The organism is Streptomyces sp. NPDC087422 (assembly GCF_044744145.1).
GTDB lineage: Bacteria > Actinomycetota > Actinomycetes > Streptomycetales > Streptomycetaceae > Actinacidiphila.
In genome coordinates this window covers 570723-686065 of record NZ_JBIUXT010000002.1, presented here as the reverse complement: position 1 = coordinate 686065, position 115343 = coordinate 570723, and the positions used below count along the sequence as shown (strand labels likewise).

At 72.2% G+C, this 115343-nt stretch carries 97 protein-coding genes, 1 tRNA gene and 2 pseudogenes (2 of these 100 cut by a window edge); 47 read left to right on the top strand and 53 right to left on the bottom strand.

All coding sequences use genetic code 11. The annotated features are described in order from the left end of the window. Together ACIO6U_RS08850 and ACIO6U_RS08845 are read left to right on the top strand one after the other, a co-directional pair. Window positions 1-1250: the 3' portion of an alpha/beta hydrolase gene (locus ACIO6U_RS08850; RefSeq protein ID WP_401716804.1), read on the top strand. It extends 316 nt beyond the left edge of the window; the window shows 1250 of its 1566 coding nt (coding positions 317-1566); its start codon lies off the left edge, out of view; the stop codon is at window positions 1248-1250. 107 nt (window positions 1251-1357) lie between these two features. Then, window positions 1358-1431, top strand: a tRNA-Thr gene (locus ACIO6U_RS08845). A 128-nt stretch (window positions 1432-1559) separates the two neighbouring features. On the opposite strand, the pseudogene ACIO6U_RS08840 reads toward ACIO6U_RS08845, so the two are convergent. From ACIO6U_RS08840 to ACIO6U_RS08815, 6 genes and pseudogenes are all read right to left on the bottom strand, one after another. Continuing rightward, window positions 1560-1958: pseudogene (locus tag ACIO6U_RS08840) on the bottom strand (tyrosine-type recombinase/integrase); the annotation flags it as partial. A gap of 450 nt (window positions 1959-2408) precedes the next feature. Continuing rightward, on the bottom strand, window positions 2409-2996 hold the full coding sequence (locus tag ACIO6U_RS08835; RefSeq protein WP_401716802.1) for a class IV adenylate cyclase: 588 nt from the start codon (window positions 2994-2996) through the stop codon (window positions 2409-2411). 7 nt (window positions 2997-3003) lie between these two features. Further along, entirely contained in the window at window positions 3004-3672 is a 669-nt protein-coding gene (locus ACIO6U_RS08830; protein ID WP_401716799.1) for a class I SAM-dependent methyltransferase, read from the bottom strand. After that, on the bottom strand, window positions 3590-4228 hold the full coding sequence (locus ACIO6U_RS08825) for an AAA family ATPase (RefSeq protein ID WP_401716796.1): 639 nt from the start codon (window positions 4226-4228) through the stop codon (window positions 3590-3592). The genes ACIO6U_RS08830 and ACIO6U_RS08825 overlap by 83 nt, the downstream gene beginning before the upstream one ends. Continuing rightward, entirely contained in the window at window positions 4221-5126 is a 906-nt protein-coding gene (locus ACIO6U_RS08820; RefSeq protein WP_401716793.1) for a radical SAM protein, read from the bottom strand. Before ACIO6U_RS08820 ends, ACIO6U_RS08825 begins: the two co-directional genes overlap by 8 nt. A gap of 108 nt (window positions 5127-5234) precedes the next feature. Then, window positions 5235-5927 carry an HAD family hydrolase gene (locus ACIO6U_RS08815; protein ID WP_401716791.1) on the bottom strand — a complete coding sequence of 231 codons (693 nt, stop codon included), beginning with the start codon at window positions 5925-5927 and terminating at the stop codon, window positions 5235-5237. Between the two features lie 97 nt (window positions 5928-6024). Here ACIO6U_RS08815 and ACIO6U_RS08810 point away from each other — a divergent pair, with 97 nt between their 5' ends. Beyond that, entirely contained in the window at window positions 6025-6798 is a 774-nt protein-coding gene (locus tag ACIO6U_RS08810) for an XRE family transcriptional regulator (protein WP_401716788.1), read from the top strand. After that, on the top strand, window positions 6785-7252 hold the full coding sequence (locus ACIO6U_RS08805) for an NUDIX hydrolase (protein ID WP_401716785.1): 468 nt from the start codon (window positions 6785-6787) through the stop codon (window positions 7250-7252). Before ACIO6U_RS08810 ends, ACIO6U_RS08805 begins: the two co-directional genes overlap by 14 nt. On the opposite strand, the gene ACIO6U_RS08800 is transcribed toward ACIO6U_RS08805, so the two are convergent. The 3 genes and pseudogenes from ACIO6U_RS08800 to ACIO6U_RS08790 form a co-directional block, all read right to left on the bottom strand. Then, entirely contained in the window at window positions 7240-7821 is a 582-nt protein-coding gene (locus ACIO6U_RS08800; protein ID WP_401716783.1) for an HD domain-containing protein, read from the bottom strand. The genes ACIO6U_RS08805 and ACIO6U_RS08800 overlap by 13 nt on opposite strands. 77 nt (window positions 7822-7898) lie before the next feature. Beyond that, window positions 7899-9032: pseudogene (locus ACIO6U_RS08795) on the bottom strand (IS3 family transposase). Between the two features lie 252 nt (window positions 9033-9284). After that, window positions 9285-9581 carry a hypothetical protein gene (locus ACIO6U_RS08790; RefSeq protein ID WP_391042861.1) on the bottom strand — a complete coding sequence of 99 codons (297 nt, stop codon included), beginning with the start codon at window positions 9579-9581 and terminating at the stop codon, window positions 9285-9287. Between the two features lie 283 nt (window positions 9582-9864). Between ACIO6U_RS08790 and ACIO6U_RS08785 the strand changes: the two genes are divergently transcribed. Further along, complete coding sequence (locus ACIO6U_RS08785) at window positions 9865-10821, top strand: HNH endonuclease family protein (protein ID WP_401716780.1); 957 nt, start codon at window positions 9865-9867, stop codon at window positions 10819-10821. Window positions 10822-10980: 159 nt separating this feature from the next. On the opposite strand, the gene ACIO6U_RS08780 is transcribed toward ACIO6U_RS08785, so the two are convergent. Together ACIO6U_RS08780 and ACIO6U_RS08775 are read right to left on the bottom strand one after the other, a co-directional pair. Further along, the gene (locus tag ACIO6U_RS08780; RefSeq protein ID WP_401716778.1) at window positions 10981-11151 is read right to left on the bottom strand and encodes a hypothetical protein; all 171 of its coding nucleotides are present in this window, start codon (window positions 11149-11151) and stop codon (window positions 10981-10983) included. Window positions 11152-11267: 116 nt separating this feature from the next. Beyond that, window positions 11268-13196 carry a vWA domain-containing protein gene (locus tag ACIO6U_RS08775; protein WP_401716775.1) on the bottom strand — a complete coding sequence of 643 codons (1929 nt, stop codon included), beginning with the start codon at window positions 13194-13196 and terminating at the stop codon, window positions 11268-11270. A 948-nt stretch (window positions 13197-14144) separates the two neighbouring features. Between ACIO6U_RS08775 and ACIO6U_RS08770 the strand changes: the two genes are divergently transcribed. Further along, window positions 14145-16088: a TIM-barrel domain-containing protein gene (locus ACIO6U_RS08770; RefSeq protein ID WP_391159508.1), complete on the top strand. Its 1944-nt coding sequence runs from the start codon at window positions 14145-14147 to the stop codon at window positions 16086-16088. Between the two features lie 196 nt (window positions 16089-16284). Here ACIO6U_RS08770 and ACIO6U_RS08765 read toward each other — a convergent pair whose 3' ends face one another. From ACIO6U_RS08765 to ACIO6U_RS08750, 4 genes are all read right to left on the bottom strand, one after another. Further along, entirely contained in the window at window positions 16285-16713 is a 429-nt protein-coding gene (locus tag ACIO6U_RS08765; protein ID WP_401716772.1) for an SH3 domain-containing protein, read from the bottom strand. Window positions 16714-16921: 208 nt separating this feature from the next. Further along, window positions 16922-17680: an SDR family NAD(P)-dependent oxidoreductase gene (locus ACIO6U_RS08760; protein WP_401309756.1), complete on the bottom strand. Its 759-nt coding sequence runs from the start codon at window positions 17678-17680 to the stop codon at window positions 16922-16924. Window positions 17681-17831: 151 nt separating this feature from the next. Beyond that, window positions 17832-18791, bottom strand: coding sequence for an alpha/beta hydrolase (locus ACIO6U_RS08755; RefSeq protein ID WP_401716769.1), 960 nt, complete (start codon window positions 18789-18791; stop codon window positions 17832-17834). 147 nt (window positions 18792-18938) lie between these two features. After that, window positions 18939-19256, bottom strand: coding sequence for an antibiotic biosynthesis monooxygenase (locus tag ACIO6U_RS08750; protein ID WP_355336309.1), 318 nt, complete (start codon window positions 19254-19256; stop codon window positions 18939-18941). A gap of 143 nt (window positions 19257-19399) precedes the next feature. Here ACIO6U_RS08750 and ACIO6U_RS08745 point away from each other — a divergent pair, with 143 nt between their 5' ends. Next, entirely contained in the window at window positions 19400-20329 is a 930-nt protein-coding gene (locus tag ACIO6U_RS08745; protein WP_355336311.1) for an AraC family transcriptional regulator, read from the top strand. Between the two features lie 71 nt (window positions 20330-20400). Here the strand turns inward: ACIO6U_RS08745 and ACIO6U_RS08740 are convergent, their stop codons facing one another. Both ACIO6U_RS08740 and ACIO6U_RS08735 read right to left on the bottom strand, forming a co-directional pair. Continuing rightward, window positions 20401-22272: an exo-alpha-sialidase gene (locus tag ACIO6U_RS08740; RefSeq protein ID WP_401716765.1), complete on the bottom strand. Its 1872-nt coding sequence runs from the start codon at window positions 22270-22272 to the stop codon at window positions 20401-20403. Between the two features lie 213 nt (window positions 22273-22485). Beyond that, window positions 22486-23241, bottom strand: a complete 756-nt coding sequence (locus tag ACIO6U_RS08735) for an FCD domain-containing protein (RefSeq protein ID WP_355336437.1) — start codon at window positions 23239-23241, stop codon at window positions 22486-22488. Between the two features lie 337 nt (window positions 23242-23578). Between ACIO6U_RS08735 and ACIO6U_RS08730 the strand changes: the two genes are divergently transcribed. The 7 genes from ACIO6U_RS08730 (at window position 23579) to ACIO6U_RS08700 (ending at window position 32001) form a co-directional block, all read left to right on the top strand. Further along, window positions 23579-25195: an ABC transporter substrate-binding protein gene (locus ACIO6U_RS08730; protein WP_401716763.1), complete on the top strand. Its 1617-nt coding sequence runs from the start codon at window positions 23579-23581 to the stop codon at window positions 25193-25195. Window positions 25196-25323: 128 nt separating this feature from the next. Continuing rightward, window positions 25324-26274, top strand: coding sequence for an ABC transporter permease (locus tag ACIO6U_RS08725; protein WP_355336316.1), 951 nt, complete (start codon window positions 25324-25326; stop codon window positions 26272-26274). Between the two features lies 1 nt (window position 26275). Beyond that, window positions 26276-28420, top strand: coding sequence for a dipeptide/oligopeptide/nickel ABC transporter permease/ATP-binding protein (locus ACIO6U_RS08720; RefSeq protein WP_401716760.1), 2145 nt, complete (start codon window positions 26276-26278; stop codon window positions 28418-28420). Continuing rightward, a complete protein-coding gene (locus ACIO6U_RS08715) occupies window positions 28417-29412 on the top strand; it encodes an ABC transporter ATP-binding protein (RefSeq protein ID WP_355336320.1) in 996 nt (331 codons plus the stop codon). Before ACIO6U_RS08720 ends, ACIO6U_RS08715 begins: the two co-directional genes overlap by 4 nt. Next, a complete protein-coding gene (locus tag ACIO6U_RS08710; RefSeq protein WP_401716757.1) occupies window positions 29409-30338 on the top strand; it encodes a dihydrodipicolinate synthase family protein in 930 nt (309 codons plus the stop codon). The genes ACIO6U_RS08715 and ACIO6U_RS08710 overlap by 4 nt, the downstream gene beginning before the upstream one ends. After that, complete coding sequence (locus ACIO6U_RS08705; protein ID WP_401716754.1) at window positions 30335-31261, top strand: ROK family protein; 927 nt, start codon at window positions 30335-30337, stop codon at window positions 31259-31261. Before ACIO6U_RS08710 ends, ACIO6U_RS08705 begins: the two co-directional genes overlap by 4 nt. Continuing rightward, window positions 31258-32001 (top strand): N-acetylmannosamine-6-phosphate 2-epimerase, encoded by a 744-nt coding sequence (locus tag ACIO6U_RS08700; protein ID WP_401716752.1) that lies wholly within the window; start codon window positions 31258-31260, stop codon window positions 31999-32001. The genes ACIO6U_RS08705 and ACIO6U_RS08700 overlap by 4 nt, the downstream gene beginning before the upstream one ends. Window positions 32002-32177: 176 nt before the next feature. On the opposite strand, the gene ACIO6U_RS08695 is transcribed toward ACIO6U_RS08700, so the two are convergent. From ACIO6U_RS08695 to ACIO6U_RS08640, 12 genes are all read right to left on the bottom strand, one after another. After that, window positions 32178-33764 carry a glycosyltransferase family 39 protein gene (locus ACIO6U_RS08695; protein WP_401716749.1) on the bottom strand — a complete coding sequence of 529 codons (1587 nt, stop codon included), beginning with the start codon at window positions 33762-33764 and terminating at the stop codon, window positions 32178-32180. 212 nt (window positions 33765-33976) lie between these two features. After that, window positions 33977-34798 carry an ABC transporter ATP-binding protein gene (locus ACIO6U_RS08690; protein ID WP_401716748.1) on the bottom strand — a complete coding sequence of 274 codons (822 nt, stop codon included), beginning with the start codon at window positions 34796-34798 and terminating at the stop codon, window positions 33977-33979. A gap of 48 nt (window positions 34799-34846) precedes the next feature. Next, on the bottom strand, window positions 34847-36949 hold the full coding sequence (locus tag ACIO6U_RS08685) for a hypothetical protein (protein ID WP_401716745.1): 2103 nt from the start codon (window positions 36947-36949) through the stop codon (window positions 34847-34849). A 295-nt stretch (window positions 36950-37244) separates the two neighbouring features. Further along, a complete protein-coding gene (locus tag ACIO6U_RS08680) occupies window positions 37245-37538 on the bottom strand; it encodes a lactococcin 972 family bacteriocin (protein WP_355336333.1) in 294 nt (97 codons plus the stop codon). Between the two features lie 692 nt (window positions 37539-38230). Beyond that, a complete protein-coding gene (locus ACIO6U_RS08675) occupies window positions 38231-38884 on the bottom strand; it encodes a class F sortase (protein ID WP_401716742.1) in 654 nt (217 codons plus the stop codon). Between the two features lie 8 nt (window positions 38885-38892). Continuing rightward, window positions 38893-39810: a DUF4397 domain-containing protein gene (locus tag ACIO6U_RS08670; protein WP_401716739.1), complete on the bottom strand. Its 918-nt coding sequence runs from the start codon at window positions 39808-39810 to the stop codon at window positions 38893-38895. Window positions 39811-40130: 320 nt separating this feature from the next. Next, window positions 40131-41474 (bottom strand): hypothetical protein, encoded by a 1344-nt coding sequence (locus tag ACIO6U_RS08665; RefSeq protein ID WP_401716737.1) that lies wholly within the window; start codon window positions 41472-41474, stop codon window positions 40131-40133. Between the two features lie 560 nt (window positions 41475-42034). Continuing rightward, a complete protein-coding gene (locus tag ACIO6U_RS08660) occupies window positions 42035-42220 on the bottom strand; it encodes a hypothetical protein (RefSeq protein WP_401716734.1) in 186 nt (61 codons plus the stop codon). A 247-nt stretch (window positions 42221-42467) separates the two neighbouring features. Continuing rightward, window positions 42468-43343: a geranyl diphosphate 2-C-methyltransferase gene (locus tag ACIO6U_RS08655; protein ID WP_401716731.1), complete on the bottom strand. Its 876-nt coding sequence runs from the start codon at window positions 43341-43343 to the stop codon at window positions 42468-42470. A gap of 63 nt (window positions 43344-43406) precedes the next feature. Next, complete coding sequence (locus tag ACIO6U_RS08650) at window positions 43407-44486, bottom strand: family 2 encapsulin nanocompartment cargo protein terpene cyclase (RefSeq protein ID WP_401717167.1); 1080 nt, start codon at window positions 44484-44486, stop codon at window positions 43407-43409. Window positions 44487-44533: 47 nt separating this feature from the next. Then, window positions 44534-45979 (bottom strand): family 2B encapsulin nanocompartment shell protein, encoded by a 1446-nt coding sequence (locus ACIO6U_RS08645; protein WP_401716728.1) that lies wholly within the window; start codon window positions 45977-45979, stop codon window positions 44534-44536. A gap of 368 nt (window positions 45980-46347) precedes the next feature. Then, entirely contained in the window at window positions 46348-47154 is an 807-nt protein-coding gene (locus tag ACIO6U_RS08640; RefSeq protein WP_355336345.1) for a DeoR/GlpR family DNA-binding transcription regulator, read from the bottom strand. A gap of 72 nt (window positions 47155-47226) precedes the next feature. Between ACIO6U_RS08640 and ACIO6U_RS08635 the strand changes: the two genes are divergently transcribed. The 3 genes from ACIO6U_RS08635 (at window position 47227) to ACIO6U_RS08625 (ending at window position 51826) form a co-directional block, all read left to right on the top strand. After that, window positions 47227-48546: an MFS transporter gene (locus tag ACIO6U_RS08635; protein ID WP_401716725.1), complete on the top strand. Its 1320-nt coding sequence runs from the start codon at window positions 47227-47229 to the stop codon at window positions 48544-48546. A 198-nt stretch (window positions 48547-48744) separates the two neighbouring features. Then, window positions 48745-50013 (top strand): glycine betaine/L-proline ABC transporter ATP-binding protein, encoded by a 1269-nt coding sequence (locus tag ACIO6U_RS08630; RefSeq protein ID WP_401716721.1) that lies wholly within the window; start codon window positions 48745-48747, stop codon window positions 50011-50013. Then, window positions 50006-51826: an ABC transporter permease/substrate binding protein gene (locus tag ACIO6U_RS08625; RefSeq protein ID WP_401716718.1), complete on the top strand. Its 1821-nt coding sequence runs from the start codon at window positions 50006-50008 to the stop codon at window positions 51824-51826. Before ACIO6U_RS08630 ends, ACIO6U_RS08625 begins: the two co-directional genes overlap by 8 nt. A gap of 203 nt (window positions 51827-52029) precedes the next feature. Here the strand turns inward: ACIO6U_RS08625 and ACIO6U_RS08620 are convergent, their stop codons facing one another. The 3 genes from ACIO6U_RS08620 to ACIO6U_RS08610 form a co-directional block, all read right to left on the bottom strand. Beyond that, on the bottom strand, window positions 52030-52485 hold the full coding sequence (locus tag ACIO6U_RS08620; protein WP_401717164.1) for a flavin reductase family protein: 456 nt from the start codon (window positions 52483-52485) through the stop codon (window positions 52030-52032). 74 nt (window positions 52486-52559) lie between these two features. Beyond that, window positions 52560-54929, bottom strand: coding sequence for a tetratricopeptide repeat protein (locus tag ACIO6U_RS08615; protein WP_401716715.1), 2370 nt, complete (start codon window positions 54927-54929; stop codon window positions 52560-52562). Window positions 54930-55016: 87 nt separating this feature from the next. After that, window positions 55017-56294, bottom strand: coding sequence for a hypothetical protein (locus tag ACIO6U_RS08610; RefSeq protein ID WP_401716712.1), 1278 nt, complete (start codon window positions 56292-56294; stop codon window positions 55017-55019). A gap of 621 nt (window positions 56295-56915) precedes the next feature. On the opposite strand from ACIO6U_RS08610, the gene ACIO6U_RS08605 reads away from it, so the two are divergent. Next, window positions 56916-60161 carry a helix-turn-helix transcriptional regulator gene (locus ACIO6U_RS08605; RefSeq protein ID WP_401716709.1) on the top strand — a complete coding sequence of 1082 codons (3246 nt, stop codon included), beginning with the start codon at window positions 56916-56918 and terminating at the stop codon, window positions 60159-60161. Window positions 60162-60336: 175 nt separating this feature from the next. Next, window positions 60337-60690: a beta/gamma crystallin domain-containing protein gene (locus ACIO6U_RS08600; protein ID WP_355336359.1), complete on the top strand. Its 354-nt coding sequence runs from the start codon at window positions 60337-60339 to the stop codon at window positions 60688-60690. Between the two features lie 91 nt (window positions 60691-60781). Here the strand turns inward: ACIO6U_RS08600 and ACIO6U_RS08595 are convergent, their stop codons facing one another. The 3 genes from ACIO6U_RS08595 to ACIO6U_RS08585 are packed head-to-tail and all read right to left on the bottom strand — an operon-like array spanning window position 60782 to window position 62822. Next, complete coding sequence (locus tag ACIO6U_RS08595) at window positions 60782-61681, bottom strand: TIGR03619 family F420-dependent LLM class oxidoreductase (RefSeq protein ID WP_391162541.1); 900 nt, start codon at window positions 61679-61681, stop codon at window positions 60782-60784. Window positions 61682-61704: 23 nt separating this feature from the next. Next, complete coding sequence (locus ACIO6U_RS08590) at window positions 61705-61950, bottom strand: DUF397 domain-containing protein (protein ID WP_401309823.1); 246 nt, start codon at window positions 61948-61950, stop codon at window positions 61705-61707. Continuing rightward, on the bottom strand, window positions 61947-62822 hold the full coding sequence (locus ACIO6U_RS08585) for a helix-turn-helix domain-containing protein (protein WP_401310131.1): 876 nt from the start codon (window positions 62820-62822) through the stop codon (window positions 61947-61949). The genes ACIO6U_RS08590 and ACIO6U_RS08585 overlap by 4 nt, the downstream gene beginning before the upstream one ends. Before the next feature lie 172 nt (window positions 62823-62994). Here ACIO6U_RS08585 and ACIO6U_RS08580 point away from each other — a divergent pair, with 172 nt between their 5' ends. Both ACIO6U_RS08580 and ACIO6U_RS08575 read left to right on the top strand, forming a co-directional pair. Continuing rightward, window positions 62995-63459, top strand: coding sequence for an ATP-binding protein (locus ACIO6U_RS08580; protein ID WP_355336365.1), 465 nt, complete (start codon window positions 62995-62997; stop codon window positions 63457-63459). Between the two features lie 24 nt (window positions 63460-63483). Continuing rightward, window positions 63484-64755 (top strand): lanthionine synthetase LanC family protein, encoded by a 1272-nt coding sequence (locus tag ACIO6U_RS08575; RefSeq protein ID WP_401716704.1) that lies wholly within the window; start codon window positions 63484-63486, stop codon window positions 64753-64755. Window positions 64756-64763: 8 nt separating this feature from the next. Here ACIO6U_RS08575 and ACIO6U_RS08570 read toward each other — a convergent pair whose 3' ends face one another. Then, complete coding sequence (locus tag ACIO6U_RS08570; protein ID WP_401716701.1) at window positions 64764-66215, bottom strand: amidase; 1452 nt, start codon at window positions 66213-66215, stop codon at window positions 64764-64766. 160 nt (window positions 66216-66375) lie between these two features. On the opposite strand from ACIO6U_RS08570, the gene ACIO6U_RS08565 reads away from it, so the two are divergent. The 4 genes from ACIO6U_RS08565 to ACIO6U_RS08550 all read left to right on the top strand — a co-directional run bounded on the left by ACIO6U_RS08565 (window position 66376) and on the right by ACIO6U_RS08550 (window position 70296). Further along, window positions 66376-66864 (top strand): MarR family transcriptional regulator, encoded by a 489-nt coding sequence (locus ACIO6U_RS08565; RefSeq protein WP_355336369.1) that lies wholly within the window; start codon window positions 66376-66378, stop codon window positions 66862-66864. Next, a complete protein-coding gene (locus ACIO6U_RS08560; protein WP_401716698.1) occupies window positions 66861-68336 on the top strand; it encodes an MFS transporter in 1476 nt (491 codons plus the stop codon). Before ACIO6U_RS08565 ends, ACIO6U_RS08560 begins: the two co-directional genes overlap by 4 nt. A 137-nt stretch (window positions 68337-68473) precedes the next feature. Continuing rightward, the gene (locus tag ACIO6U_RS08555) at window positions 68474-68893 is read left to right on the top strand and encodes a YciI family protein (protein ID WP_188285869.1); all 420 of its coding nucleotides are present in this window, start codon (window positions 68474-68476) and stop codon (window positions 68891-68893) included. A 35-nt stretch (window positions 68894-68928) separates the two neighbouring features. After that, the gene (locus tag ACIO6U_RS08550; protein ID WP_401717161.1) at window positions 68929-70296 is read left to right on the top strand and encodes an RNA polymerase sigma factor; all 1368 of its coding nucleotides are present in this window, start codon (window positions 68929-68931) and stop codon (window positions 70294-70296) included. Between the two features lie 103 nt (window positions 70297-70399). Here ACIO6U_RS08550 and ACIO6U_RS08545 read toward each other — a convergent pair whose 3' ends face one another. Then, the gene (locus ACIO6U_RS08545; RefSeq protein WP_401716695.1) at window positions 70400-71434 is read right to left on the bottom strand and encodes a medium chain dehydrogenase/reductase family protein; all 1035 of its coding nucleotides are present in this window, start codon (window positions 71432-71434) and stop codon (window positions 70400-70402) included. A gap of 159 nt (window positions 71435-71593) precedes the next feature. Between ACIO6U_RS08545 and ACIO6U_RS08540 the strand changes: the two genes are divergently transcribed. Further along, a complete protein-coding gene (locus tag ACIO6U_RS08540; protein ID WP_355336372.1) occupies window positions 71594-72271 on the top strand; it encodes a TetR/AcrR family transcriptional regulator in 678 nt (225 codons plus the stop codon). A gap of 85 nt (window positions 72272-72356) precedes the next feature. Next, window positions 72357-72662, top strand: a complete 306-nt coding sequence (locus tag ACIO6U_RS08535; protein ID WP_401716692.1) for a hypothetical protein — start codon at window positions 72357-72359, stop codon at window positions 72660-72662. A gap of 45 nt (window positions 72663-72707) precedes the next feature. On the opposite strand, the gene ACIO6U_RS08530 is transcribed toward ACIO6U_RS08535, so the two are convergent. Both ACIO6U_RS08530 and ACIO6U_RS08525 read right to left on the bottom strand, forming a co-directional pair. After that, on the bottom strand, window positions 72708-73466 hold the full coding sequence (locus ACIO6U_RS08530) for a hypothetical protein (RefSeq protein ID WP_401716689.1): 759 nt from the start codon (window positions 73464-73466) through the stop codon (window positions 72708-72710). Further along, a complete protein-coding gene (locus ACIO6U_RS08525) occupies window positions 73463-74857 on the bottom strand; it encodes a putative T7SS-secreted protein (protein WP_401716686.1) in 1395 nt (464 codons plus the stop codon). Before ACIO6U_RS08525 ends, ACIO6U_RS08530 begins: the two co-directional genes overlap by 4 nt. A gap of 145 nt (window positions 74858-75002) precedes the next feature. Here ACIO6U_RS08525 and ACIO6U_RS08520 point away from each other — a divergent pair, with 145 nt between their 5' ends. Further along, entirely contained in the window at window positions 75003-75584 is a 582-nt protein-coding gene (locus tag ACIO6U_RS08520; RefSeq protein ID WP_355336376.1) for a hypothetical protein, read from the top strand. Here the strand turns inward: ACIO6U_RS08520 and ACIO6U_RS08515 are convergent. From ACIO6U_RS08515 to ACIO6U_RS08495, 5 genes are all read right to left on the bottom strand, one after another. Then, window positions 75581-76717, bottom strand: coding sequence for an alpha/beta hydrolase (locus tag ACIO6U_RS08515; protein ID WP_401716683.1), 1137 nt, complete (start codon window positions 76715-76717; stop codon window positions 75581-75583). The genes ACIO6U_RS08520 and ACIO6U_RS08515 overlap by 4 nt on opposite strands. Before the next feature lie 76 nt (window positions 76718-76793). Next, window positions 76794-78263, bottom strand: coding sequence for an extracellular solute-binding protein (locus tag ACIO6U_RS08510; RefSeq protein ID WP_401716681.1), 1470 nt, complete (start codon window positions 78261-78263; stop codon window positions 76794-76796). Further along, window positions 78260-81088 carry a substrate-binding domain-containing protein gene (locus ACIO6U_RS08505; RefSeq protein ID WP_401716678.1) on the bottom strand — a complete coding sequence of 943 codons (2829 nt, stop codon included), beginning with the start codon at window positions 81086-81088 and terminating at the stop codon, window positions 78260-78262. Before ACIO6U_RS08505 ends, ACIO6U_RS08510 begins: the two co-directional genes overlap by 4 nt. 5 nt (window positions 81089-81093) lie before the next feature. Further along, window positions 81094-81597, bottom strand: a complete 504-nt coding sequence (locus ACIO6U_RS08500; protein WP_401716675.1) for a hypothetical protein — start codon at window positions 81595-81597, stop codon at window positions 81094-81096. Window positions 81598-81763: 166 nt separating this feature from the next. Continuing rightward, entirely contained in the window at window positions 81764-83062 is a 1299-nt protein-coding gene (locus ACIO6U_RS08495; protein WP_401716672.1) for an MFS transporter, read from the bottom strand. A 241-nt stretch (window positions 83063-83303) separates the two neighbouring features. Between ACIO6U_RS08495 and ACIO6U_RS08490 the strand changes: the two genes are divergently transcribed. From ACIO6U_RS08490 to ACIO6U_RS08475, 4 genes are all read left to right on the top strand, one after another. Then, entirely contained in the window at window positions 83304-83747 is a 444-nt protein-coding gene (locus ACIO6U_RS08490) for a MarR family winged helix-turn-helix transcriptional regulator (RefSeq protein WP_401716669.1), read from the top strand. A gap of 392 nt (window positions 83748-84139) precedes the next feature. Further along, entirely contained in the window at window positions 84140-84748 is a 609-nt protein-coding gene (locus ACIO6U_RS08485; RefSeq protein ID WP_391042974.1) for an SPW repeat protein, read from the top strand. Window positions 84749-84921: 173 nt separating this feature from the next. Continuing rightward, window positions 84922-85578, top strand: coding sequence for a GNAT family N-acetyltransferase (locus tag ACIO6U_RS08480; protein WP_391042977.1), 657 nt, complete (start codon window positions 84922-84924; stop codon window positions 85576-85578). A gap of 85 nt (window positions 85579-85663) precedes the next feature. Continuing rightward, window positions 85664-86038, top strand: coding sequence for a hypothetical protein (locus ACIO6U_RS08475; protein ID WP_401716666.1), 375 nt, complete (start codon window positions 85664-85666; stop codon window positions 86036-86038). Here ACIO6U_RS08475 and ACIO6U_RS08470 read toward each other — a convergent pair. Continuing rightward, window positions 86010-87671 carry an MFS transporter gene (locus ACIO6U_RS08470; protein ID WP_391043560.1) on the bottom strand — a complete coding sequence of 554 codons (1662 nt, stop codon included), beginning with the start codon at window positions 87669-87671 and terminating at the stop codon, window positions 86010-86012. The genes ACIO6U_RS08475 and ACIO6U_RS08470 overlap by 29 nt on opposite strands. Before the next feature lie 118 nt (window positions 87672-87789). Beyond that, window positions 87790-88368: a MarR family winged helix-turn-helix transcriptional regulator gene (locus ACIO6U_RS08465; protein ID WP_401716663.1), complete on the bottom strand. Its 579-nt coding sequence runs from the start codon at window positions 88366-88368 to the stop codon at window positions 87790-87792. Between the two features lie 48 nt (window positions 88369-88416). Between ACIO6U_RS08465 and ACIO6U_RS08460 the strand changes: the two genes are divergently transcribed. Both ACIO6U_RS08460 and ACIO6U_RS08455 read left to right on the top strand, forming a co-directional pair. Then, window positions 88417-89172, top strand: coding sequence for a dienelactone hydrolase family protein (locus ACIO6U_RS08460; protein WP_401716661.1), 756 nt, complete (start codon window positions 88417-88419; stop codon window positions 89170-89172). A 2-nt stretch (window positions 89173-89174) separates the two neighbouring features. Beyond that, a complete protein-coding gene (locus tag ACIO6U_RS08455; protein ID WP_355336387.1) occupies window positions 89175-89441 on the top strand; it encodes a DUF6295 family protein in 267 nt (88 codons plus the stop codon). A 66-nt stretch (window positions 89442-89507) separates the two neighbouring features. Here the strand turns inward: ACIO6U_RS08455 and ACIO6U_RS08450 are convergent, their stop codons facing one another. After that, complete coding sequence (locus ACIO6U_RS08450; protein ID WP_391162525.1) at window positions 89508-92354, bottom strand: BTAD domain-containing putative transcriptional regulator; 2847 nt, start codon at window positions 92352-92354, stop codon at window positions 89508-89510. 866 nt (window positions 92355-93220) lie between these two features. On the opposite strand from ACIO6U_RS08450, the gene ACIO6U_RS08445 reads away from it, so the two are divergent. From ACIO6U_RS08445 to ACIO6U_RS08425, 5 genes are all read left to right on the top strand, one after another. Next, window positions 93221-93727, top strand: coding sequence for a hypothetical protein (locus ACIO6U_RS08445; protein ID WP_401716657.1), 507 nt, complete (start codon window positions 93221-93223; stop codon window positions 93725-93727). Between the two features lie 91 nt (window positions 93728-93818). Then, window positions 93819-94328 carry a SigE family RNA polymerase sigma factor gene (locus ACIO6U_RS08440; protein ID WP_355336390.1) on the top strand — a complete coding sequence of 170 codons (510 nt, stop codon included), beginning with the start codon at window positions 93819-93821 and terminating at the stop codon, window positions 94326-94328. Between the two features lie 146 nt (window positions 94329-94474). Next, the gene (locus ACIO6U_RS08435; protein WP_401716654.1) at window positions 94475-95347 is read left to right on the top strand and encodes a hypothetical protein; all 873 of its coding nucleotides are present in this window, start codon (window positions 94475-94477) and stop codon (window positions 95345-95347) included. A gap of 253 nt (window positions 95348-95600) precedes the next feature. After that, window positions 95601-95882, top strand: coding sequence for a Sec-independent protein translocase subunit TatA (tatA, locus tag ACIO6U_RS08430; RefSeq protein ID WP_355336392.1), 282 nt, complete (start codon window positions 95601-95603; stop codon window positions 95880-95882). A 199-nt stretch (window positions 95883-96081) separates the two neighbouring features. Continuing rightward, window positions 96082-97188, top strand: coding sequence for a PucR family transcriptional regulator (locus ACIO6U_RS08425; protein ID WP_401716651.1), 1107 nt, complete (start codon window positions 96082-96084; stop codon window positions 97186-97188). Window positions 97189-97321: 133 nt separating this feature from the next. Here the strand turns inward: ACIO6U_RS08425 and ACIO6U_RS08420 are convergent, their stop codons facing one another. Continuing rightward, the gene (locus ACIO6U_RS08420; RefSeq protein ID WP_355336394.1) at window positions 97322-97912 is read right to left on the bottom strand and encodes a MarR family transcriptional regulator; all 591 of its coding nucleotides are present in this window, start codon (window positions 97910-97912) and stop codon (window positions 97322-97324) included. 98 nt (window positions 97913-98010) lie between these two features. Between ACIO6U_RS08420 and ACIO6U_RS08415 the strand changes: the two genes are divergently transcribed. The 5 genes from ACIO6U_RS08415 to ACIO6U_RS08395 all read left to right on the top strand — a co-directional run bounded on the left by ACIO6U_RS08415 (window position 98011) and on the right by ACIO6U_RS08395 (window position 107648). Next, the gene (locus ACIO6U_RS08415) at window positions 98011-98556 is read left to right on the top strand and encodes a YceI family protein (RefSeq protein ID WP_355336395.1); all 546 of its coding nucleotides are present in this window, start codon (window positions 98011-98013) and stop codon (window positions 98554-98556) included. Window positions 98557-98812: 256 nt separating this feature from the next. Further along, window positions 98813-99535: a hypothetical protein gene (locus ACIO6U_RS08410; RefSeq protein WP_355336396.1), complete on the top strand. Its 723-nt coding sequence runs from the start codon at window positions 98813-98815 to the stop codon at window positions 99533-99535. Between the two features lie 208 nt (window positions 99536-99743). After that, entirely contained in the window at window positions 99744-101867 is a 2124-nt protein-coding gene (locus ACIO6U_RS08405) for an SPFH domain-containing protein (protein WP_391042994.1), read from the top strand. A gap of 11 nt (window positions 101868-101878) precedes the next feature. Then, complete coding sequence (locus tag ACIO6U_RS08400) at window positions 101879-106825, top strand: DNA repair ATPase (RefSeq protein WP_401716646.1); 4947 nt, start codon at window positions 101879-101881, stop codon at window positions 106823-106825. 76 nt (window positions 106826-106901) lie between these two features. Continuing rightward, window positions 106902-107648, top strand: a complete 747-nt coding sequence (locus tag ACIO6U_RS08395) for a phosphotransferase family protein (RefSeq protein WP_401716644.1) — start codon at window positions 106902-106904, stop codon at window positions 107646-107648. A 111-nt stretch (window positions 107649-107759) separates the two neighbouring features. Here the strand turns inward: ACIO6U_RS08395 and ACIO6U_RS08390 are convergent, their stop codons facing one another. Continuing rightward, window positions 107760-108365, bottom strand: coding sequence for a phosphatase PAP2 family protein (locus ACIO6U_RS08390; RefSeq protein ID WP_401716641.1), 606 nt, complete (start codon window positions 108363-108365; stop codon window positions 107760-107762). Then, window positions 108362-109084 (bottom strand): DedA family protein, encoded by a 723-nt coding sequence (locus ACIO6U_RS08385; RefSeq protein ID WP_355336401.1) that lies wholly within the window; start codon window positions 109082-109084, stop codon window positions 108362-108364. The genes ACIO6U_RS08390 and ACIO6U_RS08385 overlap by 4 nt, the downstream gene beginning before the upstream one ends. A 113-nt stretch (window positions 109085-109197) precedes the next feature. Between ACIO6U_RS08385 and ACIO6U_RS08380 the strand changes: the two genes are divergently transcribed. Both ACIO6U_RS08380 and ACIO6U_RS08375 read left to right on the top strand, forming a co-directional pair. Further along, window positions 109198-109638 (top strand): BlaI/MecI/CopY family transcriptional regulator, encoded by a 441-nt coding sequence (locus tag ACIO6U_RS08380; protein ID WP_401716638.1) that lies wholly within the window; start codon window positions 109198-109200, stop codon window positions 109636-109638. Continuing rightward, window positions 109635-110561, top strand: a complete 927-nt coding sequence (locus ACIO6U_RS08375; protein ID WP_355336403.1) for a M56 family metallopeptidase — start codon at window positions 109635-109637, stop codon at window positions 110559-110561. The genes ACIO6U_RS08380 and ACIO6U_RS08375 overlap by 4 nt, the downstream gene beginning before the upstream one ends. Before the next feature lie 237 nt (window positions 110562-110798). On the opposite strand, the gene ACIO6U_RS08370 is transcribed toward ACIO6U_RS08375, so the two are convergent. Then, a complete protein-coding gene (locus ACIO6U_RS08370) occupies window positions 110799-112106 on the bottom strand; it encodes a GH25 family lysozyme (protein ID WP_401716635.1) in 1308 nt (435 codons plus the stop codon). Window positions 112107-112430: 324 nt separating this feature from the next. Between ACIO6U_RS08370 and ACIO6U_RS08365 the strand changes: the two genes are divergently transcribed. Beyond that, the gene (locus ACIO6U_RS08365; RefSeq protein ID WP_401716632.1) at window positions 112431-113492 is read left to right on the top strand and encodes a DUF2786 domain-containing protein; all 1062 of its coding nucleotides are present in this window, start codon (window positions 112431-112433) and stop codon (window positions 113490-113492) included. Window positions 113493-113615: 123 nt separating this feature from the next. On the opposite strand, the gene ACIO6U_RS08360 is transcribed toward ACIO6U_RS08365, so the two are convergent. After that, the gene (locus ACIO6U_RS08360) at window positions 113616-114635 is read right to left on the bottom strand and encodes an LD-carboxypeptidase (protein WP_401716630.1); all 1020 of its coding nucleotides are present in this window, start codon (window positions 114633-114635) and stop codon (window positions 113616-113618) included. A 100-nt stretch (window positions 114636-114735) separates the two neighbouring features. Beyond that, window positions 114736-115343 carry the final stretch of an APC family permease gene (locus ACIO6U_RS08355; protein WP_401716627.1) on the bottom strand. Its footprint extends 655 nt past the window's final position, so the window shows 608 of its 1263 coding nt (coding positions 656-1263); the start codon falls outside the window, past its right edge; the stop codon is at window positions 114736-114738.

The window sequence follows — 115343 nt, the reverse complement described above, 5'->3', positions numbered from 1 at the left end:
CCGGCAAACGGCTCGGCTCGCTGCTGGTCAACCCCGGCGGCCCCGGCGGCTCGGCGATCGACTACCTCCAGTACGCGGCCCTCGGCTACCCGACCGCGGTCACCTCCCGGTACGACATGGCCGCCGTCGACCCGCGCGGCGTCGCCCGCAGCGAGCCCGTCGAATGCCTCAGCGACCCGCAGATGGACGCGTTCACGGCCGTCGACACCACGCCCGACGACAACGCCGAGGTCAACAAGCTCGTCACCGCCGACCGCGGCTTCGCCAACGGCTGCGAGAAGCGTTCCGCCAAGATCCTCGGCCACGTCTCGACCGTCGAGTCCGCCCGCGACATGGACATCCTGCGCGCGCTGCTCGGCGACCAGAAACTGACGTACGTCGGAAAGTCGTACGGCACCTTCCTCGGGGCCACCTACGCCGGGCTCTTCCCGCAGCGCGTCGGCCGTCTCGTCCTCGACGGCGCCATGGACCCCTCCGTCGGCGCGCTGGAGAGCAGCCGCGCCCAGGCCGGCGGCTTCGAGGTCGCCTTCAAGGCGTTCGCGGCGGACTGCGTCAAGCGCTCCGACTGCCCGCTCGGCACGACGTCCACCGACGACGCGGGCAAGCACCTCGACGCGTTCTTCGCCTCCCTGGACAGCCACCCGCTCTCCACCGGCACCAGCCGCCCCCTCACCGAGGCCCTCGGCACGACCGGCGTCATCGCCGCGATGTACGACGAGGGCGCCTGGCCGACCCTGCGCGGCGCCCTGGCCAGCGCCCTCAAGGATGACGGCGGCCCGCTGCTCAAGCTCTCCGACAGCTACTACGAGCGCGACGACAAGGGCAAATACAGCAATCTGATGTACGCCAACGCCGCCGTCAACTGCCTCGACCTGCCCCCGGCCCTGTCCTCCCCGGCCGATGTCGAACGCGCCCTCCCCTCCTTCCGCGCCGCCTCCCCGCACTTCGGTACGACCCTGGCCTGGTCCTCCCTCATCTGCGGCTACTGGCCCCTGCCGTCCACCGGCCACGCCCAGCGCATCGAGGCCAAGGGTGCCGCCCCGATCCTCGTCGTCGGCACCATCCGCGACCCCGCCACCCCGTACGCCTGGGCCGTCTCCCTCGCCTCCCAGCTCTCCTCCGGCCACCTCCTCACCTACGACGGCGACGGCCACACCGCCTACGCCCGCGGCTCCGACTGCATCGACACCGCCGTCAACGCCTACCTCCTCGACGACACCGTCCCCCCCAAAGACCAGAAGTGCACCTAACCCCTGACCTGCACCCCCCTTGATCCCCCAACGGTCCGAACCACCCCCCGGAACCCTGTAGACTTGGCGCCGCTGCGCCTGCCACCCTTGGCATCAAGGCGCAGCGCGCCGCCTTAGCTCAGTTGGCCAGAGCAACGCACTCGTAATGCGTAGGTCTCGGGTTCGAATCCCGAAGGCGGCTCCGAAGAACCCCAGGACTCACTCGCCGTGACCTGGGGTTTTTCCTTGTCCGGGGGCCCGCCGCGTCAGGCCGCTCAGACGGCGCTGGACGGCTTGCGTGAGCGATGCGTGAGCGGAGCGCTTTTGGATCTAGGTTTTGGGCTTCTTCCGCTTGGCCTTCTTCTTGGCCCTGGCCTGGGCTTCCTTGGTCTTCTTCGCGGTCTTCCGCGCCTGCTCCGTCTCGGCCTTGCGCTGGAGGGAGACGAGCTTGGCGGTGGCTTCGGCGGCGCTTCTGCCGACCTGGGGGAGGACGCTCTGGTAGATGTCGCGCGTGATGCGGGTGTCGCTGTGCCCGAGGGTGTCGGAGACGACCTTCACGTCGACGCCGGCGGCGAGCATGAGGGTGGCGGCGCCGTGGCGGAGGTCGTGCAGCCGGACCGGTGGCAGGCCGGAGGCGGCCACGGGCCGCTCGAAGAGGTCGGTGACCTTGCCGGGGTGCAGCCAGGAGCCGTCCTCCTGGGTGAAGCTCGGAGGGGTCCACCATGCGGTGGACCCCTCCGAGAGAAGGACTGCTCAGCGGACCTGACCGCAGCCGTTCCATCCGGGCCGGGCGAACCGATGCCAAGTCAAGCCCGGCGACGTCGGTGCCGCGCGCCCCCGGCCCTCACTGGCGAGCGTCCCGGCTCCGGCGGTGGGACTGAACCGGGCTGCGCCGGGCCGTCGGTGAGAAGGATTGCCTGCCAGGCCCGTTCCTGGAGTTCGTGGATGCAGGGTCCGCATGCGTACATCGGTGCCTGGGCTCCGGCGACGTTCGCCGGGCCGATCCACAGGACGCGGGTCCACTGCTGGTCGCAGAACAGCTAGCAGTAGCTGTCGGTCCAGTCGTTGCCGTCGTCTGTCATCGCTGGCTCCGGGAGGCCGCCGCGGGCGAAGGCAGCTATCCCGGGGATGACGCGATGCTGGAGGGAGAGCTCCGTCAGCACGGCTGTGCTCCGGCAATTACTGATGCTGCGAGGCCGCCGCGGGCTCCGCGGTCTTGCTGGCGTCGGCGAAGAGGAGGGTCGGCTCGGCGAGGATGTCGCGGCTGGCCTCGGTCTTGTAGATAGTGTCGACGCTGCCGAAGCGGGCGTTCGCGTAGTCGAGGCCGAGGCGGGCCGCGGCGTCGCGGACGGACGGTTCGTCGGGTCCTTCGATCTCCAGGAAGGTGGGGAGGTCGGGCCAGGTGTCGAAGTCGAAGGCTACGTCGCCGAGCTGCCATTCCTCGCGGAAGTTCTCCTGGTAACGCACCTCGCGCAGACCGAGGTTGGTGAGGATCTCGGCCATGGCGTGGAGGTCGCCGACCTCGGTCTCGATCTCGGTCGTGCCGTGGATGGACGTGGCGTCGGTGACCTGCTTGAGCGTGAGGGTGGTTCGGGTGCCCTCGTTGCGCAGGCGCACCCACTGGGAGCCGTCGAGGACGTCGCCCTCGAAGATCTTCCGCGTGAGCAGGGTGCGGGGAAACGCCTGGACCGCGCCCAGGGCCGCAAGCTTGGCCTGGAGCCCGGCGACGTCAACGGCGAGGAACTTCGCTTCGTACTCGTGCTTCATGATCGCTTCATGCCCTTTCAGGGGTCACAGGGTTGGTGCGGGTCGCCAGGAGCAGGCCCATGCGGTGGGTGTGCGGGTGGGGCTGGCCGATGTGCGGGCCTTCGACGTACTCGCCTGACCGCAGGGTCAGTTGGACGTTCCAGCCGTCGGAGAAGAGCGGGCTGAGTCGTTCGGGAGACGTGTAATGCTCACTCAGGTGCTGTCGGGCGGTGACGGGCATCATGAACTCCGCGCCGAACAGACCATGGACGCGCACCAGGCCCTGCATGCGGGTGATGAAGTCGGCCAGGGGCTGGTGGTGGTTGGCACTGTAATGCCAGGAACAGCTCGTCCAGACGGCGTCGTACTGCGCGTCGGCGGGCAGACCGGCGTCGAGGAAGTCCCCTTCCACGATGTTCACGCGATCGGCCAGTCCTTCCTGCTGAAGCCGCTCGGTCAGGCCGGGGGCGTGGGCCTCGGTGCCGTCGGGCAGGCTGACGAGACCACCCCGAAGAGCGACCGGGTCTCGTTCGACCGCGGTGACACGGTGTCCTGCTGCCGCCAACGGCATCACCAGCCTGCCGTCGCTCGCCCCGATCACCAGCACAGTGGCATCAGGGCCGACGTGTTCCGACAGGGCCGCGCGGAACTGGGGGAAGAAGGTGAGGGTGTGCTCCCACCGGCTCAGGGTCTGCACCGCTGGCTCCTTGGGCAGTGACGTCGAGGATGGCGTGGACGACCTGTTCGGGCGTGCGGCCCGTGGTGTTCACGCGGTGCATCGGGAAGGGGGCGTAGGCGTGGGTGATCTGCTCGGCGACCTCTTCGGCGAGGCCGTCCCAGCGTGAGGTCGGCTTGTGGCGGGCGGCGAGTCTGCGTCGGCGTTCGGTCTCATCGCACACGAGGCTGTACGTGACGGGCTCCGGCAGGTTCGGCGGAAGGGTGATGCCGAGGCGGGAGCCGAAGGCGCGGTGGTTGGCCAGGCAGCGGGCGAAGTAGCTGTCCACGACGACCGGAGTGCCGGCGGACAGGTGCCGGCGGATGTCGTCGGTGGCGGTGAAGAGGGCGGAGAGGTAGAAGGCCATGCGTGCCTCGACGTTGTCCCGCGCGTCGATCTCCCAGCGCAGCGACTGGTAGAGCGCGGGCACGGTGGGGACGAGGGCGGCGCCTCGGGCTGCCGCGAGCAGCGGTGCGACGGTGGATTTCCCGGTGCCGCGTAACCCTTCAAGGCTCTCGAAGAGCGGCTGGTCAGGCACGGGCGTAGATCACGCCGGGCACGGCGAGGGCGAGTTCGTCGGTGGCGGAGGGGCGGTGGACGACGTGCCCGGCTTCCTTGTCGTACCAGAAGGCGTTCGCGTCCTTGCCGACCGCCTTGCAGGACATCGTGAGTGCGCCGCGCGGGTCGGCCTCGATCCGGGGGATGGCGGCGGTGCCGCTGAGCGGTTCGCAGACCTCGGGTGCGCCGTCCTCCGACAGGTCCTCGTCCACGATGACCTCGATGGTGAGGTTTTCGGCGGTGCGGAGCTGCTCGCGCAGGCGGCCGTACGCGGCAGTGCCGCTGATGAGGAGTTCGGGGTGGTGGGCGGCGTTGCCGACCGGCCGCAGGTGGTGGAGCTTCAACTGCCTTGCGCCGTAGTCCTGGAGGGTGCGGGCGAGCGGCAGGACCTCGTCGATGTTCCGGGCGTTGACCGTCATGGTGGCGCCGGTGGGGATGCCCAGGTCGCGGGCGTGAGCCAGGGCGGACAGGGCGCCCTGGTAGCTGCCGAACTTGCGGATGGCGTCGTTGGTGGCGCCGTTGCCCTCCAGCGAGATCCGCAGCAGGTCCAGGTAAGGGACGATCTCGGTGAGGCGGCGCTCGATGCGGTAACCGTTGGTGCAGATCTCCACGTGCAGGCCCAGCTCCTGCTTGGCGTACCGGACGACCTCGGGCAGATCTTTGTAGACGAAGGGCTCGCCGCCGAGGAGGTTGACGGCCTCGGTGCCGTACTCCTTGTGCATCAGCCGCATCAGCGTGATGGCTTCTTCAAGCGTGAACGCGTCGGCGTGCTGGAGGCGTTCGCCGTGGAAGCAGTGCTGGCAGGCGAAGTTGCAGCGGTAGAGCAGTTGCAGGTAGAGCATCCGGATCGTCTTGATGCCAGTGATCTCCGTGATCATGGTGACCTCCCTGGGCGTGGTGCCTGGGTTGAGGCCCTGATCGTGGCCGGGCTGCACGGGACCGCGTCACCGCGTAAAGGGACGCGCCCAGGACGTCCTGGGACGTTTTCAGGCTCGCGCGATGTCCTCCAGGAGGCGAAGGACGCGGTCGGTGTCCGACAGGTCGGGCAGGACGACGGGGGCGCCGGCGGCTTCGAGTGCGGCGGGGCTGTCGACACCGGTGGCCACGGCGATGATGTGCGCACCCGAGGTCAGGGCGGCCTCGACGTCCCGGGGCGTGTCGCCGACCAAGACGACGGGAGCCCCGGCGGGCAGGCCGCGGTCGCGCTGCATGCGGCGGCGGGCGACGTCCACCAAGTGCGGTCGTTCCTCGGCGTCGGCGCCGTACGCCCCCACTGGCAGGTCCAAGAACGCGTCTAGGCCGAAGGCCGAGAGCTTCACCCGCGCGTTGGCGGCGATGTTGCCGGTCAACACCGAGGAGACCCAACCAGGTTGTGCGGCAGCGGCTTTGAGTACGTCCTGCACTCCGGGCAGCGCCGTTCCCCGAGCTTGGAGTGCTCCAAGCCGACCCGCGCCCGCGCGGATCAGCGCGGCTTCGACGTCCGGCCACTCGGGCTCGGCCACACCGTTCCGGCTGAACATGTCCCGCATGATCAGACGGTCCGTACGCCCCTGGGTGACGGCCGCCGCGACCGGACGGTTCCCAGTCACCGCCTCGTACGCGGCGGCGTAAATCTCCTTGCTCACACCGGCGTTGTCGATGAGCGTGTGGTCGATGTCCCACAAGACGATGAGCGCCATACGGCCAGCGTAGGTGCCCCTCGGGAATCACCGGTTCCGCCGACGGCCGCCCCATCGGGCTTGCTCACCTGCCTGGCCCTGCACTTGTATGGCTTCTGTGAACGAGCGACTCCACTCCGTACTCGCCCAGCGTGGCGTCACGCCCGAGTTGCTCGCCGAAGCGTGCGAAGTGGACCCCAAGACCGTCGGCCGCTGGCTCGGCGGACGCATCCCCCACCCTCGGCACCGCCACCGCGTCGCCCAACACCTCCGCGTGGAGGAGACCTTCCTCTGGCCCGCCCCACAGGCCCTGAGCAGGCCAGCGGCTGGCGCCCAGGGCACGGAACTGCTCGGCACGTACCCGAACCGGGCCAGCGTCCCGCGCGAGACCTGGCTCGGCCTGCTCCAACAGGCCCAGGAGCAGATCGACGTGCTCGTCTTTTCCGGAACCTTCTTCGCCCAGAGCAACCCGCACGTCGCCCGTATGCTCGCCGCCCGCGCCGCCGACGGCGTCCGCGTACGGCTGTGCTTCGGCGACCCGAGCGGCCAATCAGTCTCCATCCGGGGCCGCGAAGAAGGCATCGGCGACACCCTGGCCGCCAAAATCCGCGCCTCCCTCACCTACTACCGCTCGCTGTTAACGGTGGCCGGCTGCGAGGTGCGGCTGCACGACACCACGCTCTACACCTCGCTCTTCCGCTACGACGACACCCTGCTGGCCAACCCGCACATCTACGGCCACCCCGCCAGCGCCAACCCCGTCCTCCACCTCAAGTGGGCAGAGACCAACGGCTGGTTCGACACGTACGCTCACAGCTTCGACGCCGTCTGGGCCGGCGCACGCCCCTGGACGCCCGACTGGGAAGAGGCCACCGCGCATGGGCAGGACTGAGTACTACAACGACCCCAACGCCCCCAAGGCCAACACCCTCATCCCCGCCAGCAACCTCCTGGTCGTCGACGACTCCGGCGCGATCCTCCTCCAACGCCGCCGCGACACCGGCCAATGGGCCCTGCCCGGCGGAGCCCAGGACATCGGCGAGACCGCCGCCCAGTGCGCGGTGCGCGAATGCCTCGAAGAGACCGGCATCATCGCCGAAGTCACCGGCTTCCTCGGCGTCTACACCAACCCCAAGCACATCGTCGCCTACACCGACGGCGAGATCCGCCAGCAGTACGAGAACACCTACATCGGCCGCCCGGTCGGCGGCGAGCCGACCATCAACGACGAGGCCGACGGCGTCCGCTGGGTCCAGCCCGACGACCTGGACGCGTACGACATCCACGCCAGCATGCGCCAGCAGATCGGCGACTACTTGGCTGGCACGTACCCCTACCTCGGCTGATCTGCAGAGAGCGCCACCTCGATCCGTGCCACGGCCGCGTAGATTTCCGGCTCCGCACGCCGAATGAACCGCCCCACGATGCTGTCGGCTCCGTACCGTCCGACGATCTCCGCCACCCGCTCCGGCGCGGTCGTCGGCTCCCCGTCAGGCGTCGTCGTCATGTCGCAATACACCAGCGCATCAACCAGCAACTGATCCTCCAGCAGCGGAAACTCCGCCTCCAGCACCTCCCGCAGCCCCCGCTCCTCCGCCTCCAACAACGCGAACGAATGATTCGCCACCAACCGCGTCACCCGCTCATCAACCCCATGCTCATCCCGCAGAAACCGCGCCCCATCCAACGGGTGAAACTCGGTGACCACCAGCCGAGGTGCGTACCCGACGTCATGCAGCACCGCCGCCGAATTGATGAGCGCCGCGCGGTCGCCGACGATCTCGGCTAGCGTCCCAGCGCGTGCTGCAACGCCCTGAGAGTGTGCCCAACGCCTCGGCAGCGGGCCTGCAAGCTCGTGCTGAGCAATTAGCTGTTCCCTGGTCAAGCGAGCCTCCAGCCGTAGCTCTGAACTCATACTGCATCGGGGCACGGCACGACCCCGGGCAATGCAGTCTGCCTGGGGTCTGCTGCAGCGTTGGGTGACAGATTGGGTCACGCGGCCTGAAGGGCCGGTGTGGTCATGACGGTCTCGTATTCGACGGGTGTGAGCCGACCGAGGGCGGCTTGTCCAGGTCACGATCGCGATCCGCAGTTCTTCGCGGGTGGCCCAGGTGCGTCGGTCGAGGACGTTCTTCTGCAGGAGGCTGAAGAAGGACTCCATGGCGGCGTTGTCCCCGGCTGCCCCAACCCTCCCAATCGATCCGGCCATGCGATGCCGATCCAGTGCTCGGACGTATTTCCTGGAACGGAACTGGGATCCTCGGTCGCTGCGGACAACACATCCGGCGACGTTTTCACGTCGGGCCACCGCGTTGTCCAGGGCGGCGACGGCCAGGCGGGTCTTCATCCGTGAGTCGATGGAGTAGCCCACGATCCTCTTGCTGAAGACGTCCTTGACCGCACAGAGATAAAGCTTTCCTTCTCCCGTGGCGTGTTCGGTGATGTCGGTGAGCCAGAGCCGGTTCGGCGCACTTGCGGTGAAGTCGCGGCGGACGAGGTCGTCGTGAACGGGCGGTCCGGCCTTCTTGCCCTTGCCCCGCTTCTTGCCGAACACGCTCCACCAGCGGTTGTCCCGGCAGATCCGCCACGCGGTCCGGTCCGCCATGCCGGCTCCCACGGAACGGGCTTCGTCGGCCAGGAAGCGGTAGCCGAACTCCGGGTCCTCGCGATAGGCATCGAACAGCGCGTTCGCGCGAGCGGCCGTCATGAACTCGGCACCGGTGACCGGTTGGTCAAGCCAGCGGTAGTAGGGCGCTCTGGCGAGCTTCAGGACCCGGCACGTGACCGTGACGGGAACACCGTCTCCGGCCAGCTCCTTCACGAGCGGGTAGATCCTTTTCCCGGCAGATGCGCCTGGGAAAGGTAGGCCGCGGCCCGGCGCAGGACCTCGTTCTCCTGCTCCAGCAGCTTGATACGCCGACGTGCCTCCCGCAGTTCCGCGCTCTCCTGGCTGGACGTTCCGGTTTTTGTCCCCTCGTCGACGTCCGCACGGCGCATCCACTTGAACAGCGTCATCGGATGGACGCCGAAGTCGGTGGCCACCTGCTCGACCGTCACACCCGGACCGCGGTTCCTCGCGACCCGCACGACGTCCTGGCGGAACTCTTCGGAATAAGGCTTGGGCACAGCGACATCCTTCCCACCTGCCCTACAGGACAAGCCAGTTCAGATGTCACCCGATCGTGCAGCAGCCCCCCCCGCCGAACGGGCCAGCCTGTGACCGCGATGCCGGGCCCGCCGTGGCCGGGGTGACGCAGCCGGTTGCGCGGCGCAGCCAGGGTTCAGGACTGCTGGTCGTCGGACTCGCTACCGGGGCGCCGGTCCAGCGCGCGGATCAGGATCTCGGCTCGGATCAGGCGAACGTTGCCTGATGCGGCGCTAGCAGTGGGGCAGACCACCAGGCGACATCCAGAACCTCTGGTCACCATCCACGTACGGCCCGTAGGTCCAGCCGGGGCCCCCGGAGGAGGTATATACATCGAGGTAGGTGCCGTTCACCATGATCCCCGAGGTGCGGTACCAGACGTCGCCGGTGGTGCCGACGGTGCCGCCGGACACCCAGCAGTCCACGTAAGCTTGCTGCCCCGGCGCGAGGATGAGGCCGTCGATCTTCTTGGAGTCCGCCCGGGGGGAGCTGTAGACCCCCGCGTGGTACTGGGTGATCAGCGTGGCCATCTGCGGGTTGGAGTCGTGAACGTTCGGATTCGGATCCGCAGACGCCTGCGAGGACGCGCCGAGGATCGATGCCCCAGCCAACACAAGCGCGCCGAGAGCCTTGATCACACGAGCCATTGAGTGTTTCTCCCAGTCCTCATAGTTGTCAGTATCCGGCGATGGGTGATGCATCCCGCTCGGATGCCGTGCGGGGCCGTGGGCCGGCCACCAGGCGGCCCAGCCGACTGTCACCCTGCTAATCGAGGCTAGGAGCTTCCGTCCTGGATCCGTCCTAGATCCGTCCTTGCGCACTCGTCTGGCGGGGCTGGTGCTGGCGGGCTGCCAGCCGAGGTCCGATAGCGCGAACGGGAAGGTGCCCGCGCGGAGCGCGGGTGTCGCCCGCTGCATCAGCAGCGGGTCGGCGCTGGGGGCGCTGGCGAAGCTCGCGGTGAAGCCGGACGGGCCGATCTCCGGCTACGACCGGATCGCCGACTTCGGCGCGGCGTGGACCGACGGCCAAGGCGCGTCCGACTGCCAAGGCGCGTCCGGCGGCCAAGGCGCGCCCGGCGGCCACAACGGCTGCGAGACGAAGGACGACATCCTGCGGTGTGATCTCACCGAGGTGAAGCTCGAGGGCAGGTGCGAGGTCGAGTCCGGTGTCCTGAAGGACCCCTGCACCGGCCGGACGATCCGCTTCACCCGGGGCCGGAAGACGAGTCCGGCGGTGCGGATCGACCATATGGTGGCGCTCGGCAACGCCTGGCAGACCGGCGCGAAGGCGCTGTCGAAGCCGGTGCGCGAGCAGTTGGCCAACGATCCGCTGAACCTGACCGCCGCGGACGGCCCGGCGAACGACGACAAGGGCGACGACGACGCCAGCGGTTGGCTGCCGCAGGCAGCGGCCGGATTCCGGTGCGAGTACGTGGCACGGCAGGTCGCGGTGAAGACGAAGTACAAGCTGTGGATCACCTCGGCGGAGAAGACCGCGATGAGCAGGATCCTGGGCGGCTCCCGCGGCCGGGTGCTGCCCACCGAGTCCAGCCACGAGGTCGCGCTGAAGTCCTCACCTGCAAGCCCTGGGGCTTCGGTCGACCGGGTCGAGCGCTACGACCCGCCGAAGTCACCGGCCGTCGTCGTGGAACGCGGGCGCGGCGGTCCGGCGCGGCGCCGGTGCCACGTCCGGTTGACGGATCAGGAGCAGGCATCGCTGCGGCGCCGGGGCGGGCTGGCGCCGACCCCCACGGAAAATTCGGTCTGGTGACCGGGGTGCTCGTAGATTCTGCCGCGGCCCCCTCGCCCAGGACGAACCCTCGTGTGCCCTTTGGGAAGGGACGGCAGACTTCCTGCGCGGGCCGGTCGTAGATCCCCACCGACGCCCCGAGCCGCATCTCTTCGCCGTCGAAACCCACGTCGGCGGCGGTCACAATGACGTCGGTGGCGTCGCCGCAGGTGAGCAGGCGCTGAGGTCGGCCCGGGTCGCGGCGTGGACGACCGCGACCCGCTCGCCCGGCAGCCAGCCGCGGGCCAGGGCGTCGCAGACCGCTTCGTCGGCAGCCGCGAACGCGGCCCGCACGTAGCGGGTGTGGCCCACGTCGGGATCTCCTCCCTCGGGTACGCGCGCGAACCAGCATGGGCCGGGGAACCGTCCGCCGAGACTGGGATGCAGGCGGGCGCTGGAATGGTGGTGCGCAGGGGTCGGCCGGCCGGTCAGCGGCCGGGGCGGTCCAGGGTGGCGCGGTGGCCGCGGGCGACGGTCACGCCATGGCGGCCGTCTGCGCCGTGCGCGTCGCTGCTGCTCCCGTAGCCGCCGTGCTCGCCGCCGTCATCGGGTGGGCAGCAGGTCACGGTGTTCGTGACGGTGGCGTGCTGGTGGTGTGCCGTGAGGGTGGTCTCGTACGGCAAGGGCAGGTCCACGGGCGTGCCGTCGATCTCGGTGATTTCGGAGCGGGTGAGCGTGCAGGCGTCGTTGCCCAGGTGGACCTGTTCACCGATCGTCACCTGGTCGCCCACGGTGTAGCCGGGGCGGGCGACGCCCCAAGGCTGCGGTGTCGGTGACGCGGTGTCGGGGCCGGTGAGGGTGAGCTGGGCGTCGAGGCCGTCGGGTTGGGTGCCCTCGGGGTAGAGGTGCCCGTCGACGTCCCACTCCTTGTCGACGGTCAGGTCGGCTTCGCCGTCGTCCTCCGCGGGCCGGTTGTAGACGGTGCAGGTGACCGCGTCCTGGCGGGGAGCGTCGACGGCGAAGCCGGGGCCGGCCGCAGACGCGGTGTTCTCCACCGGTACGCGCCGGCCGGTGTCGAGGTCGGTGCACACCGCGTTCTGGCCGCCCTGGGTGACCAGCTGGTATCCGGGGTGCTGGATCTCGTCCACCGTGACGTCAGCAGAGGGGTTGGCGCCGTAGCCGGGGGTGAAGGTGACCGTGCCGGTGCCGTCGGCGGTGGTGGTCTGGGAGTCGGGCAGGCCGGTGACTCCCGGTGTGGTGGTGGAGGCAGCGAAGGTCCACCCCGGACCGGCCGGAACCGAGCCGGTCACGTCTTCGCCGGTGGTGTCGGCCGGTGTGATCTGCTTGACCACGTTGATCGTGCCGGTGCACTTGTCCACTGCCAGGTCGTGCAGTTGGCGGCCGGCCTGGCCGAAGTCAGCGGTCTGGAAGTAGTCCGCGGCCACGGTGTTGGACCCGTCGAACGCGGTCGGTCCGGAGATCGCCCGCAGGTTCAGCCCGGACACCCCCGCGACGCCGCTGCCCACACCCAGCGCGATCACCCGGGTGTCCTTCGCCTTCACGGAGTTGGCGGAGAAGACGCCGTTCTCCACGTCAATGAAGTGGGTGTTCGACCCGTCGCCCCGGCGTTCGCCGAAACGGGTCGGGTTGCCGTCGGTCAGTACCACGGTCGCGTCGTAGTGCTCCGGTGCCTGCGCCACCGCCCACAGCGCCTGGTCCCAGTTCGTGCCCTTGCCCAGCGTCCAGTCGGCGTACAGGTCCTTGAAGGAGTCCGCTCCGGCCTGCGTGGACACCGAACGCAGCTGCGGATAGTTCACGCCCACGCTGGTGGACGGCGACGCCTCGTCGAAGGAGAACAGCGCCATCCGCGAGGGCGTGCCGGTCAGCGCGTCGGTGAAGGCGTCCGTCGCGGCCTTCAGCGCCGGCAGTTGGCTGCCGACCGACGCCGACAGGTCGAGCACGACCGCGACGTCCAGACCGCACGACGGCGGCAGCGGCGGATTGTCCCGCGAGGACTGCCATACCCCGCCCGACCGTGTGGGCAGCCCGTTGTTCGAGCTGTACATGAACTCGCGCGTCGACCGGTAGGTGTTCCCCGCTTGCAGCGGCGGGGTCTGGAACCGGTAGGGCGAGGCCACCGACCCCGAGCCGCTGCCCGGTCCGGTGCGCAGCACCGGGTTGGTGTACCACCCGGTCGGCGCCGCCGTCTGGCGCACCGTCATCACCGCGGAGTGGTTCGCCTGGCCCGCGGCGGTGTCCGGGACGACGAAGCTGCAGTCCCCCTCGGCGTCGGACGTGCACCGGGCCCACGCCTGTCCGATTGGATCGGTCGCGTCCGGACTCGCGTACAGCGCGAGGCCCACTCCTGCCAGCGGCGCCGCCTCGTCCTCAGAGACCCGGTCTCCCCCGGTCCGCACCGTCACCACGCTGCTGTCCGAACCAGGTGCCGGCACAAAACGCGCGGCCTGTGGGCTCACTGCCGCGGCAGTCACCGGAGCGGCGGCCAGTACCAGCGCGCTCAACGCGATCCAACACAACCTCTGCCTCATCGGCCTCTCCTCGACGACCAGCCACCGCCCACTGCGGCAAACCGGGATCAAAGGCACCCTAGGCACGCCGTCGGTGACCTCCGCCCGGACGCGCCCAGCACACGGGGCACACCAGCCACACGGGTCACACCGGGGACGACGGCTTCCGACTACGCCGGGGGATCCGACCAGCACCGAAGCCCGACTGTCCGCGATCCTGGAGGGCGCCGTGCGCCGGCCGTGATCCGCGCCTCCTGGACCGCCGCCGCACCGGCAGGTGACGGCGCGGCCGCGGCGGTCGTCGATGTGGACCTGGCGGCCGTGGACGTCGCTGCGACCGTCCACATCCACCGCGAGCACCTCCGCCACCGGCGCCTGCTCGCCGAGGCCCGCCGCGATCCCGCCGCGACTCCGCCGCGGCTCCGGCGCGCTCTGGTGCGGAAAATGAGCCGCGTTGCTCGATATGGCCATGTTTCGAGCTATTGTGCTCACGAATGGGACTGGCTAGCCTGCGCTGCGCAGTGATCGGGCCGTCTCAGCGGGGCCCCGCCCGGCCCTGGGATCGGATACTGAAGGCCATGTCCGTTCGACAGCCGCACCATCCAATGCAGCGACTCGACGCTGCTCACCAGGAGGAGCACCATGGCTGAACAAGGGATGCCTCGAAGGCGTTTGCTCGCCGTCGGCGGAGCGGTCGGCGTGTCGGGTGCGCTTTTGACGAGTGGTCAGTCGGCTGCTCGTGGCGAGTCGCGCGCGACCGGGCAGCCGGGGAACGGTGCGACCGGAGCCCCGGCGCCCACGCGGTTCGAGGACACCGTCGACAGCGTCAGACTTATTGTGTCGGCCGCGGCGAAGGCCCCGGGCTACACCGTGGTCGTCACCAAGTCGCCCTTCCAGATCACCACACTGCGCGATCGCAAGGTGGTGTTGCAGACCGACGCGGGCTCGTCCGCGTCGTCGGGGTCCGGCCCCGCGGTCTTCCGCACGGCACAGGGAGCGTGGGCGACCGCCACGTCCGTTACGAGCGCGCGGTGGAGCGACGGTGTGCTCGTACTGACGCTGGCGACCACCGTACCCGGCAGCACCGTGACCTACCGGATCACTCCGGCCGCTGACCGGTACCGGATGACCTGGTCGGTCCAGGGACAGGTGGCCGCGACCAAGGTGGCCAGCCATTATCTGGTCGAGTCTGCCGGTCACTGGTACGGGCAGGGCGAGGCGGTGACCGCGACCGGTGCGCCGTACATCGACCAGCCGTGGCCGTTGGACTCCGGCAAGGTCCGGGACAAGACGATGGCGCCCGCGGAGTATCTGGTCACCGAGCCGTTCTGGTTCACCCAGCGGGGCACCGGCTTGTGGGTCAACACCGAAGACGTCATGGATGTGTCCATCAACGACGCGCAGCAGGGTGTCTTCGGCTACACGCTCACCCAGAGTTCCACGATGGACGCCACCGTCTTCGTGGAACGCAACGCCAGAGACGTCTATGAGAACTACATCGGCATCACCGGCACGCCCGCCAAGAGCGACGCGTCGAGCGCGCAGTTCGCCAAGCCGTTGTGGAACTCGTGGGCGCAGTTCTACTCCGCCGTCTCACAGGACTCGCTGCTGGGCTGGGCCAGGAGTCTGCACGACGCGGGAGTGCCGGGGCACACGGTCCAGATGGACGACGGCTGGATGAGCCATTACGGCGACTTCACCTTCAACAGCAAATTCCCGGCGCCGAAGGCGATGTCCGACGAGATCCACGCGATGGGGTACGACTTCGGGATCTGGGTCACGCTGTGGATCAACACCGACGCCGACAACTTCTCCTATGCCGCCGACCACGGCTACCTCCTGAAATCGAGGACCGACCCGGCCGAACCGGGCCTGGTCAAGTGGTGGAACGGCACCGCCGGCATCGTCGACATCGCCAATCCCGAGGCCCGCGCCTGGTATGTCGGGAACCTTCAGAGCCTGCGGCAGGACTACGGCGTCGACGGGTTCAAATTCGACACCCGCTTCTACGACGAGACCTGTGCGCCGTATCCCGGTCACACCGCACTCGACTACCTCAAGCTCGGCGCGGAACTGTGCGACCAGTTCGACCTGCAAGGCGCCGGCGTACGGATCCACTGGACCGGCTCGCAGCGGTACGGCTTCGTCACCCGGCAGATCGACAAGGGAACAAGCTGGGTCTCGCTGCGCGCGGCGGTGGCGCAGAACCTCTCGATCAGCACCGTCGGCTACCCCTTCGTCGAGACGGACATGATCGGCGGTTCACTGAGCAAGGCCCCGCCTGCCAAGCAGGTGCTCGTGCGGTGGGCGCAGGCGGCGTCGCTGATGCCGCTGATGTACTCCTCCACCTCGCCGCTCGGAGTGTCCAACGCCTACGGCAGCCAGAAGTACGATCAGGAGACGGTCGACCTCTACGTCGCCGCGGTCCAGGCTCACGAACGCCTCGCGCCGTACATCGAGTCGCAGGCCGAGCGGGCGGTGCGCACCGGGGAACCGATCATGAAGCCGCTGTTCTTCAACTACCCGCAGGATGAGGCGGCCTACACGATCGCCGACCAGTGGCTGCTCGGCGACTCGCTGATGGCCGCGCCCGTTCTCACCGATCAGACGCGGCGCGACATCCATGTTCCGCCGGGCCAGTGGTACGACGTCCTGCACCGGAGGACGATCCACGGACCCGCCGAGCTGACGGGCTACGCCGCCGACCTGAGCCGGACCCCGGTGTTCGTCCTGCTGGGCACGCACGACACCGACGCCCTGATGCATGCCGTCTCCCGATGACGCGTCTCCGCGGGGGGCGCTCATCGGCGCAGTGTGGATGAGGGCCGTGCCGATTCACCACTGGGTTTTCGCATGCAGTTGGCCGTCGGCGTGTGTGAGCGGGTGGCCCGGTGCCGCGCCACGGCAATGAGGCCGGCCCGGAGTCGCGGGTGGGGACTTGGGCGACTCCGGGCCGGCTCGTGCGCGGGGGAGGGGGTCAGCCCTTGGCGCCCTTGGGGACTGCCTTCAGGGTGGAGAGGTCGCTGCGCAGGACGTCCTTGCAGTAGGAGACGTTGCCGGTGTTGTCGACGTACTTCGCCGAGACCCAGTTCGAGTTGTCGCGCAGCAGGTACCAGACGTCGTTGCCCGCGATGTTCTGGGCGCGGACCTTGCAGCGCAGGCCGACCTGCTGGTGGTAGCGCAGCGAGCCCTTGACGGACGAGTCCGTGCTCGGGAACTGGCGCTGGACCACGCCGTCACCGGCGACGACCGTGCCGTACGGGCGGGCCGGGGTGGCGGTCGGGGCGGCGGCCTGGGCGGCCGTCGCGCCGAGCAGCGTGGTGCCGAGTACGACGGCGGTGGTCAGCGCGCTGGCGCCGGTGATGATGCGGCCTCGGAGGGAAGGAAGAGCAGCGAATGTCGCCAAGGGACTTCTCCTGTTCCTGATGTGCAATGACACGCATGGGCACCGCTGAAAATACGCCGGACAATCTCCAACAACTAGGATAAATTGCCACGTTGAGCCGAACGTGCGCAGTCCTCACCCGTCTGCGGGTGCCGCCGCCACCCGGACGGCGGCCTGCGCGCGCAGCGGGTCCGCCGCCAGGGGGGCCGGTCCAGAGGTGCTAGAGGCGCTAGAGGTTGTAGCCGCCCGAGACCTCGATGGTCTGGGCGGTGACCCAGCGGGACTCGGGGGAGGTGAGGGCGGCGATCATGGGGCCGATGTCGGCGGGTTCGCCGAGGCGGCCGAGGGCGGTCTTCGCGGCGAGGGCCGGGATGACCTCGGGGAACTGGGTGAAGGCGTCGTTGGCGATGCGGGTGCGGGTGGAGCCGGGGGAGACGGCGTTGACCCGGATGCCGCGCGGGCTGAATTCCTTGGCCATGTAGCGGGTCAGGACGTCGAGGCCGCCCTTCATCGAGGCGTAGACGGAGTAGCCGGGTTCGAGGCCGGCGGACGCGGTCGAGTTGCTGCTCGTGTTGACGATGGCGCCGCCGTCGGCCATCAGGGGGAGCAGCTTCTGCGTCAGGAAGTACGGACCCTTGAGCAGGACGCGCATGAGCCGGTCGAAGGTCTCCTCGGTGGTGTCCTCGATGAGCGAGGTGAGGGAGAGACCGGCGTTGTTGACCAGGTAGTCGAAGGTGTCGCGCTGCCAGGTGTCGTGCAGTACGGCGGCCACGGTGTCGCGGAAGGCGGTGAAGGTGCCGGCCTCGCCGACGTCCAGGGGCAGGGCGACGGCTGTGCCGCCCGCCTTCTCGATGGCGGCGACGGTCTCCCGGCCGCCGGCCGGGTTGTTGGCGTAGGTCAGGATGACGCCGGTTCCGCGTTTGGCGATCTCGATCGCGGCGCTCTGTCCGATGCCGGAGCTGGCCCCGGTGACGATGGCGACGTTCATGGTGGTCCTCCAGATGGGGGTGGGCTTACGCGACCGGGTGGGCCTACGTGACCGGGCCGGATTACGTGACCGGGTGGGCCTACGCGGCCGGGTGGGCTTACGTGACCGGGCCGGATTACGCGACCGGGCGGGATCACCCGGCCGGGCGGGCCTACGCGGACAGGGCGCGGGCGAGCCAGTCGGTGCGGGTCCTGCGAGCGGTGGCCGCGATACGGGCTTGCGGGTACAGCGCGTCGAAGCCGTGGAAGCCGCCCGCCCAGACGTGGAGCTCGGCCTGGCCGCCGGCCGCCCAGATCCGGGTGGCGTAGTCGGTGTCCTCGTCGCGGAAGACCTCGGCGGAACCGGTGTCGATGTAGGCGGTCGGCAGATTCGACAGGTCGTCGGCCAGGGCGGGCGATACGTACGCGGGTACGTCGTCGCCGACGAGGCCGCCGAGCAGGCAGCTCCAGCCGAACTCGTTCATCTCGCGGGTCCATACGCCGGGTTCGTTCGCGTACTGGCGGCTGGAGGCGGTGGTGTTGCGGTGGTCGAGCATGGGGCCGATCAGCACCTGGGCGGCGATGGCCGGGGCCTGCCGGTCGCGGGCCGCCAGCGCCACCCCCGCGGCGAGGCCGCCGCCCGCGCTGGCACCCGCGACGACGATACGGGCGGGGTCGATGCCCAGCTCGGCCGCGTGCTCGGCGACCCAGAGCAGCCCCTGGTAGCAGTCCTCGACGGGGATCGTGCCGCCGGACTCCGGTGCGAGCCGGTACTCGACGGTGACCACGACGGCGCCGCACGCGTCGAGCCACTCCAGCGGAATGTCTATCTGGGAGAAGCGGTCGCCCATGACCATCCCGCCGCCGTGCATCCAGTAGACGCAGGGCGCCGCGGTGGTACGGCCGCCGGTGTCCGCGGGGCTGAAGACCGACAGCGCGATCGGTTCGCCGTCCCGGCTCGGGACGGTCACCTCGCGGCGGTCGATCGCGCGCCCTTCCAGGAGCGGTTCGACGGGCGCCGAGGAGAAGGGGCGGACCTGCGCGAGCACCTCCGGGCTGAGCCCGGACATCAGCGGCAAGTCGGCGAGCAGGTCGTGCAGTTCGGGGTCGAGGCCGGGGCGGGGCGTGGTCATGGGCGGTGCCTTTCTCAAGAGGTGGAGAGGGTGGTGGCGGCGGACTGGCGCATCAGAAAGCGGGAGCCGACGGATGAGCCGGTAAGCGGGAGCCGGCGGATGAGCCGGTAAGCGGGAGCCGGCGGATGGGAGGTCGGAGCAGGCGGATCAGAAAGCGGCCTTGCCCCGCACCGGCACGTAATCCGTGTAGTCGGACTCCTTGGCCAGCAGCGGGCCGATCCGCGCCACGATGGCCTGCGCGGCCTCGCCGGCGAAGACGCGGTGGTGGTCCTCCTCGCTGGTCCAGCCCTCGGTGACGTGGACGACGTCCGGGTCGGAGGCGGAGCGGGAGACGAGGTAGACGACGCAGTGCTCGCTCGCGCCGGGGCTGCCCTCGTCCAGACCGGTCAGCAGCAGCTCGACGAGCTGGTCGCTCATTCCGGCCTTGGCGGTCAGCGTGGCGTTGAAGCCGTAGTTCGCGTTCATGGAATCCTTCTTCTCTCCGTTGGAGTGCGGTGATTCCATTGAACCGCTCTGACCTGCGGAAACGTTAGAACGTTCCTCGCTCGTACTTGCACGATCCTCGCGGCCACGGGAGTCAGGGCGTGGTGGGGTGGTGCAATGGACGTATGACCCGTGAAGAACACCTGGACGAGCTGCGCGCCCTGCTGGCACGGCACGCGCCGCGCTCCGGCTGGACCACCGCCATCGACGGCGTCCTCGTCTCGAAGGTCGACCGCCCCGACCCGCCCGCCCCCTCGATGTCCGGCACGGTCCTGGCGGTCATCGCCCAGGGCGCCAAACGCCTGGCCCTGGGGGAGCGGGTCTTCGAGTACGGGGCCGGGCAGTACCTGATCGCGTCCGTGGATCTGCCGGTCACGGGACAGTTCCTCCAAGCCGACGCCGAGGAACCGGCGTTGGGGTTCGGCCTGGTCCTCGAACCGTCCGCAGTCGCCGAACTGCTGCTCCAGGCCGGGCCCGGCAACTCCCCCCGCACCGGGGGCGGTACGCCGTCGGGCATCGTCGTCAGCGACGCGCCGCCCGCGCTGCTCGACGCGGTCGTCCGGCTGCTGCGCCTGCTCGACGAGCCGCACGACCGGGCCGTCCTCGCGCCCCTCGTCAAGCGCGAGATCCTGTGGCGGCTGATCACCGGCGAACAGGGCGCGGCGGTACGGCAGTTCGGCCTGGCCGACAGCAGCCTCAGCCATGTCTCGCGCGCCGTGCGCTGGATTCGCGAGCACTACGCGCAGCCCTTCCGCGTCGAGGACGTGGCGCGGCAGTCCGGTATGAGCGTGTCCGCCTTCTACCGCAACTTCCAGGCGGTGACCGCGATGAGCCCGATCCAGTTCCAGAAGCAGATCCGGCTCCAGGAGGCCCGGCTGCTGCTCACCACCCACCCGGGCGACGTCACGGGGGTCGGGCAGCGCGTCGGCTACGACAACCCCTCGCAGTTCAGCCGCGAGTACCGGCGCCAGTTCGGCGCGCCCCCCAGCCGGGACGCCGCCCGCCTGCGCCGGACCGTCCGTACCGTCCGCACCCCGGCGGGCGTCCTCCCCTGAGCGGGGAAGCCTCCGGGCCGGGGCGCGGCGGGATGACCCCCGGGTGAGGGCGCTCACCCCAACGGCGGCAGTCAGGGCGCCTGTTGGACCCAGGGCAGCGTGAAGGCGGCGAAGACGATGCCGCCCGTGTCGCCGATTTCGTAGAGGTCGGCGATCGAGCCGCCCTGGAGGACGGCCAGGGTGGAGTAACCGGCGGCCTTGGACTTGATGAGCGCCTGGCGGGGCCAGGTGGCGCCGTCGTCTTGGCTGACGCGGACGGTCAGTTCGGAACGGGCGGTGGAGGCGTTGTTGCTGAGGAGCGCGACCGAGGTGGTCGTGGGGGCTCCGTTCGCGCCGAGTTGGGAGGGCTGGAGGTAGGAGATCTCGTCGGCGTTGCAACCGGGGTCGACCAGGCCGGAGTTCCAGGCCGGGCCGAACGCGCTGGCGACGTCGGTCGCTCCGGCCGGGGAGGCGTCGCCTGCGGTGGCGTACCAGCGGTTGCCGCCCGCGTTGGAGCGGAGGTTCTGGACGACCTTGCCGTTGCCGCGCTGGACGACCTTGCTCTCGTTGACGCCGGTCGCCGCCGCCGGCCCCGCGTGCCAGGTGGCGCCGTGGTCGTCGGAGTAGATGTCGCCCGCGTGGTCCACGCCGTTCTCGCGGTACACGATGGGCTGCACCAGCCGCCCGCTGGCCAGTTGGGTGCCGTGGCCCGAGGAGGCGAAGAGCCCGGCCCAACCGGTGCTCTTGACCTGGGGGTTGAGGTCGACGGGGGCGCTCCAGGTGGCGCCGTTGTCGGTCGAGGCGATGTAGCGGATGTGCATCGCGGTCGTGTCGGTCGCGGAGTTGGAGCCGGCCGCGGAACCGTAGTAGCCGATGCCGGGCGCCGGCGAGTAGTTGATGAAGGCGAACACCTTGCCGTTCGCGCCGACGGACCGGTCGACGAGCAGGCTGCTGTCCCCGTATCCCTCGTGCGTGGTGGGCGCGTGGGCGACGACGGCGGGCGCGGTCCAGGTGGCGCCGCCGTCGGAGCTGCGGCGCAGGGCGACTTGGATGTTGTTGCTCGCGCCGCCGAGGTCGGCGCTGCTGTCGACCCGCGCGTCGGCCATGGCGATGACGGTGCCGTTCCTGGTGACGGCCATGGCCGGGATGCGTACGGAGGCGGCGGTGCCGGTGTACGTCTCGTACGTGCTGCCGTCCGCCGAGAGCCGGTTGAGGCCGCTGATGGGCGTGGCCGGGCTGAACAGCGTCTGGGCGTTCAACCCCGGTGTGCCGGAGGCCAGTCCGCAGGTGGCGGTGCCGGATTCGGTACGGCTGTAGCCGGTCGGCGTGGTCGTGGTGAACGTGTACGGCGTGCCGTTGGCGACCGTCCAGTACAGCGAGTCGTCCGAGGCTCCGGCGGCGACGGTCCTGGTCCAGGGGGAGCCGCCGCGGCCGGACCAGGCGACGGTGAAGGTCTGCTGGACGGGGGAGCGGTTGACCAGCGTCACGCGCAGGGCGTGAGTGGAGGCCGGTGAACCGTCGGCGGCGCGCGGGCAGTCCATGCCGACCTGGGAGCCCAGGGCTCCGTCGCAGTTCAGCGTGCCGGACAGGGTCGTGTCCAGGCCCTGGGGCGTGGTGACGCGGAAGGAGTACGCCGTGCCGCTCGCCTTGGTGAAGAACAGGTCCGAGCGGTCGCCCGCCGCGACGGCCGGCGTCCAGGTGCCGTTCCCCGGCCACGTCACGGTGAAGGTGGTGCTCGCGGCGGTCGGATTGCCGAGGGCGACCCGTATCCGGCTGCTGACGCAGTCCTGGCTGACGACGGCGGTCTGGGCGCCCGGGGTGGCCGGGTACCCGGGCGTCGCCGTGGCCAGCGGTGCGGTCGCCGCCGCGACGACGACCGTCAGAGGGAGCAGCGTCCGGCGGACCGCCCGCGCCGCTCCCCTCCGGGCCGATCCCCTTCGCGCTGATCGGGCATACGGAGACACGGGCGGCACGGGCGGCACGACCGGTACGGACGGCACGGATGCCACGGACGGTACGGGCACTTCGGGGGAGGCGGGCGGCAACGGCGGCGGCACAGGGGACTCCTCAGCTCGCGGCGGACACCGCGCTCGACAGGACGTACCTCAGGTCTGACACCTGACGAATGACATCAGATGTCTGCTGTCGAGGGACCCTAGGGCCGGGGTCCGACCCCGTCAAGATCCGGAGCGCCGCCTCGGCGCGATGACCGCACGCTCCCGTGCCTCCGGCGTCCCCGCCTTCCCCTCCGCCGCCGCCCGCGCCTCGGCGATCCGCCGCCGGACCGGCGCGTAGTGGTCGGAGACGGCCGCGGCGAAGGCCGCCGCGTCCCGGTCGCGCGCGGCCTCCACGATTCGGTGGTGGTGGTGGACGGTCTCCACCTCCTCCGCCCTGCTGATCCCGGTGAGCTGCGGGGCCACGACGATGTAGACGTCCCAGAACGCCGCCGAGAGCTGGCCGATCAGTTCGTTGCCGAGCGGCGCGACCAGAAGGGCGTGGAAGGCCCGGTCGGCCTCGACGAAACCGGTCCCGTCGCCGCTGCCGGACGCGTTCATGTCGTCCACCAGCGCGGCGAGGGCGTCCAGGTCGGCGGAGTCGAGCGCGGCCACGATGCGGTCGGCCATGCCGCGCTCGAACAGCTCGCGCATGTCGGCAAGCTCCAGCATGAGCTGCATGTCGTCGTCGCGGTCGAGCATGCCACGGAACGTGAGGCTTTCCACGAGCGCGGACAGTCCGAGGCGGCCGACGTAGGTGCCGTGCCCCCGGCGCACCTCCACGATGTCGAGGACGTCGAGGGTCTTCACGGCCTCGCGGACGCTGGAGCGGCTGGCGTCCAGGGCCTCGCACAGCTCGTTCTCGGTGGGCAGGACGTCCCCCGGACGGAGCCCATTGTCCAGGATGTAACGTTTGATGCCCTCGCTGACCTCGTGCATCAGCAGGCGACGACCCCGTCCGTTGCCCGCATCGCGAGTTCCGTCCACCTCTTGACCCCTCTCGTTCCAACGACTACGGTCCAACCCTATCAGCCATCAGACATCTTATGTCTGATGTTGCACAGAGTGGTCGTCCCACCGGCGTACTCTGGCCGCCCGCGCCCCACTCCCGCCCGCGGAACCGCCCTCCCGGCGCCCGCGGCGGCCCGGCCGGGCACACACCACCGGCCGGGCATACGACGGCCGGTCCGCAGTCCGCCGGGCCCCGCGACCGGCTTCCGCTTCGCCCGTCTCCACCGTCCACCTCATTCCTGCTCACCCCTGCCCGGAGGTTCCCGTGTCTTCTCGACGGACACCCGCCAGAGTCGATCGCCGCGCATTCCTGCGGTACACCGGCGCGGTCGGCGCTGCCGCCGCCTTCACCGGCACCCTCGCCGCGTGCGGCGGACCCTCCTCGACCAACGCCCCCGACTCCGCGGCCAGCAAGGGGACCGGCGGCGGGACCGGCGGCGCCACCATCACGGCGGGGATCTCGTACGCCCTGTCCACCGGCTTCGACCCGATGACCTCCTCCGGCGCCACCCCGGTCGCGGCCAACTGGCACATCTTCGAGGGTCTGGTGGACCTCAACCCGGTCTCGCTCACCGCCCGCCCCGCCCTCGCCACGGCGCTGCCCGTCCAGGTCGGCCCGACGACGTACCGCGCCACCCTGCGCGACGGGGCCACCTTCCACGACGGCTCCCCGGTCACCGCCGATGACGTGGTCTTCAGCTTCGAGCGCATCCTCGACCCGAAGAACGCCTCCCTGATGGCGCAGTTCCTGCCCTTCCTGCGCTCCGCGCGGGCGGTGGACGCCCACACGGTCGAGTTCGCGCTGAAGTACCCCTTCGCGCTCTTCCCCTCCCGCATATCCGTCGTCAAGATCGTGCCGAAGAAGATCGTCCAGGCCGACGAGAAGGGCTTTGACGCGAAGCCGGTCGGCTCCGGACCGTACGCGCTGGTGTCGGCCACCCGCGAGGACAAGATCGTCTTCAAGAAGTACGCGCGGTACAACGGGCGCTACCCGGCCAAGGCCGAGGCGATGACCTGGAATCTGCTCTCGGACGCCTCCGCGCGGGTCAGCGCCGTGCAGTCCGGCCGGGTCGCGGCCATCGAGGACGTGCCGTACATCGACATGGCCGGCCTCAAGCGCAAGGTCACCGTCGAGTCGGCCGCGTCCTTCGGCAACCTCTTCCTGATGTTCAACTGCGCGAAGAAGCCGTTCGACGACCAGCGGGTGCGCCAGGCCCTGCACTACGCGCTGGACACCGACAAGATCATCGCCACCGCCATGTCGGGCCAGGCCACCCCGGCCAGCGGCTACCTCCAGCCCAGCCACCCCGACTACGTCAAGGCCGCCACGGTCTACGGCCACGACCCCGCCAAGGCCAAGGCGCTGCTCCAGGCCGCGGGCGTCAGCGACCTGAAGGTGACCGTCCTGACCACCGACACCTCCTGGGTGCAGGACATCGCCCCGCTGGTCAAGGAGAGCTGGGACGCCGTCGGCGTCAGGACCACGCTCAGCATCGGCCAGTCCTCCGCCCAGTACGCGAAGATCGACACCGGCGACTTCGACCTCCTCGTCGCCCCGGGCGACCCCTCGGTGTTCGGCAACGACGTCGACCTGCTGATGCGCTGGTTCTACGTCGGGACCTGGCCCGAGACCCGCTACCGCTGGTCGGGCACCGCCCAGGGCAAGCAGGTCGTCTCGCTGCTCGACCAGGCCGCCCGCACCACCGACGACGCGACCCGTACGAAGCTGTGGTCCCAGGTCACCGACATCGTCGCCGAGCAGGCGCCGCTCTACCCGATCCTGCACCGCAAGCTCCCGACCGCGTGGGACGGGCACGCGCTGGCCGGCTTCAGCCCCGTGCCCACCACCGGTCTGTCGTTCCTCGGCGTGTCCCCGGCGTGAGCCGCCAGGACCGGGGCCCGCGCGCCCGGTGCGTGAGCGGCTCGTACCTCCTGCGTACGAGCCGCCCGCGCTCCCCGCGCGGGTCCCGGACCCGCCAGTCGTCCAGGACCTACTGCTAGGAACGCCCGATGTTCGCTTTCCTTCGGCTCGCGCTGCGCCGCGTGGCGATCATGCCGGTGATGATCCTCGGCATCACCTTGCTGGTCTTCGTCGTGCTCCAGTTCTCTCCCGTGGACCCCGCCTACAACGCCCTGGGGGAGAACTCGACGGCCGCCGCCCGCGCGGCGTTCGCGCACGCCAACGGGCTCGACGACCCGCTGCCCGTCCGCTACGCGCACTTTCTGAACCAGTTGCTGCACGGCGACCTCGGCGTGACCGTGCCGCCGAGCCAGCCGGTGGTCGACCGGATCACCGTCGCCTTCCCGCTCACCTTGCAACTGACGCTGCTGGGGCTGCTGATCGCGATCGTGCTCGCCGTCGCGCTCGGCGTGGTCGGCGCGGTGTACCGGGACCGCTGGCCCGACCACGTCTTCCGCGTGGTGTCGATGGCCGGTGTCGCGGTGCCCTCCTTCTGGCTGGGCGTGCTGCTGATCCAGCGGTTCGCCCTGGACAGTTCGCTCTTCCCGACCGGCGGATACGTCAATCCCGGTGACTCCTTCACCGGTTGGCTGCGCTGCATGACGCTCCCGGCGGTCTCGCTCGCGGTCCCGGTCGCGGCCTCGCTCGCCCGGCTCATCCGCACCTCGATGGTCACCGAACTCGACCGCGACTACGTCCGCACGGCCACCGGCAACGGCCTGCCACGGCTGCTGGTCATCCGGTCCGTGCTGCGCAACGCGCTGGTCACCCCGCTCACCGTGCTGGGCGTCAAGGTCGGTTACCTGCTCAGCGGCGCCGTCGTCATCGAGACGATCTTCGACCTTCCCGGCATGGGCAAGCTCATCCTGGAGGGCGTCACCGGCGGCGATGTGGCCCTGGTGCAGGGGACCGTCCTGATGATCGCGCTCGCCTTCCTGGTCGTCAACGTCGTCGTCGACCTGCTCTATCTGCTGGTCAACCCGCGCATCAGGACGGTGTGAGATGTTCCTGTTCACTGGCCCCCAACGCGTCGTCGCCAAGCTGTCGCGTCCCGGCATCCGTTTCCGCGCGCTGCCGCTCGCCGCACGGATCTCGCTCGTCGTCCTGGCCGTCGTGGTCCTGGCCGCGGTGTGCGCGCCGCTGGTCGCGGACAATCCGCTGACCACCGGCATACCCGTCCAACCCCCCGGCTCCCGGCACTGGTTCGGCACCGACCGGATCGGCCGGGACATCTTCGCCCGGGTCGTCTACGGCGCCCGCTACTCGCTGGTGATCGGCCTCGGCTCCACGGCCGTCGCCGTCGTCGTCGGCGCGGTCCTCGGTTCGCTCGCGGCCACCTCGCCCAAGTGGGGCGACGAGTCGGTGATGCGGGTGCTGGACGTCGTCATGTCCTTCCCGCCGATCGCGCTCGCCGCCGTCCTGGTCACCGTCTTCGGCTCCAGCGTGCCCGTCCTGATCTTCACCATCGCCGCGGTGTACGTCCCCTCGCTCGCCCGCGTCGTACGGGCCAACGTCCTCGCGCAGTACGGCGAGGACTACGTCGCCGCGGAGAAGGTCATCGGCGCCCGTCGCGCCTACATCGTGCTGCGGCACGTGGCCGTCAACTGCGCCGCGCCCGTCATGGTCTTCGCCACCGTGCTGGTCGCCGAGGCGATCATCTTCGAGGCGAGCCTGTCCTTCATCGGCGCCGGGGTGAAGGACCCCGAGCCGAGCTGGGGCAACGTGCTCTCGTACGGGCGGCAGATCCTGCTGTCCGGCGGCTGGTGGGCCACCCTCTTCCCCGGCCTGGTGCTGCTCGTCACCGTACTGGCCCTGAACATCCTGTCCGAGGGACTGACCGACGCCTCGGCGGCGCCGGGAGCGGCGGCCGGAGCGGCGCCGGAGGCCGTACCCGCGGCGGCGGCCGTATCGGGGGCGGCCGTACCCGCGGCCGCGGCCGGAGTCGTCCCCGCGGCCACCGCCTCCGGTACGGACCGCCCGGCCGGTGACACCGCGCCCCAGGACACGCCGCTTCCCCGCCGGACGCGGGCGGACGACGACGAACGGGCCGCCGCCGTACAGCGCAGCCTCGTCCTGCTCGCCGAACGCATGACGCGGAATCCGCCGCCGCTCGCGGCGGTGCCCGCCACCGCCGCGGAACTGCTCTCCATCCGGGACCTGTCGATCCGCTTCCCCGACCGCTACGGCGACGTGCCGGTGGTCGACGGCATCTCGCTCACCGTCAGGGAGGGCGAGACCCTCGGTCTGGTCGGGGAGTCCGGCTGCGGCAAGAGCATCACGAGCCTGGCCGTCATGGGCCTGCTGGCCCGCAACGCGCGGGTGAGCGGTGCCATCGACTACCGCGGCGAGGACCTGCTCGGCATGTCGCCCCGCCGCCGCAGGGTGCTGGCGGGGCCCGAGATCGCCATGGTCTACCAGGACGCGATGTCGTCGCTGAACCCGTCGGTCCTCATCGGCCGCCAGCTCAAGCAGCTCACCTCGCGCGGCGGCACGCAGAGCCCGGCGGAACTGCTCGAACTCGTCGGCCTCTCCCCGGACCGCACGCTGCGCAGCTACCCGCACGAGCTGTCCGGCGGCCAGCGGCAGCGCGTACTGATCGCCATGGCGCTGTCCCGCAGCCCCCGGCTGCTCATCGCCGACGAACCCACCACCGCGCTCGACGTCACCGTCCAGGCGCAGGTCGTCGAACTCCTCACCCGGCTGCGCGACGAACTGGGATTCGCGATGATCCTGGTCTCGCACGACCTCGCGCTGGTCAGCGGGCTCGCCCACCGGGTGGCGGTGATGTACGCGGGGCAGGTCGCCGAGACCGGCGACACCCGGGCGCTGCTGTCCGACCCCGCCCACCACTACACCCGCGGCCTGCTCGGCTCGGTCACCTCGCTGGAGGCGGGCGCCGACCGGCTGCACCAGATCAGCGGCGTGGTGCCCGCGCCGCGCCAGTTCGGCGCCGGATGCCGCTTCGCCTCCCGGTGCGGCGCGGCCACCGAGGTGTGCGGGACCCGCGCCCCCGAGCTGACGGGGCGGCCGGCCCCGGCGACGGACCCGCACGCCGCAACCGCCGTGTCCCCCCTGCCCGCCGCGGCGCACGGCGTCGCCTGCCACCACGCGGCCGAACCCGTACTGCTGCAAAGGAGCGGACGATGATCCGCGTCGAAGAGGTCCACGTCAGGCACCGGGCGCGCGGCGGCGGTCTGTTCCGGCACGACGCCGTGCACGCGCTGACCGGGGCGTCGCTGACGGTGGAGCGCGGTGAGATCGTCGGCCTGGTCGGTGAGTCCGGCTGCGGCAAGTCGACGCTGGCGCGGGTGCTGACCGGTCTGCAACGGCCGACCGAGGGCCGGGTCATGTTCCGCGGCGAGGATCTGTGGGAGCTGCCGGCGGCCAGGCGCCGCCAGGAGTTCGGCGCGTCGGTCGGCGTGGTCTTCCAGGACCCGTCCACCGCCCTCAACCCGCGGATGCCGGTCGGCCGCATCCTGCGCGACCCGCTGGACGTGCACCGGCGCGGCACCCCGCGCGCCCGCGAACAGCGGGTGACGGAACTGCTGGAGCTGGTGGGCCTGCCCGGGCACACCCGGCAGGCGCTGCCGGGACAGCTCTCCGGCGGGCAGCGCCAGCGGGTCGCCATCGCCAGGGCGCTCGCGCTGGAACCCGAGCTGATCGTCGCCGACGAACCGACCAGCGCCCTCGACGTCTCGGTCCGCGCGCAGGTGCTCAACCTGCTGATGGACCTGCGGTCCCGGCTCGGCCTCGGCATGGTCTTCATCTCGCACGACATCCAGACGGTGCGCCACCTGTCGGACCGGCTCGCGGTCCTCTACCTCGGGCGGATCGTGGAGGAGGGCCCGGCCGCCCAGGTGTCGGCCGCGCCCGCCCACCCGTACACCCAGGCGCTGTTCTCCGCCACACCGAGCCTGCTGGGGACCACCGAGCGGATCGTGCTCAACGGCCCCGTGCCGTCGGCCACCCACCCGCCCTCCGGCTGTCCGTTCCGCACCCGGTGCTGGAAGGCGGACGACACCTGCGCGACCGCCTTCCCCGCCGCCACGCGGGACGGCGACCACCAATGGCACTGCGTACACCCCAGGACCACCGCGGCGGCGACCGCCGCGCACCACGGCACAAGGAGCACTTCGTGATTGCCCGTACACCCCGGTTCTCCGGCGTCGTCCCGCCCGTCGTCACCCCGCTGACCGACGACGGCGCGGTGGACGTCGCGTCGCTGGAGCGCGTGGTCGGCCACCTCATCGGCGGCGGTGTCGACGGCCTGTTCGCGCTGGGGAGTTCTGGCGAGGTCGCCTATCTCACCGACGAGCAGCAGGAGACGGTGCTCGACGTGGTGGTGAAGACCGCGGGCGGCCAGGTGCCGGTGCTGGCGGGCGCCATCGAGACCACCACCAACAAGGTGCTGGAGCGCGCCCGTACCGCCGTCGCGCGCGGCGCCAGCGCGGTCGTCACGACCGCCCCCTTCTACACCCGCACCCATCCCACCGAGATCGACCGGCACTTCCGGACGGTCGCGGCCTCGATCGACGTGCCGGTACTCGCCTACGACATCCCGGTCTGCGTCCACAGCAAGCTCTCCCGGCAGCTGGTCGGCGCACTGGCCGCCGACGGGGTGCTGGCCGGGGTCAAGGACTCCAGCGGCGACGATGTGACATTCCGTCAACTCATCCTCGACACCAGGGACGTGCCGGACTTCGCGCTGCTCACCGGGCACGAGGTCGTCGTGGACGCGATGCTGCTCGGCGGCGCGCACGGCTCGGTCCCCGGCCTCGGCAACGTCGACCCGCACGGCTACCGGCGGCTGCACGACGCCGCGGCGCGCGGCGACTGGACGGCGGCCCGCGCCGAACAGGACCGGCTGGCCCGGCTCTTCGACATCGTCGCCGTCGCCGACCCGGCCACCGCGTCCGGTACGGCGTCCGGCCTCGGCGCGTTCAAGACCGCGCTGACGCTGCTCGGCGTCATCGCCCGCAACACCGTCAGCCCGCCGATGCGCCCGCTCACCGACGCCGAGACCGGCCGTATCGGCGCGATCCTGGAGCAGGCGGGCCTGCGATGACGCTGCTCGCCGGAGTCGACATCGGCGGGACCAAGACGGCGGCCGCCCTGGTCACCCCCGAGGGCGTGCTGCTCGACCGCGCCACCCTGCCCACCCCGGCGCGGCAGGGCCCGGCCGCCGTGCTGGACACCGCGGCCCGCGCGGTGACCCTGCTCGGCAGGCCCGTGGACGCCGTCGGCGTCGGCAGCGCGGGCGTCATCGACCCCGGTACCGGCCGGGTACGGTCGGCCACGTCCGCGCTCCCCGGCTGGGGCGGCACCGACCTGCGCGGGCTGCTCGCCGCCCGGCTCGGCCTGCCGGTCGGCGTCGACAACGACGTCAACGCCCATGCGCTCGGCGAGTATTGGCGCGGCGCCGCCGCCGGACACGCCTGCGTGCTGCTCCTCACGGTCGGCACCGGCGTCGGCGGCTGCGTCCTGATCGACGGCCGCGTCCACCACGGCGCCGGTGGCGCGGCGGGCGAGGCCGGTCACCTGCCGGTGCCCGCCGCGGCCGGGCTGCCCTGCCCCTGCGGGGGCGTCGGACACGTGGAGGCCGCGGCGTCCGGACCGGCGATGACGGCGGCCTACCGCGAACTGGCGGGCGTGCGGCCCGGATACGGGACGGGCGCCGCGCCCGCGACCCTCCGCCTCGTCAACTCCCGCGCGCAGGACGGCGATCCGACGGCGCTCACCGTCCTGCGCGCAGGCGCCACCGCGCTCGGCGAAGCCGTCGGCGGCCTCGTCAACGTCCTGGCCCCCGACCTCGTCCTCCTCGGCGGCGGGGTGAGCCGCTGCGGACCCGTCTGGTGGGACACCCTGCGGACGACCGTCGCCTCCCACCTGGTCCCGGCCGTCGCCGGGACCCCGCTGCGGGCGGGCTCGCTCGGCGACGACGCCGCGCTGTACGGGGCCGCGCTCCTGGGACGGGAGGCGCTGGCGTGAACGTCCGTGAAGATCAACCGACTTCGGGCGGTCGGCCCACGTCGGGCGCCGACCCCGGCGGCGTCCTGGAACGGCTGCGCGGCCGGCTCGTCGTCTCGTGCCAGGCGTATCCGGGGGAGCCGCTGCGCGACCCACTGATCATGCGTCAGATGGCGCTCGCGGTCAGGGAAGGCGGCGCGGCCGGTATCCGGGCGCAGGGCCTCGACGACCTGCGCGCGATCCGCGCGGTCACCGACGTCCCCCTCATCGGCCTCTGGAAGGACGGCACTTCGGGCGTCTACATCACCCCGACCGAGCGGCACGCCCTCGCTGTCGCCGCGACCGGCGCGGACATCGTCGCGGTCGACGCCACCTTCCGCCCGCGCCCCGGCGGCGAGACCCTGGAACGTACCGTCACGGCCGTGCACCGCGCGGGCCGCCTGCTCATGGCCGACGTCTCCAGCTACGAGGAGGGCGTCGCGGCGGCGGATCTCGGCGCGGACCTGGTCGGCACCACGCTGTCCGGCTATACAGGCAGCGGCCCGCACCCGGACGGTCCCGACCTCGCCCTGGTCGCCCGCCTCAGCGCGGACCTGTCGGTCCCCGTCGTCGCCGAGGGCCGTGTCCACACCCCCGCCCAGGCCCGGTCGGCCCTCGCCGCGGGAGCCTTCACGGTCGTGGTCGGCACCGCGATCACCCACCCGACGACGCTGACCCGGTGGTTCGCCGAAGGGCTCGGAGCACAGCGGCAGTTGGGGTGACGGCCCTCTGCCGCGACGGCCGGGCCGGGTGCCTGGAACGGGTACGAGTTCAGCACCAGCGTCGCCGTGTCCGGCTAGTCGGGGCTGGTGAACACGTCGACATCGGCGATGTTCGCCGCCGGGTCGGCCGCGACGGACGGGGAGCCGATGTGAGCGGGACGGTGTGGCCGGACGGTTCAGCGGGCGGCGCGCGCGGGGCGGGGAAGGCGTTCGTACACCGTCAACCGCCGCCCGTGGACGCGGACATCGGCCACCGGGGTGAAGTACGTCAGCAGGACCCGCATCTTCATCCGGTCCTGCGCCGCCGTCAGAGGGCGGGCGATCCAGGGGACGTCGGTGACCAGCAGGATGCGGTCCCGCGCGAGCATCGCCGTACGGATGCGGGCCGGGGCCGCCTCCAGGCCCTTCAGCGTTCCGGAGCGCTCCGGGGTCTCGGTCAGCGCTATGTCGTGCAGGCCGGAGAAGGCGCCGGGGGAGACGGATTCCGTGTCGCGGCGGGCGGAGGGGATGAAGAGGACGGCGTTGCCGGGGCGCTTGAGCCGCTGGACGTCGGAGGCCACGGCCATGACGTCGTCGACCCGGCTCTTCGGCGAGCGCTCGGCGAGCGACTGCGGGATCAGCGCCACCGTCGCGAGCGCGACCGCCACGGGGACGATCCACGCGGACGCGCGCGGGAAACGGGGCCGGGCGGCGCGCACCGCGGCGCCGATCGCCGCGCCGATGAGCAGCGCGAGGCCCAGCATGCTGAAGAGCACATAGCGGTCGAGGAACAGCGGCTGGAACAACGACACGCAGACCAGGCCGAGTTGCGGCACCGCGAGCAACGGCAGCCCCACGGCGGCGGCGGACAGCCGGTCCGTACGGGGCCCGTCCGTACGAGGCGCGTGCGCATGAGGCCCGTCCGTACGAGGCGCGTCGGACCGAGGTGGGGCGATACGAGGCGTGCCGGTACGAGGTGGGGCGATACGTAAGACGTCCGTACGGGCGCGGCCCGCGATACGGCGGCCGGACACCGCCGCGCAGACGCCGCCGATCAGCACCAGCACCCCGGGCCCGATCAGCATGTGCCAGGTCAGCGGCGGAATCCAGGACACCTGCGCCGACTGGCCCCGGCTGAAGAGGGCCAGCGGAGTGACGGCCAGGACGGCGACGGCGGAGGCGGCCGTCCAGGCGGCCCACGTACGGCGGTCGGCGGCCCGGGACCAGAGCAGCGTGGCCAGGTGCGCGGGGAGGATCAGGAGCGAGAACCAGTTCAGCAGCCCGCAGACGAGGACGGCGCCGCCGTATCCCGCCCAGCGCCACGCGCGGCGGCGCGGTCCGGTGTCCTCCTGGAGCGCGGCGACCAGCAGCAGGGTTGACACCCCGGCCCCGGCGGCGACCAGCGCGTACGGCCGCCCCTCCTGGAGGTAGAACTGCACGGCGGGCAGCAGCCCGAACGCCAGCCCGCCCGCGAGGCCCGCGGCGGGACCGGCGAGCCGCCGCCCGATGAGCGCGACGCAGGTGGCCGCCACCGCGCCTGCCAGCACCGAAGGCAGCCGCAGCGTGGTCGTGTGGGGTCCGAACACGCTGAACAGGGCGTGCATCAGCAGGTAGTAGAGGCCGTGCACGACGTCCACGTGGTGCAGCATGCGCAGGATCTCGGGGGTCGACCGCCCGGCCACCTGCCAGGTGGCCGCCTCGTCACGCCAGACGGTGTGCTGCCGGGAGAGTCCCCAGAGGCCGAGGGCGAGAGTCCACAGCGGCGGAATCAGCCAGATCAGCATCGCCCGACTCGGTAAAGACGCCCGAGAGGCCGTGATGGTTGCTTTGAATCCCGAACGGCTTTGAATCGAACGGGATTTGCTGTCGGTGGACGTCAAAGAGGCACCCGAGGCAGTTTGTTGAATTGTGAACCGCCTGGAGGAAGCGTGATCGACACCCACTGATGGCGGTGACACGCATCCTACTCCGGCGCGCGCGGCGGACTTTCGGAACGTCATTTCTCCGCGCGCGCACCGCTCGAAATGGCCGTCGGTACGGTGGCCGGAACGTTGTTCGGCGCGTTGTTCGGTACGTTGTTCGGCGCGGCGGCCGATGCGGCGGCCGATGCGGGCGCGGGTACGGCCTGCCGGGGGGATGCCGGTGCGGCCCCTGCCCCCGGTGCGGCCCCCGCGCCCCTCCCCACCGCGAACACGTTGTCGCAGCGGTCCCGCACGCCCGCGTCGTGCGTGGCGATCACCACCGCGCACCCCGACCGGCTCAGCTCCCGCAGAATGTCCACCACCACAGCCGAGTTGGCGTCGTCGAGCGCGCCCGTCGGCTCGTCCGCCAGCACCAGCGCCGAGCGCTGGACGAGCACGCGCGCCAGCGCGACCCGCTGCTGCTCACCGCCGCTGAGGTGATGGACCGTCTCCTTGCCGCGCCCCGCGAGGCCGACCCGCTCCAGGGCCTCGGCGATCGCGGGCCCTGCCTTGCCGCGCAGCAACGGCCTCGGCCTGGCCGCGACTTCGAGATTCTGCTCGACGGTCTCGCTCTCTATGAGCGCGTAGTGCTGGAAGAGATATCCGAGGGTGTCGCGGCGGAATTGCCGGATGTCGCGGCGGCCGAACCGCGTGATGTCCTTCCCCTCGTACCGGATGGCACCGGACGTCGGGCGGTCGAGCAGACCGAGGCAGTTGAGGAGGGTCGACTTTCCCGATCCGCTGGGACCGACGAGAGCCAGCATCTCGCCGCGCTCCACGGTGAGGTTGACGTTGTCCCACAACGTGCGGGAACCATAGGACTTCGAAAGACTCTCGATCTCGATCAGCTTCGTCATGACAGGCACACTCCTGCTCGGTGGAGGAATTCCGTGGGCGCGGCCGGCTCAGGTCCCGGTCGCGCCCTCCTTCACGATGCGGCGGTGGAAGTAGGCGAGGGCGAGCAGCACGGCGGCCAGTTCGAAGACGACCAGACCGCTGATGACACCGAGGTCGAGCGCGGTCAGCCGGGTGGGCTCGAAGGTCGCGGGCTCACCGGCGGCGGCCAACTGCCGCAGGTGCTGGCGCTGTTGCCACGCCTGGAACGGCACCCGGGTCGCGAAGATCACCGCGATGGCCACCTCGACGGCCAGGAGGAAGCGGTGCGAGGCGACGTACCGCCAGCCGCTGACGTGCTGGGCGAAGATGCTCTGCGCGTTCTTGCGGGCGTAGATGAGGCAGACGCCGACCGCGGCGATGAGGAGCACCATCGCGGCGATGACCAGGTTGAAGATCTGGACCCGGAGTTCGGTGAGCGCCTTCCTGAGGTCGAGGGCGGTCTTCTCGCCCACCGGACTCATGGAGTTCACGTAGTTCTGGAGGTGCTCCGCGCGGATGCCCGCGGTCACGTCGGCGGGGTGGGGGAAGACGACTCCGGCCTGTGTCGCGATGGCGGTGTAGGCGTCGTCGGTGAGGAAGCGCGATCCGTTGGGGACGACGATGACGACCGGGTCGCGCACCATGGATCGGTCCTCGGCCGCGTCGTGGCCCGAACGGTAGGAGTACTCACCGGTGTTGTAGCCGAAGACGCGCTGGCCGCCGCGGGTCGCCGAGACCTTCATGGGGACGCGCCCGGTGAGGTCGGGGTCGATGATCGCCTCGGCGGCCTTGGTGATCGCGGGGGTGTCCGACGCGAGCGTGTCGGGGATCAGCAGCCGTACCGCGCGGGCGTCCGCGGCCGTCGCGCTCCCGGCCTGCGACGCGTAGCGCCGCCCCGCCGGGTCGACCATCGGCTGCCGTGCCAGATAGGTGTCGTTGACGACGAGGATCTCGCCGGAGGGCAGGTGCTCACCGGGCGCGGACATCTGGAGGTCCCGCCGCCCGGCCACGATCACCTCGCCCCGCGCGTCGGCTCTGCGCAGCCACGGCCCGACGTGCTGGTCCAACTGGTCCATGTGCATGGCGAATGCGCCGCTGAGCCGGATCGACACGGCGTCGCCCACCGCGTGGTACGCGTCCCGGTTGTCCTCACGGGTGAGAACGTCGCGGCTCGCGAGCGTGGCGTTGGTGGCGATGCTGAGCGCGAGCAGCAGCGCCGGGATACGGACCAGGTAGACGCTCAAGGACGCGGCGCGGGACGGGAGTTCGCCCTTGAGCGCGGGCAGGACGCCGACCTTGAACGTCAGCGCGAGCGCCGCCGCGTGCGCGGCCAGGACGACGGCGGCCAGCAGGACGGCGAGGACCGCGGCCACCGCGGCGAACAGGCCGAGCCACGCGAGGCCGTTGTAGAGGCCGAGGAAGGTGAGGACCGCGGCCGCGACGACGGCGGCCGACAGCGGCCAGAAGACTGCGAGCCGCCGCAGGTCGCGCAGCAGGATGCCGGTGAAGGACATGCCCTGCATGCGCAGTACGCCGTACGCCCGCGCGTTGAGCAGCACGCTCGCGCCGGTCATCGTCAGCGCCGCGAGGGCGACGACGTAGAAGGAACGGAAGAGCGAGTCGTTCTTGTACCGGTCGATCAACCCCCGTACGGACAGCGGGTGGCTGACCTCGACCGTCATGCCGAGGTGCGTGAACTCCAGCCGCAGGGCGTCGGCGGCGCCCGCCGGCCCGAAGACGTAGTACGTGCCGCGCGGGTCGAGTTGGCCGACGTCGGCGAGCGGGTGCACGCGGGTGGTGAAGTTCTCGCTGAACGCCGGGTAGCCGTGGTCCAGCCACTTCGCGGTCCGCGTACCGGTGCCGCCGGGCGCGAGGTACAGGTGGCGGACCGTGTCGGGGTTCTTGAGGTCGGGCACCTCGCGCGCGACCCCGACCCCGTGCCGCGCCGCGAACGACTCGACGGCCTGGACGACGTGGGGCGCGCTCGTCGATCCGTCGGAGTCGAGCACGTCGACCATGGCGGAGTTGCCCAGCACCCCGTTCTCGTCGAGTCCGCGCACGAAGAGGAAGGCCAGGACGGCGGAGAAGGCCAGAAGGGCGGCGTGGACGACTCGAATACCGCGATGCAGCATGGTGATTCCTCGGTTGAGGGCGCTCGGGAATTCAGACGGGCGTGACGGCGTGAAGGCGACGTACGGTGTACCGGCTGTTCACGGCTTACGGCTTACCGCTTACGGCTACGGCTCACGGCGGGCGCGGGCGCGGGCGCGGGAGTGGCGAGCGGCCGTGGAGGCGGTGACGTCCCCGCCTCCACAACCGCGCCGGATCACCCGGCCGTTACCACCCGGCGGCTACCGCCCGACCGCTACCGCCCGACCGGTACCGCCCGGCCGGTCAGCCATGACCGGCCCTCTCGCTGACGGAGGGTCAGCAGGACGGGTTGTAGTAGTAGCTGACCGAGTTGCCGTTCAGCCCCGCGGAGGCCAGGGACCATACGCCCTTGGCCGTGCAGCCGCTGCCGAACACGACGGTGCCGATCTTCACCGACGACGCGTGCTTGTTCGTCGGGTGCTTGTAGTTCGACCACGCGGTGTTGGCGCCGTGGTCGTAGCTCCACTTGCCGCCGCCGACGTCGACAGAGGTGGCCAGGGCCGGCGTGGCGGCGGCGAAGCTGAGGGCGACAGCGGCGACGGCGACCTTAATTCCGGTTTTCTTGTTCATGAATGAACTCCGCTTTCTCGTGGGCTTGATCGGACGAGGCAGAACCCTGGCACACATTCAGTTGCACTGGCAACCATGAAATTGCGCTCCGGGAATTGCCTGTCGCGGGCGGGTCGGAACGGTCCGCCCATGCCTGAATCCACCGGCGTCGGCGGGCGGCGACGGCGGTGGTCGGCAGGCGAATGGGAAGTAGGAATTCCGCACCGCGCGATGTCCGGCCGCGGGCCGGATTTCGGGCGGTACGGGGTACGTGGACGCCCGGCGCGGGCGGCCGGGCGCCGGTGCGGACGGCGACGCGTCAGGCGGTCGCCGCTGCGGGCCCGTACCGTCTCACGTGCTGCGCTGCGCCGATGGGCGGTCTTCTGATCCCACGCATGTGTGCTCCCCCGTGCCGGTGCCGGGTGGTCCGCGGCAACCCGGCCGACGATAGGCGCGGATCCGGCCGACCTCGAATCCCGTACCGAGGCTTGGCGCGTTCTCGGCGGTATGCGGCTTGAATCAGATCCGGGAAACGGCCCTCCGGCGCGGAATTCCGGATTCAACTTGATTCACGCTGCAAGTAAGGTGCGGCATTCCGTTTTCCGCGATGTACGGCTATCCGGAACGGCGTTGCGGGAATGTCAGACCGCTCCCGCGAAACGCATTCGGAATCCTCACGGCGCGCTGTGTCGCGGGGGACGAGGCGGGCAGCCTCAGGGCAGGAGGCGGGCGAAGACGACGATGTTGTCGAGGTAGGTGTGGCCGGTGAAACGGCCGCCGCAGGTGATCAGGCGGAGTTGGGGGTCGGGGCGCGGGGCGTAGACGGCCTCGGTGGGGAACGCGTCCTTGGCGTAGCTCCGGACGGACGTCACCTGGAAGCGGACGGTCCGGTTGTCGTCGAGGGTGACGCGGATGACGTCGTTGACCCGCAGGAGTGAGAGACGGGAGAAGACGGCGGGGCCGTCGGGGGAGTCGACGTGGCCGACGAGCACGGCGGGGCCGGGGGCACCGGGGACCGGGCCCGCGTCGAACCAGCCCGCCCGGCTCGGCCGCGAGGGGGTGTCCAGGGCGCCGGAAGGGGTCAGGCCGAGCGGTTCGAGCGGGGTGTCGACGTCGATGGCCGGGATGGCGAGCGCGCGGGGCCGGGCGGCGGTCGCCTCCGTCGGGGCCACGGGCCGGCTGACGACCCGGCCCGGCTCCGGGGCGACCGCCCCGACGGCGGCGCGCGCGTGGCCGGAGCCCGGCCGCGTCCCCAGATTCGCGGCGAGGCCGACGGCGCCGCCCGCGACCGTCACCACTCCGAGGACGGCGAGCGCCCCGGCCGCTCCCCGATGACGCGGCCGGGGCCGTGCGTGTCGCGGCGCCATGACGCCGCTCAGCCGCGCCGCAGTCGGCGTACCGACAGCACCAGCAGGCCGGAGCCGATGACCAAGGCGGCTCCCCAGCCGACCAGTTGGGGCGTACGGGAGCCTTCGGCCGCCGCCTTCCGCTGGTCGAGACCGCCGAAGCCCGCGTCCACGCCGCCGTGGGGCTGACGGCTCGGCCCCGCGGAGTCGGTGAGGTCGAGCAGGCCGGGCGCGGAGCCGGTGGAGGACAGGACGACCAGCGTGTGCGTGCTGCGGCCGGTCAGTTGGACGGTACGGGAGGTCGTCGCGGCCCCGGCCGAGACCCGTACGGTCGTGCTGCCCGCGGACACCGTGCGGTACGGGGTCGAGGCGGGGAAGCGCAGCGAACCCTGGTTCAGCGCGGCCACGTGGACCGCGACGGCGGGCTGGCTCAGCGACGCCTGGATGACCCGTACCGCGGCCTGGCCCTGCGGGGCCGACAACTGGTCGGAGAGCGTGCGCAGTTGCAGCGCCGAGTTCGGGCCGAGCCCGGCGACGGTGTACGCGCGGCCCTGCACGACCCGCACGGTCGAGGAGATGACCGGCGACACCGACGCCGGGTCGCCCGCCTTGCGCATCGCGACCGTGTACTGGCCGGTGGCGACCGACTCGTACGGCGAAGCGTGCCCGTACGACACGCTCTTGAGCACCATCGCGGCCGTCGATCCGCCGAAGGGGTAGAGGTAGACGTCCACCGGCGGCGTACCGGGCGAGAAGTGTGCCAGCCGCAGCCAGCCGCCGGACCAGGCGGGAGCAGCCGACGCACCGGCCGCGGCCGGGCCCGCCAGCACAGCGGCGCTGAGCGTGAGAACGGCGGCGGCGCCGAGCGCGGCGGCCCGCGACGAGGATCTGGACGACGGTCTGGACGACGATCCGGTGCGCGCGGTCGCCCGCGGGAAAAGCCTCATGCGAAGTCCTTCTGACGGGCGGATGCGCCGATTGGTCCGGCGTTCAGGGGCGGGGGCGGGGTCGGGGGCGCGGTCTGGGCGTGTGTCGGTGCGGGGCGGGGCCGGGCCGTCTGACGGGCGGGTGTGCCGGTCGGCTCGGGGTTCGGGGGCGGGGCCTGTGTCGGGGCGGCTCGGGGTCGGGCCGCCCAACGGGGTGTGCCGGTCGGTCCGGCGTTCACGGTCGAGCCGGGGGCCGGTACGGGGTCGGCTTCGGCGTTCACGGTCGAGGTCCGGGTTCGGGCCGGGCCCGGAGGGCTGCCCGTGCGGGGGCGATGCGGCGTTCACGACGGGGAGTTGGCGCTGACGAGGCCGTCGGGCGCGGGCTGGTCGTACAGCACGGTCAGGACGGCGGGGGTTCCGGCGCCGCCGGTACGCGCCGCGGTCCGCAGCGGCCGGTAGGGCGGCTGCTGGGCGTCGACGAGGGCGCGCAGCGCGGCGGCCTGCGGTCCGCTCCCCGTGGCCGGGGCGCCGTCCACGCGCGAGATCGCCACGCCGCCGCGCGGGACGTCGGCACCGGCGCCGGGCGCGGGCGCGTCGAAGGACGCGACGGTGAGGGTGTGACCGCTGCTGAGGACGGCGAGCAACGCGCAGACGCGCAGGTCGACCTGACCACCCGTCAGCAGCGCGCGCGTGCCGCCTTGGAAGGTGATCCGCTGGTTGGTGGCGAGCGCCGCCCCCGAGAAGCGGCGCTCCGCGCGGTCCGCGGCGGCCACGCGCTCGTACGCCGTACGCCCGGCGTGGGCGATCGGCAGCACCTCGGCGCGCTGCGCGTCGGCTGCCGCGTCCGTCCCGCTGCCGCTGCCGGGCCCGTCACCCGACCCGTCCCCCGACCCGGTCCCCGCCCCGGCCCCGTCACCCTCACCCCCGCCGAACACGGCGAGCGGCTGCGGGCCGGTCAGATCCCGTAGCGCGTCCCCCGCCATCGCGCGCAACGGGCCAGTGACGACGGCGACATCGGCGCCGAGCAGCTGCTGCGGAGAGGAGGTGACGGTGAGCGTGGAGCCCGCGGGGAAGCCGTGCGACACGAGCGCGGCGCAGACGGCGACGTCGCAGGCGACGACGTGGGTGGGGCCGATGTGCCCGGCCACCCAGGCCGCGACGGCGTCGCGGATCGGCGGCGGCGTGGACGGGGAGACCGACGCGGAAGACGACGCGGACGACGACCCGGACGCGGACGCCTTCGGATCGACGGCCGCCGTCGGCCGGTCGGAGCCCTCGGTCCTGGACCCGGTCCCGGAGCCGCCGCGGTCGCGCAGAACGACCACGGCCGCCGCGGACACCACCGCCAGGACGAGCACGGTGACCGCGAGCGCCCGGCCCCGGTGCCGCCGGGCGGCCCGTTCGCCGGGCGTGGCCGGCGCCTTCGGCCTCAGCCCGAGGTGGCGCCGGACGAAGGACCGCAGGGTGTTCCAGTAGATCCGGAGCCAGGACGGCTCGTCGGGGCCGCCGGGTCTGGGAGGTTCACCAGGCCCCGACGGCCCCCCGCCCCCGGACGGTCCCGCGGCCTTCCCCTCCCGGGCCGCGGGTTCGAGCCCCGGCACCAGGCCGGGCGGCAGGCCGAGCGCCGGTCCCGGCGGCCGTGGCCGCCGTACCGGTGTGCGGGGCTCGAAGAAGTTCTGCGACATGGACCGCTCACGGGTTGGAAGGGGAACGGCGCCCGCGCGGCGGTGACGACCGCCGCCCGGACGACCGGGACCGGGGCGTCACGGGCTGGTGCCCGCTTCCGCGAAATCGGCCTCCCCCCTGAGGAAGCCGACTCCGCAGCGCCTCGGAGCGAAAGGAATCCAGCCCGAATATCAGCACACTTGAACGAAACTGACAAGCCCTCTCACTTTCCGTTCAATCTCGGACACGGAGTGAATCCCGAATATGCCCGCTGCGATCAAACATGCTGGTCAGCGCGGCGAGAGTGGTGATGATCATTACGGTGATCCTTTTACTCGCGAGTAATTCACTCACGCACCACAAAGCTCATCGGGAGCGTCCCGGTATTCGGGCACGACAAATCCCGGACGCGGGCTGAATGGGCAGAAATTCAGCAGATCCCGCGGTCCGGAAACGACACCTCCACAGCTCAGTGGAGGTAAGCGGCAGGCCCGGTCCTTCCCGTACGACGACCACACGGAGACGCTCTCCTGCCCCGTATTCGGAGCCGCTCCGGCCGCGGATGGGTCGCCGGCCAGGATCAGTCGGGGAGCACGACGGTTCGCCGTGCGGCGGCGATCAGGGCCCGCCCGATGTCGGCCTCCGGCTCGCTCGCGGCGGTGAACCGGCCGGTCTGGACGCCGTGTACGGCCAGGAACACCGTGTCCACGTGCGGCGACTCGATCGTGGCGAGCGGCAGCGCCCCGCCGTGCACGCGCCGCAGCACCCCCCCGCTCGTGGAGCGAACGCGAACTGCGCCGCCTGTGCCTGCGCCTCCCCGAGATCCTGGCCTCCACGCTCGCCGACGAGGGCGTGGCCCTGGGCGCCCTGCGCCTGGCCCTGGACGAGGTCGACCACCGCCTGTTCGGTACGGGCCTGTCCGCCCCCCTTCCGCCGCGCCGCCACTGACCCCCGGAACCCCGGCTCGTGTTGGTCCGAGCCGGGGTCCCCCCGGAGGTCTCGCGCGCCGAAGGTCAGACGCGGTCGGCGACGATCATCAGGTACTGGAAGCTGCCGTTCTTGTACGCGGTCAGGAAGGCGTCCTCGACTCCGGTGACCAAGTGGTCGGCGGATTTGCGCAGTTCCCAGTACGGGATGGTCGCGGCCGTCAGGTCCTCGACGTGGGTGGGCACCAGCCGGTGCTTGGCCATCGCCTGGAAGTACGCCGAGCGCGGGTGGATGTCGCAGATGTAGTGGGCGTTGATCAGGGACACCTCGCGGGACGCGCGCCCGTACGAGTCGTTGTAGCAGCCGGTGATGACGACGTAGCGACCGCCGCGGCGCAGCAGCCGGGCGTGCTCGGCGAAGAGCAGGTCCAACTCCACGTACATCGTCGACTCGTTGTTCCACGACGCGGCGTAACCACCGGTCTGGAAGCCGGTGTCGAGCATGTTGCGGTGGTGGTAGCGGACCTTGCCGTCGATACCGCGCGCCCGCGCCTGCTCATTGGCGAAGTCGGCCTGCTTGGTGGAGAGCGTGACGCCGTCGGCGTGGCACTGGTAGCGCAGATTCGCGGTGACGCTGCCGCCGCCGCGCCCGCAGCCGGCGTCGAAGACCCGGTCCTCGGGGCTCAGCGGGCCCAGGTGCTTGGCGAGGAGTTCGGCCTGGGCGTGTTCGAGCCGGTGCAGTTCCGTGGTGATCAGGTCCCGGCGCCTGGCGGGGTCCGTCTCGTCGAGTACGGACCAGTCCACGTCGCCGACACCGTAGTGGTGGTGGTACAGGTCGTCGATCCTGCCGAGTTCGAGGTTGACCGGATTCTGTTCGGCGTTCCAGTAGTCCGCGACGCGGGTCTGGTACGTGGACTGGGCCGGAACCGGTGCCTTGGCGACGCCGGGGTGCGAAATGGTCAACGCTGACTCCTCTTGGTACTGGGATCGGTCATCGTGCCGTGGAGCGGGTGAAGCAGCCTGCGCCTACCAGTAGTTGGGCAGGCGGTATCGGTGGGTGTTGGTCGCGTGCCATTCGTGGTTGCCGGCCACCCAGTCCGACAGCCCGCGTGCGTACCGCGCGACCAGCGGTGACGTCGCCGACGCGGCGGCGGCCTCCTCCTCGAAGGTGCCCATGATCCGGTTGTGGATCTCGACGCTCTCCAGATAGGCCGCCTTGAGGCCGCATCCCTCGTTGGCGGCCACGACCTGCGGCAGATTGAGGTGCGTCGGGTCGCCCTCCAGCTCCTTGGTGAAGGAGTAGAGGTCGTTGACGATGGTCGTCGCGTTGCAGGCCAGCGCCGTGATCCGCTGGATCTCCGGCCGCGCGTAGACGGCCTCGGGCAGCTCGTACCCGTCGACCGCGTCGATGATCGACAGGCAGGGGCGGAAGTTGTTGAACTGCCGCATCACCAGGTATTCCCACACCTGCGGGACGAAACGCTTCTCCGCCCAGGCCGCTTCGGCGAGATAGCCCAGGTGCAGCCGGGCGATGTCGTGCATGAAGCGGGTGGTCTGGCTCGGGGTGGCGAACTCCGCGTAGTCCCTCATCGCCCAGTGGTACGAGCGCAGGGGCCCGTCCGCCTGCATGCCGAGCCGCCACTGGGCCTCGGACTCGGGCGTGCCGTGGTGCGGGTCGATCGCCGACTGGGCCATGAGCAGCGGCCCGCCGAGGCCCTGGTGGGAACCGCCTCTTCCTTCCTCCTCCTCGCAGTAGCAGGAGTCCACCAGGTTCTCGGCGAGCAGCAACTCGCCCGCGACGGTGAGCCGTTCGAGGTCGGCGGCGCCCGGATGCTGGAGCACCACGGCCCGGCCGAACTGGAATCCCGCGAAGTCCCCGTTCCACGCGGGCGGGAACAGGTCGAGGCCGCGCGCCCACTCCTCGAGCCGCCGGTCCACCTCGTCGACCTTCGCCTGGTCCACGGGCGGCGCGGGCTGGTACCTGAGACCGGGAACGGCCCCGGTGCGCCGGGCCTTGAGCGTCCGGGTGAGATTCTGCGGACCGGGCAGTTGCCGGGGGACGGTCGGGGTGGCGGCGGCCACCGTGGTGGCCGCCGCCCGCGACACGTCCGTGTCCGGGGGCGCGCCCGTCGCGTGGTCCACGCTCGGCCCGGTCACTCGACGGTCCTGCCGAGCTGGACGTTCTCCAGGATGCCGACCGCGTCGGGCACGAGGATCGCCATCGAGTAGTAGGCGGTGACCAGATAGCTGATGACCGCCGTCGTGCTCACCCCCATGTGGCGCATGTTCAGGCCCGGTTGGAGCTGATCCGGCAGCGCGGTCGGGAGCAGGCCGACCACGCCCTGGTCGTCCTCACCGGTACGCAGCGCGATGATGCTGCTGGTGTGGTGCCCGGTGACCGGGATCTTGCCGCAGGGCAGCAGCGGCACACCGCGCCAGGCGGGCACCGCGTGCCCGTTGACGTCGGCGAGGCCCGGCATCAGACCGCGCTTGCTCACCTGCCGGAAGAAGGCGGTGATCGCCTTCGGGTGGGCGATGAGGAAGCGGGTGCCGCGCCGCATGGACAGCAGTTCGTCCAGGTCGTCCGGTGTCGGCGGCCCGCTGAAGGTGCTGATCCGCTGGTCGTACTCGGTGTTGTGCAGCAGCCCGAAGTCACGGTTGTTGACCAGCTCCCACTCCTGGCGTTCGCGGATCTCCTCGATGGTCAGCTTGAGCTGCTGCTGGGTCTGGTCCATCGGGTCGTTGTAGAGGTCCCCGACCCTGCTGTGCACGCGCAGCGCGGTCTGGGTCAGCGACAACTCGTACTCGCGCGGGGCCAGTTCGTAGTCCACGTAGCCGCTGGGGATCGACGGCTCGCCGCGGTGCCCCGCCTGCGTCGGGACGTCCGCCTCGCCGCGCCGGTTCGTCGGCCGCCGCTGCCGCTCGGCGTACGCGGCCAGGTGCGCGGCGAAGGAGGGGACGCGGTCGGCGACTTCGGCGACGACGGTCCAGGGGACGGTGAGCAGGACGGCCGCGGTGTCGGCCCGCGCGGAGGACGTCCACCGCGGCTCGTCCTGGCCGATGGCCTCGTTCCCCAACTGGCCGCCGTCGGTGACGACTCCGGTGACCGCCTCCTCCCCGTACTTGCCCTCGGTGTACCGGGTCAGCCGTCCGTGGACGACGAGGTAGGTGTCGGTGATCGGCTGCCCTGCCGTGAACAGCGCTTCTCCGGCGCGCACTTGGCGGACCTCGTAGCGGCCGGCCAGTTCCCGCAGCACGTCGGTGTCCTGGTAGCCGCGCAGCGCCGGGAGTTCGGTCAGCGTCTCCGGGATCACCCGGACGTCGTCGGCGCCGTTCTGGTCGAAGCTCACCCTGCCCTGGCCGACGTGGAGTTGGAGCCTGCGGTTGACGCGGTAGGTGCCGCTCGGGACGTCCACCCAGGGCAGCATCCTGAGCAGCCAGCGCGAGCTGATCCCGCGCATCTGCGGTTCTGACTTGGTGGTGGTGGCGAGTTGCCGCGCCCCCAGGGTGCTGAGGCTGGTGAGCCGCGCGCCGTCGCCGGGTGCGGCGGGCGGCGGCTCGTCGGTCGTGGGGCTGATGGTGCTTTCCGAAGCGGGCACTTTGCCTCCGGGACGGGGAACAGAGCTGTGCGCACAGGCCAGTTGCGGACCGGACGGCCCGCGGGACCGAACGGCCCCGGGACCGGACGGCCCACCGCACGGGAACCAGCGAAACAGCCCGGGGCGCCGTCCCGGTACGGCGCGCGGGGGGCGACTTCGCGCCGCGAGTGGTGCAAACCTGCCGGCCGAGGCGGGAAGGGGCGCGCGCCCCCGCGATCACCTCAGCCCGCCGCCACAACGCCGCCGCCAGGCGTTTTCCCCACCCTTCACGGGTTCGGGTGATCCCCCCGTCGCAAGGTTTCACCCCGGCGCGCCCCCTGCCCGCGCGCCGTTCGCGGGAGGCGGGAAGGGCCCCCGAGGGACACGTCTCAGACGGTGTGGACCGTGACTCCGGCCGCCGCGAGGGCTTCCGTCTCCTCGGCGGGGGCCGCTCCGTCCGTGACGACGGCGTCGAGGGCGGTCGGCGCGGCGACGAACGCCAGCGCCGTACGGGAGAACTTGGCCGCGTCGGCGACGGCGATGACCCTGCGGGCGGCGGAGATCGCGGCGCGCTTGACGGCGGCGTCGGCGAGGTCGTAGGCGGTGAGGCCGTCGGCCGCGGTCAGGCCGCAGCAGCCGATGACGGCGGTGTCGAAGCGCAGGGAGGCGAGCGACGCCTCGGTGAGCGGTCCGGTGAGGGCGAGTTCGCCGGGGCGGGGCTCGCCTCCCGGCAGCAGCAGCTTGACGTGGGCGGCGCCGGTGAGGGCGTTGGCCGCGTGGAGGGACAGCGGCATGACGGTCAGGCGCCGGTGTTCCAGGGCGCGCGCGACCTCAAGACATGTGGTGCCGCTGTCGAGCACGACGGACTCGCCGTCGGTGAGCATCTGCGCGACGGCGGCGGCGATCCGCCGCTTCGCGTCGCTCCCGTCCTGCGCGCGCAGCGCGAACGGCGGCTCCTCGCCGCGCAGCAGCAGGCTCCGGGCGCCGCCCCGGTAGCGCTCGATGACGCCCTGCTCGGCCAGCGCCTCCAGGTCGCGGCGGATCGTCATCTCGGAGGTGTCGGTGAGTTCCGCCAGGTCCGCGACGCTCATCCGGCCCGCCTCGCGCACGGCCTCCGCGATCCGCCGCAGCCGTTCCGCCGCCCCGGCGTGCGCCGCGCCGCCCGTTCCCTCAGTACCGCCCGCCGTACTCGCCATGACGCAATCGAACACCCGAGATGTTCGGATTGCAACTTTACAAACAGAGAATCTGTTCGTTACGTTCGAACCATGGAGAGATCCCTGCGGGCCGGACGGCTGGCCACCTTCGCCTTCTTCGCTCTCAACGGCTTCGTCCTGGGCATGTGGATCGTGCACATTCCCGCCATCGAACACCGCGTGGGCATCAGCCACGCCGTGCTCGGCTGGCTCCTTCTGCTGCTCGGCGGGGGCGCCTTCATCGGCATGCAGCTCGCCGGGCCCCTCACCGACCGGATCGGCTCCCGCAAGGTCGTACCCGCGAGCGCCACGCTGTGCGCCGCGGCCGTCGTCCTGCCGGGCCTGGCCACCAACCCGTGGGCGCTGGCCGCCGCCCTGTTCGTCTTCGGCTTCGGCAACGGCTCCCTCGACGTCAGCATGAACACCCACGCCGTCCAGGTCGAGCACGGATACGCCCGGCCCATCATGTCCGCCTTCCACGCCGTCTTCTCGGTCGGCGGCGTCATCGCCTCCCTGCTCGGCGCGCTCACCTTGAAGCTCGGCTGGAGCCCGGCGGTCACCCTCGGCGCCGCGGCCCTGGTCGGCCTCGCCGTCATGGCCCTGGCCGCCCCGGCGCTGCTCCCCAAGGAAGTGGCCGAGCGGGCGGACGCGAGCGCGGCCACGGATACGGCCACGGGCGCGGCGACAGATACGGCCACGGCCACGGATACGCCCAAGGCGGCGGCCAAGTCCGCGCGCAAGACCCCCTCCCGTATCTGGATCCTCGCCGCCCTCGCCCTGATGCTCATGCTCAGCGAAGGCGTCGCCAACGACTGGAGCGTGCTCCACCTGCGCGACGTCCTCGACGCCCCGCAGGCCACCGCCGCCCTCGCGTACGGCGCGTTCGCCACCGCGATGACCGTCGGCCGCTTCCTGACCGACTCGGTCGCCGCCCGCGTCGGCACGGTCGCGGTCCTGCGGTACGGCTCCGCCCTCGGCGCCGTCGGTCTCGCCACTGCCGCGCTGTCCAACAGCGTCCCGCTGGCCCTCATCGGCTGGACGGTCTTCGGTATCGGCCTGTCCGGCTGCATCCCGCAGCTCTTCAGCGCCGCCGGCCACGCGGACAAGGACGCGGCGGGCGCCAACGTCTCCCGCGTGGCGGGCCTCGGTTACCTCGGCATGCTCGCGGGCCCGGCCGTCATCGGCCCGCTCACCCACTTCATGCCGCTGAACGCCACCTTCGCCCTGCCGGTCGCCTTCTGTGTCATCGCGAGCGTCGCGGCGGGCACCCTGAAGCCGGACGCGGAGCCTGACGCGGCGGTCGAGCCTGACGCGGCGGCCGGGACAGGCGCGGCGGCCGAGACGGACACGATGACGGAGACGGACGCCGCCAGTGCGCCGCACGGGGCCTGAGTGTCAGGCGGGGCTGACGAGTCCTCTGCGTTCTTGGACACGATCCGGTCACAATGAGCTGCCCCGCAAAGCAGCATCAAATCGGGCATAGAGGACCGATTTAAGCCGTCTTGTTTGCGCTGCGTGTGACCTCGGGTAGGCGGCGACGCGGAGTCGGAAGGTTCGGCTCCGCTCTGTCCCCTGCCCCGAAAGGCCACCGTGACACAGCTCGTCGTCGAGCACGTAAGCAAGATCTTCGGCAGAAGGCCGAAGGAAGGAGTACGTCGGCTTCAGGAAGGCGCCGACCGCGAGAAACTGAGGGAGGAAGGGACGACCGCTGCGGTCGTCGACGCCTCCTTCACCGTGGAACCCGGCGAGATATTCGTCGTGATGGGCCTGTCGGGATCGGGCAAGTCCACCCTGCTGCGCATGCTGAACGGTCTGCTGGAGCCCACCTCGGGCAGGGTGCTGTTCGACGGGCGGGACCTCACGGCCCTGTCCGCGAAGGCCCTGCGCGACCTGCGCTCCCGCAGGATCAGCATGGTCTTCCAGCACTTCGCGCTCTTCCCGCACCGCAGCGTGCTGGAGAACGCCGCCTACGGCCTCGAAGTCCAGGGCCGCCCGCGCGAGGAGCGCGAGGCCAAGGCCGCCGAGGCGCTGGCGATGACCGGCCTCAGCGGCTGGGAGAAGTCCTGGCCCGACGAGCTGTCCGGCGGTATGCAGCAGCGCGTCGGCCTGGCCCGCGCGCTGGCCACCGACGCCGAACTGCTGCTGATGGACGAGTCGTTCTCCGCGCTGGACCCGTTGATCCGCCGCGACATGCAGGACCAGCTCCTCGAACTCCAGCAGCGGCTGCGCAAGACCATCGTCTTCATCACCCACGACCTGAACGAGGCCATGCGGCTCGGCGACCGTATCGCCGTCATGCGCGACGGCCGGATCGTCCAGATCGGCACCGCGCAGGACATCCTCACCGAACCGGCCGACGACTACGTGGCCAGCTTCGTGCAGGACGTCGACCGCTCCCGTGTGCTCACCGCCGCCTCGATCATGGAGGAACCGCGCGTGATGGTCAGCCCGGACGACGGGCCGCGCGCCGCGATGAGCGTCCTGCGCGACGACCACGCGTCCGCCGCCTTCGTCGTCGAGGGCGGGGCCGAGGGCGGTCGCAAGCTGGTCGGCACGGTCACCGAGGTCAGCTGCACGCAGGCTGACAACGATGGCACCGTGCGCGACCTCATGGACACCGACTGCGTGACGACCCAGGCCGACACCCCGCTGTCCGGCCTGCTCACGCCCGCCTCGCGGACGAAGCTGCCGCTGGCCGTCGTGGACGACGACGGGCGGCTCACCGGAGTGATCCCGCGCGTCGCGCTGCTCGCGGCGCTCGGCGACCACGAGGACGAGACCGCGCCCGATTCCGGCTCCGTCGATTCCGGCTCCGTCGAATCCGGGTCCTTCGAAGGGAAGGAGGCCGCCCGTGCCTAGGATTCACCTCGGTAACTGGGCGGAGGACGCCGTCAATTGGCTGACGGACCACCTCTCCTGGCTCTTCGACGCGATCAGCAGCGTCGTCAACCACATGTACGACGGCGTGGAATGGGTGCTCGGCGGCCCGCCGCCGCTGCTCATGGCGGCCATCCTCGCGGTGATCGCGCTGTGGATGCGCGGCCTCCCGGCGGGCGTACTCGCCTTCCTCGGCTTCGCGTTGATCGACTCCATCGCGCAGTGGGACGAGGCGATGCAGTCGCTGTCCCTGGTCGTCGTCTCCGGTGTCGTGGCCCTGTTGCTCGCGGTGCCGCTGGGCATCTGGGCGGCACGCAGCCGGACCGCGAGCATGGTCGTCCGGCCGGTGCTCGACGTCATGCAGACGCTGCCCGCCTTCGTGTACCTGATCCCGGCGATCATCTTCTTCAGCCTCGGCACGGTCCCGGCCGTCATCGCCTGCATCGTCTTCGCGATGCCGGTCGGCGTCCGGATGACCGAGCTGGGCATCCGGCAGGTGGACGAGGAACTGGTCGAGGCCGCCGACGCGTTCGGTACGTCGCCGGGCCGCACGCTGATGCGCGTGCAGTTGCCGCTGGCGCTGCCGACCATCATGGCGGGCGTCAACCAGGTCATCATGCTGACGCTGTCGATGGTCGTCATCGGCGGCATGGTCGGCGCCGAAGGGCTCGGCTCGACCGTCTTCGGCGCGATCAGCCAGGTCAACATCGGCCTCGGCTTCGAGGGCGGCATCGCGGTGGTCATCCTGGCCATCTACCTCGACCGGATCACCGGCGCGCTCGGCGACCAGGTCTCGCCGCTGGGCCGCCGCGCCCTGGCGCTGGCCCGCGCGAAGCTCCCGACGCGCGGCCTGAGCGTGCTGCGCTACCGCCCGCGCCCCGCCGTCGGCCTGTCCGCCGTCGTCGCGCTCGCCCTGATCGCCTGCGGCACCGGCATCTTCGGCGGCGACTCCGACGACGGCCCCGCGACGGCCGGTTCGGCGGACGTCGGCAAGGGCCGGACGGTCAAGATCGGCTCCTTCAACTGGGACGAGTCCATCGCGTCGGCCAACCTGTGGAAGGAGGTCCTGGACTCGCGCGGCTACAAGGCCCAGGTCAACACCTACGACCCCGGCGCCGCCTTCACCGGCCTGTCCACCGGCAACTTCGACTACCTCACCGACGCCTGGCTGCCCACCACGCACGCGTCCTACCTCCAGCAGTACGGCAAGGACTACGCCGACCTCGGCAAGTGGTACGACCAGACGTCCCTGGAGGTCTCCGTCCCGTCCTACGTCAAGGGCGTCTCGTCCATGGCCGATCTCAAGGGCCGGGGCAAGGAGTTCGGCGGCAAGATCATCGGCATCGAGCCGGGCGCGGGCGAGATGAAGCTGCTCAACTCCACGGTGCTCAAGGGCTACGGCCTCGACAGCGAGTACCAGGTCGTCAGCAGCTCCACCTCCGCCATGCTCGCCGAGCTGAAGCGGGACTACGCGCAGCACAAGCCGGTCGCCGTCGTCCTGTGGTCCCCGCACTGGGCTTACAGCACGTACGAGCTGACCAAGCTCGCCGACCCCAAGGGCCTGTGGGGCAAGGCCGACTCCATCCACAATCTGGCCAACAAGGGCCGGGCGGACAAGCTGCCGCAGGTCACCGCCTGGATGAAGGACTTCCACCTCACCGAGGAGCAGCTCAGCTCCCTGGAGGCCGACATCCAGTCCGCCGGCCAGGACAACACGGCGGCGGGCGTCAAGAAGTGGCTCGCGAAGAATCCGGGGATCGCCGACAAGATGGCGCCGGTGACCGCCACCGGCTGACCTTCCGTCACGCCGGCGACGCGGAAGAGGGGTTCGCGGAATCCGTACCGCATCGCGCCCGGACAGCCGGGGGCGCTCCGGCCGGGCGCGGAGCCGGTCGACCGGGCGGACGGCCCGGCGGGACGACCGTACGGGTACTCCGCTGTCCACCGCACGGTGGACGGGGAGCCCGCGGCGTCGTCCCGCCGGGCGGTCAACGAGCCCTAGGGAAGCGCCAGATGGACGAACGCGCCGTCGTGGTGGATCAACGGCCGGGCGGGGGAGGGGACGTGGGTGGCCTCGACGACCCGGCCGATGGCCAGGGCGTGGTCGCCGACCGGCACGAGCTGGACGAGGGAGACGATCAGCGCGGCGAGGACATCGTCCAGCACGGGCAGGCCGCGCGGCCCCCGGTGCCAGGCGGTGGCCGCCCCGAATTTCGCGGCCCCGCCGTGGGCGAAGCGCCGGGCGGTGTCCTCCTGGCCCTCGGCGAGCAGGTGGACGGCGACATGGCGGGCGCTCTCCACAGCGGTGAAGGACGCCGCGTGCAGGCCGACGGTGAAGGAGACCAGCGGCGGGTCGAGGGAGACCGACGTCAGCGAGGTGGCGCAGAAGCCGACCGGCGGCCCGGCGTCCTCGCCCGCGGTGATGACGGCGACGCCCTTCGCGTGCTGCCGCATCACCGCCCGGTAGAGCCCGGGCCCCACACCCGCCTCCAACTCCGGTACGGAGGCGGGCGCCTCGGCGGACGCGGTCACGCCGCGCCCTCCCGGCCGCTCGGTACCGACTCCCGGCCGCCCGCTGCCGACTCCCCGTCGCCCGGCACGAACTCCCGCATCCGCTCGGCGATCTCCTCCACGAAGGGCGACGCCTCGCCCTCCCCGTAGGCCGCCAGGTGGTCGCGCCAGTCGGCGAAGGCGCCGTCCGTCTCGCCGAGCGCGAGGCGTACGGCGCCGCGCCGGTAGAGCAGGTCGGGGTCCTCGTCGGCGAGCGCCGGGATCGCGATGTCCAGGTCGGCCAGGGCCCGTTCGTACGCGCCCAGGTCGTACAGCGCCAGCGCCCGGTTGCCGCGCAGCACCGGATCGTCGGCCAGCTCGATCGCGTGGTCCAGGTCGTCCACGGCCTCCGGCAGCCGCCCGGCGGAGTACGACAGCACGGCCCGGTTGACCCAGGCGGCCACGAACGACGGGTCGGACTCCAGGGCGGCGGTGAAACTGGTGAAGGCCGCGTCGACGTGCTCGGACTCGGCGAGCAGAGTCCCCTGCGCGCACAGCAGGTTGGCGTTCTTGGAGTCCAGCGCGAGGCCCGCCTCGACGTCCGCCGTCGCCTGCTCGATCTCCCCGAGCGCCATCAGCAGGTCGGCCCGGTTGACGAGGGTGTCGACGTGGCCGGGGTCGAGGATCGCCGCGTAGTCCAGATCGCGCAGCGCGGCTTCCTCGTCGCCCAACTCCCGCAGCAGATCGGCCCGGTTGAAGTGCGCCTCGTGGAACGGCGGGCTGAGCCGGATCGCCTCGGCGTAGTCGGCGAGCGCCGCGTCGAACTGCCCGTTGGCGCGCCGCCCTCCGGCCCGCTCGAAGTAGTAGTCGCCGTAGTCGGGGTCGCGGCTGATCACCAGGTCGTAGTCGGCGAGCGAGCCCTCGTGGTCGCCGCGCGCGGCCAGGATCTGCGCGCGGTTGTAGCGCAGCACCGAGCGGTGCAGAAGCTGCTCGTCCGGGCCGAGATCCTCGTCCGTCATCGCGATGGCGTCGTTGACCAGCGCCAGCGCCGCGTCCAGGTCGGCGCGGTGCAGCTCGACCAGCGCCTTCGCGTTCCGCATGAAAGCGCCCACGAAGACCCGGCGGTGCGGGTCCGGGTTCCAGTCCGCGATGGCGATCGCGGTGTTGACCCACTCCAGCGCCCGCATCTCGTCGTGCATGCCCTTGGGCAGGTGGCGGGTGTAGAGCATCGCCATCATGTAGCAGCTATTCATGTGGATCTCGGGCTCGGTGCTGCCCGACCGCAGCTCGGCGAAGTACGAGAAGCCCTTCTCGCCGCGCCGCAGATACGACAGGCACGCGCCGATCTTGTTGGTGAGGTTCCAGTACGGCTTGGGCCGCGCGTCGCCGAACAGCGCCCGCCCGCGCTGCGAGATCTCCAGCGCCGCCTCGTAGAAGCCGCTGTCGAAGCAGGACTCGCAGGCGTCCACGAAGGCGGTGCCCGCCCCGGCCGCCGGGTCGGTGCCGTGCTCCAGGTGGTACAGGTGCGCGCCCAACGACACACCCGGCTCGGCGCGTTCGGCCAGCAGCTCCGCGCGGGCGCTGTGCCGGGCGGCCCGCTCGGCCGGGTCCAACGCCTCGTAGGCGGCGATCAGTCGCGGGTCCTTGCTGGTGCCGTCCGCGTCGATGAAGAGCTGCGCGAGATCGGCGCCCTCCAGGTGCTCGTCCGGCAGCTCGGCAGGCCGCTCGGCAGGCCGCTCGTCCGGGGTCCCGGCCGCTTCCGGCGCGGCCCGGTCGGCGTACGTGCGCAGCGCCTGCCCCAACTCGTCGTCGGCGAGACCGTCCGTCTCCACCACCAGCCGCAGGACGGCCGGGTCGCAGCGCCGCAGCAGGACGGAGACCAGCTCACGGTCGGTGGGGTCGGCGTCGTCCAGCTCACGGAAGCGGATCACCGTACCGCCGGGGCGGACGGTACGCGCCCAGTCCGTCAGCAGCTCGGCGACGCCGTGCGAGACGCGCAGCGTACGGGCGACGGAGTAGAAGCGGGTGCGCTCGGCGCGGCTGGCGAGCGCGGTCAGCGTCTGCGGCGCGATCGGCACCCGGGGTGCCAGGTCGGGTGCGAGCGAGATCACCTCGGTGGCCCGCGCGGCAATGAACTCGTCGTGCTCGCCCGCCAGTTCGGGGATCACCGCGCGCAGCAGGGCCCCGCCCCCGGTGTACGGGCCCCGCAGCCGGCGGTGACAGCGCACGTCGATATCGGGCTCGGGCGTGGGCGGGAGGTCGCCGTACGTGACGGAACCGGCCGGGTCGGCGGGGTCGGCGGCGGTGCCGGTGGCGGCGACCCAGCAGTGCCGAGGCGGGGACGAGGTCATGAAGTGCTCCTTGTGGTCCTGGAGTTCCTGGGAGTTCCTGAGGTTCGTGGGGTTCATGCGAGCCGAGCGGGGCGAGCGAGCAAAGCGGGGCGAGCGAACAAAGCGGGGGAAGCGAGCCGAGCGCTCCAAGAGGAAAGACGTGCTTTAAGCGACGCCTGCGATTTCCGGCTCCTGGCCGTTCGGGCCCTCCTCTTCCCGTTCCGAATCCCCACGGGATTCCTTCGCGGCGCGCCGGTCCCGTACTGTCACGTAAAGCAGCAGACCGAACTGGAGTGCGGTGAGGCCGACGAAGCTGATCGCGTCGAGAATCCCGCTGGTGGCCGTCCCGGAATCGCTGAAGCGGTTGTTGATCTGCGACCAGAAGTGCACGGTGGTCGGAATCCCCGCCCACAGCAGGCTGCCGAGCGAGAATCCGTAACCGACCACCAGCATCGGCGCGTACCAGCGCGCCATCCGCCGGTCGCGGTCGGACCATTCGGCGTCGGGGTCGGCCACCGGGGGCGGCCTGCGCGTCCAGCGGCGGAAGAGCGTACGCACCTGGAAGCGGGCGGCGTTCTGGAGGTCGGAGCAGCGCAGGGCGTTGGTGAGGACGTAGTAGAGGTCGGTCTCCAGGTAGAACATGAACTGCCACAGCAGCCGCATCACACACGTGAAGGAGATCGCCAGCATCAGGGCGGAGATCCACGCGGGGCCGTGTCCGCGCAGCGCCACGGCCAGCAGCGTCAGGCCCGAGATCAGCACGGCGTCGGCCAGCATCCCGGCCACGAACGGCAGATAGCGCCGCTTGCGCTCCACGCTGAACAGCGAGTCCAGCCGGGTCTCGGCGACCAGGTAGTACAGCCGGCGGCTGATCGTGAGCGTGGACGGCAGCCCCAACCGCCGCCCGGACAGGGCGTGATAGCCCTCGTGCACGAGGATGCAGGGGATCTGAACGACCGTCAGGGCAATGGGGATCAGCGCGAGATGGTCGGTGAAGAACACGTCGTGGTACGAGGGCCGCAGCGACGAGTCCCTGATCATCCAGGCGGCGGCGGTCACCATCAGCGCGAGGTAGACCAGCCAGGCGGGCCAGGAGAACGTCCAGGCGCCGAGCCGCTGCCAGCGCACCGGGCCGGCCGGCTCGTCCTCGCCGTTCCCGCGCAGGAACCCCAGATCGGCCAGGACGTCGAGGAAGTCGTCCACGTCCAGCGGCTCGCCGCAGGTCCGTTCGTACCAGGCGGCCACCTCGGCCACCGGCACCCCGGCCTCCAGCATCCGCAGCGCCTCAGCGCCCTCCTCGGGGAAGACGGCGTACGAGGCGGTGTCCGGACGGCCGACCATCACGCCGTCGTCCTCGGGGATCATCGTGAGCTTGTGCAGCAGGACCGCGCCGCCGCCGCCGTCCGGCGCGGTCGTGGTGCCGTCCGACGAGGTCACGGTCATGCGGGGTGCCTCTCTACGGGGAAGTCGGTGACCGGAGCCGGTCACCGGAGCCGGGGCCTGCGCGAAGTGGTCAACAGGGCCCGGCTCCGGCGGTGTTGCTAGAGGGCCGAGCAGCAGTAGTACGCGGAGCTGGTCAGGCGGATGGTGCCGGCCTTGCGGATCGACATCTTCTTCATGGGGTTTCCTCCTCCCGGTTCCGTCGAGCGGTCTTCGGCCGCGGCTGGCCGCCGGGCCGAACCGGGCCAACTATGCGGTGGTAAAGCGCTCGCGCACGTCTGCAACATGACGTAGGCGCGTATGTGGGAATTGACTAGATGTACTCGTCCACGACCGCCGGGTGACCCCTTTTCGGCGTATACCCGTGTACGGCCGGGGACTTCACGGATTTCTGTTTGCGACAGATACGAGACCGCCGCCGGGGCGCGGCGCGGGGAATTGCGCCGGATTCCCGCCGCGTCCGGTGAGCGAACACCGTCCGCCACCAGGCACCAAACCTTCACGCGGCCTTTGCGGAACGCCCGTACCGGCCACGATGAAAATGGGCCGGTTTCGCTCCGCCCCCGATGGCAGCTTCTTCGCTTCGCCGTCGACACACCGCTGCCGCGTGCTCACACTGCGCACATGACCAAGTCAGCGCCCTTCGTCGGGCGGTACCCCGAGAAGCGCGCCGCCGTCGCCGCTTTCGACCGCGCGGCGGCCGGCCAGGCCCAACTCCTCCTCGTCACCGGCGAGGCGGGTCTCGGCAAGACCCGCCTCGTCCAAGAGCTCGCCACCCTCGTCACCACCGCCCCCCGCCACGCCCACCTCCGCACCGGCGACTCCGTCCCCCTCACCGGCCCCACCCTCGCCTACGGCCCCTTCATCGCCGCCCTCCGCGACCTCTTCGCCTCCGGCGCGGCCCCCCACCCCGCCCCCGGTGCCGCTCCCCACGAGCGCGAACCCTCGCCGGACGGCGGCGCGCGTTCGCCGGGGAGCTTCGGGGGTGCGGCCGGTCCGTCGGACGGCGGCCCGGTGGCGGACGGTGTGGGCGGTGGGCGCGGCCGTTCCGGCGCGGGGAGGGGGTCCGGCGATGCGGGGGGTGGCCCCGCGCCCGCAGCCGGGGGTGCTGCGCGCGGGCGCGGGGGCTTTGACGGGTGGGCTGAGACCGGGCCGGCTGGTGGACGGGGCGCGGCGTACGCGTTCGGTGGGGGGCGGCCGGCCACGCGGCAGCGGGTGTTCGAGCGGGTGCTGGGGGTGCTGGGGGAGATGTCGGCGCGTACGACGCTGGTGCTGGTGCTGGAGGACCTGCACTGGGCGGACGCGTCCACGCGCGATCTGCTGGCGTTTCTGGTGGTGCGGCTGAGACGACAGCCGGTGCTGATCGTGGCCACGGTGAGGGAGGAGGAGCTGACGGCGGACGCGCGGCGCTGGTTCGCGGAGCTGGGCCGATGTCCGAGGGTGACGCGGCTGCGGCTGAGCGGCTTGGCGGACGCGGAGGTCGCCGAGCTGGTGACCGCGCTGCTCCCGGCCGACGCGGACGCCGCCGACGTGGCGGGGGCCGTATCGGCGGCGGAGGGAAACCCGCTGTACGCACAGGAGTTGGCGCGGGCGGCCCGCCCCTGGCCGCCCGCGTCCATCGCGGAAGTGGTCCTCGCCCGCGTGAGCTGCGTGGACGCCGACGTCCGCGAGGTCATCGACCAGATATCCGTGACCGACGACGGCATGACACATGAACTCCTCGCCGCCACCGTCCCCTTACCCGAGCGAACGCTGCTGGCCGCCGTGCGCCGGGCCGTCGAGCAGCGCCTGCTCACCTCCACCGAGGACGGTTACGCCCTCCCGCACGGCCTGATCCGCCAGATCCTGTACGCCGATCTGCTCCCGGGCGAGCGCCGCCGCCTGCACCGCCGTTACGCGCACGCCCTCGCCGCCCGTACCGCCTCGGACCCCGCCCTCCTGGCCCGGCACTGGCACCTCGCCGACTGCCCCGCCCGCGCGGCCACTTCGGCCCTGACGGCCGCCCGCCTCGCCGTCAACGCCCGCGCGTACCCCGAGGCCCACCGCCTCTACGCCCTCGCCGTCACCCTCTCCGACCACCTCTCCGAGGCCGCCGCCACCTCTCTCTGGCCGGAGGCCGCCCGCGCGGCCAGCTACGCGGGCGAGCCCCAGAGCGCCACGGAGTACGTCACCCGCGCGCTGGCCCTGTCGGCGGGCGGCGGCCCGGCCACCCTCAACACACCACGTCACGGCCCGCGTTCGGCCGAGGCGTACCGCGCCGACGGAAGCCACGCGGCAGCCGCCGTACAAGGGCAGGCACACGCACAAGCACACGCAGAAGCGCAGGCACAGGCACACGCACAAGACCGCGCCCGCCTGCTCGAACGCCTCGGCGCCTACCGCCGCGAGGCCGGAGACCCCTGGGGCGCCATCGCCGCACTGGAAGAGGCGCAAGGGCTCCTGGCCACGGCGCCCGAGGCGACCGGCGCCCTCGAAGCCAGAGTCCTGGCGGCGGCGGCCGACATGCGCGTCCAGGTCGGCGACCCGGACGGCGCGCTGCCGCTGGCGCAACGGGCCTTACGGATGGCCGAGCGCATCGGCGCCCTCGCCGAGCACGCCCACGCCCTCACCACCCTCGGCATCGTCCGCGCCCAGCGCGGCGACCTGGAGGCGGGCCTCGAAGCCCTGTGCGCCGCACGCGACTTGGCCCGCCGTACGGACTCCGTCGAGGACGTCCTGCGCGCGGCCAGCAACCACATGTACCTGCTCTGTACGGGGGGCCGCTTCGCGGAGGCGCGCGAAGTGGCCCTGACCGGACGCCGCGCGGCCAGCGAACTCGGCGCGCCGCCCCCGCTCACCGCCGTCCTGGACTTCAACACGGCCGCGGTCCTCGTCGCCACCGGCCGCTGGCCGGAGGCCGACCAGCTCCTGGCCGAACTCGTCGGCCAGTCCAGCGCCCACATCACCCGCTATCTGCACCTGCTCCAACTGGAGTTGGCCGTCGCCCGCGGCGACCGCCGCCGCACCGCGGAACTCACCGCCGTACTCGCCGAAGCCCCCGACGACCCCCGCCTGCTCGGCCCCTGCCACGCCTGCCAGGCCGAACAGGCGCTGGACGCGGGGGAGTTGGCGACAGCCGCCGACCACGTCCTGCACGGCCTGCGGGCCGTCGGCGGCGGCGCCCTCGCCGAGGAGGAGATCCGGCTGCTCGCCGACGGCGCCCGCCTCGCCGCCGAACTCGCCCTGCTGCCGGGCCCGGTACGCCCCCACGGCCTGCCCGCCGCCTGGGACGGCTCCGCCGTGACCTTCGCCGAACGCGCCGCCGCCATCGCCGCCCGCCACTGCGGCGAACCCGTCGTCGCCGCCTTCGGCGCCCTCGCCGCGGCCGAACACTCCCGCGCCGACGGCTCCGACGACCGGGCGACCTGGCGGCAGGTCGCCGACGCCTGGCGCGCCGCCGACCAGCCCTACCGCGAGGCGTACGCACGCCTGCGCGAGGCCGGGACCGCGATCCGCGCGGGCCGCCGCGAACAGGCGGGCCGCGCCCTGGCCGCCTGCCTCGGCCTGGCCGAACCCCTGTCCGCAGCACCGCTGTTGCGCCTCGCCCACGAACTGGCCACCCGCGGCCGTCTCACCCGGCCGCCCGACCCCACGACCCGGTCCGTCGCCGCCCAGGCCCGCCTCGACCTCACCGAACGCGAGGCCCAGGTCCTCGCCCTGCTCTCCCGCGGCGAGAGCAACCGCCAGATCGCCCGCTCCCTCTACATCAGCGACCGCACCGTCGCCGTCCACGTCTCCCACATCCTGGAGAAGCTCGGCGTCCGCAACCGCACCGAAGCCGCCCTGGTCTACGCGCGTACGGACCGCCCCCGCCCCGAGCCCGCCCCGTAACCAATCGCGCCCGGAACAAACACACCTTCGCTCGATCGAGTCAAAAACCGACGACATCGCTCCGCTTGCCGCATTTGCCAGAGGCATCACACCAAGATCGGCGGCGGGCCGCCGTCCGGCCCGAAGAAGCGAGCGAGCCGGGCCGGGTGCCGGGCTCCGTGTGAAGGGGATTTGCGTGATCTCGAAAGCCAAGAAGGTCATCGGCTCGATGACCATGGCGCTGGCCGCCGCCGCCGCGCTGACCGTCGCCGTGCCGAGCGGCCCCGCCTTCGCCATCGACCACGTCGAGTGCGTCGGCGGCGCGGACTACCTGAAGATCTACTCGCACCTCAACGGCCGTGACAGCGTGGACTGTTACGCGAATTCGGGCCGGACCGACTTCGGCGGCTGGTGGGTCGACCGGATCGTCACGGGCAACAACGACCTGATCTACTACGACGTCAACGGCGACTCGGTGCGGATCAACCGCTGGACCGACATCACGTTCCCGAACCGCCCCCCGCGGGTCAAGAGCATCCAGATCCTCTGAGCCCGCGAGTTCGCGGGCCCGCGAGCGCGCGAGGGTACGAACCGGCGGCCGGGCGACGTACGGCGCCCGGCCGGGGTACCGGCTCCTCGGATCAGCCCGCGCGGACGCCGTCGAGGATCGCCAAGGCCCGCTCCACGGACTGGTCGACGCCCGCGTCGCTGTACATCGTGTCGACCATCACATGGTCGATGCCGGTACGTTCGCCCGCGGCCTTGATCACCGTCACCACCTGCTCCGTGGACGTGCCCGCCTCGATGTTGACGCGCAAGACCGCGTCGATGACGCGCGGATCGCGGCCCGCCGTCCGCGCCGCCTCGTCCACCCGCGCCCGCTGCCGGACGATGCCGTCGAAGTCCACGAAGCCCGGCACCACGCACACCGGCAGCCAGCCGTCGGCGCGTTCCCCGATCCGGCGCAGCGCCCGCCCCGAGCGCGCGCCCAGGTACACGGGCGGCCGGGGCCGCCGCGCGGGCTTCAGCGGCGCGTGGTGCAGCGGCACCGACAACCGCGCCCCGCTGTACCCGGCCGGGTCCTTCGTCCAGATCTCTTCGAGTACGTCCAGCGTCTCGTCCATCCTGGCGCCCCGCGTGGCGAAGTCCACGCCCGCGGCCTCGTACTCCTCCGGCGACCAGCCCACGCCGAACCCCGCGAGCAGGCGTCCCCCGCTGATCAGGTCAACGGTCGTGAGCGACCTGGCCAGTTGGACCGGCGGATACAGCGGCGCCACCAGTACGTGGCTGCCGAGCAGGACACGCTCGGTGGCGCTCGCGGCCACGCCGAGCAGGACGAACGGATCGGCCGCCGCGTTCAACTCCGGCGGAATCGTGCTCCCGCCGCCGTACCCGACGCTCGGATCGACGGCGGCCAGATTCCGGTCGCCCACCCACAGGCTGGCTCCGCCCGCCGACTCGATCCCGCGCGCGAACTCGGCGGCCCGCGCGACCTCGAAAGCCTGCTTGTTGAACTGCGGCAGTGCGAATCCGACCTTCATGGCCTCCTCCTACCCCGCCAGCCTCAGAGTTGGCTCGCAAAGCTCAGGAAGTCCGCCCACTGGGCGGGGGAGAAGGCGAGTTGGGGCCCTTCCTTGTCCTTCGAGTCCCGCACGTGGACGGTGCTCGGGCAGGCCGAGACCTCTACGCAGTTGTCGCCCTGAGATCCGCTGTGGCTGGACTTGTGCCAGGTGGCGGCCACTTCGATGCAATCGCCTTCGCTGCCGCTGCTGTAGCTGCTCTTGAACCAGGCCAGATCCGATGTGTTCATAGGGCTCCTCGCATTCGCTCCAGCAGGCCCCGCGAGTCTTCGGGGGTCAGAGCCTGCGAGCGAAGTTTTGCATACCGCTGTTGGAGCTCGCTGATCTCTTTGAGGTCTCCGATCAGCCGACCGTTCTTCTGCCCCTCGGAGTATCCGAACCACCTGTTCTGGCGCGTCTCCAGCAGTTGCAAGGGACCGTCTACGCCAGCATGCGAGGGGCATCGCAGCGGCATGATCTGCAACTCAACGTTCCAGTGCCGCGCAGTGAGATCCAGCAAGTGGTCGAGCAGGTCACGCGTGATGTCCTCGCCACCTGTGTGCCGCTCCAAGAGGGCCTGTTCGATGATGAAACTGAACGCACAGGGCGGTTCACGCTTGGTAGACAGCAACTCTTGCCGCTTGAGTCGCGCTGCGACCCGCTCGGCGACGGCCTTCTCACTGGCGAGCGGCGGGACGCTCTCCGACACGGCACGGGCGTACGCCGCCGTCTGCAACAGCCCTGGGATGAGGCGGCATTCGTACGTGTACAGGCTGATCGCCGTCTTCTCCAGGCGCGCCCACTGGTGGAACCAGGCCGCGAGGCCGGGCTGCCGCCCGACATGGTCGAGCGCCTTGCGTAAAGCTCCGGTGTTGCCGAGAACCGGTTCGGCGCGGTCCACGAAGTCGGCGTCGGGCATGCGTCGCCCCTGCTCGATCGAGGCGATCGTGTGTTTGGAGAAGCGCACCTGGTTGCCGAACTCCTCGCGGCTGAGGCGCGCGTGTTCCCGGAGCGCCTGGACAAACGCACCGAAGGTGCGCAAGCTGTCCGAGGTCTCGGGCTCGCTGCCGGGAGTGCCGGCACCCGTACCGGCGGAAGTTTCCGCCTCTCCCGCACCGTCCATGCCATCGGCCATCCTTGGCCACCTCCCGCGCGCCCGCTCGTTTGACCACATCGAGTCGGACAATGCTCACAGGGGGTGACGGGTACTGTCTACGTTTTGTGCGCGTACGCTGGCGCAGCGTACGCGGCGGGACCCTGGTGGGAGGGGCGGGGCCGGGGTCACATTGGGCGGTATGACAGCACCAACGATGCACGAACTCCCCGTGACCGAACGTGAGTTCAGCCAGCGGTTCAGCGCCACGCGGCGCGGGGCCCGGCTGGCGCGGCACGCGGCGTCGAACGAGCTCCACCTGTGGGGTGTCGCGCACGGCACCGAACTGGCCGAGACGGCCGCCCTGTTGGTGGCCGAGCTGGCGACCAACGCCGCCACCCACGGCCGCGTGGCCGGGCGCGACTTCGAGCTCCGTATCCGCCTCACGGCGACCCTGCTCCGTATCGACGTCTCCGACGCCCGCGGGGAACGCCGTCCCCCGGACCCCGGCCAGCTCCGTCCCGCCTCCCCGCTCTCCGACTCCGGCCGGGGGCTCCTCCTGGTCGAAGCCCTCGCCACCCGCTGGTCGGTCCTCCCCCGCGACCCCGTCGGCAAGACGCTCCGCGCCGAACTCGACCTCCCCCTTCCCCTGGAAGCGGCCCCGTAGCGAGAGCGTGCCAAAGTGGGTGTGATGACGGCTGACGCAACAGACGTAACAGCGGATGAGGTCGAGGAGTTGTCGGCGGACGCGCTGCGCTGGCTGCTCGGGAACGCGCGGGAGGGCGAGGACGGCGGGCTCGCCTGGACCACCACGCCCTCGGACGACGAGCCGAACGCCTCGCTCTACAGCGGTACGGCCGGTGTGATCCCCGTACTCCTCGAAGCGCGGCGGCACTTCGGGGACGACCGGTACGGCGACGCGGCCGTGCGCGCCGCCCGTAGTGTTTCCGCCGCCGTCGACGGCTGGGACGGCAGCTCGCTGTACTTCGGCCTGACCGGCATGGCGTTCGCGCTGCGGGCCGTCCACGACGAACTGGGCGCCCCGGAGGCCGCGGCAGGCGCCGCGCGGGCCCTGGACCTGGTGCGCTCCCGTTTCGACGGGACGCGCTGGGGCGTGCTGTTCGAACTGCTCGGCGGCAACGCCGGTATCGGCCTGGGCGCGTTGGCGATGGGCGACGCCGACCTGGCCGTGCTCGCCGTGGAGCCGTATCTGCGGACGGCCGAGGAGACCCCGGCGGGCGTCCACTGGGAGGTGCGCACCGACGCGGCCCCGCGCCTGCACCACATCTCGCACGGCACGCTCGGCATCGTGTACGCGCTGGCCCGCGTCGGCTCGGCGACCGGCCGCACCGACCTGGTCGAGCTGGCGCGGGCGGGCGCCGCCGACGTCGTGGCGCGCGACGAGGACGGGCCGGACGGTTTCCTCGTACCCCACTCCGACCCGCAGGACCGGCCCGAACTCATCGAGCGCTACAGCTACGGCTGGTGTCACGGACCGGCCGGTGACGCCCAGGTCTTCCGGCTGCTCCGGGACGTCCTCGACGAGCCCGCCGCCTGGCAGGCGCTCGCCGACCGCTGCTGGCACACCGTGACCCACTCCGGCCTGCCCCGCCGCCTGCGGCCCCGCTTCTGGGACAACAACGGCCGCTGCTGCGGCACCGCGGGCGTCCTCGCCCTCGCCTGCGACCGGCTGGCGGAACAGGGCGACCCCCCGGACTTCGCCCGCCTCCTCGCCGCCGACCTCTCCTCCCGCGCCACCCGCGACCGCGAGGGCGCCCGCTGGTCCAACATCGAGCACCGCGCCACCCCCAGCACCCTCGAACCCCACCCCGGCTGGGCCATGGGCACCGCCGGCATCGTCCGCGAACTCCTCCGCTTCACCCGCCTCACCCGCCCCGCCACCCCCACCTCCGCCTACGCCCTCCCCTGGCCCGACCACCACCCCACCACCCCGGCCCACTGAGGCGGGGGTTATGTCGGGGGGTGGAAGCCGCCGGTCAGTGGTTCGAGCAGTTCGGCCAGGCGCAGCGGGGTGCGGTCCTCGAACATCGGGCCGACGAGCTGGACGCCCACCGGCAGGCCCTCGGGGGACCGGCCCGCCGGAATCGCGGTGGCGGGCAGGCCGGGCATGGTGGGCAGACCGGCCCAGACGAGCTGGTCGAAGTACGGGTACCCGGCGCCGTCGATGTCGATCCGGCGTCGCCTCGGATCGGGGCCGTGGTCGTGCGGGAAGGCGGGGGTGGGCGTGATCGGGCAGACCACGGCGTCGAATTCGGCGAAGAACCGCCGCCAGCCGTGCCGGTGGAGCTCGCGGCGGCCGTTCGCGCCGAGCCAGTCGCGGTGGCTCAACACCATGGCGCGCAGCCGCGTCGCCTCCAGACTCTGGTCGTCCGGGCTCAATTCGGCGGCGAGGGCCCGTAGTTGCTCCTGCGCCTCGACCGGGAAGTGCGCCGTGGAACTCGACATCAGGAGCTGTGTGTAGACCACCGCGGCTTCGGCCAGATCGGGCAGCAGCGGGCTGTGCCGTTCGACGCGGGCGCCGCCGTCGGCCAGGGCGTCGGCCACCCGGCCCACGGCCGCCCGTACCGCGGCCCCGGTCGGAATGTGCGGGTGCTGGTCGAGGACCAGGACCCGGAAGTCGCCGAGCCGCTCGTGGCGCGCGGGCGGCAGCCTCACCTCATACGCCACACCGGACGTCAGCGGGTCGGGCCCTGCCATGACGTCGAGCAGGAGCGTGAGGTCGCGCGCGGAGCGCGCCATCGGGCCGACGACGGCGAGGTCGAGGTCGACCGGCAGCGCCGGTGCGGGCGGCTGGGCCATGCCGCGGTTCGCCGCCAGCCCGAGCGTCGGCTTGTGCGCGTAGATCCCGCAGAAATGCGCGGGGGTGCGCAGCGAACCGGCGATGTCCGAGCCGATGGACAGCGCGCCGAAGCCGGACGCGAGGGCCGCCGCCGATCCGCCGGAGGAGCCACCCGACGTGCGGCCGTGGTCCCACGGGTTGTTGGTGGTGCCGTAGATCTCGTTGAAGCTCTGGATGTCCTGGAGCCCGACCGGCACATTGGTCTTGCCGAGCACCACCGCGCCCGCGGCCCTGAGCCGCGACACCTGCACCGCGTCCTCGGCCGGCAGGTGGTTCCGGTGCTGCGGCATGCCCCAGGTCGTGGGGAGCCCGGCCACGTCGTACGACTCCTTGACCGTCACGGGAATGCCGAGCAGCGGCCGGTCCTCGCCGCGGGCCCGCGCCGCGTCGGCCTCCCGCGCGGCGGCCCGCGCACGGTCGAAGTCCGGCACGCAGATCGCGTTGACCGCCTCGTCGTCCCGCTCGATACGGGCTATCGCCTCGTCGGTCAGTTCCGCCGAGGTCACGTCACCGGCGCGCAGGGCGGCACGGAGTTCTTCCGCCGTCTGAAAGCTTCTGTCCATGCCAGGGACCGTACGGGCGGTCCGCTGGAGCCACGAAATGTCGATTCGGGCAAGGGAAAGTCGCCCCGATCTCCGGGGTCCGGGGGCCACTTCGCGGCCGGCCCCGGCGCGCCCGGAGCCGTAGCCTCCGCAATTGTCGCAGCGCTGTTATATTAGCGCTGTGACAACTTCTGATCCCACCGCGCTCCCCGACCCCTGGCACACCCTGCACGAGCTGCTGGCGGCCATGGACGCCGAGATCGAGCAGCTCTACGTCGAGCGCGGCATCACGGGCGTACGGCCCCGGTTCGCGTATCCGCTGATCCGGCTCGCGCACACCGGGCCGCTGACCATCCGCGAGCTGGCGAAGTCCCTGAACCGCTCGCACTCCGCGATCAGCCAGACCGTCGCCGCCATGCGCAAGGAGGACCTGGTCACCTCGGAGCCCGGCCCCGACGCCCGCACCCGGCGGATCGACCTGACCGAACGCGGCCGGTCGCTCGTACCGTTCCTGGAGGCGGAGTGGCGCGCCACCCACGAGACCGTCGCCGAACTGGACGCCGAGGTGCCGTACGCCATGACCGCCGTCGTCGAGGAGGTGCGGCGCGCGCTGGAACACCGGTCGATGCGGCAGCGCATCCTCAACCGCCTTGTCGAGCCGCCGAAGTGAGCGGACGGATACGCGTCCGGTTCCTCGACACCCGTCCGCTGCGCGGCAGTCAGCCCTTCCGCGACCTGTGGATCGGCACGTCCGTCTCCCAACTCGGCGGCCAGATAGGCAATGTGGCCGTCCTCGCCCAGGTCTGGGACCTCACCGGCAGCCCGGTCGGCACCGGCGCGATCGGGCTCGCCACCGGGTTGCCGATGCTGCTCTTCGGGCTGCTCGGCGGCGCGTTGGCCGACACCGTCGACCGCCGCGCGCTCGTACGCGCCACCACCACGGGCCAACTCCTGGTCGCCGCCGCCCTGTGCGCCCAGGCCCTGGCCCACAACAGGAACGTCCTGCTCCTGCTCGCCCTCGTCGCCCTGGCCACCGTCTTCAGCGCGCTCGGCGCTCCCGCCCGGCGCACCTTTCCCGTCCGGCTGCTGCCCGGCGACCAGGTCGCGGCCGGTCTCGCCCTCACCAACGTCTCCTTCCAGGCCGCGATGCTGGCCGGGCCCGCCGCGGCCGGACTGATCATCGCCCGCTGGGATTTCCCCGCCGCGTACGGGATTCAGGCCGTGGCCATGGCGGTCTCGATGCTCGCGGTGATTCGCCTGCCGGCGATGCGGCCGGAGGGAGGTGAGGGGACGGCGTCCGAGGGGGGCGGTGGCTGGCGTCGGCGCGCGAAGGGCGGCGTGTTTGGGCTTGGGCCCGCGAAGGGCGGTGGGCTTGGGCGCGCGAAGGGCGGTGGGCGCGCACTCGCGAAGGTCAGCGCGGCGGGGCCTTTGCGGGGCGGACGGCGGGGTCCTGAACGCGGCGGGCGGCGGCGTGCCGAGCGCGGCGGGTGGCGGATCGTCCTGCGCCGACCCACCCTCTGGGGCTCGATGGCCACCGACCTGGCCGCGACGCTCCTCGCCATGCCCGTGGCGCTCTTCCCCCTCGTCAACGAGATCCGTTTCGGCGGCAACCCGCGGACCCTCGGCCTGTTCCTCTCGGCCGTCGCGGTCGGGGGCATCACGGCCGGTCTGCTCTCCGGCACGGTGACCCGCTGGCGGCGCGGCGGCCTCGTACAGCTCTCCGCAGCCGTGGTCTGGGGCCTGGCGCTGGCCGGGTTCGGGCTGGCGGGGCCTTTGTGGCTGGCGCTCGGCTGCCTGGCCGCGGCGGGGGCCGCCGACACCGTGTCCGTCGTCACGCGCAGCGCCCTGGTCCAGTGGGAGACGCCGGACGCGTACCGGGGGCGGGTCTCCTCCGTGGAGCACGTGATCGGTGTCGCGGGGCCCGAACTCGGCAATTTCCGGGGCGGCCTGCTGGCCTCGGCCACCTCCGCCCCGTTCTCGCTGGTCCTCGGCGGGGTGTCCGCCGTCCTGGCGGTGCTGGCCGTGGCCGCGACGAACGCGCCGCTCCGGGCGTACCGCACGCCGTCCCACGGCGGTGCGGACACCGACGCCGGGCCGGTCCCGGACGCCGACCTGGCGGTGGCCTCCGGCCAGGTCCCGTGAATTCTCCGAATCCGATCCGGCCGCCGTGTCGATCCGCTCCCGCGCCGTTCGACCTTGGGGGTGAGAGGGTCGGAAAACGGGCCCCGGAGCGCGTCAGCGCTGAACGCACGGAACAGAACAGAGTGGAGACAGCCGTCATGGCGAAGTACATGCTGATCATGCGTGGTACGGACGAGTCCGTCGCGAAGATGATGGAGACCCCGTTCGACGAGATGCTGGAGACGGTCGGCCGGTTCAACGAAGAGCTGATCCGGGCCGGGGTCCTGGTGGCGGCGGAGGGGCTCGACGACCCGGGCCAGGGGGTCGTGGTCGACTTCAGCGGTGAGGCGCCGGTGGTCACCGACGGCCCGTACGGCGAGACGAAGGAGCTGTTCGGCGGCTTCTACCTGATCGACGTGGCCTCGAAGGAGGAAGCGGTCGAGTGGGCGAAGCGGCTGCCCGCCGTCGCCGGTTCGAAGTGCGAGGTGCGCCGGGTGCCGAGCATCGAGGAGTTCCCGCAGGACAACGAGTGGATCACCAAGGAGCGGGCGTGGCGCGAGCGGACGGGCCAGATCTGAGCGGGCCGGATCTGAGCGGACCGGTTCCTGACGAGGTGGCTCGGGGCGGACCGGCCCCCGGCGGGTCGGCTCCCGACGGACCGGCTCCCCGCAGTACGGAGGCCGCGCGCCGCGCCGTCGAGGCCGTCTGGCGGATCGAGTCGGCCCGCGTCGTCGCGGCCCTGGCCCGTTACACCGGGGACTTCGAACTGGCCGAGGACGTGGCGCAGGAGGCCCTGGCCGAGGCGCTGGTCGGCTGGTCACGCGACGGCACACCGGCGAACCCGGTGGGCTGGCTGCTCGCGACCGGGCGGCGGCGGGCGATCGACGCCTTCCGCCGCCGCTCGGCGCTGGACCAGCGGTACGCGCTGCTCGCTGGGGAGGCGGCCGAGGACGCGGGTACGGGCGTGGCCACGGGAAGGGCCGCGGGCCCGGATACGGGTGTGGGCTCGGCGGCCGACGCCGACCTGCCCTGGGACCCGGACCGTATCGACGACGACATCCTGGCCCTGATGTTCATCTCCTGCCATCCGGTCCTCTCGCCCGAGGCCCGCGTGGCCCTGACCCTGCGCGCGGTCGGCGGCCTGGCCAGCGAGGAGATCGCGCGCGCCTTCCTGGTGCCGGTGCCGACCGTCCAGGCGCGGATCACCCGTGCGAAACGTACGATCGCCGCCGCCGAGGTCCCGTTCGCCCTGCCCCCGGCCGAGGAACGGCGGGAACGGCTCGGCGGCGTCCTCAGCGTGCTCTACGTCATCTTCACCGAGGGGTCGACCGCGACGTCCGGCGACGACCTCCTCCGCCCCGACCTGGCCTACGAGGCGATCCGGCTCACCCGCGTACTGGCCGCCCTGCTGCCGCGCGAGCCCGAGGTGCACGGTCTGCTCGCCCTCTGCGAACTGACCGCCGCCCGCTTCCCCGCCCGCACCGGCCCCGACGGCGAGGCCGTACTCCTGGAGGACCAGAACCGGCGCCTGTGGGACCGCTCGGCGATCCGCCGTGGCCGGGCGGCTCTCGAACGCGCCTCCACCGTCGGGCGCGGCCTCGGCCCGTACGGCCTCCAGGCGGCCATCGCGGCCTGCCACGCCGCTGCGCCCTCCGTCGCCGCGACCGACTGGGAACGGATCGTCGTGCTCTACGAAGCCCTCGGCCGTATCGCCCCCTCGCCGGTCGTGGACCTCAACCGCGCGGTCGCCGTCGCGATGGCCCACGGGCCGCAGCCCGCCCTCGACCTCGTCGACGAACTCGCCGCCGCCGGTCACCTCTCCCATTCCCATCTCCTCCCCACCGTGCGCGGTGAACTCCTCGCCCGCCTCGGCCGCACCGCCGAAGCCCGCGCCGCACTCCACCTCGCAGCCCGCCACTGCCCCAACACCCGCGAACGCGCCTTGCTGCTCCGCAAGGCCGATGCCCTGCCGATGCCGTGACCCCGTCCGGGCGTCAGCGGTGCGTCGGTGCCGGGGCCGGGGTCGAGGGGCGGTGCCGGTGCCGGACCGGCCGGGCCCGTACTCGACCGGGGCGGCGGGCGCGTCACGCCGTGAGGACGACCTTCCCGGCGACCGTCCCCGACTCGGCCAGCCGGACCGCCTCCGCCACGCGTGCCAGCGGCAGTTGGGCCGCGACCCGGGCGGTGACGTCGCCGCGCTGGAGCGCGGCGAAGACCTCGGTGAGGTCGGCGCGCAGCCGGGCCCGGAAGCGGTCCTTGGCCAGGGCCTTTCCGGCCCAGAGGTTGTAGAAGTAGGCGCGGCGGCCGTTGGGCAGCGTGTTCCAGACCCAGACGCGGGCGATGATCTTGAGCACGGGCCACTGCTTGGAGCCCTCGTCGTTGAGCGTGGACGCGGTGCCGTAGGAGACGAGCGTGCCGCCGGGCGCGAGCAGCCGCCACGAGTCGACGACGCCCCGGCCGCCGACGTGGTCGAAGACGGCGTCCACCCCGCCGGGCGCGAGGGCGCGGACCTGGGCGGCGACGTCGCCCGCGCGGTAGTCGACCGGTGTGACGCCGCGCTCCCTGAGCGCGTCGTGGTGCCGTACGGACGCCGTGCCGATCACCTTGACGCCCGCGACCCGCGCCAGTTCGACCAGGACGGAGCCGACGCCGCCGTTCGCGCCGAGCACGAGGACGGTCTGTCCTGCGCGGACGCGCGCCTTGCGGTGCAGCATCTGCCAGGCGGTGGCGCCGTTGACCACCATCGCCTCGGCCTCCGCCGCGCCGACCCCCTCGGGCACCGGGACGGTGTCGGCGGCGTCGACCACCACGTGGCTGGCCCAGCCGCCGGTCTTGGTGAGCGCGGCGACCCGCGTGCCGACCAGGTCCGTGCCGACGTCCTCGCCCGCCGCCTGCACGGTGCCGACCAGGTCGTAACCCGGCACGAAGGGGAACGGGGGCTGGTCGTAGTAGCGGCCCCTGCGCATCTGCTGCTCGGCGAAGGAGACGCCGGTGGCCTCCATCCGCACCACGACCTGGCCGGGGCCCGGCGTGGGGACGGCGCCGTGCCTGACCTGGAGGCCCTCCGGCTCGACCTTGCCGGGCAGGACGACCTCGGTGAGTTCTTCGGTGGTGTTCATGGCGGCCTCCGCTGCGAGCTGCTCGTTACTGACGTTTGCGTTCGTTAGAAGTTCTAACACCTCACGATCGGGAGTGTCAATAGCGTTCGTGATAGCCTCTAACTAAAGGGAACGCGGACACGACGTACGGGCACGACGTACGGGAAGGAGGCAAGGCCAGTGGCTGAACCGGGTACGACCACCAGCACCCCGCGCGAGCGGTACCGGGCCCAGGTCCGCGAGGAGGTCAAGAAACACGCGTGGGAGCAGATCGCGACGGCGGGCGCCTCAGCGCTCTCCCTCAACGCCATCGCCAAACAGATGGGCATGAGCGGCCCCGCGCTCTACCGCTACTTCGCCGGGCGCGACGAACTCATCACCGAACTGGTCAGGGACGGCTACCGCAGCCTCGCCGACACCTTCCTCAGCGTCCACGCCGCCGCCTCGGCCTACGACTCCCGGCCCGAGCTGGTCGCCCTCGCCCACGCCCTGCGCGGCTGGGCCCTGGAGGACCCGCACCGCTACTTCCTCCTCTACGGCACACCCGTCCCCGGCTACCACGCCCCCGACGACATCACCGGCATCGCGTCCGAGATCATGGCCGTCCTCCTGGACGCCTGCGTCGCCCTCGACCCCGACGCCACCGCCCCCGTCACCCCCTTCGACACCCACCTCGCCACCCACCGCGCATGGGCCGACCCCCACCCCGCCCCCACCACCGCCCTCCACCGCGCCCTCACCTGCTGGACCCGCCTCCACGGCGTCCTCTCCCTCGAAGCCGCCGGCCACTTCACCGGCATGTCCCTCGACCCCGCCCAGCTCTACGAAGCCGAACTCCACGCCCTCCTCAAACCCTGAGCTCACCGCCGCGCCAGGGCAGTTGGACCTATTCTGGGAATCGGCAGAGGCGCGACACGAAGACGCGATACGGACGGGGGGCCGGATGTCTTTTCTGCGGTTCGCGGGCGACGAGGTCAAGGACATGGCACGCAAGCTGGAGACCAGCGGCGACCAGATGAAGAGCGCTTCGAAGGAGATGAAGCACGCCAACACCAAGGAGATCGGCCACTCCGGTCTGGAATCGGCGTGTGACGACTTTGCCGACTCCTGGGACTACGGATTCGGCCAGCTCTCCAAACTCACCCGGGGCGTCTCGGAGTTCGCGAATCAGGCCGCCGAGGAGTTCGCCAAGATCGATCAGAAGCTCCTCGACGAACTCAAGAAGGCGGGCGAAGGCGGCGGCGAGTAATCCGTCCGCCGCTCGCCCCGCGGGCCCACTCCCCGCGCCTCGGCCTCAACCGTCGTGCTCCTGGGACGGATTGAAGGTGAACGTCCGCCCGATGTGTGCGAGCCGCCCGCTGTAGGAGTCCAGCAGGAAGAGCGACGGCGTCGAGATCGTCACGTAGACGCAGTAGTCGCGGGGCGCCGGGACGATCAGTTGCAGCGCCGCCACGGGCAGCGTCGGCCGTATTGTCGCCGCGGCGCCGGTAGGATCCTCGACTCCGGCCGCGGCGGCCATGCCCGCGGGGAGCGTCAGCAGCCGCAGCGAGGTCGACATCACGCCGGGCCCCGCGGGCAGCTTCGCGGCGATCAGGATGTCCTGCCTGCCCTGCACACCCTTGCCCAGAGGGAAGTTCAGCTCTTGAAGCCGGCCCTCGCGTGCGAAGAGCTTGCGCTGCTCCGCCTGGAAGATCGCCTCGGCGGCGAGCAGTCGGTCCCGGTGCGTGCTGGGCCGTACCGTCACGGCCAGCAGGCCCATCGACAGGCGTTCGTCACCCTCCACGTCCTCCGTACCCAGGCACATCGCGGTAAGGACGACGGTGTCCCCGCTGCCCGCGGCCAGACCCGGCAGACTGGCACGCATCTGCGCTCCCGCAGCAGCCAGTTGCTCCTCGTCGGCGTCGGGCATCAACGTGGCCAGCGCCTCGTGCCAGCCTTCGGACTCAGTGGGTTCCGGCAGCCGGATGAACTCGTCGGGTACCTGGTATCCGAACGCGTACGGGATCTCCCGCCCCGCGCCCTTTGCCGTGCCTTGGGCAGTCGGGCCGCTCACGCCGCTGTCCCGTACTGCCCCTGCTCCAGCCCCTTGGCGAAGCTGTTGCCCGCTGACGTCAAGGTCGTGGGCCCGTCGAACGTCGGGCCGAGCGGGCCGGGCGCCATGACCGTGGGATTGTTGTCGGGCGCCTTGTAGTTGACGAATCCGGCGATCGGCCCGACTACGGGGATGTCGGAGATGTTCCAGTCGCCGTCGGTCCACCGGCCGTCGTTCGCGTTGGACCCGAGCGCGAAGCCCGCGCCGGTGACGGTGCCCACGAAGTCGAACACCTTGCCCGTGGCCACATACGTCCAGCCCTGCCCTGCCATGCTGAAACCGCGCAGGGTGTTGGCGACACCGCTGGGTATCTTGGCGATGTTGCCCAGAGCGCCGGGCCGGATCTTGCCGAGCGTCGCCACGATGCCTTCCGCGACCCGCAGTTCACGCCCCGCCTGTACCATCGCGCGCCCGGCCTTCATCATGCTGCCGCCCGCCAGACCGATACCGCCCGCGATCACACCCGCGGCGTCCCAGGCCAGAGTCTGCCAGGTCACACCTTCGGCGCCGCCGATCATCGCGGCGCTGTGCGCGGCGAGCGCGCCCACGCCGACGATGAAGCCGATCAGGCCGAGCGCCCCCACTCCGGTGCCGAGAGCGAGGGCGACCAGGCAGATCACGCCGATGACCATCGCGATGTCGGCGAGTATGTCGCCGACCAGTTTCCAGAGGTTCGGATCGGACAGGACGTTCCACGCGTCGGCGAGGAAGTCGGTGACGCTGTCGACCAGATTGTCGAACCAACCCGGCTTCGGCGGGGCGTCGTCGGTGGCGTCCTTCAGCGCGCGCGCCGTCGAGTCGGCCGCGGTGGTGTACTCGACGTGCAGAGTACGGGCGCGCCCCCGGACCGACTCCAGTTCGCCGTGCGCCGTGTCGTACGCCTGCTGCTTGCCCTTCTTGTCCCGCTCGTGCGCTTCCTTCTCCGTGTCGGACATCGTGGAGGTGTCCGCGGGAAGACCGGTCAAGGAACTCTTGGTCGAGTCGACCTTCCGCGCCGCGGCAGCCGCCTCTTCCTCCAGCCCGCGGGCCCGCGACTGGAAGCCGTCCAGACTGGTCTCCCAGCCCGCCAGGGCCCGGTGCGCCGAATTCACCGCGTCGAGGGCCTTCTTGAGATATGGCGGAATCTTTTCCACGGACTCCGTGAAGGCATCGGCGGACTTCCCCACCCATACACCGTCCGAGGTTCCGATCTTGCTCAGTTGGCTCTGGGCGCTGCCGCTATTGTGGGCCACTTGCCCCACCGCGGAGACCATCAGACGGACGGTTTCCAGATCCCCCGGAGCCGGATCGAAGCCAAGGTTCGGATACTTCAACGAGCCCACGCTCGCCCCCCATCCGCATGACGAACTCATGCCGCTTCGTTCAGAGATGACTTTTTCTTGACCAAGCTATAAGAAGATCCTTGCGGTATGGATGGTTCCGCCGAGTCCCGGATGCGGGCCCGGCGGCGGGGACCGGACAGAAGGTCATGCCAGACCACGGAGGCCGGAGGTCGTGATGTTCGTGGAGGCTCAGCTCAAGGCGCTGATGCGGGACGGGGCGCGGGGGGCGGCGCGGCATGAGGCGCGGAATCTGGTGGGGTCGTGGCGGAGATTCGCGGCGTTCGCCTTTGTCGCCGAGCAGTACGGCTACCGGTACGAGGGGATGGCGGCGACATCGCCGAAGGGGAGTCCGAATCCGTATTTCGGGTTCCGGCGGGAGGCGGACGCGGCGGAACGGGCGACCCTGGCCGCCGCGCGGTATCCCGAGGGACTGCGCGGCGGCCAGTTGCCGGGAATGCGGCCGGGACGGCGGCGGCTGCGGCCGTCGCCGGAGGTGCGAGAAGAGGTCGAGCTGCTGCACGCGCGTATTCAGGTGGACTACGCGCGAGGCCATCGCAGGCGCGGCCTGATCCAAGTAGTGGTGCTGCCGCTGGCGTTGCTGATCCCGCTGTCCCAGTTCGGGTTCACGGCGGGGCCGTTGCTCGTCTGCGGCGGTGTCTGGGCGTTCTTCGTCGGGTTGTGGGGGCTGGGGGTGCTGCTGTCCCGGCGGCGGTTGGTGAAGTACGGCGCCGTGTTGCGGGCCGCTGACCGGGCCTAGGAGGTGGGGGCGGGGAGGGCTATGCGGGTGGTGGCGGGGGTGTGGGGGAGGGGGTGGCGGCCGGTCAGGACGGGGAGGCCGGTGGGGTCGGCGTACAGCTCGTAGCGGTAGAAGGCGACGGCGTACGCGGTGAGGGCGTCCTGCTGGTGGGCGGGGGTCAACTCCTGCGCCGGGCAGGTGCTGTCATCCTCGCCGAGCGAGGCCGGCGGGGTCCAGGACCGGTTGTAGTAGTTGTGGTTGGCGTGCTGGAGAGAGACGGAGAAGTCCGTCACGGTGTTCAGGCCCGCGATGTCGTCCAGATACTCCTGGCCCTGCTCGTGGACGGCTCCGTCACAGGTACTGGTGACGACCGCGAACGGCACCTTCGTGTCGAGGGTGTCGCTGTTCTCGCCCTCCGGGTAGTCGAACTTGACCGGCGCCAGCGCGAGAACGGCCCTCACCCGTACGCCCGTCGGCCACTCGGCGCGGTGCTTGTCGGACGCCTGCCACATGGCGCCCTTGCCGCCGCGCGAGTGCCCCAGGGTGCCGACGCGCGTCATGTCGACGTGGCCGGTGAACGCGGGCGCGACCGCGCGGCCGGTCGCCGGGTCGGTGAAGCGGCCCTTCAGGGCGCCGCCGCCATTGGCCAAGTCCCGCCACAGCCGCAGGTGTTCATTGATCAGGCGGGCGCGGTCGCCGTAGTCGAAGGACGTCATGTTGATGGCGTCGGCGCTGAGCGAGACCACGACGAAGCCGCGCTCGGCCAGCGCGCGGCCGAGGTAGTCGTAGCCCCGGTAGCTCGGGTACGGGTGCGAGCCCGCCGGGCACGGCCAGGTCTGCGCGTCCGCGTCGTCGCAGGCGTACCAGGAGCCGTGCGACATGACGACCAGCGGCAGCCGCCCGGTCAGATGACGCGGGTAGTGCACCACGGCCCGCACCTCGCTGACCGTGCCGGACTCCGGATCGGTGAACGCCGTGTCCCCGAGGTCGTATTCGGCGGTCCCGACGCCGGCGGCGGTCGTGGCGGCGGTCTCGGCGGTCGCATGCGGTACGGCGGCGACGGCCGGTGTCTGCGTGCCCGCCGCCAGGAGCCCGGCGGCCAGCAGCAGCGAGGCCGCCGCCGTGCGGACGGTGGATCGAAGAGGAGATCTCATACTCCGGTCAACACGCTGGAGCACCGCCCGAGTTGCCTCACCGGTCCCAGGCGTGTCAAAGACGATCACCAGAGCCCTACTTGCCCTTCAGAATCTTCGCCAGCGACCGGTCGAGGGAGTCGGCGAGCGGCCCCGGATCGATGGACGAGCCGCCCCCGCTGAACGGACCGGTGTCGGAGATCCAGTCGTGCAACTGCGCCTGGAGAAGCTGCGTGAGAGCGCCGTAGTACGGGGTGCGGGGGCGCTGCACCGCCTGGGTCAGCGCGGGCAGCAGCGTGGAAGCGGCGTACGCGGGGCGGCCGTCGGCGTCGCGCGGCATGTCGAGCGACTCCGACGACGCCGAGGCCCCCGGACTCGGAGAGCCGCCGGAACCCCCGGCACCCCCGGAACCGCCGGAACGCCCGGACCCCTTCGTGCCCGGCGCGAGCGTGCACCGCACCTTCGCGTCCTTGTACGCCGACTCCCGCGTCGCCGCGAATCCGGCGTCCAGCAGGCACCGCTCCGACTGCGCGTCCGTCAGGTACTTGACCAGGTCCAGCGCGTACTTCGCGCGCGGCGACCCCGCCGCCACGGCCAGATTCTGCCCGCCGAGCACGGCCTTCCCCGGCAGCCGCGCCACCTGCATCCGCGACGGGCCGAAGGTCCGCGACAGCGCGCCGTACGCGTACGGCCAATGCCGCAGGAAGACGGTGTGCCCGGCCGCGAAGTCGCCGAGCGATGTCGACTCGTCGGAGGTGAGCGCCTCGGGCAGCGTCTCGTCATGGCCCGCGCGGGACTTCAACTCGCTCAAAGCTGCCCGCAGTTTCGCCGGGTCGGCCGTGTAATGACCTTCGGCGTCCGCGAGTTGGACCCCCACCGAGGCGAACGCCTCGATGGCGTTGACCGTCAGCCCCTCGTACGCGCCGAGTTGGCTCGTCCACCCCGCCATGTAGCCCTTGGGCTGGTGGTCCTTGTCGGCGTCGACATCGCTGATGAGCGTCTGGAGCTCCTGCCAGGTGGTGTCGGCCTTCGGGAAGCTCGCCGGATCGATGCCGATGGCCTTGATGGTGTCGGCGCGGTAATAGAGCAGCCCCACATCGCTGTTGAAGGGCGCCGCGTAGGTGTGGCCGTCCCACCGTGCGGTGCCCGCGACGGACGGGATGACGTCCCCGTCGTCGAGATTCATCTGGTGGTCGAGCGGGCTGATCAGCCCGGCCTGCGCGAACTCCGGCACCCAGGTGACGTCCAGATTCACCACGTCGTACGCGGAACTGCCGGACTGGAGCGCGCCGAGCAACTGGCTGCGCTGCTGGTCGGCCTCGCCGGGCAGCTCGACCAGCCGCGCCGGGTGCCGCCTGCCCTCCGGCGTCCCGTTCCACTGCTCGATGAGCTGCTGGCGCACCCCGTCGCTGCCGGTCACGTCCAGACCGCTGGCCACGATGATCTCGCCGCCGCCGGTCGTCGTGGGCTGCGCGGCACGGCCCCCGCCGCCCCCGCCGGTGCACGCGGCGGCGGCGAGCGCGAGCAGGCACAGGGCGGCGGCGGTCGCCGCGCGACGCCGCCTCACCGGGCGTTCCCCGTTCCCGCGCGGGCGACGTCGTCGCGCAGCTCCGAGACCTGGCTGCTCGACGCGTTCAGACAGCGCCCGCCGCTGGTCCTGGCGATCTGCGCGCCGACCGAACCGGCAGCGCAGCCGCCGCCCGGCGCCAGGGACACCCACTCCACCGGTACGGGACGGGCGGCGATCCGCGCCAGCAGATCGGGGAGATCCCGGCCCTTGAAGTGCTCGTCGTCCTCGTCGTCGGTGATGTAGACAATCAACTGCGCACCGCCCGTGGCCTTCTGGCGCTCCGTCATCTCGGTGAGCGCGGCGTCCAGCGCGGGTCCCGGGTAGGACTCCTCGTCCACCAGCTTCGTCGCCTTGACCTCGCGGCGGATACCGGCGAGGTCGGAATGCCTGCCCAGCGGCACCAGTTGCTGCGTCGGCGGCTTGTCGACCACCGTCCACACGCCGTACGCGTCGTCCGGCCCGAAGGTGTCGAGCGACTGCGACAGCAGGTCGAGGGCGCCCGCGGAATTGCTCCAGTAGGTGTCCATCGAGCTGGACTTGTCCAGCAGATACAGCACCCGGCCGGGGCCGAGCGCGTGCCGGTAGCGGTCCAGCGCACTGCCCACGGCGGCGGCGTACCTCGCCAGCCACTGGGCGTCGGGCGGGTAGGTGCCGGGCATGACCGTACTGCCGGGAACGACGGCCCCGGAGCCCGTGTCCGTCGCCGTGCCGCTCGCGGAACCGCTGGTGGTGCCGGTCGCGCCCCCGACCGTCCGGTAGCCGTCGTCGGTGAAGACCTTCTGCCCGGCCGCGCCGGTCAGCCAGGTGTGGAAACGGTCGACGGCGTCCTTCCTGGCCGTCGCGTCGCGGTCCGCGCCCTTCCATGTGACGTGCACGAACGGCAGGTCGAGCGGCGCGACATCGGCCGGATACTGGGGCGCGCGGGGATGGAGCCTGTTGTTGTCGCAGCCCACCCGCGCCTTGGCGTCCGCGTGGCTGTTGAACTGCGTCATCACCTGCTCGGGCACCAACACCGCCGCGTTGTCCTTCAGTTCGGGGTCCGCCCCGGCCAGCGCGCACATCAGCGCGTACGAGTCGGGCTGCGCGGGCCGCAGTTGGGCCGCCTGCCGCTCGAACTGCCCCACGACCGCGTCGCTCACGGGCGCGACGCCGTTCTGCCCGTACACCCCGACCGTCGCGAGCTGCGCCGAATCCGTGGACTCGGGATCGGCGCGGAGCACCGGCACCGACTTGGGGTTGTTGCGCTTGAGCTGGTCGAGGAGCTGACCGAGCGGAGTGCCCGTGACCGAGGCCGGGGTACTGGCCAGGGTCGTCGGGATGGCCAGCACGACCGGGGTGTACGCGACCGGGCCGAGCGAGCCGAGCTCCACGTCGTCGCCTTTGCCGACAAGGGACTTGGCGCGGGCCAGGGTGACGTCGGAGCCCGGTATCCAGATGTCCGGCTGCGCGCCGATGTCGCGCTGCGGGCGCAGTTCACCGGTCGAGCGCGGCGTACGCCAGTCGGCCGCGTGTTGGAAACCGGTCACCGCGTCGGCGGACTTGGGGTCGACCAGGCTGATCCCGGAGCGGCGGCAGCCGCTCCCCGTGTGGTTGGCACCCGAGGTCAGATACGCGGCCACGGCCTTCTTCACGGTCGGCGCCGCGTCCGGGTCGGTGAGCAGCCGCAGTTCGACCGGCGGCGCGCAGGCCGTACTCCCGCCGACCCAGGTGTAGACGCCGTAGCCGCCTCCGGCGAGGAGCACCGCGAAGGCGGTGAACAGCGGGATCAGGACCTTGAGGTTGTGGCCCTTGCCGGGACCGGCTGTGCCCGAACTCTCTTTACGGGGACGGCCCTTGCGCTGCTCGCGCTCCCCAGGACGGCCGCGCTCCCCACGGCTTCCCCGCTCCCCGCGACCACCCCGGTCTCCACGGCTTCCGCGCTCTCCGCGACGGCCCCGCCCCGTACGCCCCTCGCCCGCGCCGATCCCGGCCGCCGCGAGCGCCGCCCGCCACCAGGCCGCCCGGCCCGCGGCGTTCCGCCGGTCGATCTCCTCCAGCAGCCGCGGCGAGAGCCCGAGCAGCACGTCCTGCCGGGACTCGGCGGCGTGGTGACGCGGCACCCACGGATCGTCGCCGCCTTCCGTGAACTTGTGCCGCATCGCCTCGTACAGCGCGGCCGACAGCGGGATCAGCTCGATCCGCGCGGCCTCTTCCGGCCCGACGTCCTCATCGGTCCTCGGCAGCCCGTCGCGCAGCAGCCGGATGAGCTGTTTGGTGTACGGCGTCGGCTCGTGCCCGTTGCCCCCCGGTATCCGGCGGTTGATCTGGACGGCGGTCAGCACCGAGATACGGTCCCTGCCGCGGTGCAGCGTGCCCGGCTTGAATTCGAGCAGCGCGTTGCCCGCGTAGCAGCAGTCCAGGATCACCACGATCCGGTCGACCAGCCGGCGTTCGGCGATGTCCCTGAGCCTGGGCAGCACATGGCTGCTCCAGGACACCGCCTCCGCGTAGTCGTCGCGGCCGATCCTGCGGGACTCGCCGACCAGCAGGTGGAAGTTGTCGCCGTTGCGGTCCACTCCGCCGTGTCCGGCGAAGTAGAGCAGGAACAGGCCCTTGGCGGCCTTGGCCTCGTTCTCCAGGTGCGAGAGGAATTCGAGCTGGGTCCTGGGGAGCACCTGCCGGACCTCGTTGGCCCCGAACACCCCTCCGGCCATCAGGGTTTCGACCAACTGGCCGAGGTTGTGCCGCACGCCCGGCAGGTCGTCCAAGTGGTCGTACCGGTACACCCCGAAGAGCAGTGCGCGATTGGCCTTGCCGCGTGGGTCGTAAGCATGCGAGGACACGATGGCTAGGTGTTCCTTCCGCCTTCGTCGTCCTCCGGCTCCTCGTCGGCGTCGTCCGTGTCGTCCGCCCCGTTGCCCCCGTCGGCTGCGCCGTCCCCGTCCCCGTCCCCGGCCCCGTCGCCGCCGTCGACCCCGTCGCCCGCGCCGTCCGCCTGGACGTCGGTCACCATGGGGTGGTCGTCGCTGCTGCTGTTGGCCGCCCACGCGTGGGCGGCGACCTTCGCGCGGTTGTAGAGGTCCTCGAAGACCGGGGTGATGGCCGCGCCCGCGATCACCAGCACCAGTTCGACGAGGCCGCCGCTCATCGGCGGGCCGTCCCGCCGCTCCTCCGGGTCATGCCGCCCGCCGTCGTACTCGCGGACCTCCGCCGTGAGCTGATGCGCGGCCTCGGCCTGCGCGAACCAGTCCTCCAGGCTCAGCCAGCGGTACAGCGCTTCCAGATCCTGCGCGTCGTCGCCAGTGACCCGAATCCGGATCCTGCGGCCCGGCTCCCCGTCCCCATGAGTCATAACTCACTACTCTTGCACGGACGCTGACACTCCGTCACTACCTTGCGCCGACGCGCCCCCACGGGTGATCCGCCGGCCCCCACGGGTCGCCCGCCGGCCCCCGCGGGGCCGGTGCCCTGGGCGCGACGGCGAGCCGGCCCTTTCGGGGGCGAGGGGAACCGCGCGCTCAGCCACGGTGTTCGCGCAGGTCACCACTGGCCCCAGCGGGGTAGTCCGGCTGTCGTCGGGCCACCGGCCCGGCGGTGGGCTGCTCGCGCGGTTCCCCGCGCTCCTTCGGGGCGCGCGCGGCCGTGACGCTTCCCGGCCGTCGGCCGGAGGGGGCGGAGCCGCGGCCAAGGGCGGCCGAGGTCACGGCCAGCGCCAGCGCCGCCGCGGCGAGGGCCGCGCCGAGCCAGTTCGGGGCGGTGTAGCCGAGCCCGGCCGAGAGAAGGAGCCCGCCGAGCCACGCGGCCAGCGCGTTGCCGAGGTTGAAGGCGCCGATGTTGACGGCGGAGGCGAGCGTCGGGGCGCCGGACGCCTGGTCGAGGACCCGCTTCTGGAGCGGCGGGACGGTCGCGAAGCCGAGCGCGCCGATCAGGAAGACGGTCACGGCGGCGGCCACCTTGTTGTGCGCGGTGACGGTGAAGAGCGCGAGGACGAGCGAGAGCCCGCCGAGCGTGGCGTAGAGCATCGGCATGAGCCGCCGGTCGGCGTACCGGCCGCCGAGCAGATTCCCGCCGACCATGCCGAGCCCGAAGAGCACCAGCAGCCAGGTGACGGACGAGTCCGCGTAACCGGTCACGTTCGTCATCATCGGCGCGAGATACGTGATCGCGGCGAAGACGCCGCCGAAGCCGAGCACGGTCATGGCCATGGCGAGCAGCACCTGGACGTTGCGGAAGGCGGCCAGCTCGTGCCGGAGGCGTACGCCCTCGGGCCGGGGGATCTCGGGGACGAGCTTCGCGATGCCCGCGAGGCCGAGGACGCCGAAACCGGCGACGACGAAGAAGGTGACGCGCCACCCGGCGGACTGCCCGACGAAGGTGCCCAGCGGTACGCCGACCACGTTGGCCACGGTCAGGCCGGTGAACATCATCGCGATGGCCCCGGCCTTCTTCTCCGCGGCGACCAGACCGGCCGCGACGACCGAGCCGATGCCGAAGAAGGCGCCGTGCGCGAGGGAGGCCACGATGCGGCCCGCCAGCATGAGGGCGAAGGTGGGCGCGACCGCGGAGACGAGGTTCCCGGCGATGAAGAGCCCCATCAGGAGCATCAGCATCCGCTTGCGGGAGGTCTTGGTGCCGAGCACGGTCATGAGCGGCGCGCCGACGACGACGCCGAGCGCGTAGCCGGTCACCAGGAAGCCCGCGGTCGGGATGGACACCCCGAAGTCCCCGGCGATGTCGGGCAGCAGCCCGATGATCACGAATTCGGTCGTGCCGATGCCGAAGGCCCCGAGGGCCAGGGCGAGCAGCGCGAGCGGCATGGGAAACACCTTCCGGAGGAGAGGGGACGGAACCGGCGGTACGGACGGGTACGGGACCGGTGCGCGGTTAACCAGCGCCCACAATAATTGCAGACGCGGGATAAGTGCAAACGCCGCCTATTGCGGAAGCGGGCTATCCTGAAGGCGCGGCCGACGACGACCGCGGGACCGACCGGCGCGAACCGGCCGGTCGGGGACGAGGGTGGTGCGAGCCGCCGCGAGGCCGGTGGAGGAGCCGAGGATGACCGAGACCGTGGCGCTGGCCCAGGGCTGGTGCGCGCTGTCCCTGCTGCACGGCAGGATCGAGGCGCACATCGAGCGCGCGCTCCAGGCGGGGCACGAGCTGAGCGTGCGCGAGTTCTCGCTGCTCGACGTGCTCAGCAAGCAGCACAACGGCCCCGGCGGCCACCTCCAGATGAAGAACGTCGCCGACGCGGTCGTGCTCAGCCAGAGCGCCACGACCCGGCTGGTCAGCCGCCTGGAGGACCGCGGCCTGCTGGTCCGCTACCTCTGCGACACCGACCGCCGCGGCATCTACACCGACGTCACGGAGACCGGGCTCGCCCTGCTCGCCGAGGCCCGCCCCACCAACGACCGCGCCCTGCGCGAAGCCCTCGACGAGGCCGCCCGCGAGCCCGAACTCGCGCCGCTGGTCCGTACGGTGGAGGCGCTCGGCGCCCGCTGAGCCCCGCCTGCCTGACGCGTACGGCCGGGGCGACGAGCCACCAGCCGGGCCGGGCCGAGGCCGTGCGCCCCGGCCACCCCTCGCCCGCACCCCCCGCCCGTGATCCGCCGGGTCCCGGGCCGGGCCGCCCCCGCCCGCACCCCCGCCCGCGCCGCCGCTGGCACCCCTGCCCCGCGATTCGGTGAGGAAATCGGCGAGGAACGCCCTTGGGCGGTCGTCGCAAGGGTCCGGCGGGGGGCGGCAGGGCGATATGAGGAGATATGTACGCCATCCGAGTGGCCTGAGTGGTATCAGGCGATTTACGCTGTGTGAGGATGCGGCAGCTTCGGGGCGGAGACCCGAAGGACATCCGGTGGTAGAAGCGACTGCACTCAGCAAAGGAGGTGGCTGGAATGGCCACCGAATCGACCAACCCGACGACGGGAATCGATACCCACCCGGACCTGATGGCCCTTCGGGGCCGGTACGAGGAAGCGGCGGCGAAGCCATGGGCCGGTCTCGTTGAAGGTCTGGCCCTGCTGGCCGGGCTTTACCTGGCGATCTCGCCGTGGGTGGCCGGATTCACCGGCTTCCACGCTCTCACCGTGACCAACCTGATCCTCGGCATCGCCCTGGCCGTCCTGGCCCTGGGCTTCGGCTCCGTCCTGGAACGTACGCACGGACTGGGCTGGGCCGCCGTGGTGATCGGCGCGTTCACGATCGTCGCACCCTGGGTGGTGTCCGGTAGCCCCCACGTGCACAAGACCATCCTCAGCAACGTGATCACCGGAGCGGTGATCTGCCTGGTCGGACTCGCCACGATGGGCATGGGCATGCTCGGCCGTAGCCGGTCCAGGAGCCGTGGGCTCCCGGCCGGCGGCGGCCGGATGGGCTCGGACCGCGCGGAGCGCGGCTTCAGCTCGGACCGCGCGATGAGCACGGACCGCGGTGCGCGTTCCGACCGTGGGCTGGGCGCCGAGCGGAGGATCGACCCCGAGCGAAGGATCGATCCCGAGCGCTGATCCGGTACTGAGTCCGGAGCACCGACTCCGGAACCCGGTGGTACGGACGACCGCGAGGCCGCCCGTACCACCTTCACGTACCATCCGCCCCACCTACCACTCCTGAGCGCTGTTGTGAAGGGCTCGGGGAACTGAGATGCCGTGCGCTGTCCGTATGAGTGACAATGCGCCGTATGAAGATCGGCACCGACGGTGAACTCCCCGCCCCCGAGCGGGATTTGGGCTCGGACCCGGCTGTCTCGGACCCGGCTGTCTCAGGCCCGGCCGCCCCGGACCCGGCCGCCTCGGACTCGGCCCCGGACGTGATCGTGCGCCGCGCGACGGCCGCCGACGCGGACGCCCTCGTACGCCTCAGAGCCGTGATGCTCGACGCGATGGGCACGCGGGTCGGCGGGGACGACGCGCCGTGGCGGGCGCGGGCCCGTACGTGGTTCACCGAACGCCTCGCCGCCACGGGCGAGTTCGCCGCCTTCGTCGTGGACGACCCCGAACTGGGCGTGGTGAGCAACGCGGTGGGCGCCTGCGACCGGCACGCGCCGGGCCCGACCAACCTCAGCGGTCTGCACGGCCACATCTCCAACGTCTGCACCGACCCGCGCCGCCTGCGCCGCGGTTACGCGCGGGCCTGCATGGAGGCGGTGCTCGACTGGTTCGCCGACGAGACCCAGGCGCGGGTGATCAACCTCAACGCGACCGCGGACGGCGCCGGTCTCTACACCGGCCTCGGCTTCGCGACCCCGCCGCACCCCGCCCTCCAGGTCCGCCTCGACGGCACCATCGCGCCGGTCCCTGTCATTCGTCAGGAGCGGACCGGGCCCGGCGTCTCCTAGCGTCAGGCGGTGACGGCGGCCGGCGGGACCCGGCCGCCGACACGACGGCCGGCGGGGGTCCGGCCGCGGACGGAGGGACATCACCATGCGCAGGATCACGCGGGGCGCCGCCGCGCTCGCCATCGCCGCCGCGGCCGTGGCCGCGCTCGGCACCGGCCCGGCCCACGCCAGCGACAAGCCCGCGTACGGCTGCCCGGGCGGCGCGGTCTGCGTTTACGCGCAGAACGCGGACTACACGGCCGGTCACCCGACCGACATCTTCTACAGCTACGGCGCCCACAATCTGAGCGGCCAGATCGGCTGCCACACCGTGCTCAACAACCAGTACGGCAGCGCCAACGCCACCGCCCAGCTCTGCTGGCAGTACAACGGCGGCGACTGCCGGATCACCCTGGAGCTGAACGACCACTGGTCGTACAACCTCACCCCGGTCAACTCGATCGTCTTGAACCGGCCCTGACCTGGGGCGGCGTGGCCTCGGCCGTCACCGCCCGCGTCGCGGGTCCACCGCGCAGCAGCGACGCGGTGGCGGCCAGCAGGCCCATCCCGGCCGCCGTCGCGAAGACGATCACCAGCCCGTGGTGGAAGGGCGCGGAGATCAGGTGCGGGAAGAACTCCTTCCCGGTCAGCACCGCCCTGTTGTGCGCGGGCAGTGTGTCCAGCACACCGGTCGGCCCGAGCAGCGTCTGTACGGGGTTGACCCCGAGGAAGGCCGAGAAGACCGTCGAGACCGGCGGCAGCGACGCCGCGTGGTGGGCCACGTCCGGCGGCACGCCCTGCGCCCGCAGCCCGCTGTCCAGCGCCGACGGCAGCCGGTCGGCCAGGCCCGCGATCAGCAGCGAGAAGAACACCCCGATCGACAGCGACATCCCGGAGTTCTGGAACGTCGAGCGCATCCCGGACGCCGCGCCGCGGTCGGTGGAGGGCACGCTGCTCATGATCGCCGAGGTGTTCGGCGCGGAGAACATCCCCGAGCCGATCCCGTTGCACATGATCAGCAGCGCGAACGCCCAGTACGAGAACGTGATCGGCAGCAGGAGCAGGCCGACGAAGCTGAGCGAGAAGACCAGCAGACCGCCGGTGGTGAACGCCCGTACGCCGTACCGGTCGGACAGCCACCCGCACAGCGGCCCCGCGATCAGGAACCCGGCGGTCAGCGGCAGCAGGAAGATCCCGGCCCACAGCGGCGCGTCGTCGAACGCGTAGCCGTGCAGCGGCAGCCAGATGCCCTGGAGCCAGATGATCAGCATGAACTGGAGGCCGCCGCGGGCGACCGCCGCCAGCAGCGAGGCCGCGTTCCCCGCGGCGAAGGCGCGGCTGCGGAACAGCGCGAGCCGGAACATCGGCTGCGCCACGCGCGTCTCGACGACCACGAAGACGATGAGCAGCACGACGCCGGAGATCAGCCCGGTCAGCACCTTCGGGCTCAGCCAGCCCATGGTGTGGCCGCCGTAGGGCTGGATGCCGTAGGTGATGGAGACCAGCAGCAGACCGAGGCCGACGGCGAAGGTGAGATTGCCCCACCAGTCGATACGGGACTGCCTGCGCGTGGAGGTCTCGCGCAGCGAGCGGTAGGCCCACACGGTGCCGAGGATGCCGAACGGCAGATTGACCCAGAACACCGCCCGCCAGTCCCACGCCGACAGCAGCCCGCCCAGCACCAGGCCGACGAACTGGCCGGACAGCGCCGAGATCTGGTTGATGCCCAGCGCCATGCCGCGCTGCTCGGCGGGGAAGGCGTCGGTGATGATCGCGGCGGAGTTCGCCATCAGCATGGAGCCGCCCACGGCCTGGACGATCCGCCAGCAGATCAGCCACATCGCGCCCGCGCCGCCGTGCGCGGGGTCGAAGGAGAGCGCGACCGAGGCGAGGGTGAAGACGACGAAGCCGAGGTTGTAGATCCGCACCCGGCCGACGATGTCGCCGAGCCGCCCGAGGGTGACCACCAGGACCGCGGTGACCAGCAGATACCCCATGATCATCCACAGCAGGTAGCTGATGTTCCCGGCCGCGAACGGGTCCAGGTGGATGCCGCGGAAGATCGCGGGCATCGAGATGATCACGATCGAGGAGTCCACGGTCGCCATGAACATCCCGAGGCTGGTGTTCGACAGCGCGATCCACTTGTAGCGGTCGGGGCGGGGGCCCGCGGGGCCGGGGCCTGGCGGGGCGGCGCGGGCGGGTATGTCCGAGGGGTCGGGCTCCGCGGGGTCAGACACGGCGGGTGATCCTCTCCAGCAGGGGAATCGCGTCGGCCAGCAGCCGCTGCTCCTCGGGGGTCAGCTCCTCGTCGATCGCGCGGGCCAGGCGGCGGGCGCGCTCGGCGCGGGCGCCGTGCAGGCCGTCGAGACCGGCCTGGCTGAGGGAGACGACGATGCGGCGGCCGTCGGAGGGGTCGGGGTCGCGGACGACCAGGCCGCGCTCCTGGAGCACGCCGATGATCGTGCACATCGACTGCGGCCTGATGCCCTCGCCCGCGGCCAGCTCCGTCGCGGTGGCCGGGCCCTCCCGGTCCAGCCGGACCATGGCCGAGATCTGCGAGAAGGTCAGCTCCCCGTCCGGCTTCACCTGCCGCAGCCGCCGCACCAGCGGGCTCAGCGCCACGCGCAGGTCCACCGCGATGCGTCCGGCCTCGGCCGGACTGCCCGGACCGGCCGGACTGTTCGCCGATGCGGACGCGCCGCCCGCCGCGCGGAGGCCGGGGCTCGCGCTCGCCGCCGGACCGGCCGGGCCCGGCGCCGTACCGGTCGCGTCGGCCGCGGTGCCAGCCGCGTCGCTGCTGGTCGTCATGATGATCAGTATAAACTTATCAGTCCAGGCTTATGGTATAGCTGGCGCATGACTGTTTCCCCCAGCGGTTCGCTGACCGCCACCACCGTCACGATCACCGGCCACGGCGGCGACGAGATCGAGGCGTACGTGGCCCGACCGGAGGGCGACCACCGCCGCGGCGGTGTCGTCGTCATCCACCACCTGCCCGGATACGACCGCCCGACCAAGGAGATGACGCGGCGGTTCGCCGAGATGGGCTACGACGCCGTCTGCCCCAACCTCTTCCACCGCGAGGCCCCCGGCGCGGCCCCCGACGACGCCGCCGCGGTCGGCCGCGCCAACGGCGGGGTCCCGGACGAGCGGCTGGTCGGCGACGTCGAGGGCGCGGTCGCGTACCTGCGCGCCCTGCCCACCTCCAACGGCAAGGCCGGCGTCATCGGCCACTGCTCGGGCGGCCGTCAGGCCGTGCTCAGCGCCTGCCACCTCGACGTGGACGCCGCCGTCGACTGCTACGGCGCCTTCGTCACCGGCACCGTCCCCGAGGGCTTCGTCCTGCGGATCACCAACCTCGTCGACCAGCTCCCCAGCCTCGGCGCCCCGCTGCTCGGCCTGTTCGGCGCCGCCGACAGCCACCCGAGCCCCGCCGAGGTCGCCGAGCTGGAGCGCATCCTCACCGACCTCGGCAAGGAGTACGAGTTCCACAGCTACGAGGGCGCCGGGCACGGCTTCTTCGCCGTCGACCGCCCCAACTACAACGTGCCCGCCGTCCAGGACGGCTGGGAGCGCATCGCGGACTTCTACGGCAAGCACCTGGAGGGCTGACCATGTGCACGTACTCCACCGTCAAGGCCGAGGTCGAGGGCAGCGCCAAGGGGCCGGGCGGCTCCTGGTTCCACGTCACCGACGTGACCGTCTACTTCGACCACCCCGTGCACGCGCTGGCCGAGCACACCCTGAACATCGACTTCGCCGCCCCCGCCAAGGGGCCCTCGGCCCGCGTCGCCCTGGAACTGACCGCGGACTCCGCGCGGGCGCTGATCACCGCGATCCAGGACGCGCTGGCGGCGGTGCCGCGCGAGATGGCCGTCTGACCACCGGGCCGGGGCCCAAGGCCCTTGCCGCGCGGCGGAGTTCGGGCCGGGCACCCGGCCCCGCTGCTACGCGACCCCGTCCTCGCTCTGCCGCACGCACGCCGACTCGCACGCGTCCAGTCGCGCCAGGCCCGCCAGTATCGTCCGCGCCTTCGCCTCCAGGCGGTAGGTGCGGGCGAGTTCCAGGGCCCGGTCCCAGTGCTTGCGGGCGGAGGCGGGGTCGCCGCGCTCGAAGTGCGTACGGGCCAGCACCTCCAGGGTGTCGGCCGCCGTACCGCGGTCCCCGAGCCGGTCCAGGATCGCGACCGTCTCCTCCAGCGCCGCGACCGCCTCGTCGTACCGGCCCACCGTGCGCAGCGCCTCGCCGAGGCTGGTGAGGCTGCGCGCCGTGCTGGTCAGCAGCCCGCGCTCGCGCCACATCCCCAACGCCCGCCGGTAGCAGGCGATCGCGGCGGCCGGGTCGCCCGCGCCCAGATGCGCGTCACCGAGATTGCCCAGCACGGTCGCGACCCGGTCGGCGTCGCCCACCGCGTAATGCAGGTCGAGCGACTGCCTGCCGTACTCCAGCGCGAGATCGTGGTCGCCCAGCGCGTGGTGCAGCCCCGAGAGGTTGTTGAGGATCGCCGCCTGCCCCTGGAGGTCGCCCGCCGCCTCGAAGTACCGCCGGGCGACGCCCAGATGCTCAAGGCACGGGTCCACCCGGTCGGCCATGCCGTGCGCGACGCCGAGCCTGCTGTGCATCCACGCCCTGCCCTGGACGTCCCCGGTCTCCTCCACGCAGGCCATCGCCTCCTGGAGGCACAGGTCCCACTCACCGGTCCACCAGTACGCCTGCGCGTAGCCGAACAGACCCGCCGCCAGCCGCCACGCCACGTCGGGCCAGCGGCGCGCCGCCGCCAGCCGTATCGCCTCCTTGATCGCGGGCAGCTCCTTGACGCACCACCGCAGCGCGGCCTCCTCGCTGTCGAACTCCAGCGGGGGCACGGCCGGTTGCTCGTGCAGCGGCGGTATCGGATGGCCCTCGGGCGCGAGCAGGGCCGCGGTCCCGGCGACCGTGACCGTGTACCAGACCAGCAGGCGGCGCAGGCCGTTCTCGCGGACCCGCGGCGGCACCTCCTCGGCGGCGCGGGTCGCCGCGTACTCGCCCAGCAGGTCGTGGAAGGAGTAGTGGCCGGCCCGCGGAGTCTGCAACAGGTGCGTGTCGACCAGCGCTTCGAGCAGGTCCTCGGCCGGGGCGGGGTCGCGGCCGATCAGCGCGGCGGCCGGGACGAGGTCCAGCGGGTGGCCCGGCCACAGGCCCAACAGCCGGAAGGCGCGGGCCGCTTCGCGCTCGGCGGCCTGCGGGCTGTCGCGCATCGCGAGATAGCTCATCGCGAAGGTGTCCTGCACGGCCAGGCCGCCCGCGGACAGCGCGTGCAGCCGGTCGCCCGCGCCGTCCAGCCGCTCCGCCAGCGCGGTCAGCGGCCAGTTGGGGCGGGCCGCCAGCCGGGCGCCGGCTATGCGCAGCGCCAGCGGCAGTCCGCCGCAGGCCGCCAACACCCCGGCCGCCGCCGCCGGTTCGGCCGCCACCCGCTGCTGCCCGCACACCGCGACCAGCAGCCGGTGCTGCTCCTCCGCGCCCAGCGGCTCCAGCGGCAGCCGTACCGCTCCGGGCAGATCCGCCAGCGTCCTGCGGCTCGTCACGATCACCGCGCTGTCGCCGCGGCCCGGCAGCAGCGGCACCACCTGCGCCGCGTCGCCCGCGTTGTCCAGCACCAGCAGCACCCGGCGGCCGTGCAGCGCCTGCCGCAGCAGCGCCGACAGGTCGTCCGGGTCGTCCGGCAGCGGCAACGCGCCGCCGGTGCCCGGCGCGCCGCCGTCGGCCAGATCGCCCAGGAACCGGGCCAGCAGGTCGCGCGGGCGGCGCGCGTCACCCGCGCCGAAGCCGCGCAGGTCGGCGTAGAGCACGCCGTCGGGGAAGTCGCAGCGCGCCCGGTGCGCCGCGTGCACCGCGAGCGCCGTCTTGCCTATGCCGCCCATGCCGGTGACGACCGCCACGCGCGGGGCGTCCGGGTCGCAGGGGCGTATCACCCCGAGCAGCGCGGCCAGTTCGTCCGTACGGCCGGTGAAGTCGCCGGTGTCGGCCGGGAGTTGGGCCGGGGGAGTGGACGGCTGGGATTCCTGCGGGGCCGCTTCGTCCTCGGGGGCCGCCAGGATCTCGCGGTACGCGGCCTGCACCGAGGGGCCCGGCTCCACGCCCAACTCGTCGACCAGTGTGCGGCGCAGGTCGTGGAAGGCGGCAAGTGCCTCCGCCTGCCGGTGCGTTCGGTGCAGGGCCAGCATCCACTGGCGGTGGAACGGCTCGCGCAGCGGATGCGCCGCCGTCAGCGCCGCCAATTCCGCCGCCATTCCCTGATGGCGGCCCAGCGCCAACTCCGCGTCGAACCGCCACTCCAGGGTCTGGAGCCGGGCCTCCGCCAAATGCGCCGCGTACGCCCGCAGCGGGTCCGACAGCGCCGGTACGTCCGCCAGCGGGTCGCCGCGCCACAGCGCCAGCGCCGCCCGGCACTCGGCCAGCACCGCCGGCCAGTCCCCGTCCCGGTGCGCCGCCCGCGCCGCCGCGTGATGCCGTACGAACACCTCGGCGTCCAGCTCGCCGACCGCCACGTCCAGTACGTAGCCCTGCGGGACCGCCCGCAGGCGCGAACCCGGGCGGTCGTCCTCGGCCAACAGCCGTCGTAGCCGGGCCACATGATTGTGCAGCGACGCCGTCGCCGTCGGCGGGGGCTCCTCGCCCCACATCGCCGCCTTCAGGGCCTCCGGGCGCACCGCCCGGCCCGGACTGCTCAACAGCGCGGCCAGCAGTGCCCGCGCCTTCGCCGAGCCGACGCCGCCACCCTCCACGGTCACAGCTCCGAGCAGCTCGAACCGCATCCGTGGCCCTCTCTGGCCGTTCCCCCGAACGGCGCGTTAGCCCCATGTTAGCGGCCGGTTGGCGCCCCCCTCCATGCTTGACCTCCGGGTCCGGCCCGGCGGCGCGGGTGGGTCCATCCACCGCCGCAACGGGGGCGCGGCACGCCGCGGCCGGACCCGACCACTTCGCCCCCTCCCGCCCTCCGGGCGCGGGAAGACCGCCTCGCCTCTCCGCAAGGCCGTGCCCCTGCGCACGCCGCAGATGCGGTTGTTTTCGGGCTGGCAGCCCGGTGGGGGCGGGCCGCGCAGTTCCCCGCGCCCCTGGTGGGGCGGACCGTTTTTTGCCCAGGGCGGCACGCCGATCTTTTAGGGGCGCGGGGAACTGCGCACTCAGCCACGGCGGTGGCGCGGGTGAAGAACCGGCCCCGGTGGGGCAGATGCGGTTGTTTTCGGGCTGGCAGCCCGGTGGGGGTGGGCCGCGCAGTTCCCCGCGCCCCTGGTGGGGCGGACCGTTTTTTGTACGGGGGGCAGGCACGGGCTTTTAGGGGCGCGGGGCTGTGTTTGATGTGCGGCTGCCGCCGCGTGGGCGCACTCAGCCACGGCGGTGGCGCGGGTGAAGAACCGGCCCCAGTGGGGCAGATGCGGTTGTTTTCGGGCTGGCAGCCCGGTGGGGGCTTGTCGCGCAGTTCCCCGCGCCCCTCAAAAGATCGGCGTGCCGCCCTGGGCAAAGGGCGCTGTCCGGAGGCGCGGGCTGGGAAGGATCGGGGGCCGTCCTCAGAAAAAGGGTGTCGTCCGGGGGCGCGGGCCGGGAAAGATCGGGGGCCCACAGCGGGAGCGTGTCAGTGGGGTGTGGGCGGCGTGTCAGTGGGCGGGGGGAGGGTGGGGGCATGGAGAAGACGGTGGGCGGGGAGAGAGCGGCAGCGAAGGCGGCGGCGTTCGGGAAATTCGTGGTGTGCGGCGGAGGCGTCGGCCTGCTGTCGAGCGCCGTGCTGGTGGCGGCGGCGGGCCACGCCCCGTTCGCGTTGGTGAACGCGGTGGTCACCGTGGTGTCGACGCTGCTGGCGACGGAGCTGCACCACCGGATCACGTTCAGGTCCGCCGAAGGCGGATGGGCGGGGTGGCGGGTGCACAGCAAGTCGGCGCTGACGCTGCTCGGGGCATACCTGTTCACGACGGCGGCCGTCCTGACGCTGGACCACGCGCACCCGCACCCGGGCGCCCTGCTGGCGCAGGCCGTGTACCTGGGGGCCTCCGCCCTGGCGGGCATCGCCCGCTTCGCGACGCTGCGCCTGCTGGTCTTCCCCACCCGGAACCCGGCCCGCGAGGCCGCCCGCGAGGGCACCCGCGAGGCCGCGAAGCCGCTGGACCGGGACGGTGTGGCGGCAGCCGCGTAACGGCCCGGAGATGTCCCCGGGCGCCCCGTAACATTCCCCGTCCCCCGCCGCGTCGAAGAGGTGAAGGGTCGGACGGGGGAAGGGGAGCGGGATGCGAGAGGGGGAGACGGCGGCGTATCTGGAGTTCGCGGCGGTCCGCGCGAGCCACCTGTACCGGTCGGCCTGTCTGCTCGCCAGCGGCGACACGCACCTGGCGGAGGACCTGGTCCAGGAGACGCTGGGCCGGATGTTCGTCGTCTGGGGCCGGATGGCGAAGGTGGGGAATCCGGCCGCGTACGCCCAGACGGTTCTGGTCCGCGCCTTCCTGACCCACCAGCGGCGGCGCAGCAGCAAGGAACGCCCGAGCGCGGAGCTGCCGGACAGCCCCACGCGGCACGGCGACGACGCGACGCTCAGGATCACGCTGCTCGACGCGCTCGGCCGGCTCTCGCCGAAGGACCGGGCGGTCCTGGTGCTGCGGTACTGGGAGGACCGCAGCATCGAGGAGACCGCCGAGGCCCTGCGCTCCACACCGGGAGCCATAAGGACCCGCACGGTACGCGCGCTCGCCCGGCTCAGGGCGGACCTCGGCGGCAGCCTCGCCGATCTCATCGCCCGCTGAGCCGCGTCGGCTGAGCCCCCCCCGCAACCGATAGCCGCCGAACGACCGACCGAACGAACGACAGACAGACCAACCGGCCGCACCCGTGGCCGTCCCCCCCACGTAGACCGCATCCGTACACACCAAACCGAGACGGTGGTTCCGCCATGCCCATCGAACCGATCGAATTCGAAGACGAGCTGGGCGACGCGCTGCGCCGCACCGCCGACACGTTCCAGCCGGACGACTCCCGCGGCCTGGTCGCGGAGGGGCACGCGCACGGCCGCAGACTGCGCCGCAGGCGTACGGCCGCGATCACCGCGGGCGTCGCGGCCTTCGCCCTGGTCGGGGTGGGCGGCGCGCTGGTCGGCGGCCTGGCCAAGGGCGACGGGGGCAGCGGGGTCGCGTCGGCGCCCACCAAGCCCGCGGTGTCGTCCGCGGCCTCGGACAAGGCGAGTTCCGCGGCGAAGCCGGCCAGGCCCGCGATGACGGCCAAGCAGGTGATGGACCTGTTCCTGGCGACGCTGCCCAAGGGTCATGTCACGAAGTCCACCTGGCCCAGCCGCGGCACCGAGGAGGGCATTCCGCTGGCGGCGGTCGTCTTCAACAAGGGGCTGGTGACGCTCGGCATCGGATTGGGCGAGGCGGTGCCGTCGTGCCCGGACTTCCCCTCGCAGGACCCGGACACCTCGTGCACGTCGACGCACGTGCACGGCGGCACGCTGACGATCTCCAAGGGCTTCGAATACTCCGACCACCGGGCCGAGACCAAGGAGTGGTACGCGACCCTCGTCACACCCTCCGGCGCCGTGATCAGCCTGAGCGAGTGGAATTCCAGGGACGAGAAGGACGCCCCGATCTCACGTCCGAATCCGCCGCTCAGCTCGGCCCAGCTCGCCAAGATCGTCACCGACCCGCGCTGGCAGCGGGTGATCGACGCGCTGCCCGACCCGGACAAGGCGACCTGGGACAACGCGGCCACGGACCCGTCGGCGAAGGACAAGGCGTCCGCCCGCCTGGCGGGCACGTACGGCGGCTGACACCGCCCCCGGCCCGGACGTCCCCCCGGCACGTCCACCGGCCCGTCCCCCGGTGCCTCGCAGGGCCTTCCCCCCGCCCCCTCCTCCGGTCCGCCGCCGACCGGACCGGGGGAAGGGGGGCTTCCCGTTCACAAGCTTTTTGCGCATGCTTTGAGTACCCGGGTGCCGTCGGCGACGGCTTTCGGGTGACAATGCGACAGTCGAAGCTGAAGTATTCGGCACAGTTGGCCCCCTGAAAGAAGCGAGGATCTCCATGTTGCGAAACGGGCTGGAGCCGTGGCACCTGATCGTGGTGGCGATCGTCGTCATCGTGCTGTTCGGTTCCAAGAAGCTGCCGGAGGCGGCCCGCGGACTCGGTAAGTCGATGCGCATCCTCAAGTCCGAGGCGAAGGCGATGAAGAGCGACGACACGGGGCCCGCGAGCCCCGAGCCGACCGCCACCGCCACCCCGGCGCCCGAGGCCATCACCCCGAGCGACGTCGTGACCGCGAGCGAGACGACCCCGACTCCGCAGCCGACGACCACGGCCAAGTAGCCGCCCCGCGCGCGGCGTTCACCGCCGCGTCCGCCGGGTATCCGGCCGAATCACCGCGAAGCGCCCGTCGGCCCCCCGCCGGACGCCGCTGGGACGCGGCCTGCCCCCGCCCCCCGTTTCCGGGATCCGGCAGCCTTGATACGTTCCTGATGTCCAGGAACCGGAAGGCCGGATCCGGTGGAGTGACGGGGGGCCAGGGGTGACCACGGGTACGGGCAGCGCCGCGGAAGCCGTACCGCCGGAGTTTCTGACCGGTTTTCCCGAAACGCTCGCCGAGGTATCCCGCAGTTGCCGCCCGCTCAGCCGCGCCGAGCGCGAGAGCCGCCGCGCGCTGGGCGAGCAGGCCGCGGACTCCGGCATAGCCCTGCCGTCGCTGATCGGCACCCACCTCACCGCCGTCCGCGAGACCTGGCCCGTACTGCCCGGCGTGGCGGACGCCAGGAGCACCGCCGAGCTGCGGCAGGTCGGCGCCGCCGTCCTGGCCGCCCTGGAGACCGGTGTCGCCGCCCTCGCCGAGGGCCACAGCCGGGCGCAGCGGCACTCGGTACGCCGCGCGGCCCTCGCCCGCCGCGCCTTCGTCGACGACCTGCTCTACGGCCGCAGCGACCCCGGCCGCCTCGCGGAACAGGCCGAGGGCTTCGGACTGCGGCTCGCGGGCCAGCACGTCGTGGCCGTCGCCGCGGCGCCCGAGGACGGGCCCTACGACGAGACGCACCCCGCGCTCCGCCGGGTCGAGCGCGAACTGGCGGGCCGCTTCGGCGACCACGACGCGCTGGTCGCGCCCAAGGACGGCCGGATGGTCTGCGTCGTGCCCGGCACGCAGCGCCAGGTGCTCGACGCCTTCGTGAAGACCGTCGCCGCGCCCAGGACCGCCGTCGGGCGCTCGCACAGCGGCGCCTCCGGCGTGGTCCGCTCGTACGAGGAAGCGCTCAGCGCCCTGGACCTCGCCGACCGGCTCGGCCTGGAGGCGACCGTGCTCAACGCGGCCGACCTGCTGGTCTTCCCGGTGCTCATGCGCGACCGCGCGGCGATGCTCGACCTGGTCAAGACGGTGCTCGGCCCGCTGGAGGAGGCGCGCGGCGGGGCGCTGCCGCTGCTGGAGACGATCACCGCGTACGCCGCCGCCGGGTACGTGAACGCCGAGGCCGCCCGGCGGCTCGACCTGAGCGTGCGCGCGCTGTCCTACCGGCTGGAACGTATCGCCGCCGTGACCGGCTTCGACCCGGACGACGCCTTGCAGCGCTACACCCTGGAGACGGCCGCGATGGGCGCGAGGCTGCTGGACTGGCCGACCAAACCGCTGTGAGCCGCGCGCCGACGCGGCGCGTGCGCTGACGTGGACGGGCGCGCCCGAGCCAGGGTCCTGCCCACGCGGCGGGCGGGCGGGACGGTTCGGCGGGTGCGCTGACGTGGCTGGTGTGCCGACGCGGCGGCCGGGGCTACGCGGCCGGCGGGGGCGGTGTCGCGCCGGTGGGTATCGCGGCCGCTCCGGCGGCGCGGGCGGCGGCCACTTCGGCGGCTTCCGCCTCCTGCGTCGGGCAGCTCCGGTCCTCCTCCGAGCGGGCCTCCTCGCACTCCGTCTTGAGCCCGGCGCTGATCGCCCGGCCCGCGTCGCGCAGCGTGGCCAGCTGCTCGGGGGTCAGGACGTCGAAAAGGTGCTCGCGGACGGCCGTCACATGCCCGGGGGCCGCCGCTTCCAGCGCGGCGAACCCGGCGTCGGTGAGCGTCGCCACCCAGCCGCGCCGGTCGCAGTCGGCGGGGCTGCGTACCACCCAGCCCTGTTTCTCCAGCGCGGACACCGCGTGCGAGAGGCGGCTGCGCGAGGACTGCGAGGCTTCCGCCAGCTCGCTCATCCGCAGGCTGCGCCCGGACGCCTCCGAGAGCCGCACCAGAATCTCGTAGTAGGCCATGGGCATGCCGGACTCGCGGCGGAGCTGGCGGTCGATATACGCCGAGAACTCCACGCTCGCGGTCATATACGCACGCCAGATCTCCTGCTCGTCGTCGCTCAGCCAGCGCACATCGTCCATGCCGACCAGCATACGGGTGGTTGAACTCTCAACACCATGGCGTTATGGTGGGTGAGCGCTCAACCAAATACCCCGGTTCACCGCTCAAGGAGCCCCACATGTCCTCCCAGACCGAAGTGATCGACGGCTACGTCGCCGGCAAGTGGACGATCGACGCGGTCCACTCCGATGTCTCCTTCTACGTCCGTCACCTCGGTGTCTCCAAGGTCCGCGGCAGCTTCGACAGCTTCGAGGGCACCATCGAGACCGCCGAGAACCCGGTGGACTCGAAGGTCTCCGCGGTGATCAAGACCACCTCGGTGAGCACCAACAACGAGATGCGCGACAACCACGTCCGCAGCGCGGACTTCCTGGACGTGGAGAAGTTCCCGGAGCTGACCTTCACCTCCACCGCGATCCGCCCCAAGACCTCCGAGCTGTTCGAGGTCGACGGCGACCTGACGCTGCACGGCGTCACCAAGACCGTCACCCTCCAGCTCGAACTGAACGGCTTCGGCACGGCCCCCCAGGGCCACGCCATCGCCGGTTTCTCGGCCGCCACCGAGATCAGCCGCAGCGACTTCGGCGTGACCGGCGGCGCCGCCGGCGCGGCCGTCAGCGACAAGATCCGCATCGCGCTGGAGATCGAGGCCGCCCAGGGCTGAGGCCCCCGCGCCCCGTCCTGCCACGGCACGGCAGATCACGCGTTCTCCCGCCTTCGCGCGGCGTATTCCACGGCTCCGGCCGCCCTCCGTACGGGTCACTCCGCGCGGACGGCGGCCGGAGCCGTTTCGGTTGCGGTCGGTTCAGGACGTGTAGACGCGGTGAAGACTGCCGGGAACCGGCAATGCGACAAAGGTTCCCGGACTGCGACAATCATCGCGGGGCGGGGGAGAGCCGCACAGGGGGGAGGTGTTGGGGATGGGGGAGTTCACCAGCATCGTTCTCGGCTTTCCGACCGTCCTGTTCGGCGGGGCCCTGGTGGTCGTGGTCTGCTTCTGGCTCGTTGTGCTCCTCGGGGGGGCCGATGCCAACGGACCCGGACACCACGGCCCCGACGCCGACTTCGGGGGCGCCGGACACGGCGGTCACGGCGGACTCGACGCGCACGCGCACGACGCCCCGGACGGCGGCCACGAGGGCCACGGCGGACTCGGCGGCCTGCTGGCCGCCACGGGACTGGACGGCGTGCCCGTCACCGTCGTCTTCTCGCTGCTCACCGCGCTCGCCTGGTTCCTGAGCCTGGCCGGCTCCGCGGCGCTCGACGGCGCCGGCCCGCCGGGCCTGGTGCGCACGCTGCTGTCCTTCGCCGTCCTGTGCGGCGCCGTGATCGGCTCCTGGTCGCTGACCTGGGTGCTGGTCCGCCCGCTGCGACGGCTCTTCCCGCACGAACGCCCGCCCTCACGCGAGGACTTCGTCGGGCAGCCCTGCGTGATCCGCACCGGACGCGTCACCGGCGCCTTCGGCCAGGCCGAGGTCACCTCGCCGGACGGCTCCACCGCGGTGGTCCAGGTCCGGCAGAGCGGCGAGGACAGGTACGCGGCGGGCAGCACCGCGCTGATCTACGCGTACGAGCCCGACGGCGAGTTCTTCTGGGTCGCGCCGTTCGACCCTTACGAACGCATCGGCCCCGCGACGGTCTGAGCGGTTCAACCCCTGAAGGCCGCGACGCCCGAAGGCTTCACCGCCTCGGGGCCGCGACGCCTCGCCGCGCCCGCCCGTCCGCACCCCCACTGAACGTCCCCGCCGGCCGGACCACTCCGGCCGGTCCGCCTCGCCGCGCGGCACCAACCCGCCGTACGGCGGCACATCGTCCCCGCACCACCAGACCCGTAGAACCTGAGGATCTGCCATGGATGCCACCGCCATCGGAATCGGCGTGCTCTTCGGAGTGCTTCTGCTCATCGCCCTCGGAACGCTGTTCACCGTGAGCCGGCTGTTCCGAAAAGTCGCCCAGGGCCAGGCGTTGATCATCTCCAAGGCGAAGCATGTCGACGTCACCTTCACCGGCGCCGTCGTGCTGCCCGTCCTGCACAAGTCCGAGCAGATGGACATCTCGGTGAAGACCATCGAGATCCAGCGGACCGGCCGCGAGGGCCTGATCTGCCAGGACAACATCCGCGCCGACATCCACCTGACCTTCTTCGTCCGCGTCAACAAGACGAAGGAGGACGTGATCAAGGTCGCGCAGGCGATCGGCACCGAACGGGCCAGCCACCAGGGGACGTTGCAGACGCTGTTCAACGCGAAGTTCTCCGAGGCGCTGAAGACCGTCGGCAAGCAGCTCGACTTCGTCGACCTCTACACCCACCGCGAGAACTTCCGCGACCGGATCATCCAGGTCATCGGCACCGACCTCAACGGTTACCACCTGGAAGACTGCGCGATCGACTTCCTCGAGCAGACCCCGATGACGCAGCTCGACCCGGCCAACATCCTGGACGCGCAGGGCATCCGGAAGATCACCGAGCTGACGGCGATCGAGCACGTGCGCACCAACGAGTTCCAGCGCACCGAGCAGAAGGAGATCACCCGGCAGAACGTCGACGCGCGCGAGACCATCCTGGAGCTCGAACGCCGTCAGGCCGAGGCCGAGATCAAGCAGCGCCGCGAGGTCGAGACGCTGCGCGCCAAGGAAGAGGCGGCCACCGCCCGCGTGCAGGAGGAGGAACGCCTGGGCGCGCAGGGCGCGTTCATCCGCACCGAGGAAGTGCTCGGCGTCCAGCGCGAGAACCAGCAGCGCGAGATAGCGGTCGCGCAGAAGAACCGCGAGCGGGTCATCGCCGTGGAGAACGAGCGGATCGAGAAGGACCGCGTCCTCGAAGTCATCGCCCGCGAGCGGGAGACGGAGCTGTCCCGGATCTCCAAGGAGAAGGAGGTCGAGTCCGAGCGCCGCGAGGTCGCCGACGTCATCCGGGAGCGGATCGCGGTCGACCGCACGGTGGCCGAGCAGGAGGAGTCGATCAAGGCGCTGCGGCTGGTGCAGGAGGCCGAGCGCGAGCGGCAGGCGCTCATCATCACCGCGGAGGCGCAGGCGCAGGAGCAGCTCGTCAAGGACATCAAGGCGGCGGAGGCGTCCGAGCAGGCCGCGCACCACAAGGCACGCGAGTCGCTGACCATGGCCGAGGCCCGCAAGCAGGCCGCCGAGCTGGACGCCGCCGCCAAGATCCGGCTGGCCGAGGGCATCCGGGCGGAGGCCGCGGCGGCCGGGCTCGCCGACGTCGAGGTGCGCGAGCGCAGCGCGGAGGCGATCACCAAGGTCGGTCACGCCGAGGCCGAGGCCACCGAGGCCCGGCTCAAGGCGGAGGCGGAGGGCTCGCGGCTGCTGGCGCTCGCCAACGCCGAGGGCACGACCGCGCAGGCGAAGGCCGACGCGGCGATGATCGGCGAGAAGCTGAAGGCGGAGGCCGAGGGCCTGACGGAGAAGGCCGCCGCGATGGCGGCGCTCGACGACGCCTCGCGCGGCCACGAGGAGTACCGGCTGCGGCTCGCCGCGGAGAAGGACATCCGGATGGCCGGGCTCGACACGCAGCGCTCCATCGCGGAGGCGCAGGCGACGGTGCTGGCCACCGGCCTGGAGCACGCCGACATCCAGATCGTCGGCGGCGACAGCGTCTTCTTCGACAAGCTGCTCGGCGCGGTCTCGGCCGGGCGCAGCGTCGACAACTTCGTGGCGAACTCCGACACCGTCAAGACGCTCGCGGGCACCTGGCTCGACGGTTCGGGCAACAGCTTCACCGAGGACGCCACGCGCGTGCTGTCCTCGCTCGGGTCCGGTGACGTAGCCAACCTCACCGTCTCCGCGGTGCTCGGCCGCCTGATCGCCGAGGGCGGTCCCCAAACGGGTTCGCTGAACAAACTCCTCGACCAGGCACGGTCGTTGGGCCTGGCCGACGCGCCGCTGAGCGCTCTGCGCGGTGCCGCGCCCGACGCCCAGCCCGCGGCCTCCTCGGCCAACGGTCTCGTCAAGAAGTGAGGGGGCCGGGCGTGAGCGGGGCGCAGGAGTCGCGGGGCACGGCACCCGAGGGTTCGCCGGGCGCGGCCTCAGGGGGGCCGCGCCCGGCGGGCGGGTCAGCCGCGGGCGGGCTGGACGGGGACGCGTACGAGGTGCTGCGCGCACGGCTCACCGCGTCCGCGCGGCTGCTCGCGGACCGGGCGGGGGCGCTCAACTCCCGTCGCCAGGAGGTGTTCGGCACCACCGAGCTGCGCCTGGACGGCACCGAGCGGCTGCGCACCGCCCACCCCGCGCAGGCGGCGGACGTGGCCGCCGTCGGCCCGTATCTGCTCTTCGCCTCGAACCCGCCGGAGGTCACCTCGGTCGGCGACGTCTTCCAGGCGCTCCCGGCGGCGTCGGTCGGCGAGGCCGGTGGGGGCGGGCAGGGCAGTGCGGGCGGCGAGGGCGGTGCGGGCGGCGAGGGCGGTGCGGGCGGCGGCGACGCGGGTCCCGCCGGGCTGCTCGACGACCCCGTGTTCGTACGGGAGTTCGGCGAGCTGTACCGCTACTACCGGCAGACGCGGCTGCTGCGGCTGCGCGTCGCCGAGGGGCGGCTGCTCGCGGTCTTCAGCACCGGGCCCGGCGTCGGCGACGTCCGCGTGGTCGGCTGGCGGGTCGCGCCCGACGGGAGCTGCGCGTACGAGGGGACCGCGCGCGAGGAGTGGGCCGACTCCGACGGCGGCGTCTACACCGTCACCTGGGCGGCCGTCACCCGCGAGGACCAGGTGGCGGGGCGCGACCCGCACCTCGCGCTGACCGCGGCCGACGGCGGCACCGTCACCGTCGCCACCTCCGGCGGCACGCTCGCCATCGGCGCCGACGAGGCGTCGTACGAGGAGCCGGTCGAGGACGCGCTCCAGGCCCTCGCGGACGCCGACGTCGCCTACGCCACCGTCGGCCCGCTGGTGCTGCTGCGTGTCCGGCCGTACCGCGAGAACGCCGACCGGCACTTCGCGGTCAACACCAGGACCGGCGAGATCGAACGGCTCGACGCCCTCGGCCAGGCGTGCCTGCGGCTCCCCGACGACCAGGGCGTGGTCTTCCCCGGCGGCTACGCGCTCGCCACCGGCGGCACCCGCGCGTACGAAACCGGTCCGGAGGAGCTGGAGTTCGAGCGGATCGTGCGGTCCGCGAACGGCGAGGACGTGCTGTACGTCTTCCTCGCCGCCGACGGCCGCCGCCTGCTGCTGCCGTACAACCTCATCCGCAAGGAGGCCGCGGCGCCGCTGCACGTCCAGGGCGCCGCGCTCTACGAGGACGGCACGCTGCTGACGCTGCGCCCGGCCGACGGCGGCGAGGCGGCCCGGGTGCACATGGTGCAGCGCTGGGAGACGCCGTTCCTGTCCGACGCCTACGCCGCCGCGCAGCCGGTCGGCGGCGGACCGCTGGAGCGGATCGGCAACCCGGACCTGGTGCGGGCCGTCGCGGACACGCTGTCGGTGGCCCGTACCGCCCTGGCCCTGGAGGCCGCGCCCGCGCTGCCGGGCTACGAGGCGCTGGTCGGCGAGTGCGAGCGGGTGCTCGACCGCTACCACTGGCTCGGCGACATCGAGGAGGACGCCGCTTCGACAGACGCGGCCTCCGGCGACCTGGTCGCGCCGCTGGCCCAGGTCCGCGACACCGGACGGCAGGTGCTCGCCGAGTACGCGCGGGTACGCGACCTGACCGCGCGCGCCGCGACCGCCGTCGACGAGAGCGCCGCCCGTATCGCCGCCCTCGTCCGGCAGGCGCGCGGCGAGGCCGTGAAGTCCGCGGACGAGTGGGTCGAACGGCTCACCGAACTGCGGCGCGCACAGGGCCACTTGATGTCCCTGCGCGAGATGCGGTACGTCGACGCCGAGCGCCTGGACGCGCTCACCGCGAGCCTGGCCAAGGACCTGGCGGACGCCGCGCGCCGCGCGGCGGGGTACTTCGCCGACGAGCACGCCTTCGACGGCTACCGGGACCGGGTCGCCGCGACCGCCGCCGACGCCGAGGCCATCGGGGCCGCGGCGGACGCGGCCGAGGTCGCCGCCGTCCTGGACGAGCAGGCCACCGGGCTCGCCACCGTCACCGAGATCGTCGGCACCCTGGAGATCGACGACGCGACCGTCCGCACCCGCATCCTGGCCGCCGTCGCCGACGTGCTCGGCGCCGTCAACCAGGCGCGGGCCGTGCTCGACGGCCGCCGCAGGGAGCTGGCCGCCGCCGAGTCCGAGGGCGAATTCGCCGCCGAGAGCGCGCTGTTGGCGCAGAGCGTCAGCGGGGCGCTGGCCGCCGCCGACACCCCGGAGAGCTGCGAGGAACAGCTCGGCCGGCTGCTGGTCAGGATCGAGAACCTGACCACGCGCTTCGCCGCCGACGACACCCGGCTCGCGGCCCTGGACGAGCGTCGCGAGGAGATCCACCAGACCTTCGCCGCCCGCAAGCAGGCGCTCGCCGACGAACGCGCCCAGCGGGCCCAGCGGTTGGCGGCCTCCGCCGAGCGTGTCCTGGCCGGGGTGCGCCGCCGCGCCGCCGCGCTGCCCAGCCTTGACGACGTCAACACCTACTTCGCGTCCGACCCGATGGCCGCCCAGCACCGGCGGATCGCCGCGCAGTTGCGGGACCTCGGCGACCCGGCGCGGGCCGCGGAGGCCGAGGCGGCACTGGCCGCGGCCCGGCAGGACGCGGGCCGCTCGCTGCGCGACCGGCTCGACCTCTACGACGCGGACGGCACGGTGATCCGGCTCGGCCGCCACCGCTTCGCCGTCAACACCCAGCCGCTGGAACTCGCCCTCGTCCCGCACGCGGACGGCCTCGCCTTCACCATCTCGGGCACCGACTACCTCGTGCCGGTCGCCGACCCCGCCTTCGCGGCCACCCGCCGCTTCTGGGACCGCCCGGTCGTCTCGGAGTCGCCCGACCTGTACCGCGCCGAATACCTCGCCGCGACCCTGCTGCTCGACGCCCCCGGCGCTCTGACCGACATCCCCGCGCTGGTCAAGGAGGCCGCCGCGGCCCGGCTCGACGAGGGTTACGAGCGCGGTGTCCACGACCACGACGCGACGCTGCTGCTGACCGCGCTGCACGAGCTGGACACGGCCGCGGGCCTGCTCCGCCACCCCGCGGCCGACCGCGCCCTGGCCCAGCTCTTCTGGACCCATGGCGCCGCCCCGGCCGCCCGGCCGGCCTGGACCACCAGGGCCCGCTCGCTGAGCAGGGCCGCGTCCGCCTTCGGGGACTCCGCCGCCGCCGTGCCCGCGCTGACCGAGCTGGCCGCCGAACTCGACTTCGCCGTACGGGACTTCGCCGCCCGTGCCGGACTCGGGCCGATCGGCGCGGTGGGCGAGGGGACGCCCGTCGGCGACTACCTGGTGGCCGAACTGGCCGCCGACCGGACCGGTTTCGTCGGCGGCGCCGAGGCGCGGGCGCTGCGGGAGCGGTTCGTCTCCGCGCTCGGCGGCGCGCAGGGCGTGCCGTACAAGGAGTTCCTCGACGACCTCGGGGCGCTCGGCGACGACCTGGGCGCGCGCTGGCAGCTCGTGACGGGCTGGCTCGGCGCGCATGCCACGAGCTCCTCGGTGTCTTCGGCCTCTTCCGTCTCTTCCGTCTCTACCGCGGACGGTGAACTCGCCGAGGCCGCCGCCGCGTTCGTCTGCGGTCCCGACCTCGCTGTCTACGCCTCCGAGGCCGCCGTCGGCACCACCGTGACCGGGCTGCTGGGCACCCACCCCCGGATCACCGCCCGGCGGATGGCCGTACGCCTGGACGAAACCCTCACCCGCGTACGGCGGTTCAGGGCCGAGGACGTCCCCGCCTACCGCACCTACCAGCGGCACCGCACCTCCGTGGTGGCCGCCGAGCGCGACCGCCTCGACCTGGACGCCTACCGCCCGCGGCCGTTGACCGGCTTCGTCCGCAACCGGCTGCTCGACGAGGTGTCGCTGCCGCTCATCGGCGACAACCTCGCCCGCCAATTCGGCCCGTCCGGCGGCCTGTTGATGCTGATGTCGCCGCCCGGCTACGGCAAGACCTCGCTCGTGCAGTACGTGGCCGCCCGGCTCGGCCTCGCCCTGGTGACCATCGACGGGCCCGCGCTCGGCACCGGCGTCACCTCGCTCGACCCCGAGCGCGCCCCCGACGCCACCTCGCGCCGCGAGGTCGAGAAGATCAACTTCGCGCTGGAGCTGGGCTCCAACGTGCTGCTCTACCTGGACGACATCCAGCACACCTCGCCCGAGCTCCTTCAGAAATTCATCACGCTGTGCGACGCGCAGCGCCGCGTCGAGGGCGCGGCGGGCACGTACGACCTGCGGGGCAAGCGGTTCGCGGTCTGCATGGCGGGCAACCCGTACACCGAGTCCGGCCGCCTCTTCCGCGTCCCGGACATGCTCGCCAACCGCGCCGACGTCTGGAACCTCGGTGACGTCCTGACCGGCAGGGAGGCGCTCTTCGCGCTGAGCTACGTGGAGAACGCGCTCACCGCCAACGAGACGCTCGCGCCGCTGGCCGGGCGCGAGCGCGGCGACCTCGAACTCCTCATCCGGCTCGCCGAGGACGACCCCACCGCCCGCGCGGACGACCTCGCCCACCCCTATCCGGCCGCCGAGCGCGAGGACATCGTGGCCGTCCTGCGCCATCTGCTGCGCGCCCGCGCCACCGTGCTGGCCGTCAACGCCGCCTATATCGCGTCCGCGGCCCGCACCGACGCCTCGCGCACCGAGCCGCCGTTCCTCCTCCAGGGCTCCTACCGCACGATGTCCCGCCTCGCCGCCCGTATCCAACCCGCCATGAACGAGGCCGAGTTGGAGGCCGTCATCGACGACCACTACCGCGCGGAGGCGCAGACCCTCGCCTCCGGCGCCGAATCCGCCCTCCTCCACCTCGCCGCCCTCCGCGACCGCCTCACCCCCGCCGAGGCGGCCCGGTGGTCCGCCATCAGGTCCGCCTACGCGGGGGGCGGTACGGCCGTGGGGTAGCGGGACACGGCCGGCCGCGTCGGCCCACGCGGCAAATCCGGTGACGCCGGGGCCCTCCCCCCGGATACTGCCGCCCATGGACGAGGTCAATGTGGTGGTCGCCCACTCCGAGCGCGCGACCCTGCGCGTCGGCGACGTGTTCTTGAAGGTGGACGCCGATCAGGCGCGTATCGACGTCGAGGTCGAGGCGATGGCCCTGGCGCCGGTCCCGACCCCGGAGATCCTGTGGCGCGAGCCGCCCGTGCTCGCGCTCGCCGCGGTCCGGGGCACGGCGCTCGGCCGCCTCGGTGAGCCGTCGCCCGCGTCCCCGGCGGCGTGGGCCGCGGCGGGCGCCGCCGTCCGGCGGCTGCACGACGCGCCGTTGCCGCCCTGGCCCGGCCGGCGCCGCCGCGACCCCGGCGAGTTGGCGGGGGAACTCGACGGCGAGTGCGAGGCGCTGGTGACCAGCGGCGTCCTGCCCGCCGCCCTGGTCACCCGCAACCGCCGGGTCGCCGAGGCCGCGCTCCGGGCGTGGACCCCGGTGTTCGCGCACGGCGACCTCCAGATCGATCACGTCTTCGTCGACGGCGCCGAGGTCACCGGCATCATCGACTGGTCGGAGGCGGGCCGGGGCGATGCCCTCTTCGACCTCGCCACCTTGACCCTCGGCCACGAGGAGCGCCTCGGCGACCTCCTCACCGGCTACGGCGCCGACGTCGACCTCGACGCCCTGCGCGCCTGGTGGTCCCTGCGCGCCCTCCTGGGCGTCCGCTGGCTGACCGAACACGGCTTCGACCCGTTCGCCCCGGGCTGCGAGGTCGACGTCCTGAAATCCCGCATGTAGCCCCGTACGCAGACCCGTACGCAGACCCCCGAGCCCCGAGCCCCGAGCCCCGAGCCCCGGGCCGCGCCACAGCGCGGCGCGGTCAACCGACCGGGGCCGTACCCCGGAAGGCTATTCGGCGGCGGGACGCAGGGCGTGGACCAGGGGGCGGAGTCTGGTGGCGCGGAGGCGGTCGACGGCGGGGGCGGCGCGGGGAGCCAGGAGGGAGACGGGCCAGGCGACGAGGGCGCCGACGAGGAGGCCGACGACGACGTCGTGCGGGTAGTGGACGCCGATCCAGACGCGGGAGGCGGCCATGAGGAGGGCGAGGGGGACGGCGAGGCGCAGTCCCAGGCGCCGGTCGGCGAAGAGCAGGCCGACGGCGGCGGCCGCGGCGATGGCGGAGTGGTTGCTGGGGAAGGACCAGTCGCCGAGCGCCGGACACGTCTCGACCGTGACGGTGTGCATCGTCTGACAGGGCCGCTGCTCGTCGAAGACCGCCTTGACCCCGTCGTTGACGAGGAAGGCGACCACGACGGTGAACGGCACGGCCAGCGCCGCCGCCATCGCGGCGGACCCGGCGGGGCGGGCCCGCCACCAGACGATCAGCATCAGGACGGCGAAGAGGCCGAGCCCGTAGTCGCTGAAGAAGCGGACGGTGTCGTCCACGGGCTGCGGGGTGCGCCCCGCGAGGTCGGTGATCCAGCGGTACAGGCCCGCGTCGAATTGCGAGGTCACGGGCGCTCCGGGTCAGAGGCGGCGGGGGTCGTCACGGCGGGGGCGGACGCGGCGGGTACGGGCTCGGCGTCGGCCGCCTTCGCGCCGTCGCGGCGGCTGCGCCGTACCTCCAGGACCAGCGGCGCCAGCGAGACGACCACGATCACCGCGACGATCGGCAGCAGGTACGTGTCCACGTGCGGGATCGACGAGCCGAGCCCGTAGCCGCCGAGCACCAGGCCGACGGTCCAGACGGCGCCGCCCGCGATCTGCCAGACGGTGAAGGTGCGGACCGGCACGTTCAGCGTCCCGGCGAGCGGGTTGAGCACCGTGCGCACGATGGGGATGAAGCGGGCCAGGACGACGGCCTTGGCGTGGCCGTACCGTTCGAGGAGTTCCGCGGCTCTGGCCGCGCCCTGGTGCAGCTTGGCGTTCTTCGTGCGGTTCAGCAGCGCGGGGCCGCCGCGCCGTCCGATCACGTAACCGGTCTGCGCCCCCAGCAGCGCCCCGGCCACGGCGGCGAGCAGCACCTGCCACAGCGAGAGATGCACCACATCGGAGGCGCCGGGCACGCACAGCAGCCCGGCGGTGAAGAGCAGCGAGTCGCCGGGCAGGAAGAAGCCGATGAGCAGGCCGGTTTCGGCGAACATGATGACCGCGATGCCGATGGCCCCGAAGGACGACAGCAGGGAGGTCGCGTCCAGGACGTTCACGGCCTGATCGAGCGCGGGCAGGGGCATGACGGTGGGGCCCTCCCATAATGGGTCCTGGGGTGCCGCGCGGCACCCTCCCCGACTACAGTCGTGTAGTCGGTCTACAGAACTGTAGACGAACGAGCCGGAAGGGGCGATCCATGACGGAGGCCAACGCGTCGGCCCGGCGGCCTTCGGGTGAACTCGAGGCGAGCGTGCTGGCCGCGCTGTGGGCGGCCGACGGCCGCGCCCTGACCCCCGCCGACGTCCAGCGCGACCTGGGCACCGCCCTCGCGCGCACCACCGTCACCACGATCCTCGCGCGCCTCTACGAGAAGGGGTCCGTCAGCCGCACCCGTTCGGGGCGCGGCTACGCCTACCTGCCGGTCCAGGACTCGCCGGGCCTGGCCGCCCGCCGCATGCGCACCGAGCTGGACAAGTCCGGTGAGGACGACCGCGGTACGGTCCTGGCCCGCTTCGTCTCCCAGCTCGACCCGGACGACGAACGGCTGCTGCGCGAGCTGCTGGTCCAGGCGGAGGACGACGGGCCGTCCCCTGCCCCCGGCCCCGCCGGCCCCGCCTCGGAGGGCCGCCGCCCGTGAACCTCGCCGTCTGGGCGCCGCTGCTGCTCCCGCTGCTCGCCGTGCCCGCCGCGCGGCGGCTGGCGGACGCGCTGCCGCCGCGCGCCGCGGCCTGGCTGCTCGCCGGGTCCGCCGTCGCGCTCGCCGCGTGCAGCACCACCGCGCTGCTGCTGCTCGCCGGGGCGGGCGCCCTGCGGCTCCCGCCGGTCGCCGCCTTCGCGCACTTCGTGCTGCCGGTGGTCGGCGACCAGGTGACGGTGGCCGCCGCGTGCGTCGCCGCCGTGCTGCTGGCCGCCGTCGTCACGGCGCTGGTCCGCACCTCGCGCCGCCACCTCGTGCTCGCCGCGCGGGCCCGCAGGCGCGCCGTCGCGGCCGGTACGGCGGCCGGTGACCTCACCGTCCTCCAGGACCCCGGCCCCGACGCGTACGCGCTGCCCGGACGGCCCGGCCGGATCGTCGTCACCACCGGCATGCTGCGCGCCCTCGGTCCCGCCGAGCGCGAGGCGCTGCTCGCCCACGAGCGGGCCCACCTCGCCGGGCGCCACCACCTCTTCCTCGCCGCCTTCGCCCTCGCCTCCTCCTGCCACCCCGCCCTGCGCGGCCTGCGCGGGCCGCTGTCCTACGCCCTCGAACGCTGGGCCGACGAGTCCGCCGCCCTCGCCGTCGGCGACCGCCGCCTCGCCGCCCGCGCCATCGGGCGCGCCGCCCTCGCCTCCCGGCCCGGCGTCCGGCCGCACGCCGCGCTCCCGGCCGCCACCGGGCCCGTGCCGCGCCGCGTCGCCGCCCTCCTGGCCCACCCCCCGACCACCCCCCACCTCCGCGCCCGCGCCCCCCGCGCCATAGCCCTCGTCCTGGCCTCCTGCCTCGCCCTGTCCGCCGCCAGCGCCCTCCAGGCCGCCCACGACCTCCACGGCTCCATCGAGGTCGCCCAGGGCGAACGCTGACCCCGTCGCCCGTCGCCCGTCGCCCGTCGCCCGTCGCCCGTCGCCCGTCGCCCGTCGCCCGTCGCCCGTCGCCCGAGGCCCCCGGCCCCGGGAGGGGGCCGATGTCGCGCGGCGCCGGCGCGCGGTGACCCATGCCTTCCGCGTTCACGCGAACGGCACCCCGGCCGGTGGAGCGCGACCGGGGTGCCGTACCGGGATCGCGGGTGCTGCCGCTGTCCGGTCAGGGCGTGCCGAGGGTCAGGAGACCAGGGCCTGCCAGGTGTTCGGGCCGACGATCCCGTCGGCGGTGAGGCCGTGGGCGGACTGGAAGGAGCGGACGGCGGTGTTGGTGCCCGCGCCGAAGGCGCCGTCCACGGCCAGGGACGAACCGTGCGCGTTGAGCTGGCTCTGCGCGGCCTGGACCGCGGCGCCCGACGAGCCCTGCTGCACGGTGACGATCAGGGCCTGCCAGGTGTTGGGGCCGACGACGCCGTCGGCGGTGAGGCCGTGGGCGGACTGGAAGGAGCGGACGGCGGTGTTCGTACCCGCGCCGAAGGCACCGTCCACCGCCAAGGACGAACCGTGCGCGTTGAGCAGGTACTGGACCGTCTTGACCCGCTCGCCGCTCGCGCCCTGCTGGACGGTCGGCCAGCTCGTGGTCGGCGGCGGGTTGTAGCCGCTGCCCTTGGCGAAGTTCTGGAGGTCGGTGAGGGTGCCGTTGAAGGTGTCCTGGTCACCGGGGAAGGTGCCGGAGTCGGCGTACTGCCAGATCGTCTGGGCCGACCAGCCGGCCGGCAGCGTGCCGGGGCCGCTGCTGTAACGGGCCACCCACAGCGGGTTGGTGGCGCCGAAACCGCTGTTGTTGCCGGTGCACGACGTCCACCAGTCGGTGGTGGTGTAGATCGTCGGGTAGCGCCCGGTCCTGGTGCGCACCTCGTTGCTGAAGTCCCGGATCCAGCTCACCATCGCGCTCTGGCTCAGCCCGTAGCAGGTGGCCCCGTACGGGTTGTACTCGATGTCCAGGGCGGGCGGCAGCGTCTTCCCGTCGGCGCTCCAGCCGCCTCCGTGGCCGACGAACCAGTCGGCCTGCGCCGTACCGCTCGAATTGTTCGGCAGCGCGAAGTGGTAGGCGCCGCGGACCAGCCCGGCGTTGTAGGAGCCGCTGTACTGCTGGGAGAAGTTCGGGCTCGTGTACGTGGTGCCTTCGGTGGCCTTGACGTAGGCGAAGGCGGCGCCCTTGCTCTTGACGGACGCCCAGTCGACGTTGCCCTGGTAACCGCTGACGTCGAGACCGGCCGGGCCCGTGCCGACGGCCGCCCGCGCCGCGGCCGACAGCGTTCCCGCGCCCTGGCTCCCGAGCCCCGATCCGGCGTGGTCCTGATCCGGGTGCGTCATACGGGTCGGGGTGCCGCGGCCGTCGGCGGCGGCGGTCGACGCGGAGGCGGTGCCGGGCAGGACCAGCAGGGTCACGGCGGCGGCCAGCAGCCCGGCCGCGCAGGCCGTCTTCCGGCCCGAGCCCGTACCGCGGGTGGCTGGCCTGAACCGCGAGGGGGTGGTTGCGGACATGATGCTCCCAGGGGTGTGTGGAGGGGGACACGCTCTGACGCGCTGAGCCGGGGGGTGTAGCGGTGCGGTCGTCGGCGGTGGGAGTCGGGGTGCGGGTGCCGGGACTGTGAGCGGCCGGTGAGCCCGGTCGGGGCGGCGTCACCAGAGCACGGACAGCACATCAACTCCTCTGCGCGCAGGCTGTGTCGACGCGCGTCAACCTAAGGGACGGATTGACATGGCCGCAACACGTTCCGGCTCTCGGGGCCCGTGCGGGGGACCGCGTAGGCGCTCGGCCCGCGGGGGCCGGCGAGCGGCGCGCGCCGCGTCGGCGACCATGGATCCGTGGACGAGTTCGAGCGGGCGTATGCGGCGGCGGTGGTCTCCGGCGCGGGGGCGACGGCGGAGGAAGCCGCCGTGGACGCGGCGGCGTCGGTGCTGGCCGCCGCGGGTGAGAGGTGGGAGGGCGCGGCCGGGAAGCTGGCCGGGCGGGTGGTGCGGGAGTGCGGGGCGCGCGGGTGGGAGCTTCGGGACCTCGTACGGATGGCGGGGCGGGAACTCGACGCGCGGCACGAGCGGTTGGCGCGGGCCGCGGGGGACGGCGAGGAACCCTTCCTCGCGGAGTTCGCCCGCAGCGAGCGGCTCGACCGCTTCAGTACGGCGACGGCCCTCGTGGAACTGCTCTGCCTGTACGGGCGGCTGCCCCGCATCACCCCTCTGACGCCGGGCCCCGCGTCGGCGGCCCCGGCCACCGGCCCGCACTCCAAGATGCTCGCCCGCATCCGGGCGCTGCTGGCGAAGGCCGAGTCCACCGGCTTCCCCGAGGAGGCCGAGGCGCTGTCGGCGAAGGCCCAGCACCTGATGGCCAGGCACAGCATCGACGAGGCGCTGGTCGCGGCCACGGGAGCGCCCGGGGCGCCGGGCCGGGGCCCCGGCGCGTGCCGGATCGGGGTGGACCGCCCGTACGAGGGCGCGAAGGCCCTGCTGCTGGACGCCGTCGCGGCGGCGAACCGCTGCCAGGCGGTGTGGGCGGCCGATTTCGGCTTCTCGACGGTGGTCGGTTTCGCGACCGACCTGGAGGCCGTCGAACTCCTCTACACCTCGCTGCTCGTCCAGGCCGACCACGCCCTGCGCGGCGGCACCTCGCGCTCGCGCGACTTCCGCGAGTCCTTCCTGATCGGTTACGCGGGCCGCGTCCGCGAACGCCTGGCCGCCGCCACCCGGGAGGCCCAGGCCGAGACCGCCACCCCGCCCGCCGACCTGCTGCCCGTCCTCGCCGCCCGCGAGGTCGACGTACGCGACGCGACCCGCCGCATGTTCCCGTCCACCACCACCTCGCGGCTCAAGGGCCGCGACGCCGAGGGCTGGCGCCACGGCGAGGCGGCGGCCGACCGCGCCCGCTTCTGAACCCCGGCCCCACCGCTCGTCCGAGGAGAGCCCGCGCCCGGCCCCCACGGTCGCGTCCGCGTGGACGCCCTCTCACCGCCGGTGACCGCGTCCGCTCGCCGTCCGCTCGCTGATCGGCGGTGTTCAGCCGACGGGGCCTGTCGCCGCGCGCGGCCCCACCGCCGGTTCGAGGAGCGACAACGTCCGCCGTCGCGCGTCGAGGCCGACGCGAATGCCGACCGGCATCGGCAGATTCGGACCGGCGTGCCCGAACTCGACATTGCCCAGGACCGGGATGTCACGGTCGCCGAGGACGTCGAGGACCAGCTCGGGCAGGGTCGGGGACGCGCCGGGCTCAAGTCCGCCGATCCCGCCCGGAACGCCCACGACCATGCCGGAGATCCGGTCGAGGACGCCGGAGTGCCGCAGCACTTGCAGATAGCTCCACACGTGCGAGGCCAGGCCGCCCGTCTCCTCCCAGAACAGCACCGCGCCGTCGAACCGTTCGAGCGGCAGCGCGAACCGCGTCGCCTGCGCCAGCACGACGCGGTTGATCACCCCTCCGATCAGACGGCCTTCGGCACGGCCGGGACGCCAGCACTCCCACGACGGGCTCGCGGGCAGCGCGCCGATCGCCTCGGTACAGGTCAGCAGCCTGGAGTAGAGCTTCTCGAGTTCCGCCTGGCGCGCAGCGGGCGCGGACCGCCAGTGCCCGCCGAAGCCGGGGACGGCCATGTCGGCGTGGAACCCGACCAGGCCCGTGCGTGCGTGGAGCACCAGATGCAGCAGCGAGATGTCGCTGTAGCCGAGGATCGGCTTGGGGTCGGCCCTGATCGCCTCGACGTCGATCAGGTCGAGGTAGCCGAGCGCCGTCTGGCCGCCGTCACTCGCGACGATCGCGCGCACCTCGGGATCACGCAGAAGGCCGTTGAGCTCTGCGGCGATCTCCGCCGGTGCGGCCGCGCTCCACCAATGGCTTCGGCCCGCTTCGAGCAGCGGAGCCCGGCGCACGCGGAATCCCATCCGTTCGAGCACCGCCACCGTCCGCTCGACATGGGGCTCGTGCGCGGCGGACAGCGGACCGGACAGCGCCGCGAGGACCACGAGATCCCCGGGCCCCAGCGCGCGCGGTCGAAGCGGGTGAGGCGGTGCGGAACCGGTCATGGCGTCAGTCTCGCCGCTGCCCCTGGAGGCGGTCACGCGATTTACGCCGGTCGTCCGCCCGAGGCGGCCACTGCTCGGCGCGGTCGACACCGGGCGCCGCTCAGGACGACCGGCCGGGGCGGCGCGGGGACACCGCGTACGCCACCGCGCCGACCGCCGTCACGCCGAGACCGGCCAGCACCGAGGCCGGGGGGAGGCGCGCGGCCAGCACCGCGCAGCCGGTCAGGCCGACGACCGGAACGGCCGGGTGCGGCCGGTGCTCGTCCGCGCCCAGCCGCAGGGCGCTGGCGTTGGCGACGGCGTAGTAGACGAGGACGCCGAAGGACGAGAAGCCGATCGCCCCGGTCAGATCGGTGGTCGCGGTGAGCGCCACGACCAGGGCGCCGACCGCCGCCTCCGCCCTGACCGGGGTCCCGTGGCGCGGATGGACGGCGGCGAGCGCGTACGGGAAGTGCCGGTCGCGTGCCATCGCCAGGGTGGTACGGGAGACGCCGAGGATCAGCGCCAGCAGGGAGCCGAGGGCGGCCACGGCCGCGCCGACGCGGACCACCGGGGCCAGACCCGGCACCCCGGCCGTACGGACGGCGTCGGTGAGGGGCGCGGCCGAGCGGGCCAGGGCGTCGGGACCGAGAACGGTCAGCAGGGCGACGGCGACGGCCGCGTAGACCACGAGGGTCACGCCGAGCGCCAGCGGGATCGCGCGGGGGA

Coding starts and splice junctions, on each gene's coding strand:
- ACIO6U_RS08750 (WP_355336309.1), bottom strand. CDS start 19,256: ATGAACGCGAACTACGGCTTCAACGCCACGCTGACCGCCAAGGCCGGA.
- ACIO6U_RS08440 (WP_355336390.1), top strand. CDS start 93,819: ATGCGAGAGGGGGAGACGGCGGCGTATCTGGAGTTCGCGGCGGTCCGC.
- ACIO6U_RS08680 (WP_355336333.1), bottom strand. CDS start 37,538: ATGAACAAGAAAACCGGAATTAAGGTCGCCGTCGCCGCTGTCGCCCTC.
- ACIO6U_RS08805 (WP_401716785.1), top strand. CDS start 6,785: ATGGGCAGGACTGAGTACTACAACGACCCCAACGCCCCCAAGGCCAAC.
- ACIO6U_RS08405 (WP_391042994.1), top strand. CDS start 99,744: ATGGATGCCACCGCCATCGGAATCGGCGTGCTCTTCGGAGTGCTTCTG.
- ACIO6U_RS08610 (WP_401716712.1), bottom strand. CDS start 56,294: ATGACCGTGACCTCGTCGGACGGCACCACGACCGCGCCGGACGGCGGC.
- ACIO6U_RS08640 (WP_355336345.1), bottom strand. CDS start 47,154: ATGGCGAGTACGGCGGGCGGTACTGAGGGAACGGGCGGCGCGGCGCAC.
- ACIO6U_RS08480 (WP_391042977.1), top strand. CDS start 84,922: ATGAAGATCGGCACCGACGGTGAACTCCCCGCCCCCGAGCGGGATTTG.
- ACIO6U_RS08760 (WP_401309756.1), bottom strand. CDS start 17,680: ATGAACGTCGCCATCGTCACCGGGGCCAGCTCCGGCATCGGACAGAGC.
- ACIO6U_RS08370 (WP_401716635.1), bottom strand. CDS start 112,106: ATGTCCGCAACCACCCCCTCGCGGTTCAGGCCAGCCACCCGCGGTACG.
- ACIO6U_RS08575 (WP_401716704.1), top strand. CDS start 63,484: ATGACGGCTGACGCAACAGACGTAACAGCGGATGAGGTCGAGGAGTTG.
- ACIO6U_RS08465 (WP_401716663.1), bottom strand. CDS start 88,368: ATGACGACCAGCAGCGACGCGGCTGGCACCGCGGCCGACGCGACCGGT.
- ACIO6U_RS08675 (WP_401716742.1), bottom strand. CDS start 38,884: ATGGCGCCGCGACACGCACGGCCCCGGCCGCGTCATCGGGGAGCGGCC.
- ACIO6U_RS08380 (WP_401716638.1), top strand. CDS start 109,198: ATGACGGAGGCCAACGCGTCGGCCCGGCGGCCTTCGGGTGAACTCGAG.
- ACIO6U_RS08535 (WP_401716692.1), top strand. CDS start 72,357: ATGTCTTTTCTGCGGTTCGCGGGCGACGAGGTCAAGGACATGGCACGC.
- ACIO6U_RS08475 (WP_401716666.1), top strand. CDS start 85,664: ATGCGCAGGATCACGCGGGGCGCCGCCGCGCTCGCCATCGCCGCCGCG.
- ACIO6U_RS08495 (WP_401716672.1), bottom strand. CDS start 83,062: ATGCCGCTCGCGCTGCTCGCCCTGGCCCTCGGGGCCTTCGGCATCGGC.
- ACIO6U_RS08690 (WP_401716748.1), bottom strand. CDS start 34,798: ATGACGAAGCTGATCGAGATCGAGAGTCTTTCGAAGTCCTATGGTTCC.
- ACIO6U_RS08460 (WP_401716661.1), top strand. CDS start 88,417: ATGACTGTTTCCCCCAGCGGTTCGCTGACCGCCACCACCGTCACGATC.
- ACIO6U_RS08415 (WP_355336395.1), top strand. CDS start 98,011: ATGTCCTCCCAGACCGAAGTGATCGACGGCTACGTCGCCGGCAAGTGG.
- tatA (WP_355336392.1), top strand. CDS start 95,601: ATGTTGCGAAACGGGCTGGAGCCGTGGCACCTGATCGTGGTGGCGATC.
- ACIO6U_RS08470 (WP_391043560.1), bottom strand. CDS start 87,671: ATGTTCATGGCGACCGTGGACTCCTCGATCGTGATCATCTCGATGCCC.
- ACIO6U_RS08755 (WP_401716769.1), bottom strand. CDS start 18,791: ATGACCACGCCCCGCCCCGGCCTCGACCCCGAACTGCACGACCTGCTC.
- ACIO6U_RS08500 (WP_401716675.1), bottom strand. CDS start 81,597: ATGACTCATGGGGACGGGGAGCCGGGCCGCAGGATCCGGATTCGGGTC.
- ACIO6U_RS08835 (WP_401716802.1), bottom strand. CDS start 2,996: ATGAAGCACGAGTACGAAGCGAAGTTCCTCGCCGTTGACGTCGCCGGG.
- ACIO6U_RS08420 (WP_355336394.1), bottom strand. CDS start 97,912: ATGGACGATGTGCGCTGGCTGAGCGACGACGAGCAGGAGATCTGGCGT.
- ACIO6U_RS08635 (WP_401716725.1), top strand. CDS start 47,227: ATGGAGAGATCCCTGCGGGCCGGACGGCTGGCCACCTTCGCCTTCTTC.
- ACIO6U_RS08800 (WP_401716783.1), bottom strand. CDS start 7,821: ATGAGTTCAGAGCTACGGCTGGAGGCTCGCTTGACCAGGGAACAGCTA.
- ACIO6U_RS08485 (WP_391042974.1), top strand. CDS start 84,140: ATGGCCACCGAATCGACCAACCCGACGACGGGAATCGATACCCACCCG.
- ACIO6U_RS08685 (WP_401716745.1), bottom strand. CDS start 36,949: ATGCTGCATCGCGGTATTCGAGTCGTCCACGCCGCCCTTCTGGCCTTC.
- ACIO6U_RS08570 (WP_401716701.1), bottom strand. CDS start 66,215: ATGGACAGAAGCTTTCAGACGGCGGAAGAACTCCGTGCCGCCCTGCGC.
- ACIO6U_RS08525 (WP_401716686.1), bottom strand. CDS start 74,857: ATGAGTTCGTCATGCGGATGGGGGGCGAGCGTGGGCTCGTTGAAGTAT.
- ACIO6U_RS08435 (WP_401716654.1), top strand. CDS start 94,475: ATGCCCATCGAACCGATCGAATTCGAAGACGAGCTGGGCGACGCGCTG.
- ACIO6U_RS08410 (WP_355336396.1), top strand. CDS start 98,813: ATGGGGGAGTTCACCAGCATCGTTCTCGGCTTTCCGACCGTCCTGTTC.
- ACIO6U_RS08450 (WP_391162525.1), bottom strand. CDS start 92,354: ATGCGGTTCGAGCTGCTCGGAGCTGTGACCGTGGAGGGTGGCGGCGTC.
- ACIO6U_RS08605 (WP_401716709.1), top strand. CDS start 56,916: ATGACCAAGTCAGCGCCCTTCGTCGGGCGGTACCCCGAGAAGCGCGCC.
- ACIO6U_RS08360 (WP_401716630.1), bottom strand. CDS start 114,635: ATGACCGGTTCCGCACCGCCTCACCCGCTTCGACCGCGCGCGCTGGGG.
- ACIO6U_RS08820 (WP_401716793.1), bottom strand. CDS start 5,126: ATGATCACGGAGATCACTGGCATCAAGACGATCCGGATGCTCTACCTG.
- ACIO6U_RS08555 (WP_188285869.1), top strand. CDS start 68,474: ATGGCGAAGTACATGCTGATCATGCGTGGTACGGACGAGTCCGTCGCG.
- ACIO6U_RS08520 (WP_355336376.1), top strand. CDS start 75,003: ATGTTCGTGGAGGCTCAGCTCAAGGCGCTGATGCGGGACGGGGCGCGG.
- ACIO6U_RS08585 (WP_401310131.1), bottom strand. CDS start 62,822: ATGGACGGTGCGGGAGAGGCGGAAACTTCCGCCGGTACGGGTGCCGGC.
- ACIO6U_RS08725 (WP_355336316.1), top strand. CDS start 25,324: ATGTTCGCTTTCCTTCGGCTCGCGCTGCGCCGCGTGGCGATCATGCCG.
- ACIO6U_RS08620 (WP_401717164.1), bottom strand. CDS start 52,485: ATGCGGCAGCACGCGAAGGGCGTCGCCGTCATCACCGCGGGCGAGGAC.
- ACIO6U_RS08665 (WP_401716737.1), bottom strand. CDS start 41,474: ATGTCGCAGAACTTCTTCGAGCCCCGCACACCGGTACGGCGGCCACGG.
- ACIO6U_RS08720 (WP_401716760.1), top strand. CDS start 26,276: ATGTTCCTGTTCACTGGCCCCCAACGCGTCGTCGCCAAGCTGTCGCGT.
- ACIO6U_RS08670 (WP_401716739.1), bottom strand. CDS start 39,810: ATGAGGCTTTTCCCGCGGGCGACCGCGCGCACCGGATCGTCGTCCAGA.
- ACIO6U_RS08445 (WP_401716657.1), top strand. CDS start 93,221: ATGGAGAAGACGGTGGGCGGGGAGAGAGCGGCAGCGAAGGCGGCGGCG.
- ACIO6U_RS08745 (WP_355336311.1), top strand. CDS start 19,400: ATGACCCGTGAAGAACACCTGGACGAGCTGCGCGCCCTGCTGGCACGG.
- ACIO6U_RS08395 (WP_401716644.1), top strand. CDS start 106,902: ATGGACGAGGTCAATGTGGTGGTCGCCCACTCCGAGCGCGCGACCCTG.
- ACIO6U_RS08455 (WP_355336387.1), top strand. CDS start 89,175: ATGTGCACGTACTCCACCGTCAAGGCCGAGGTCGAGGGCAGCGCCAAG.
- ACIO6U_RS08715 (WP_355336320.1), top strand. CDS start 28,417: ATGATCCGCGTCGAAGAGGTCCACGTCAGGCACCGGGCGCGCGGCGGC.
- ACIO6U_RS08515 (WP_401716683.1), bottom strand. CDS start 76,717: ATGAGATCTCCTCTTCGATCCACCGTCCGCACGGCGGCGGCCTCGCTG.
- ACIO6U_RS08735 (WP_355336437.1), bottom strand. CDS start 23,241: ATGCACGAGGTCAGCGAGGGCATCAAACGTTACATCCTGGACAATGGG.
- ACIO6U_RS08580 (WP_355336365.1), top strand. CDS start 62,995: ATGACAGCACCAACGATGCACGAACTCCCCGTGACCGAACGTGAGTTC.
- ACIO6U_RS08545 (WP_401716695.1), bottom strand. CDS start 71,434: ATGAACACCACCGAAGAACTCACCGAGGTCGTCCTGCCCGGCAAGGTC.
- ACIO6U_RS08790 (WP_391042861.1), bottom strand. CDS start 9,581: ATGGCCACGCTGATCACCCAGTACCACGCGGGGGTCTACAGCTCCCCC.
- ACIO6U_RS08385 (WP_355336401.1), bottom strand. CDS start 109,084: ATGCCCCTGCCCGCGCTCGATCAGGCCGTGAACGTCCTGGACGCGACC.
- ACIO6U_RS08705 (WP_401716754.1), top strand. CDS start 30,335: ATGACGCTGCTCGCCGGAGTCGACATCGGCGGGACCAAGACGGCGGCC.
- ACIO6U_RS08615 (WP_401716715.1), bottom strand. CDS start 54,929: ATGAACCCCACGAACCTCAGGAACTCCCAGGAACTCCAGGACCACAAG.
- ACIO6U_RS08815 (WP_401716791.1), bottom strand. CDS start 5,927: ATGGCGCTCATCGTCTTGTGGGACATCGACCACACGCTCATCGACAAC.
- ACIO6U_RS08595 (WP_391162541.1), bottom strand. CDS start 61,681: ATGAAGGTCGGATTCGCACTGCCGCAGTTCAACAAGCAGGCTTTCGAG.
- ACIO6U_RS08490 (WP_401716669.1), top strand. CDS start 83,304: ATGACCGAGACCGTGGCGCTGGCCCAGGGCTGGTGCGCGCTGTCCCTG.
- ACIO6U_RS08590 (WP_401309823.1), bottom strand. CDS start 61,950: ATGAACACATCGGATCTGGCCTGGTTCAAGAGCAGCTACAGCAGCGGC.
- ACIO6U_RS08695 (WP_401716749.1), bottom strand. CDS start 33,764: ATGCTGATCTGGCTGATTCCGCCGCTGTGGACTCTCGCCCTCGGCCTC.